The 111542-nt window shown below is 62.7% G+C and carries 114 protein-coding genes and 2 pseudogenes (2 of these 116 cut by a window edge); 58 read left to right on the forward strand and 58 right to left on the reverse strand.

Annotated elements, in window-relative coordinates; genetic code table 11:
• The 5 genes from ACQK2M_RS21035 to ACQK2M_RS21055 all read left to right on the forward strand — a co-directional run.
• Positions 1–456 carry the 3' portion of a cytochrome ubiquinol oxidase subunit I gene (locus tag ACQK2M_RS21035; protein ID WP_425419419.1) on the forward strand. 1155 nt of this gene lie to the left of the window's left edge, so only the last 456 of its 1611 coding nucleotides appear in the window; its start codon lies off the left edge, out of view; it ends in the stop codon at positions 454–456.
• Positions 457–461: 5 nt separating this feature from the next.
• Positions 462–1625: a cytochrome d ubiquinol oxidase subunit II gene (gene cydB / locus ACQK2M_RS21040; RefSeq protein WP_425419420.1), complete on the forward strand. Its 1164-nt coding sequence runs from the start codon at positions 462–464 to the stop codon at positions 1623–1625.
• Between the two features lie 17 nt (positions 1626–1642).
• Positions 1643–1765 carry a cytochrome bd-I oxidase subunit CydX gene (gene cydX, locus ACQK2M_RS21045; RefSeq protein WP_223476176.1) on the forward strand — a complete coding sequence of 41 codons (123 nt, stop codon included), beginning with the start codon at positions 1643–1645 and terminating at the stop codon, positions 1763–1765.
• Between the two features lie 184 nt (positions 1766–1949).
• On the forward strand, positions 1950–3248 hold the full coding sequence (locus tag ACQK2M_RS21050; protein WP_425419421.1) for an NAD(P)/FAD-dependent oxidoreductase: 1299 nt from the start codon (positions 1950–1952) through the stop codon (positions 3246–3248).
• Between the two features lie 12 nt (positions 3249–3260).
• Positions 3261–3614, forward strand: coding sequence for a DUF5368 domain-containing protein (locus ACQK2M_RS21055; protein WP_223476178.1), 354 nt, complete (start codon positions 3261–3263; stop codon positions 3612–3614).
• A gap of 83 nt (positions 3615–3697) precedes the next feature.
• Here the strand turns inward: ACQK2M_RS21055 and ACQK2M_RS21060 are convergent, their stop codons facing one another.
• The 3 genes from ACQK2M_RS21060 to ACQK2M_RS21070 form a co-directional block, all read right to left on the reverse strand.
• Complete coding sequence (locus ACQK2M_RS21060; protein WP_425419422.1) at positions 3698–4186, reverse strand: bacterioferritin; 489 nt, start codon at positions 4184–4186, stop codon at positions 3698–3700.
• 44 nt (positions 4187–4230) lie between these two features.
• Complete coding sequence (locus tag ACQK2M_RS21065) at positions 4231–5100, reverse strand: MBL fold metallo-hydrolase (protein ID WP_425419423.1); 870 nt, start codon at positions 5098–5100, stop codon at positions 4231–4233.
• Between the two features lie 75 nt (positions 5101–5175).
• The gene (locus tag ACQK2M_RS21070; RefSeq protein WP_223476181.1) at positions 5176–5820 is read right to left on the reverse strand and encodes a peroxiredoxin; all 645 of its coding nucleotides are present in this window, start codon (positions 5818–5820) and stop codon (positions 5176–5178) included.
• 112 nt (positions 5821–5932) lie between these two features.
• Between ACQK2M_RS21070 and ACQK2M_RS21075 the strand changes: the two genes are divergently transcribed.
• The gene (locus tag ACQK2M_RS21075; protein ID WP_425419424.1) at positions 5933–6835 is read left to right on the forward strand and encodes a hydrogen peroxide-inducible genes activator; all 903 of its coding nucleotides are present in this window, start codon (positions 5933–5935) and stop codon (positions 6833–6835) included.
• A 4-nt stretch (positions 6836–6839) separates the two neighbouring features.
• On the opposite strand, the gene ACQK2M_RS21080 is transcribed toward ACQK2M_RS21075, so the two are convergent.
• The 5 genes from ACQK2M_RS21080 to ACQK2M_RS21100 all read right to left on the reverse strand — a co-directional run bounded on the left by ACQK2M_RS21080 (position 6840) and on the right by ACQK2M_RS21100 (position 10344).
• A complete protein-coding gene (locus tag ACQK2M_RS21080) occupies positions 6840–7493 on the reverse strand; it encodes a LysE family translocator (RefSeq protein WP_425419425.1) in 654 nt (217 codons plus the stop codon).
• Positions 7494–7500: 7 nt separating this feature from the next.
• Complete coding sequence (locus ACQK2M_RS21085; protein WP_425419426.1) at positions 7501–7959, reverse strand: Lrp/AsnC family transcriptional regulator; 459 nt, start codon at positions 7957–7959, stop codon at positions 7501–7503.
• Between the two features lie 148 nt (positions 7960–8107).
• Positions 8108–8608, reverse strand: a complete 501-nt coding sequence (locus ACQK2M_RS21090) for a hypothetical protein (RefSeq protein ID WP_425419427.1) — start codon at positions 8606–8608, stop codon at positions 8108–8110.
• Between the two features lie 285 nt (positions 8609–8893).
• Positions 8894–9589 carry an RraA family protein gene (locus tag ACQK2M_RS21095; protein ID WP_425419428.1) on the reverse strand — a complete coding sequence of 232 codons (696 nt, stop codon included), beginning with the start codon at positions 9587–9589 and terminating at the stop codon, positions 8894–8896.
• Between the two features lie 119 nt (positions 9590–9708).
• Positions 9709–10344, reverse strand: a complete 636-nt coding sequence (locus ACQK2M_RS21100) for a nucleoside triphosphate hydrolase (RefSeq protein WP_425419429.1) — start codon at positions 10342–10344, stop codon at positions 9709–9711.
• Between the two features lie 221 nt (positions 10345–10565).
• On the opposite strand from ACQK2M_RS21100, the gene ACQK2M_RS21105 reads away from it, so the two are divergent.
• Complete coding sequence (locus ACQK2M_RS21105; RefSeq protein WP_425419430.1) at positions 10566–11711, forward strand: CaiB/BaiF CoA transferase family protein; 1146 nt, start codon at positions 10566–10568, stop codon at positions 11709–11711.
• A 179-nt stretch (positions 11712–11890) separates the two neighbouring features.
• Here the strand turns inward: ACQK2M_RS21105 and ACQK2M_RS21110 are convergent.
• From ACQK2M_RS21110 to ACQK2M_RS21140, 7 genes and pseudogenes are all read right to left on the reverse strand, one after another.
• Positions 11891–12286 (reverse strand): annotated as a pseudogene (locus ACQK2M_RS21110) (transposase); the annotation flags it as partial.
• A gap of 23 nt (positions 12287–12309) precedes the next feature.
• Entirely contained in the window at positions 12310–12387 is a 78-nt protein-coding gene (locus ACQK2M_RS21115; RefSeq protein WP_425420105.1) for an NAD(P)-binding domain-containing protein, read from the reverse strand.
• The gene (locus ACQK2M_RS21120) at positions 12387–13898 is read right to left on the reverse strand and encodes a sugar ABC transporter ATP-binding protein (RefSeq protein WP_425419431.1); all 1512 of its coding nucleotides are present in this window, start codon (positions 13896–13898) and stop codon (positions 12387–12389) included. Before ACQK2M_RS21120 ends, ACQK2M_RS21115 begins: the two co-directional genes overlap by 1 nt.
• Positions 13895–14917, reverse strand: a complete 1023-nt coding sequence (locus ACQK2M_RS21125; RefSeq protein ID WP_223476189.1) for an ABC transporter permease — start codon at positions 14915–14917, stop codon at positions 13895–13897. The genes ACQK2M_RS21120 and ACQK2M_RS21125 overlap by 4 nt, the downstream gene beginning before the upstream one ends.
• Positions 14918–14930: 13 nt before the next feature.
• On the reverse strand, positions 14931–15923 hold the full coding sequence (locus ACQK2M_RS21130; protein ID WP_425419432.1) for an ABC transporter permease: 993 nt from the start codon (positions 15921–15923) through the stop codon (positions 14931–14933).
• Between the two features lie 69 nt (positions 15924–15992).
• Positions 15993–16790: an SDR family oxidoreductase gene (locus ACQK2M_RS21135; protein WP_425419433.1), complete on the reverse strand. Its 798-nt coding sequence runs from the start codon at positions 16788–16790 to the stop codon at positions 15993–15995.
• Positions 16791–16864: 74 nt separating this feature from the next.
• Positions 16865–17830 (reverse strand): sugar ABC transporter substrate-binding protein, encoded by a 966-nt coding sequence (locus tag ACQK2M_RS21140; RefSeq protein ID WP_223476192.1) that lies wholly within the window; start codon positions 17828–17830, stop codon positions 16865–16867.
• A gap of 218 nt (positions 17831–18048) precedes the next feature.
• Here ACQK2M_RS21140 and ACQK2M_RS21145 point away from each other — a divergent pair, with 218 nt between their 5' ends.
• From ACQK2M_RS21145 to ACQK2M_RS21190, 10 genes and pseudogenes are all read left to right on the forward strand, one after another.
• Positions 18049–19866 carry an extracellular solute-binding protein gene (locus tag ACQK2M_RS21145; RefSeq protein WP_425419434.1) on the forward strand — a complete coding sequence of 606 codons (1818 nt, stop codon included), beginning with the start codon at positions 18049–18051 and terminating at the stop codon, positions 19864–19866.
• A 21-nt stretch (positions 19867–19887) separates the two neighbouring features.
• Positions 19888–20694 (forward strand): SDR family NAD(P)-dependent oxidoreductase, encoded by an 807-nt coding sequence (locus ACQK2M_RS21150; RefSeq protein ID WP_425419435.1) that lies wholly within the window; start codon positions 19888–19890, stop codon positions 20692–20694.
• A gap of 70 nt (positions 20695–20764) precedes the next feature.
• Positions 20765–22066, forward strand: coding sequence for a M24 family metallopeptidase (locus tag ACQK2M_RS21155; protein ID WP_425419436.1), 1302 nt, complete (start codon positions 20765–20767; stop codon positions 22064–22066).
• 10 nt (positions 22067–22076) lie between these two features.
• On the forward strand, positions 22077–23081 hold the full coding sequence (locus tag ACQK2M_RS21160) for a thiamine pyrophosphate-dependent dehydrogenase E1 component subunit alpha (RefSeq protein ID WP_425419437.1): 1005 nt from the start codon (positions 22077–22079) through the stop codon (positions 23079–23081).
• Between the two features lie 10 nt (positions 23082–23091).
• Positions 23092–24090, forward strand: coding sequence for an alpha-ketoacid dehydrogenase subunit beta (locus ACQK2M_RS21165; protein ID WP_223476197.1), 999 nt, complete (start codon positions 23092–23094; stop codon positions 24088–24090).
• Positions 24080–25399, forward strand: a complete 1320-nt coding sequence (locus ACQK2M_RS21170; RefSeq protein ID WP_425419438.1) for a biotin/lipoyl-containing protein — start codon at positions 24080–24082, stop codon at positions 25397–25399. The genes ACQK2M_RS21165 and ACQK2M_RS21170 overlap by 11 nt, the downstream gene beginning before the upstream one ends.
• A gap of 14 nt (positions 25400–25413) precedes the next feature.
• Entirely contained in the window at positions 25414–26844 is a 1431-nt protein-coding gene (locus ACQK2M_RS21175) for an NAD-dependent succinate-semialdehyde dehydrogenase (protein ID WP_425419439.1), read from the forward strand.
• A gap of 10 nt (positions 26845–26854) precedes the next feature.
• Positions 26855–27739 carry a 2-oxo acid dehydrogenase subunit E2 gene (locus tag ACQK2M_RS21180; RefSeq protein WP_425419440.1) on the forward strand — a complete coding sequence of 295 codons (885 nt, stop codon included), beginning with the start codon at positions 26855–26857 and terminating at the stop codon, positions 27737–27739.
• 10 nt (positions 27740–27749) lie between these two features.
• Positions 27750–28517 (forward strand): SDR family oxidoreductase, encoded by a 768-nt coding sequence (locus ACQK2M_RS21185; protein WP_425419441.1) that lies wholly within the window; start codon positions 27750–27752, stop codon positions 28515–28517.
• A gap of 174 nt (positions 28518–28691) precedes the next feature.
• Positions 28692–29453: pseudogene (locus tag ACQK2M_RS21190) on the forward strand (IS5 family transposase).
• Here ACQK2M_RS21190 and ACQK2M_RS21195 read toward each other — a convergent pair.
• Positions 29450–29872 (reverse strand): acyl-CoA thioesterase, encoded by a 423-nt coding sequence (locus tag ACQK2M_RS21195; protein WP_223476202.1) that lies wholly within the window; start codon positions 29870–29872, stop codon positions 29450–29452. The pseudogene ACQK2M_RS21190 and the gene ACQK2M_RS21195 sit on opposite strands and share 4 nt — an antisense overlap.
• A gap of 129 nt (positions 29873–30001) precedes the next feature.
• Here ACQK2M_RS21195 and ACQK2M_RS21200 point away from each other — a divergent pair, with 129 nt between their 5' ends.
• The 10 genes from ACQK2M_RS21200 to ACQK2M_RS21245 all read left to right on the forward strand — a co-directional run bounded on the left by ACQK2M_RS21200 (position 30002) and on the right by ACQK2M_RS21245 (position 38758).
• The gene (locus ACQK2M_RS21200) at positions 30002–30445 is read left to right on the forward strand and encodes a DMT family transporter (protein ID WP_425419442.1); all 444 of its coding nucleotides are present in this window, start codon (positions 30002–30004) and stop codon (positions 30443–30445) included.
• Between the two features lie 99 nt (positions 30446–30544).
• Positions 30545–31567 (forward strand): BMP family protein, encoded by a 1023-nt coding sequence (locus ACQK2M_RS21205; protein WP_425419443.1) that lies wholly within the window; start codon positions 30545–30547, stop codon positions 31565–31567.
• Positions 31567–33120 carry an ABC transporter ATP-binding protein gene (locus ACQK2M_RS21210; protein ID WP_425419444.1) on the forward strand — a complete coding sequence of 518 codons (1554 nt, stop codon included), beginning with the start codon at positions 31567–31569 and terminating at the stop codon, positions 33118–33120. Before ACQK2M_RS21205 ends, ACQK2M_RS21210 begins: the two co-directional genes overlap by 1 nt.
• The gene (locus ACQK2M_RS21215; RefSeq protein WP_223476206.1) at positions 33110–34159 is read left to right on the forward strand and encodes an ABC transporter permease; all 1050 of its coding nucleotides are present in this window, start codon (positions 33110–33112) and stop codon (positions 34157–34159) included. The genes ACQK2M_RS21210 and ACQK2M_RS21215 overlap by 11 nt, the downstream gene beginning before the upstream one ends.
• Before the next feature lie 2 nt (positions 34160–34161).
• The gene (locus tag ACQK2M_RS21220; RefSeq protein WP_425419445.1) at positions 34162–35103 is read left to right on the forward strand and encodes an ABC transporter permease; all 942 of its coding nucleotides are present in this window, start codon (positions 34162–34164) and stop codon (positions 35101–35103) included.
• Positions 35100–36386 carry an amidohydrolase family protein gene (locus ACQK2M_RS21225; protein WP_223476208.1) on the forward strand — a complete coding sequence of 429 codons (1287 nt, stop codon included), beginning with the start codon at positions 35100–35102 and terminating at the stop codon, positions 36384–36386. Before ACQK2M_RS21220 ends, ACQK2M_RS21225 begins: the two co-directional genes overlap by 4 nt.
• 7 nt (positions 36387–36393) lie before the next feature.
• Positions 36394–36678 (forward strand): hypothetical protein, encoded by a 285-nt coding sequence (locus tag ACQK2M_RS21230; RefSeq protein WP_425419446.1) that lies wholly within the window; start codon positions 36394–36396, stop codon positions 36676–36678.
• 16 nt (positions 36679–36694) lie between these two features.
• Positions 36695–37630 (forward strand): hypothetical protein, encoded by a 936-nt coding sequence (locus tag ACQK2M_RS21235; protein WP_425419447.1) that lies wholly within the window; start codon positions 36695–36697, stop codon positions 37628–37630.
• A gap of 19 nt (positions 37631–37649) precedes the next feature.
• Complete coding sequence (locus ACQK2M_RS21240; RefSeq protein WP_425419448.1) at positions 37650–38129, forward strand: hypothetical protein; 480 nt, start codon at positions 37650–37652, stop codon at positions 38127–38129.
• Positions 38126–38758, forward strand: a complete 633-nt coding sequence (locus tag ACQK2M_RS21245) for a hypothetical protein (RefSeq protein ID WP_425419449.1) — start codon at positions 38126–38128, stop codon at positions 38756–38758. Before ACQK2M_RS21240 ends, ACQK2M_RS21245 begins: the two co-directional genes overlap by 4 nt.
• On the opposite strand, the gene ACQK2M_RS21250 is transcribed toward ACQK2M_RS21245, so the two are convergent.
• Positions 38742–39680, reverse strand: a complete 939-nt coding sequence (locus ACQK2M_RS21250; protein ID WP_425419450.1) for a hypothetical protein — start codon at positions 39678–39680, stop codon at positions 38742–38744. The genes ACQK2M_RS21245 and ACQK2M_RS21250 overlap by 17 nt on opposite strands.
• Positions 39681–40207: 527 nt before the next feature.
• On the opposite strand from ACQK2M_RS21250, the gene ACQK2M_RS21255 reads away from it, so the two are divergent.
• From ACQK2M_RS21255 to ACQK2M_RS21265, 3 genes are all read left to right on the forward strand, one after another.
• Positions 40208–42301, forward strand: coding sequence for a caspase family protein (locus ACQK2M_RS21255; protein ID WP_425419451.1), 2094 nt, complete (start codon positions 40208–40210; stop codon positions 42299–42301).
• Positions 42302–42326: 25 nt separating this feature from the next.
• Positions 42327–45173 (forward strand): CHAT domain-containing protein, encoded by a 2847-nt coding sequence (locus ACQK2M_RS21260; protein ID WP_425419452.1) that lies wholly within the window; start codon positions 42327–42329, stop codon positions 45171–45173.
• 80 nt (positions 45174–45253) lie between these two features.
• Positions 45254–46303, forward strand: a complete 1050-nt coding sequence (locus tag ACQK2M_RS21265; RefSeq protein WP_223476216.1) for a S1 family serine peptidase — start codon at positions 45254–45256, stop codon at positions 46301–46303.
• 73 nt (positions 46304–46376) lie between these two features.
• Here ACQK2M_RS21265 and ACQK2M_RS21270 read toward each other — a convergent pair whose 3' ends face one another.
• Entirely contained in the window at positions 46377–47819 is a 1443-nt protein-coding gene (locus tag ACQK2M_RS21270) for a patatin-like phospholipase family protein (protein WP_425419453.1), read from the reverse strand.
• A gap of 138 nt (positions 47820–47957) precedes the next feature.
• Here ACQK2M_RS21270 and ACQK2M_RS21275 point away from each other — a divergent pair, with 138 nt between their 5' ends.
• Positions 47958–48626 (forward strand): hypothetical protein, encoded by a 669-nt coding sequence (locus ACQK2M_RS21275; RefSeq protein WP_425419454.1) that lies wholly within the window; start codon positions 47958–47960, stop codon positions 48624–48626.
• 4 nt (positions 48627–48630) lie between these two features.
• Here ACQK2M_RS21275 and ACQK2M_RS21280 read toward each other — a convergent pair whose 3' ends face one another.
• On the reverse strand, positions 48631–49119 hold the full coding sequence (locus ACQK2M_RS21280; RefSeq protein WP_425419455.1) for a hypothetical protein: 489 nt from the start codon (positions 49117–49119) through the stop codon (positions 48631–48633).
• An 82-nt stretch (positions 49120–49201) separates the two neighbouring features.
• Between ACQK2M_RS21280 and ACQK2M_RS21285 the strand changes: the two genes are divergently transcribed.
• Complete coding sequence (locus ACQK2M_RS21285) at positions 49202–49534, forward strand: hypothetical protein (protein WP_425419456.1); 333 nt, start codon at positions 49202–49204, stop codon at positions 49532–49534.
• A 6-nt stretch (positions 49535–49540) separates the two neighbouring features.
• Here the strand turns inward: ACQK2M_RS21285 and ACQK2M_RS21290 are convergent, their stop codons facing one another.
• Positions 49541–50116 carry a DUF1176 domain-containing protein gene (locus tag ACQK2M_RS21290; protein WP_425419457.1) on the reverse strand — a complete coding sequence of 192 codons (576 nt, stop codon included), beginning with the start codon at positions 50114–50116 and terminating at the stop codon, positions 49541–49543.
• A gap of 211 nt (positions 50117–50327) precedes the next feature.
• Here ACQK2M_RS21290 and ACQK2M_RS21295 point away from each other — a divergent pair, with 211 nt between their 5' ends.
• Entirely contained in the window at positions 50328–50729 is a 402-nt protein-coding gene (locus ACQK2M_RS21295) for a hypothetical protein (RefSeq protein WP_223476222.1), read from the forward strand.
• Positions 50730–50787: 58 nt separating this feature from the next.
• Here ACQK2M_RS21295 and ACQK2M_RS21300 read toward each other — a convergent pair whose 3' ends face one another.
• The 5 genes from ACQK2M_RS21300 to ACQK2M_RS21320 form a co-directional block, all read right to left on the reverse strand.
• A complete protein-coding gene (locus tag ACQK2M_RS21300) occupies positions 50788–51117 on the reverse strand; it encodes a hypothetical protein (RefSeq protein WP_425419458.1) in 330 nt (109 codons plus the stop codon).
• A gap of 49 nt (positions 51118–51166) precedes the next feature.
• Positions 51167–52003: a metal ABC transporter permease gene (locus tag ACQK2M_RS21305; RefSeq protein WP_425419459.1), complete on the reverse strand. Its 837-nt coding sequence runs from the start codon at positions 52001–52003 to the stop codon at positions 51167–51169.
• Positions 52000–52821, reverse strand: coding sequence for a metal ABC transporter permease (locus tag ACQK2M_RS21310; protein WP_425420106.1), 822 nt, complete (start codon positions 52819–52821; stop codon positions 52000–52002). Before ACQK2M_RS21310 ends, ACQK2M_RS21305 begins: the two co-directional genes overlap by 4 nt.
• Positions 52822–52860: 39 nt before the next feature.
• A complete protein-coding gene (locus tag ACQK2M_RS21315; RefSeq protein WP_425419460.1) occupies positions 52861–53757 on the reverse strand; it encodes a manganese/iron ABC transporter ATP-binding protein in 897 nt (298 codons plus the stop codon).
• A gap of 123 nt (positions 53758–53880) precedes the next feature.
• The gene (locus ACQK2M_RS21320) at positions 53881–54783 is read right to left on the reverse strand and encodes a metal ABC transporter substrate-binding protein (protein WP_425419461.1); all 903 of its coding nucleotides are present in this window, start codon (positions 54781–54783) and stop codon (positions 53881–53883) included.
• 244 nt (positions 54784–55027) lie between these two features.
• Between ACQK2M_RS21320 and ACQK2M_RS21325 the strand changes: the two genes are divergently transcribed.
• Positions 55028–55609: a VOC family protein gene (locus ACQK2M_RS21325; RefSeq protein ID WP_425419462.1), complete on the forward strand. Its 582-nt coding sequence runs from the start codon at positions 55028–55030 to the stop codon at positions 55607–55609.
• Between the two features lie 98 nt (positions 55610–55707).
• On the opposite strand, the gene ACQK2M_RS21330 is transcribed toward ACQK2M_RS21325, so the two are convergent.
• The 11 genes from ACQK2M_RS21330 to ACQK2M_RS21380 form a co-directional block, all read right to left on the reverse strand.
• Positions 55708–56811 (reverse strand): DUF1513 domain-containing protein, encoded by a 1104-nt coding sequence (locus ACQK2M_RS21330; protein WP_425419463.1) that lies wholly within the window; start codon positions 56809–56811, stop codon positions 55708–55710.
• Positions 56811–57896, reverse strand: a complete 1086-nt coding sequence (locus ACQK2M_RS21335) for an imelysin family protein (protein ID WP_425419464.1) — start codon at positions 57894–57896, stop codon at positions 56811–56813. The genes ACQK2M_RS21330 and ACQK2M_RS21335 overlap by 1 nt, the downstream gene beginning before the upstream one ends.
• Positions 57896–59446 (reverse strand): di-heme oxidoredictase family protein, encoded by a 1551-nt coding sequence (locus tag ACQK2M_RS21340; protein ID WP_425419465.1) that lies wholly within the window; start codon positions 59444–59446, stop codon positions 57896–57898. Before ACQK2M_RS21340 ends, ACQK2M_RS21335 begins: the two co-directional genes overlap by 1 nt.
• On the reverse strand, positions 59415–59903 hold the full coding sequence (gene bfr / locus ACQK2M_RS21345; RefSeq protein ID WP_425419466.1) for a bacterioferritin: 489 nt from the start codon (positions 59901–59903) through the stop codon (positions 59415–59417). Before bfr ends, ACQK2M_RS21340 begins: the two co-directional genes overlap by 32 nt.
• A 74-nt stretch (positions 59904–59977) precedes the next feature.
• Positions 59978–60268, reverse strand: a complete 291-nt coding sequence (locus ACQK2M_RS21350) for a (2Fe-2S)-binding protein (RefSeq protein ID WP_425419467.1) — start codon at positions 60266–60268, stop codon at positions 59978–59980.
• 39 nt (positions 60269–60307) lie between these two features.
• A complete protein-coding gene (locus ACQK2M_RS21355; RefSeq protein WP_425419468.1) occupies positions 60308–61585 on the reverse strand; it encodes an imelysin family protein in 1278 nt (425 codons plus the stop codon).
• A gap of 20 nt (positions 61586–61605) precedes the next feature.
• Positions 61606–62136: a hypothetical protein gene (locus ACQK2M_RS21360; RefSeq protein ID WP_425419469.1), complete on the reverse strand. Its 531-nt coding sequence runs from the start codon at positions 62134–62136 to the stop codon at positions 61606–61608.
• 120 nt (positions 62137–62256) lie between these two features.
• Positions 62257–62901 carry a maleylacetoacetate isomerase gene (gene maiA, locus ACQK2M_RS21365; protein WP_425420107.1) on the reverse strand — a complete coding sequence of 215 codons (645 nt, stop codon included), beginning with the start codon at positions 62899–62901 and terminating at the stop codon, positions 62257–62259.
• Between the two features lie 27 nt (positions 62902–62928).
• Entirely contained in the window at positions 62929–64386 is a 1458-nt protein-coding gene (locus ACQK2M_RS21370; RefSeq protein WP_425419470.1) for an NAD-dependent succinate-semialdehyde dehydrogenase, read from the reverse strand.
• A 173-nt stretch (positions 64387–64559) separates the two neighbouring features.
• Positions 64560–65612, reverse strand: a complete 1053-nt coding sequence (locus ACQK2M_RS21375; RefSeq protein WP_425419471.1) for an AbrB family transcriptional regulator — start codon at positions 65610–65612, stop codon at positions 64560–64562.
• Between the two features lie 114 nt (positions 65613–65726).
• Positions 65727–66083: a TIGR01244 family sulfur transferase gene (locus ACQK2M_RS21380; RefSeq protein WP_425419472.1), complete on the reverse strand. Its 357-nt coding sequence runs from the start codon at positions 66081–66083 to the stop codon at positions 65727–65729.
• Between the two features lie 146 nt (positions 66084–66229).
• Between ACQK2M_RS21380 and mutL the strand changes: the two genes are divergently transcribed.
• Together mutL and ACQK2M_RS21390 are read left to right on the forward strand one after the other, a co-directional pair.
• Positions 66230–68038, forward strand: a complete 1809-nt coding sequence (gene mutL, locus ACQK2M_RS21385) for a DNA mismatch repair endonuclease MutL (RefSeq protein WP_425419473.1) — start codon at positions 66230–66232, stop codon at positions 68036–68038.
• A gap of 46 nt (positions 68039–68084) precedes the next feature.
• The gene (locus ACQK2M_RS21390; protein ID WP_425419474.1) at positions 68085–68303 is read left to right on the forward strand and encodes a DUF2093 domain-containing protein; all 219 of its coding nucleotides are present in this window, start codon (positions 68085–68087) and stop codon (positions 68301–68303) included.
• Between the two features lie 4 nt (positions 68304–68307).
• On the opposite strand, the gene lpxK is transcribed toward ACQK2M_RS21390, so the two are convergent.
• The 6 genes from lpxK to ACQK2M_RS21420 all read right to left on the reverse strand — a co-directional run bounded on the left by lpxK (position 68308) and on the right by ACQK2M_RS21420 (position 74043).
• Positions 68308–69339, reverse strand: a complete 1032-nt coding sequence (gene lpxK, locus ACQK2M_RS21395; protein WP_425419475.1) for a tetraacyldisaccharide 4'-kinase — start codon at positions 69337–69339, stop codon at positions 68308–68310.
• Positions 69326–70705 carry a lipid IV(A) 3-deoxy-D-manno-octulosonic acid transferase gene (gene waaA, locus ACQK2M_RS21400; RefSeq protein ID WP_223476241.1) on the reverse strand — a complete coding sequence of 460 codons (1380 nt, stop codon included), beginning with the start codon at positions 70703–70705 and terminating at the stop codon, positions 69326–69328. The genes lpxK and waaA overlap by 14 nt, the downstream gene beginning before the upstream one ends.
• The gene (locus ACQK2M_RS21405) at positions 70702–71406 is read right to left on the reverse strand and encodes a lysophospholipid acyltransferase family protein (RefSeq protein WP_425419476.1); all 705 of its coding nucleotides are present in this window, start codon (positions 71404–71406) and stop codon (positions 70702–70704) included. The genes waaA and ACQK2M_RS21405 overlap by 4 nt, the downstream gene beginning before the upstream one ends.
• 174 nt (positions 71407–71580) lie before the next feature.
• Positions 71581–71820 carry a DUF4170 domain-containing protein gene (locus ACQK2M_RS21410; protein ID WP_223476243.1) on the reverse strand — a complete coding sequence of 80 codons (240 nt, stop codon included), beginning with the start codon at positions 71818–71820 and terminating at the stop codon, positions 71581–71583.
• A gap of 49 nt (positions 71821–71869) precedes the next feature.
• Positions 71870–72697 carry a 3'(2'),5'-bisphosphate nucleotidase CysQ gene (locus ACQK2M_RS21415; RefSeq protein WP_425419477.1) on the reverse strand — a complete coding sequence of 276 codons (828 nt, stop codon included), beginning with the start codon at positions 72695–72697 and terminating at the stop codon, positions 71870–71872.
• Positions 72698–72705: 8 nt separating this feature from the next.
• Positions 72706–74043, reverse strand: a complete 1338-nt coding sequence (locus ACQK2M_RS21420) for a TldD/PmbA family protein (RefSeq protein ID WP_425419478.1) — start codon at positions 74041–74043, stop codon at positions 72706–72708.
• A gap of 151 nt (positions 74044–74194) precedes the next feature.
• Here ACQK2M_RS21420 and ACQK2M_RS21425 point away from each other — a divergent pair, with 151 nt between their 5' ends.
• The 3 genes from ACQK2M_RS21425 to ACQK2M_RS21435 are packed head-to-tail and all read left to right on the forward strand — an operon-like array spanning position 74195 to position 77871.
• Positions 74195–76018, forward strand: a complete 1824-nt coding sequence (locus ACQK2M_RS21425) for a monovalent cation:proton antiporter-2 (CPA2) family protein (protein WP_425419479.1) — start codon at positions 74195–74197, stop codon at positions 76016–76018.
• 2 nt (positions 76019–76020) lie between these two features.
• Entirely contained in the window at positions 76021–76437 is a 417-nt protein-coding gene (locus ACQK2M_RS21430) for a VOC family protein (RefSeq protein ID WP_425420108.1), read from the forward strand.
• A gap of 9 nt (positions 76438–76446) precedes the next feature.
• A complete protein-coding gene (locus tag ACQK2M_RS21435; RefSeq protein ID WP_425419480.1) occupies positions 76447–77871 on the forward strand; it encodes an MATE family efflux transporter in 1425 nt (474 codons plus the stop codon).
• On the opposite strand, the gene ACQK2M_RS21440 is transcribed toward ACQK2M_RS21435, so the two are convergent.
• From ACQK2M_RS21440 to ACQK2M_RS21450, 3 genes are read right to left on the reverse strand one after another with little or no spacing between them, the layout of a single operon-like run.
• The gene (locus ACQK2M_RS21440) at positions 77872–78762 is read right to left on the reverse strand and encodes a patatin-like phospholipase family protein (protein ID WP_425419481.1); all 891 of its coding nucleotides are present in this window, start codon (positions 78760–78762) and stop codon (positions 77872–77874) included.
• A complete protein-coding gene (gene rsmD / locus ACQK2M_RS21445; RefSeq protein ID WP_425419482.1) occupies positions 78746–79324 on the reverse strand; it encodes a 16S rRNA (guanine(966)-N(2))-methyltransferase RsmD in 579 nt (192 codons plus the stop codon). Before rsmD ends, ACQK2M_RS21440 begins: the two co-directional genes overlap by 17 nt.
• Before the next feature lie 6 nt (positions 79325–79330).
• Positions 79331–80977, reverse strand: a complete 1647-nt coding sequence (locus ACQK2M_RS21450; RefSeq protein ID WP_425419483.1) for a pseudouridine synthase — start codon at positions 80975–80977, stop codon at positions 79331–79333.
• A gap of 101 nt (positions 80978–81078) precedes the next feature.
• On the opposite strand from ACQK2M_RS21450, the gene ACQK2M_RS21455 reads away from it, so the two are divergent.
• Complete coding sequence (locus ACQK2M_RS21455) at positions 81079–81510, forward strand: nucleoside deaminase (protein WP_425420109.1); 432 nt, start codon at positions 81079–81081, stop codon at positions 81508–81510.
• 4 nt (positions 81511–81514) lie between these two features.
• Here the strand turns inward: ACQK2M_RS21455 and ACQK2M_RS21460 are convergent, their stop codons facing one another.
• The 6 genes from ACQK2M_RS21460 to ACQK2M_RS21485 form a co-directional block, all read right to left on the reverse strand.
• On the reverse strand, positions 81515–82087 hold the full coding sequence (locus ACQK2M_RS21460) for a hypothetical protein (RefSeq protein WP_425419484.1): 573 nt from the start codon (positions 82085–82087) through the stop codon (positions 81515–81517).
• Between the two features lie 151 nt (positions 82088–82238).
• A complete protein-coding gene (gene ileS, locus ACQK2M_RS21465; RefSeq protein WP_425419485.1) occupies positions 82239–85190 on the reverse strand; it encodes an isoleucine--tRNA ligase in 2952 nt (983 codons plus the stop codon).
• 206 nt (positions 85191–85396) lie between these two features.
• Positions 85397–86155, reverse strand: coding sequence for an SDR family NAD(P)-dependent oxidoreductase (locus ACQK2M_RS21470; RefSeq protein ID WP_425419486.1), 759 nt, complete (start codon positions 86153–86155; stop codon positions 85397–85399).
• Positions 86152–86865, reverse strand: a complete 714-nt coding sequence (locus tag ACQK2M_RS21475; protein WP_425419487.1) for an SDR family NAD(P)-dependent oxidoreductase — start codon at positions 86863–86865, stop codon at positions 86152–86154. Before ACQK2M_RS21475 ends, ACQK2M_RS21470 begins: the two co-directional genes overlap by 4 nt.
• 2 nt (positions 86866–86867) lie before the next feature.
• Positions 86868–87857 carry a bifunctional riboflavin kinase/FAD synthetase gene (locus ACQK2M_RS21480; protein WP_425419488.1) on the reverse strand — a complete coding sequence of 330 codons (990 nt, stop codon included), beginning with the start codon at positions 87855–87857 and terminating at the stop codon, positions 86868–86870.
• 12 nt (positions 87858–87869) lie between these two features.
• Positions 87870–88724, reverse strand: coding sequence for a TIGR01459 family HAD-type hydrolase (locus ACQK2M_RS21485; protein ID WP_425419489.1), 855 nt, complete (start codon positions 88722–88724; stop codon positions 87870–87872).
• Between the two features lie 208 nt (positions 88725–88932).
• Here ACQK2M_RS21485 and ACQK2M_RS21490 point away from each other — a divergent pair, with 208 nt between their 5' ends.
• From ACQK2M_RS21490 to ACQK2M_RS21535, 10 genes are all read left to right on the forward strand, one after another.
• Positions 88933–89496 carry a TadE/TadG family type IV pilus assembly protein gene (locus tag ACQK2M_RS21490; protein ID WP_425419490.1) on the forward strand — a complete coding sequence of 188 codons (564 nt, stop codon included), beginning with the start codon at positions 88933–88935 and terminating at the stop codon, positions 89494–89496.
• Between the two features lie 7 nt (positions 89497–89503).
• Positions 89504–90103 (forward strand): TadE/TadG family type IV pilus assembly protein, encoded by a 600-nt coding sequence (locus ACQK2M_RS21495; protein ID WP_425419491.1) that lies wholly within the window; start codon positions 89504–89506, stop codon positions 90101–90103.
• A 10-nt stretch (positions 90104–90113) separates the two neighbouring features.
• A complete protein-coding gene (locus tag ACQK2M_RS21500) occupies positions 90114–91613 on the forward strand; it encodes a pilus assembly protein TadG-related protein (protein ID WP_425419492.1) in 1500 nt (499 codons plus the stop codon).
• Between the two features lie 126 nt (positions 91614–91739).
• The gene (locus ACQK2M_RS21505) at positions 91740–92138 is read left to right on the forward strand and encodes a hypothetical protein (protein ID WP_425419493.1); all 399 of its coding nucleotides are present in this window, start codon (positions 91740–91742) and stop codon (positions 92136–92138) included.
• Positions 92139–92268: 130 nt separating this feature from the next.
• Positions 92269–92565 (forward strand): co-chaperone GroES, encoded by a 297-nt coding sequence (groES, locus tag ACQK2M_RS21510; protein ID WP_223476260.1) that lies wholly within the window; start codon positions 92269–92271, stop codon positions 92563–92565.
• A gap of 63 nt (positions 92566–92628) precedes the next feature.
• The gene (groL, locus tag ACQK2M_RS21515; RefSeq protein WP_425419494.1) at positions 92629–94272 is read left to right on the forward strand and encodes a chaperonin GroEL; all 1644 of its coding nucleotides are present in this window, start codon (positions 92629–92631) and stop codon (positions 94270–94272) included.
• A 188-nt stretch (positions 94273–94460) separates the two neighbouring features.
• On the forward strand, positions 94461–95753 hold the full coding sequence (locus ACQK2M_RS21520) for an extracellular solute-binding protein (protein WP_425419495.1): 1293 nt from the start codon (positions 94461–94463) through the stop codon (positions 95751–95753).
• Between the two features lie 69 nt (positions 95754–95822).
• Positions 95823–96704 (forward strand): ABC transporter permease subunit, encoded by an 882-nt coding sequence (locus tag ACQK2M_RS21525; RefSeq protein WP_425419496.1) that lies wholly within the window; start codon positions 95823–95825, stop codon positions 96702–96704.
• 10 nt (positions 96705–96714) lie between these two features.
• Positions 96715–97557 carry a sn-glycerol-3-phosphate ABC transporter permease UgpE gene (gene ugpE / locus ACQK2M_RS21530; protein ID WP_425419497.1) on the forward strand — a complete coding sequence of 281 codons (843 nt, stop codon included), beginning with the start codon at positions 96715–96717 and terminating at the stop codon, positions 97555–97557.
• Positions 97558–97567: 10 nt separating this feature from the next.
• Positions 97568–98620, forward strand: coding sequence for a sn-glycerol-3-phosphate import ATP-binding protein UgpC (locus tag ACQK2M_RS21535; protein ID WP_425419498.1), 1053 nt, complete (start codon positions 97568–97570; stop codon positions 98618–98620).
• Positions 98621–98677: 57 nt separating this feature from the next.
• Here ACQK2M_RS21535 and ACQK2M_RS21540 read toward each other — a convergent pair whose 3' ends face one another.
• A complete protein-coding gene (locus ACQK2M_RS21540; RefSeq protein WP_425419499.1) occupies positions 98678–99142 on the reverse strand; it encodes a DsrE family protein in 465 nt (154 codons plus the stop codon).
• A 126-nt stretch (positions 99143–99268) separates the two neighbouring features.
• Complete coding sequence (locus ACQK2M_RS21545) at positions 99269–100507, reverse strand: PhnD/SsuA/transferrin family substrate-binding protein (protein WP_425419500.1); 1239 nt, start codon at positions 100505–100507, stop codon at positions 99269–99271.
• A gap of 164 nt (positions 100508–100671) precedes the next feature.
• Between ACQK2M_RS21545 and ACQK2M_RS21550 the strand changes: the two genes are divergently transcribed.
• Positions 100672–102282: a SulP family inorganic anion transporter gene (locus ACQK2M_RS21550; protein ID WP_425419501.1), complete on the forward strand. Its 1611-nt coding sequence runs from the start codon at positions 100672–100674 to the stop codon at positions 102280–102282.
• Positions 102283–102351: 69 nt separating this feature from the next.
• Here the strand turns inward: ACQK2M_RS21550 and ACQK2M_RS21555 are convergent, their stop codons facing one another.
• Positions 102352–103101 (reverse strand): L,D-transpeptidase, encoded by a 750-nt coding sequence (locus ACQK2M_RS21555; RefSeq protein WP_425419502.1) that lies wholly within the window; start codon positions 103099–103101, stop codon positions 102352–102354.
• A 200-nt stretch (positions 103102–103301) separates the two neighbouring features.
• Between ACQK2M_RS21555 and ACQK2M_RS21560 the strand changes: the two genes are divergently transcribed.
• Both ACQK2M_RS21560 and ACQK2M_RS21565 read left to right on the forward strand, forming a co-directional pair.
• Positions 103302–103934, forward strand: coding sequence for a DNA-3-methyladenine glycosylase I (locus ACQK2M_RS21560; RefSeq protein ID WP_425419503.1), 633 nt, complete (start codon positions 103302–103304; stop codon positions 103932–103934).
• Positions 103931–104299, forward strand: a complete 369-nt coding sequence (locus ACQK2M_RS21565; RefSeq protein ID WP_425419504.1) for a DUF1801 domain-containing protein — start codon at positions 103931–103933, stop codon at positions 104297–104299. The genes ACQK2M_RS21560 and ACQK2M_RS21565 overlap by 4 nt, the downstream gene beginning before the upstream one ends.
• Here ACQK2M_RS21565 and ACQK2M_RS21570 read toward each other — a convergent pair.
• Positions 104296–104844 (reverse strand): methylated-DNA--[protein]-cysteine S-methyltransferase, encoded by a 549-nt coding sequence (locus ACQK2M_RS21570; RefSeq protein ID WP_425419505.1) that lies wholly within the window; start codon positions 104842–104844, stop codon positions 104296–104298. The genes ACQK2M_RS21565 and ACQK2M_RS21570 overlap by 4 nt on opposite strands.
• A gap of 208 nt (positions 104845–105052) precedes the next feature.
• Between ACQK2M_RS21570 and ACQK2M_RS21575 the strand changes: the two genes are divergently transcribed.
• From ACQK2M_RS21575 to hisG, 5 genes are all read left to right on the forward strand, one after another.
• Complete coding sequence (locus ACQK2M_RS21575) at positions 105053–105508, forward strand: BA14K family protein (RefSeq protein WP_425419506.1); 456 nt, start codon at positions 105053–105055, stop codon at positions 105506–105508.
• Positions 105509–105611: 103 nt separating this feature from the next.
• Positions 105612–107150: a histidine--tRNA ligase gene (gene hisS, locus ACQK2M_RS21580; protein ID WP_425419507.1), complete on the forward strand. Its 1539-nt coding sequence runs from the start codon at positions 105612–105614 to the stop codon at positions 107148–107150.
• 162 nt (positions 107151–107312) lie between these two features.
• Positions 107313–107675: an endonuclease domain-containing protein gene (locus ACQK2M_RS21585; RefSeq protein WP_425419508.1), complete on the forward strand. Its 363-nt coding sequence runs from the start codon at positions 107313–107315 to the stop codon at positions 107673–107675.
• Positions 107672–108790, forward strand: a complete 1119-nt coding sequence (locus tag ACQK2M_RS21590) for an ATP phosphoribosyltransferase regulatory subunit (protein ID WP_425419509.1) — start codon at positions 107672–107674, stop codon at positions 108788–108790. The genes ACQK2M_RS21585 and ACQK2M_RS21590 overlap by 4 nt, the downstream gene beginning before the upstream one ends.
• The gene (gene hisG, locus ACQK2M_RS21595; protein WP_425419510.1) at positions 108787–109479 is read left to right on the forward strand and encodes an ATP phosphoribosyltransferase; all 693 of its coding nucleotides are present in this window, start codon (positions 108787–108789) and stop codon (positions 109477–109479) included. Before ACQK2M_RS21590 ends, hisG begins: the two co-directional genes overlap by 4 nt.
• A gap of 144 nt (positions 109480–109623) precedes the next feature.
• Here the strand turns inward: hisG and ACQK2M_RS21600 are convergent, their stop codons facing one another.
• From ACQK2M_RS21600 to fumC, 3 genes are all read right to left on the reverse strand, one after another.
• A complete protein-coding gene (locus ACQK2M_RS21600; protein WP_425419511.1) occupies positions 109624–110148 on the reverse strand; it encodes a DUF4405 domain-containing protein in 525 nt (174 codons plus the stop codon).
• 175 nt (positions 110149–110323) lie between these two features.
• Positions 110324–110728 carry a DoxX family protein gene (locus tag ACQK2M_RS21605; RefSeq protein ID WP_425419512.1) on the reverse strand — a complete coding sequence of 135 codons (405 nt, stop codon included), beginning with the start codon at positions 110726–110728 and terminating at the stop codon, positions 110324–110326.
• Positions 110729–110844: 116 nt separating this feature from the next.
• Positions 110845–111542 carry the 3' portion of a class II fumarate hydratase gene (gene fumC, locus ACQK2M_RS21610; protein ID WP_425419513.1) on the reverse strand. Its footprint extends 688 nt past the window's final position, so 698 of the gene's 1386 nt are visible here — the last part of the coding sequence; the start codon falls outside the window, past its right edge; the stop codon is at positions 110845–110847.

The following is a 111542-nucleotide window of genomic DNA, read 5'->3' on the forward strand; positions in this document are numbered from 1 at the left end:
GTCGGGCCGTTGTTCTGGGCCTTCCGCATCATGGTCGGCCTCGGCTTCGCCTTCATCGCGGTGATGGCCTATTTCTTCTACCTGGCCTCGTTCAAGCGAATGCAGTTTCCGCGCTGGTCGCTTTATTTCGGTGTGGCGATCATTCCAGCGCCCTGGATCGCGGCTGAACTGGGCTGGTTTGTCGCGGAGTTCGGTCGCCAGCCATGGACAGTGGACGGCGTCTTGCCGACGGCGCTCTCGGTCTCGCATCTGAGCGTCGGGGATCTGCTGATCACACTGGCGGGCTTCGTCACCTTCTACTCGATACTCTTCATCATCGAGATGGGGCTGATGCTCAAATATATCCGCAAGGGGCCTTTCCAGGACGTCGAGGAAACCGACCGCTGGATTGCGCGTCACGAACATCGATTGCGCACCCATGACGGCAATGTGCCGGGTGCGGTGCCAGCGGAGTAAGACCCATGATTTTGCACGATCTGTTAAGTTTCGAACTTCTGCGCGTCATATGGTGGCTGCTGCTCGGCGTCCTGCTGATCGGCTTCGCACTGACCGACGGCTTCGACATGGGCGTGGGCGCGTTGCTGCCCTTCGTCGCGAAGACCGACAATGAACGCCGTGTCGTCATCAATACGGTGGGTCCGGTCTGGGAAGGCAACCAGGTCTGGTTCATTCTCGGCGGAGGTGCCATCTTCGCCGCGTGGCCGCCGCTTTATGCGGTCTCGTTCTCCGGATTCTACCTCGCGATGTTCGCCGTGCTCGCGGCGCTCATCCTGCGGCCGGTCGGCTTCAAATACCGATCCAAGCGCGAAAGCGCCGCATGGCGTTCCAGTTGGGACTGGGCACTCTTCGTGGGCGGCGCGGTGCCGGCGCTGATCTTCGGCGTCGCGGTCGGCAATGTCCTTCAGGGTGTGCCGTTCTACCTCACCGAAGATCTGATGCCGATCTATGACGGGACGTTCTACTGGAAGTTCCTCGCCCTGTTGAACCCGTTTGCTATCCTCGTCGGCCTCGTTTCCTTCGGCATGCTCTTGATGCATGGCGCGGCATGGCTGACGGTGAAGACCGAAGGCGTGATCGCCGATCGCGCGCGCACCATCGGCGCGGTCATGGGGCTGATCGCCATGGCGGGCTTCGCGCTGGCCGGGGTGTGGTTGGCCTTCGGCGTTGACGGCTATGCGATCGTCGGCGCTGTCGTTGCCGACGGCCCATCCAATCCGCTGCATTCCGAAGTTTCGAGGGAAAGCAGCTGGCTGGCCGCCTACAGCGCCCGTCCGTGGATCGCGATCGCTCCGGCGCTGGGCTTCATCGGCATGGCTATGGCCATACGCGGGCTGCGCAGTGGCGGTGAGGTTTCGACACTGTTGTGGTCGAAACTCGGCATCTTCGGCGTCATCTCGACGGTCGGGCTGACAATGTTCCCGTTCATCCTGCCGTCGTCGGTCGATCCGAAATCGTCGCTGACGGTCTGGGACGCCTCGTCATCGCATCTGACGCTCTTCGTCATGCTGGTCGTGACGGTCATCTTCATGCCGCTCATCCTCCTCTACACCGCCTGGGTCTACAAGGTGCTGTGGGGCAAGGTGACCGAGGATGACGTGACCGCGAACAGCGACAGCGTCTACTGATCAAGGAGACACCAACCATGTGGTATTTCGCCTGGCTTCTCGGCCTGCCCGTCGCCGCCCTTTTCGCAGTGGTCAACGCGATGTGGCTGGAACTGCAGGAAGACCGCCTGCTGACGAGCGACGATCCGCCCGCCGAATAGGCGGGCGGGCCGACGCCCGAACATCCGGGGCGCCACGGGTCGGCGCTCCGGTTTTTAGATGCACCACAGATGCGTCTTTTTGACCCATTCCTCGGTCACCTCCTTACATTTACGTATACGAATATAAGCATACGTCTATAAAAGGCGACGCTTTCATTTCGCAACGATTAGGGAGGCATTTTCCATGCTGGCCAACCGAAGACAATTTCTCGGCCTGTCCGCCGCCGGAGCGGCAGCCGTGGTCACAAGCACGCCGGCGCGCGCCGCCAAGGTCAAGAGCAATGCGCGTATCGTCATCCTGGGTGCCGGCGCCGCCGGCACGGCCGCGGCCAACCGCCTCGCGGATCGCCTCGACGGCGCGAAGATCACCATCGTGGATGCCCGCAAGCAGCATCTCTACCAGCCCGGGTTCACTCTGATTGCCGCCGGCCTCAAGCCGGCAAATTATTCGGTTTCCGGTACCGGCGACTGGCTGCCCTCGGATATCAACTGGATCGAGGAAGCCGCCGCGGAAATCGACCCGGTGGCAAAGAAGATCGTCACGACAGGCGGCAAGACCGTCGATTACGACTATCTGGTCGTCGCGACCGGCATCAAGCTCGACTTCGAGGCCATCGAGGGCATGTCGCTCGACCTGATCGGCAAGAACGGCATCGGTTCCGTCTATGCGGGACCGGACTATGCGGCGAAGACCTGGGCCGAGATGGACCGTTTCACCGAGACCGGGGGCGTTGGCCTGTTCACGCGCCCGGGAACCGAGATGAAATGCGCCGGCGCCCCGCTGAAATACACCTTCCTCACCGACGACTACGCCCGCAAGAAAGGCACGCGCGGCAAGACCGAGATCATCTACGCCGCCCACAACAAGACACTGTTCGGCGTGCCGATCGTCAACGAGAAGGTGCGGATGCTCTACGAGGATCGCGGCTTCAACACGGTCTACGACCACGTGATGAAGGCCATCGACCCCGGCCGCAAGATCGCCACCTTCGCGACGCCGGACGGCGACAAGGAGATCGGATTCGACTTCACCAATGTCATTCCGCCGATGCGCTCGCCCGACGTGATCCGCAACAGCCCCCTGCCCTGGACCGACAAATGGACCGACCAGGGCTGGGTCGAGGTCGATCAATACACGATGCGCCACCGCCGCTTTCCCGAGGTCTTCGCTGTCGGCGACGCGGCGGGCGTGCCGAAGGGCAAGACGGCGGCCAGCGTCAAATGGCAGGTGCCTGTCGCCGTCGACCAGCTCGTCGCCCAGATCGAAGGCAGGGAATCGAGCGAGACCTATAACGGCTACACGTCCTGCCCGCTGATCACCCAGGTCGGCAAGGCGATGCTGATCGAGTTCGATTACAAGAACAATCTCACCCCGTCCTTCCCGGGCATCATCGCGCCCCTGGAGGAATTGTGGATCTCCTGGCTGATGAAGGAGATCGCTCTCAAGCCAACCTACAACGCCATGCTGCGTGGCCGGGCATAAGGGAGAACCATCATGAAAGACGTTTCCATCGGCATGTTCATCGCGGTGTTCGAGGAGATCTTCGGCGCCGGGCTGTTCTGGGGAATGGTCGCCGCCGCGGCCGCGATCCTTCTGGCCTTCCTCTACCTGATCGTGCGTGACCACAAGCTAGAAAGCCGGCGCTTCCTGCGCGCGGAATTGTGGGCGCCGGTCGGCGCGCTCGCCGCCATTCTGTTCGTGCAGTTCTGGACGAATTCCGGCTTCACGGACATTGGAGGACCGATCGACGTGATCGTCCTGATCCTGATCGGCTCCGCCGGCGCGATCGGACTGACCATTCTCGCCTATGTCGTTCCGAGCCTGCTGTCCGGCCGGCGCAGCGCCTGACCTGAAGCCTTCCCACAGAAACCGAAAAGCCCGGGGCGATCACCCCGGGCTTTTTGCGTTTCGAAGATGGCATTTCGGGAGCGTCAGCCCTCGTCATGTTCCCCCGGCGCCGACATGTGCTTGGCGACATAGGCGGGTTCGCCCATCCGGGCGATAAGATCGAGCTGGAGTTCCAGCCAGGACATGTGGCCCTCCTCGTCGAGAACGATCTTCTCGAACAGGACCCGCGATCCGACATCGCCGTCTTCAGAAGCCTGCCTGGCCGCGGCGGTGTAGAATTCGATGGCTTCCTTCTCGTCGGCGAGGTCGGCCTCGAACATGTCGACCAGCGACTGGGCCCGGGCCGGGGGCTTTGCGAACCGCAGTTCCGGATCGCCCTTCAGGAACATGATGCGCTCGATATAGGCGTCTGAATGGCCGAGTTCCTCTGCCATTTCCTCGCGCATCTTGTTCGCCAGGCGATCGATTCCCCAGTCGTCGAGCACATGGGCGTGCAACTGGTACTGGTGTGCGGCGCTCAACTCCATGCCGAGCGCGATCTGCAGATTTTTCAAGGTTTCCTTGTGTGCCATGACGGCTTCTCCTTTCAGGTATTGATGGGGGCCGCAGGACGGTTCTACGCGAACCGATTGAGCGGAATTTTTAAATAGGACTGACCGTTGTTCTCCGCTTCCGGAAGACGGCCGCCCCTGATGTTCACCTGCAGTGCTGCCAGCATCAGCTTGGGCAGCGGCAGCGAGGCGTCACGCTTGTCGCGGGTCTCTACATAGTCGGCTTCGCTGGCGCCGCCTTTCAGATGAATATTGGCGGCCTTGTGCTCGGCGACGGTTGCCTCACATTGCGCATCCCGGCCATTCGGCCGGTAGTCGTGACCGACGAACAGCCGCGTATCGTCCGGCAGGGCCAGGATGGCCTGCAGGCTCCTGTAAAGCTCGTGCGAGTCGCCGCCCGGGAAATCCGCCCGGCTGGTGCCGCTATCCGGCATCATCAACGTGTCGTGCACGAAGGCGGAATCGCCCGCGACATAGGTGATCGAGGCCATTGTGTGTCCCGGCGAAAACATGACGCGCACCGACACCTCGCCCACCGCAAATTCCTCGCCATCGGCGAACAGGCGGTCCCATTGGCTGCCGTCGGTCGGGAAGTCATCGGGCAGGTTGTAGATGTCCTTCCACAGTCTCTGCACATTGACGACCTTCTCGCCGATCGCCGTCGGAGCACCGAGCTTTTCCTTCAGGTAGGGCCCGGCGGAGAAATGGTCCGCGTGGGGGTGGGTGTCCAGGATCCAGACAATCTCGATTCCGGCGTTCCGCACATAGCGCAGGATTTCGTCGGCATTCGTCGTGCCGGTCGAGGCCGCCATCGGGTCGAAATCCAGCACGGGATCGACAATGGCGCCCTGCATGGTGTCCGGATCGTGGAAAACATACTGCCAGCTTCCGGTCTGTTCGTCCCAGAACCCCTTCACGATTGGTGATGCGCTCATCTGGTTTCTCCTCTGTCTGTATGACGGCAAACGCCCGAACCGCCGAAGCGGTTCGGACTTTGGATGCAGCAATGCTCAAAGCGTCCTGGTCGAGAAGTACCAGTCCTTCGTGTCATAGCCTTCGGAGGCGCGCGCCTCGGCGGCTGCGACGGTTCCCGGTGTGGGAACGATCACCGGATCGCCGGGCTTCCAGTTCTCAGGCATCGCGCACTTGTTCGCGTCGGCGGTCTGCAGAGCTTCCACGAGACGATAGATCTCGTCGACGGAGCGCCCGGCGTTCATCGGGTAGTAGACCATGGCGCGCAGGACGCCGTTCGGGTCGATGATGAAAGTCGCGCGCACAGCCGCCGTGTCGGATGCGCCCGGCTGGATCATGCCATAGGCATTGGCGACCTTCATGTTCAGGTCCGCGATGATCGGAAATCCGATCTCGACGCCGAACTTCTCCTTGATCGAGAGCACCCATGCAATGTGCGAATAGTGGCTGTCGATGGACAGTCCGAGAAGCTCGACACCTTTCGCCTTGAAGTCGTCCTGACGCTTGGCGAAAGCGATGAACTCCGTCGTGCAGACCGGCGTGAAATCAGCCGGATGCGAAAACAGGATCAGCCATTTTCCCTTGTAGTCCGCGAGCGTCTTCTCGCCGTCGGTGGTCAGCGCCTTGAAGTCCGGAGCGGGCTCGTTGAGGCGTGGGCCTTTCAGTTCGATTGTGTCGGTCATTGTCGTTTTTCCTTCAACTTGCGTTGTCTGCAAGGCGAATATGGCGAGCCTTGTAATATTTTTGAAACGAATTATTTTCCTTACAATAATCGATTTTCTGAATGTCCAGATCATGCTGCCAAGCCTGCAACAACTGCGCTTCCTCGTCGCGCTTGCCGACGAACTGCATTTCGGCCACGCGGCGGATCGCTGCCACGTGACGCAGTCGACGCTCTCCAACGGAATCAAGGAGTTGGAAGCGATTCTCGGCGTATCGCTCGCGGAGCGCTCCAAGCGTTCGGTGCTGCTGACGCCAGTCGGTATCGAGATCGCCGCGCGCGCAAGGCAGCTCCTCGCCGACGCCACCGACCTGGTCGATTCGGCGAAGCGCCATGCCGGGCCGTTTCGTGGCGACTTGCGGCTTGGCGCCATTCCGACAGTCGGACCGTTCCTCATGCCCAAGGTGATGCCGCGCCTGCGCGAGACCTACCCCGATCTGCGCTTCTATTTTCGCGAGGAATTGACCGAGTCGCTCGATGCCGGGCTGAAGGCCGGGCGGCTGGACGCGATCCTGATCGCCCTGCCCTTTCCCGTGGAAGGACTGGAGACGGTCGATCTCTTCGACGACAACTACCAACTCGCCACGCCGCTCGGCCATCGGCTGGCGGACAGAAAATCCGTCGCCGGCCGCGATCTCGCCGGCGAAAAGCTTCTTCTGCTCGAAAAGGGTCATTGCCTGCAGCGGCATGCCTTGTCCGCCTTTCCGGATTCGCATGCGACACAGGACGACACATTCGCGGCGACCAGCCTCGTGACGCTGGTCTCCATGGTTGCGGAAGGCCTCGGTATCACGCTCCTGCCGCAACTGGCGATCGATGCGGGCGTGACGCACGGCAATCGGCTGGCACTTGCGCCACTGGTCGGCGCCTGCCCGCGCAGCATCGTGCTTGCGTGGCGGAAAACATCCGCAAGGGCGGAGGAATTCTCCGAACTCGCCAAAATATTCCGTCAGGCGCGCGAGGATCTCCGGGCCTGAGCGGTCACAGCACGCCCGTGCCGCTGAGGATGGCGACCAGCCCGAAACCCAGCACGACGAGGCCGGATGCAAGGTCGATCCAGCGAAGCAGGTCGGGCGGTAGTGCCTTGTGGATGATCGACACGGTGCCGACCAGGAACAGCCACCACGCGACGGATCCGGAGAAGACACCGGCCACGACCGTCAGGCCATGTCCGATACCGGCGGCGCGCTCCGTGTCCGAAAGGCTCGCGACGATCGCCGTAAAGGCGATGATGGTCATGGGGTTCGCCAAAGTCAGGAGGAATGTCGTACCGAAACCCGCAACGGCCGATCCGCCCGAAACTGTCAGCCTCCTGGCCGCGCCGGGCTCCTGCCGCCTCGACCGCACGAACGGGCGCAGCGCCGACAAGCCGAGATAGACGAGCGTCGCGCCGCCCGCGATCTTGAGGATGTCGGCGGATTCGACCAAGGCCGCCGTGATCAGGCCGACCCCGAAAACCGCGACGAACCCGTAGACCATGTCCGCGGTTGCAGCCCCGAGGCCTGTCGCGATCCCGACCAGCGGGCCGCGCGCCAGGGTCTGGCGAATGCACAGCAGACCGATCGGACCGACAGGAGCCGCGACCGCGAAGCCGATCGCGAGGCCGCCGGCAAAGACGCTCAGAACCTCCAGCATCGCCGCTTCAGTCCTCCCAGTCCGCGCCGAGGACCGTCGTTTCCTTGTGGGTCTCCAGCACGATGACCGACTCCGTGCGGCTGACGCCCGGCAGGCGTTTGAGCTTTGTCGAGAGAAAGCGCTGCAGGTCCGACGTGTCGCGCAACCGCAATTTCAGGAGATAGGAATGGCTGCCCGCCACATGATGCGATTCCAGGACCTCCGGGCAGGCCTGCACACCGTCGATAAACCCCTGCTCGTCGGACCGCATATCGATATCGACGAAGAGGAAGGCGCACAGCTTCAGATCCAGTGCATCGGGATCGACGATGGCGCGGTTCGCCGTCACTGTGCCGGATGCGTTCAACCGCCGAACACGCTCGTTGACCGCCGAAACGGACAGACCGACCCGCCGCCCGATCTCGTTGCTCGAAAGGCGGTTATCGCGCTGCACCAGCTGTAATATTGCCTTGTCAATCTCATCCATGCAGGATGTTTACCGGCAATTGGAGCTATTTTCAATAATCTTGGTCGCACATCCACAAATCTGCGCGCAAAAAACGCCTGCAAATCACCATTTGCAAGCGACTTTTCGCCGAATTCAGATTTTCGGATTGAAAGGGCGGCTTCGCCGATCAGGAATCCCTGCGTCCGAAGCGCACCATTGCTGGCGGGCGCGGCGCCGATGCGACGGACAGAACATCGCCAAACGGGCTGTCCGGAAGCCGTGAAACGTCGTCATCCGACAGGAGGTCGCCGAAAACCGGCGGTACCGAGGATCGATCGTCGAACACGGCGCAATCCAGCTCTTCGCCAATCGCCTCGCATGCTTTCGACAGTTCAAGTATCGGCGCGAGTTTCTCGGCAGCCCCTGCGATAAGCGCCTTGCGTCCGTCCTCGAGCAGCAACACGACAAGCGCATCGCCGGGATCTCCGCTGCCGAATGTCGAGGCGATGCTTTCGAGCGGGCCGAGTATGACGGCCGCGTCCAATCCCCAGTCCAGCGTCGATCCGACTTCTTCCTGGTTTTCGTCGTTCAGGTGAAAGACCCGCAGGATCTTTCGTACGTGAATGTCTTCGTAGGCGAATGTCGAGACCGGTAAGACCAGCGCCGTCACGGCCCCGGTTACAGACACGCGCAACGATACCTCGGCGTCAATGCGCCAATCTCCAGAAATGATTCTCATAATCGACCTGGCTCACTATTTTCCGGCTTCATGCCGTCAAGCATCTTAGGGGGCCAACCGATTAAGAAAGAGTTAAAACAAACTACAAGAAACTCTAGTCATAGTATTCGCTACAATATATTCAGATGAATTCCAGACATTTTCAAATCCTCAATAACGAAATCATAACCATTACATTTCGCTGCTTTTTGCGCAGATGCCAAGCGATACAGGCAACGCAGCCTCACGCCTGTGTCAGCTTTGGGCGTGCTCGAAGCGGGACCACGCGTCCTCGATCATCTTCGCGTCGAAATCCGGTCTGCGTGTCATATCAAGGAGATCCTTCTCGATCCCGCGCAGGCTGCTTATCGCGTCCGCCAGCCGATCGACGACATCCTCCGGGATCACGACCGCGCCGTGGCGATCCGCGTGGATCAGGTCGCCCTGCCGGATCGACAGTCCGAATACGGTGACGGGCATGCCGAACCCGGTGACATGGGCAAAGCCGTGGCTCGGTCCGATCGAGCCCGCGATAATCGGAAATTCTTCCGGCAACGCATCGAGGTCGCGAACCATGCCGTTGGTCAGCACGCCCATGATGCCGAGGCCCTTGTGGATGGCGGCATTTGTCTTGCCCCAGAAGGCCCCGGCGCATTCTGGGTAGTCGATGTCCTCGACGACCGCGACCGACAATGCCCGCGCGGCCCCTACATGGCGGAAATAGCCCAGCCGTCTTTCGCGCTCGGATTCGGGCGACTCGACTGTTGGAAACTTGCTCGCGATCTTCCCGGTACAGGCGTAGCCGACGATGGGCGGAGCGTCCGGCACTGCCGCCACCGGCGTCACACGCGAATAGCCGGAAAAGCCGCGTTTTCCCTGGGCGGTCTCGATTGCGTTGCAGACCGTCGGGGTGTTGACCGTTCTGAGCAATTGCAGAAGTTTGTCGTCCATCGTCCTTCCTCCTGGCCGCGCGTCATCGGCGTTCGGGTTCGTTTCATTCCCGACGCTAGAGCGTTTCGCACCCGATTGGAATCGTGCCGCCACGTCACTACCGGCGACCTTTTTCGCACTCAGCTTTTGACGACAAAATCGGCCGGACGGCTGCGAGCCAGCACGAGCCGCCCGTTCGGCAGATCGTTTTCTTCCAGCTTGCCGCGAATGTCCGCCGGGCTCATCCCGTATCCGCGCCATCTGGCTTTCAGCCGCTCGCGCAAGGTCTCCTCGCTGACATCGATGCGAATGGTGACATCGAACAAAGGCGAGAGGTCCGACCAGGGCGCGTCGCCAAGAAGCAGGTAGTTTCCCTCGGCGACGATGATCCGGGCCTGCCGGGGTATGAGCCGCGCGCCTGCGCGCGCAATCTCGATATCCCGATCGAATACCGGAACGGCGACCGCGTCCTCCTCGTCGGAGCGCAAACGCTGCAGCATGTGGCGAAATCCGGCCACGTCGAACGTGTCGGGTGCGCCCTTGCGTGCTTGCCTGCCAAGTTTTTCGAGCAGCATGTTGTCGAAATGATAGCCGTCCATGGGAAGGATCGCTGCCAGGCCCGGCGCGTCCTCCGCAATCAGATCGACAAGCTTTTCCGCGAGTGTCGACTTGCCGGCACCCGGCGCGCCCGCAAGCGCGACGACAAGTCGCCCCTTGTCGCCGCGCGCAACCAGCGTCTTCGCAAGGTCCGACAATTCGATTTCACGTTCAGGCACTGTATCCCCGTCGTCGTGGTCCGCCCCGAAGTTGGGCCGGGTCTGTAAGGCATGCCAGATCGTGACGCTGGCGCGCAACAATTACGGCAAGACGCTGGACATCGCGCGCCCGGCGCGCGACATGGTTTGCGGCAAACGACCGAGGAGCAACAGCAAATCATGCGGCTTGCGCGAAATCCCCAAACAATCGGCCCCCACAACGGGTTTCAGGCATTTTCACGATGAGCGACAGGCCACTTGAAGGACTGCGTGTTCTCGAACTCGCCCGCATTCTCGCCGGTCCGTGGGTCGGCCAGACGCTTGCCGATCTCGGCGCCGACATCATCAAGGTGGAGAGCCCGGAGGGCGACGATACGCGCCAGTGGGGTCCGCCCTTCATCGAGCGCGACGGCGACCGCTCCGCGGCCTATTTCCACGCCTGCAATCGCGGCAAACGCTCGGTGACAGCCGATTTCCGCGATCCGGAGGATCTCGATTTCGTGCGCCGGCTGGCAAAGGACGCCGATGTCGTGGTCGAGAATTTCAAGGTCGGCGGTCTCGTGAAATTCGGCCTCGACTACGAAACGCTGTCGGCCATCAATCCGCGCCTCGTCTATTGCTCGGTCACCGGCTTCGGACAGGACGGGCCATATGCGGCGCGCGCAGGATATGACTTCCTGATCCAGGGCATGAGCGGCATCATGGACCTGACAGGCGATCCGGCGGGGGAACCGCAAAAGATCGGGGTCGCCTTCGCCGATATCTTCACCGGGCTCTACAGCGTCATTGCCATTCAGGCGGCGCTCGCGGAGCGCGTACGAACCGGCCGGGGCAAGCATGTCGACATGGCACTGCTCGACTGCATGACCGGCGTTCTCGCCAACCAGGCGATGAACTATCTTGCCTCCGGTGTCGTGCCACATCGTCTGGGCAACGCCCATCCGAACATCACGCCTTACCAGACTTTCGCGACCGCGGATGGCTGGCTGATCATCGCCGTCGGCAACAATGCCCAGTTCGGCCGGCTTTGCGAGGTGCTCGGTCTCGACGGGATCGCCGATAATCCGCGTTACGCCACCAATGCCGCGCGCATCGAAAACCGGGACGCATTGACGGCCTTGCTGGCGGACAGGACCAGCGCCTGGTCGCGCGACGACCTGCTCGCCGCGCTGGAACAGGCCGTCGTTCCGGCCGGACCGATCAACACGGTCGCAGATGTCCTCGCCGACCCGCAGATCGTCCATCGCGGCATGCAGATCGCGCCGGGCGGCGTTCCGGGGCTACGCACTCCGGTGTCTTTCGCCGGCGCGCCTGGACCCGTTTCCGACCGCCCCTCGCCGAAGCTCGGGGAGCACACGGATGCGGTGCGCCGCAACGGCTGGGACTAGGCTGTGTACTCATAAATCGAATAGCACCGGCCTCGCGGTCACGACCGCTTCCAGGGGTCCGGCATCGAATTATCGCACCAGCACGGCAGCTTTGTGCCGATTTCAGTCATTTCTCATTTGTGCGTGTTGCAGGCTGCCCATAACCGAAATTGGATCCTTGATCCTTGACCGCGCGGCTAGCCGTAACGACCATAGTCGCGAGCCAACTCGATCACGTCCGCGACGAGGCGCTCCTCATCGGCACCTCCGCGCGGCTGTCGTCGCTGCGTGGAACGATGCTGGCCCAGAATGCGGCAGATGCGACGCTACGACACCTTCATCTGCTCGCTCACATGATTGATGCAGGCACGGCGACGAGAAGGGCTTAGAAGTTTTCCCTTGCAGCATCGGCCAAGACCAGCTTGTCCAACGTTACATCCGAAACAGCTTTCCGCAGACGATTTGTTCTCCTTCTGCAGGCGCTTCAGCTCTTTCAGTTGGTCGGTTCCCATGCCGCCATACTGTCTGCGCCACCGGTAATAAGTCTGCTCGGTTATGCGAACCTCCCGGATCGCATCCGCGAAGGCACGGGCCTTTTCTGGCGAACGCTTCCACACGGTTACGCGATGACCGCGCGCACGAGATTTCCAGCCATCGGCGCCCCCATGCGCCCAAGCCCCGCAAATCCGACCTGCATCACGCCGCCTTGCCGTTTCCGATGCCGGATATCGCCTGGACGAGATTGTCCTCGTTGACTTCATCCGCCGTGAACTCCCGCATGATCCGGCCCTGATACATGGCGATCACACGGTCGGAGACGCGCAGAATTTCAGGCATCTCCGAGGAGATTACGATGACCGCATATCCGGAATGGGCCAGTTCGCGAATGAGGTTGTGGATCTCGGCCTTCGAGCCGACATCGATACCGCGCGTCGGCTCGTCGACGATCAGCACGCGCGGCTTCATTGCGAGCCACTTTCCGATGACGATCTTCTGCTGGTTGCCGCCGGAGAGATTGCCGACTTCGCTGCGCCAGCTTGGCGCCTTGATGTCGAGCCGGTCACGATACATGTCGTAGATAGCGATCTCCGCTCCGTTTGAGACGAACGGTCCGGCTGTCATGTCATCGACCTGCGGCAGCGTAATGTTGTCGCGGCAGTTCATGCCCAGCACGAGGCCCTGCTCTTTGCGTCTTTCGGGCACCAGCGAAATGCCTTGCGCGATCGCCTCGGCCGGTGAGCCGATTGTGACATCCTCGCCGCCGAGCCGGATCGTACCGCCCGACGGTTCACGCAGACCAAAAAGGGTTTCGGCAATCTCCGTCCGCCCTGCCCCGACAAGGCCATAGAAGCCGACGACCTCTCCGGCGCGCAGTGAAAAGCTTACATCTTGATAGAGTTTTCCGCAGGACAGGCCGCTGACCTCGAGGGTGATATCGCCAATTTCGCCTTTCTCGACATTGCGCGAATAATCGAGACTGCGACCGATCATCAACTGGGTCACCTCGTCCTCGGTGGTGTCGGTCGCGACAAGCGTACCGCGGTAGGATCCGTCGCGAAGCACCGTGATGCGATCGGAAATCGTGAAGATCTCCTCCATGCGGTGAGAGATATAGACGATGCTGACGCCATCGGATTTCAGGTCGTTGATGATATCGAAAAGAACCACTTTCTCGGCGTCAGTCAGAGAAGCGGTTGGTTCGTCAAAAACGACGACCTTCGCCTGGTGGGTCAGGGCGCGGGCGATTTCGACCATCTGCTTCTTGGCGATCGACAACGTGCCGACATTCGTGCGCGGCCCGAAATCGCAATTTAGTTTGGTGAGGATGGCGCCGACGCGCTCTTCGAGCACTTTCCAGTCGACGAAACCCCAGCTCGTGCGAGGCAATTCGCCAAGAAAGACGTTCTCGGCGACTGTCATCTGTTCCGCCAGCGACAGTTCTTGGTGGATCAGAATGACGCCGTTTTGCTTTGCCTCGATCGGATTGCGCATGACGACCGGCTTGCCGTCGATCATGATCCGCCCTTCATTGGGCTGATACATGCCGGCGAGCACCTTCATCAGGGTCGACTTGCCGGCGCCGTTCTCTCCCATCAGCGCGTGCACCTCGCCGGGGAACACGCTGAAATCGACGCCGTCGAGCGCACGCACACCGGGGAACGTCTTGACGATGCCTTCCAGGCGCAGAACCGGTTGAGCTTCACTCATATCCGCAACTCCTCACCGCCCTTGCGATTCAATTGCTTGTCGAGGAACAGTACGGCGATCAGGATCACGCCGAGGGTCACGAGCACGTAGAATGCCGGGACCTGCATCAGGTTCATGCCGTTGCGCAGGATGCCGATAGCAAGCACGCCGCCAAACGTCCCGATGATGTTTCCGGCGCCGCCCGTCAGCTTGGTCCCGCCCAGCACCGTCGCCGTGATCACCCACAATTCGTAGTCGCGTCCGAGATTGGGCGTGGACGCGCCCATCTGCGTCGACAAGGTTAGCCCCGCCAGCGCCGCGAAGAACCCGACGATCATGAAGTTGATCATCATGTGCGGCCCGACTCGGATGCCGGCATTGACCGCCGCTTCGCGATTGTCGCCGACGGCGTAGGTGTTTGAGCCGTGCACCGTTCGCGACAGCAGGACATGCATCAGAACGGTGAAGATCAGAAACACCCAAGCCAGAGTCGGCAGGCCGAGGAAGCGGCTGGCCCCGAAATCGGAATAGGCGAAATTCAGCGCGAAGAAGGACTGCTCGCCAGTATAGACGAAGACGAGCCCGCGCACGCCGAGCATCGCCCCGAGCGTGACGATGAAGGCGTCGACGCCTGTCTTCCAGACGATCAACCCGTTCAGCGCGCCAAGCAAGACTCCCGATGCGAGCCCGGCCAGCACCGCCGGCAGGATCTGCCAGTTGCCCCAGCTCTCGAACATCGGCCAGCCCATGATGTCGACAGTGAGACTTGCCGCCAATGCGACGACAGCGCCGACGGACAGGTCGATATTGCCGTTGATCATCACGATCGTCATGCCGAGCGCGATGAGCCCGAGCGTCGAGGTCTGGACGAGGATGTTCTCGAAATTGCCGAGCGAGAAGAAATTGTCGGTCATCAGCGAGAAGAAGATGAAGATCATCACCACGAAGGCCCAGATCGGATGCCGGACGAGCCAGCCCAAATTGGCCTTCATGCCGCCCGACGCCTGTACCGGCGTACTTTCCACGGATGTTTGCGACATATCTTCCTCCACTTCAGGCGATCGGCGACAGCAGCCGACCGCGCTTCGCCGCGACATCGAGCCAGACCGCAAGAATGATGACGACCCAAGTGACGATCCACTGGGCGAAATAGGGATAACCGAGAAGCAGCAGGCCGTTCTGGATGAATCCCAGAATCAGCACGCCGATTACTGTTTTAAGGATGCTGCCGGACCCGCCGAGGAGCGACGTTCCTCCAAGGATGACAGAGGCGAGCACCAGCAGTTCGTAGCCCTGGCCGACATTGTTCTGCGATCCCATCACGCGGCTGCCGAGAATGATGGCCGCGATGCCGACGCAGAAGGCAGAGATGAGATAAGTCGAAAAGACGACGCGGTTTCGTCGAATCCCGGAAAACACCGCTGCGGTCGGGTTGCCGCCGACCGCGTAAACGCGTCGGCCATACGGCGTGAACGCGATGACGAAACCGATAATGATCGCCAGCACGAAGAATATGATGATTGGCATGTCGATACCGGCCACCTCGCCACGACCGAAGACGCGAAACCAAGTCGTGTCCTGAGTGCTCGGGTTGACATCGACATTCTTGCCGCCGGAATAGATCAGGGTCAGCCCCTGGATCGCCGAGAGCATGCCAAGCGTAACGATCAGCGAGTTCAGACGAACGAAGCCGATCAGGAAGCCGTTCACCGCGCCGAGCAGCAACACGCAGACCATCATGACCAGAATTGCCGGCCCCGGACCGATCTTGTCATGCAGGTCAACGACCATGACTGTACCAAATGAGAGCATAGACCCAACCGACAGGTCGAGATTGCCGGAAATGACGACGATGGTGACACCGAGGGCCATCACGCCGATCATTGCCGATGAACGGACTACGCTCTCCAGGTTGTTGAAGGACAGGAACTTGTCCGACCCAATTCCGAAGGCAATCATGAACGCGATGAAAGCGATGAAGATGCCGTTCCTGGCGATCAGCCCTTTTGCTTCGCCTTGCCGGACTCTTTCAACGAACCCCGTCATTCCAGTTCCTCCCTGGCCCATTCGCGAAGCGACTCGCGTTTCAGCGTTTCGGCGGGCCCGCCGATTTCGTCAAACCAGAACCATGCCACCATCTATCATGACGACCTGTCCGGTCATGTAGTCGCTTTCCTTCGACGCCAGGAACGTGGTCGTTCCCGTGATGTCGTCGGGTGTGGCAACCCTGCCGCGCAGGATATCCGCAGAGAACTCTGCGATCGCCTGCCCTTCGCGCTCTGATGCGCCAATTTCCATAAGGTCCCGATCGAGCTGGCTCCACATTTCAGTAGCCACCACGCCCGGCGCGAATCCCGTGACGGTAATCTTGTGCTTCGCCAGGTCGCGAGCGCCCGACTGCGTCAGCGACACGACCGCCCATTTCGACGCGCAGTAGGGTGCGACATTGTCGAAGCCTTGCCGGCTGGCGATCGAGGCGGTGTTGACGATCTTTCCGCCGGTCCCCTGCCGGATCATCTGCTTTGCCGCTTCCTGCATGCCGATCAGCACACCAAGCCCGTTGACCTTCATGATCGTGTTCCAGTTGTCTTCTGTTACATCGAGCAGGTTCATCGGCTTGTTGATGCCGGCATTGTTGAATTTCACGTCGAGCTTTCCGAAGGCGGAAACAGCGATCTCGATCATCTCTTGGACCTGTTCCCGCTCCGTCACGTCGACCTTGGCCCAAGCGACCTTACCGCCATTGCGGTCGGCGCGTTCCTCGTTTTCGCGGGCGGCCATTTCTGCGGTATCACCGTCTATGTCGGCGAAACACACATCGGCACCCTCGTCGAGCAGCGCTTCCCCGATGGCGCGGCCGATGCCCCGGGCGGCACCCGTGACAATGCATGAACGGCCAGACACGCGACCCATGGCTATCCTCCCACGAATTCAGAGACGCAAATGGACGCGGGGCCTCCGTGGCCCCGCGTCCCTCCGGGAGAAGATCAGAACACCGGCTTGGTGAACTGGTCCATGTTGTCCTGGGTGATTTTCGGCGTATCGAAGTAGTTGAGGAACGGGACGTCCTCGCCGTTGACGACCGCCTTGGCGGTTGCCAGCGCGTTCTTCGCGTCATCGACCGGCGACTGGTAGATCGAGCCCCAATATTCGCCCCGCGCCATCGCCTCGTAGCCGACGGCGAAGTTTGTCGCGCCGACGAAGATGATGCCGTCGCGTCCGGCAGCCTTGGCGGCATTCAGCGCGCCGACCCCCATATTGTCGTCGCCCGCATAGACACCGTCGATATCGTCATATTTGACCAGGAAGGCCTCCATGACGCGCTGCGACTTCTCGCGGTTCCAGTCGCCAGGCTGGGTTTCCAGAAGCGTCACATTCGGGCACACTTCGGGAAGCCGGTCTTCGAAACCCTTGGCGCGTTCGATGGCGGTCGTGTAGCCGGGCTGGCCGGAAATCTGGACGATCTGGGCCTCGTTCTCGATGCCCATGTCCTTGAACTTGTCGCACATGATTTCAGCCGAACGGGAACCCTGCGTGATGTTGTCGGGTCCGGAGAAGGACTTGATGAAGTCGAAGCCTTCCTCGGCAATATTGGAGTTCGTGATGACGACCGGAATACCGGCCTTGTCCGCAGCGCGCACTGCCGGGACCACCGCCTTGCCGTTGGTCGGCCAGATGATGATGGCGTCGACCTGCTGCTGCACGAGGTCCTGAATCTGCGCGATTTGGCGCGCTACGTCGCCGCCGGCGTCGAGGACAACGGTCTCGACCGAGGGATCTGCGTCGGCGGCCTCGATGAAGGCCTTTTCATAGGTGGTCTGATAGCTGTCGACGCCGACATTGTTCTGCGTGATGCCGATTGTCATCGGCTCCTGAGCCATCGCGGTGCCGGCAAACGCCATGCCCGCAAGAGCCGTCGTGCCTGCGATAAGTGACTTGTAGGCGATCTTCATTTCGTCATTTCCTCCCAATTCGATCCCCTTGCTGCGGTCGCCGCCGTTCGAGCGGCTTTTCGAATTCCCGACAGCAATGCGGGTAGCAGGAACTTGCGGCTTCCGTCGTTTCTGATCGCCATCAATTATGTCCATTCTGGATACAATGAAATCCAGAATGGATAGAATGCGCATATCGCAACATTCTCATTTTGAACAGTTTGGACGAAGGAGCTGCCATGACCCCCACGACGAAATCCATCTTGGACAATTCGGAAGCGGTGGCTCCCGCGCCCGTAACGCGGCAGCGCAACCCGAACACGAATAATGGAGGCAGGGAAAGGAAAGACCCACCGATTTCGATGCGCGCCCGCGACGAAATCCTCGAGATCATGAACTTTCTCGAAGACTTCGAACTAGAGGTGGAAACAGCGCTCGATCTCGCGACGCCTGATCCCTATTACAAGATGGCGACCTGTCTGATCCGCAACCATCTCGAGGCCAAGCCGGTGACGCCGTCATCGTTGACGGCCGCGGCCGGCGTGCCCTACGCCACGGCCGTGAGGCGGCTGAACGAGATGCAGCAGGCCGGCATTATCGAGCAGCGCCCCCGCACTCGGACCGGCAAGAGCTTCACGTTGCATCCGAGCGCCGAACTCATCGAGCAGTGGCTGCAGATGTGCGGACGCATCAAGCGCCTTGCCGCCAAATCTTTCGGCGGCGACGTCCGCGAGACCAAGACGCGCGACTACTATTTCGGCGGCTCCTATATCTATGGCCAGTCGATCCAGCCGCCGCAGGTGCTGCCAGAGCCCCTGTCGCTTCCTGGCGGATTGCGCATCCTCGTTCACGGCGACCCGACCTTCATGGTCATGGATGCCCTCAAGCGCCAATTCGAACAGGTCATTGGCGTTTCCATCCACCAGCGCGCCTTCTCCATCGACCGATTGCACGAGGAAGCGCTGCGCAACGCCCAGCGCAAGACGAGCCGGTATGATATTATCGCCGTCGATTTACCCTGGATCGGCGAATTCGCCACCCAGGGCGTACTGCTGCCGCTCGACGACGTCATGGACGTCGACAGGCTCGATCCTGGCGATTTCCACACCGCGGGTTGGCGCGCCGCGCATTGGGCGGGCCGTCCCTACGGCGTTCCGGCCCAGACCACGCCGGAGCTCCTGTTCTACCGCCGCGACCTCTTCGCCGAGGCCGGCTTCGAGCCGCCTACGACCACCGAAGCGGTGCTGCGCGCGGCCGAAAAGTTCCATGACCCGGCTCAGGGGCGCTACGGTATCGCCTGGAACGCCGCGCGCGGCACGGCGCTAGGCCACCAGTTCATGATGACATGCGCCGATTTCGGCCAACCCCTTCTCAATCTCGAGGAGATTGCCGGTGGATATGATGCCGACCACCTCGACCGCGCTGATCTGCATCCGACGATCGACAGCGACGGTGCGCTGGAGGCCGCCGAATATCTGCTGGCGCTGGCGCGGTTCTCCCCGCCCGACATATTGTCGATGTCCTGGTACGAGCGCGTTCGCCCCTATGCGGCCGGCAAGATCGCCATGGCCTACGGCTACACACTTCTGGCGCCCTACTTCGAGCTTGATCCGTCATCGCCGGCTTACGGTCAGACTGGCTATCTTCCGCATCCAGCGGGTCCGAGAGGTACTCCGGTTGCACCCGTCGGCGGCTATGTGCTCGGCATACCGTCCAATCTACCCGAGGAACGCTGCGCCGACGCCGCGGAGGCGCTGATCGCCTTCACCTCACCCGAAGCGCAGAAACTCTATGTCCAGAACGGCAGCCGTACCGCGCCGCGATATTCCGTCGGCGCCGATCCCGAGGTCAGCCGGCTGTCGCCGATATTCGAGGCGGTCGACGGCATGTCCTGGCGGGACGAACTGCAGTTCTGGCCGCGGCCGCCGATCCCGCAGATCTCCGACATCATCAAGATTTGCGGCGAGGAGATGCACGACATGCTGCGCGGCATCATCGGACCACGCGAAGCGCTCAAGAAGGCCCAGGCAAGGGCCGAAGAAGCCATGAAAATCTAGAATTCTAAACGGGAGGAACAGATGGATCCGCAAAGGCTCAAGGGAAAGAATATCCTGATCACGGGCGCTGCCCGCGGAATGGGCGCCACCAATGCCGAACATTTCGCTGAACAGGGCGCAAATGTCTGCCTTGGCGACATCGATCTCGATGGCGCCAATGAGACGGCCGAGCGGATCAACAATCGCGGCAATGGCAAGGCGATCGCCGTCAAGTTGGACGTGACCAAGCGCGAGGATAACGCAGCGGCCGTAAGCGCGACCGTCGACGCATTTGGCATGATCAATGTGGGCGTCTTCAATGCGGGCCTGAACAAGCCCCGCTTCTTCATGGACATCGACGAGGACAACTGGGACCTCATCATGAACGTCAACACCAAGGCGATGTGGCTGGGTATGCAGGAGACCGCGAAACAGATGATCGCCCAAGGCTCCCAAGATTATCCCTACAAGCTGATCAATGTCGGTTCCATCGCCTCGCGCAAGCCGCTGATCGACGTGACCGTCTATTGCACCTCGAAATATGGCTGCCTGGCGCTGACCCATTGTGGCGCCGTGGCGCTCGCCGAGCACAACATCACGGTCAACGGCTATGCGCCGGGCGTCGTCGTGACACCGCTCTGGGAACAACTCGACAAGGACCTCATCGACATTGGCTTCAAGGAGCGCCAGGGCCAGGCCTACGAGGACATCGTCGCCAACGAATTGAAGATCAAGCGCGTCTCCTATCCCGACGACATCAAGGGCACTGCCGCTTTCCTGGCCAGCCCAGAGAGCGACTACATGACCGGCCAGATGATCCATATCGACGGCGGCTGGTGCATCCAGTAGCCGACGCGCCCTTCAAACGATTTCCATCACATGACAGCGCGCCCGCCGGGCGTGCAACCGGAGGCATATAATGAACACGACAGCCCTCAATCCGCGCATCCTGCAGCCGGGCGACATCGATCCAAACTGGCGCTGGGACCGGCATATTCCCGCTCTTGGCCATACCGCGGTCGACTTCGAGCGCCGTGTCGATCAAGATCGGCTGCGCCGCTATCGTCTCAGTCGCGCCAAGGACGCACTGAAGAAGTCGGACTGCGGCGCGCTTCTGCTCTTCGACGTCAACAACATCCGCTATGTCTCCGGCACCAAAATCGGTGAGTGGGAGCGCGACAAGATGTGCCGCTTCGCATTGCTGGCCGGCGACGAGGAGCCCTATGTCTGGGACTTTGGTTCGGCCGCCGTCCATCACCGCGAATATTGCGACTGGCTCGATCCCGAACGCATGCGTGCCGGTGTCGTTGGTATGCGCGGCACCATCCCGCCCTCCTTCGGGCTGATGAAGCGGTATGCCGAGGAAATTTATTCTCTTCTCAAGAAGGCCGGCGTCGCCGACATGCCGGTCGGCATCGACTATGCAGAGACGGCGATGTTCTTCGCACTGCAGGAGGCTGGCGTGAAGGTTGTCGACGGCCAGCAGATCATGCTCGGTGCCCGCGAGATCAAGAACATCGACGAGATACAGCTGCTCAACCAGGCCGCCTCGATGGTCGACGGCGTCTACCACATGATCTGGCAGGAACTCAGGCCGGGCATCCGCGAGAGCGACATCGTCGCGATGTCCAACAAGATGCTCTACGAAATGGGTTCCGACGACGTGGAGGCGATCAACGCCATCGCCGGCGAGCGCTGCAACCCGCACCCGCACAACTTCACTGACCGCTATTTCCGGCCCGGCGACCAGGCCTTCTTCGATATCCTGCAATCCTATCAGGGATATCGCACCTGCTACTACCGGACCTTCAATGTCGGCCGCGCCACGCCGTCGCAAACCGATGCCTATGTCCGCTGCCGCGAATGGCTGGATGCTGCGATCCAGCTCATCAAGCCTGGCGTCACGACCGATACCGTCGCCAAGGTCTGGCCGAAGGCGGAGGAATTCGGCTTCCCGGACGAATTGTCGGCTTTCGGCCTCCAGTTTGGTCATGGCCTCGGTCTGGCGTTGCACGAACGGCCGATCATCAGCCGCGCTGTCAGCCTCGACAATCCGATGGAGATCGAGACCGGCATGGTCTTCGCGCTCGAAACCTACTGTCCGGCCTCCGACGGCTATTCGGCAGCGCGCATCGAGGAAGAGGTCGTCGTCACCGACACCGGCTGTCAGGTGATTAGCCTTTTCCCCGCCGAAGAGCTACCGATTTCGCACCGTTATTGAGGACGCCGTCATGGCACCGAAGAAGAAAACCAACACTGAAGACTATCTGCAGATGTACCGGCAGATGGTCCGCATCCGCGCCTTCGAGGACAATGCCAACCAGCTCTATTTGTCCGCGAAGATGCCTGGCCTGACGCATATGTATTCGGGCCAGGAGGCGGTTGCCGTCGGCATCTGCGAGGCGCTGGAGGACACTGACAAGATCACTTCCACCCACCGTGGACACGGCCACTGCGTCGCCAAGGGTGCGGAGTTCAAGGAGATGTTCTGCGAACTGCTTGGCAAGGCGGAAGGCTACTGCCGCGGCAAGGGTGGTTCGATGCATATCGCTGACCAGAGCCATGGCAATCTCGGCGCCAATGCCATCGTCGGCGGTTCCATGGGGATTGCTACCGGAGCTGCTTTCTCGGCGAAACGGCTCGGCACCAAAGACGTCGCCGTCTGCTTCTTCGGCGACGGCGCGACGGCGCAGGGCCTCTGGTATGAGGTCATGAACATGGCCGCGCTCTGGAGCCTGCCGGTCATCTATGCCTGCGAGAACAATGGCTACTCGGAATACACGAAAACCGAAGAGATTGCCGCCGGCTCTCTGACGGCGCGCGCCCAGGCTTTCGGCATTGAGGCGCATTCGGTCGACGGGCAGGACGTTCTCGCCGTCAACGAACTGGCGCAGAAGCTCGTGGCCCGCGCGCGCAAGGGCGAAGGGCCTTTCTTCATCGAACTGAAGACCTACCGCTATCACGGCCACCATGTCGGCGACATCAACCGCGACTATTACCGTTCGAAGGACGAGGAAGCCGAGTGGAAGATTACACGCGATCCTATCGTCAATTTTGGCAAGTGGCTGGAGGCCGAGGGCGTCTTGTCAGCCGACGAACTGGTGGCGATTAATGACGAGATCAAGGCCGACGCGAAAGCCGCGGTCGATTATGCGCTGGACGCCGCCTATACGCCGACAGGTGAGGTCGACATGCACGTCTTTGCCGGCGTCGACCACGCGCTTTCCTATGTCTGAGGAGACTTCCATGTCCCGCGAAATCACGCTGTCGAAAGCCGTCAACGAGGCGATAGCCGAGGAGATGCGGCGCGACCCGGCAATCTTCTTGATCGGCGAGGACGTCGCCGAAGCCGGCACTCCCTTCAAGGTCTTGTCCGGCCTCGTCGAGGAATTCGGGCCGGACCGCATCATCGACACGCCGATATCCGAGCCCGGATTCATGGGCATCGCCGTCGGCGCGGCGATGACCGGCTCGCGGCCGATCGTCGACCTGATGTTTGGCGACTTCCTGTTCCTCGTCATGGACCAGCTCTGTAATCAGGCCGCCAAAACGCATTACATGTCAGGCGGAAAACTCCAGGTGCCGCTGGTGCTCCGCACCAATCTCGGCGCGACGCGCCGTTCCGCCGCACAGCACTCCCAGTCCTTGCACGCCCTCGTCGCGCACATTCCGGGGCTGAAGGTTGCCCTGCCATCCTCCGCCTACGAAGCAAAGGGACTCCTTAAAACGGCGATCCGTGATGACAATCCGGTCGTCATCTTCGAAGACAAGTTGATGTACAACGACAAGGCGCCGGTCCCGGAGGAGGAATACCTAATCCCCTTCGGCGAGGCCGCTGTCTTGCGCGAAGGCCACGAAATCACATTGGTCGCGACATCGTCCATGGTGCAGGTTGCACTTAAGGCGGCCGATTTGCTCGACCGTGACGGCATCTCGGCGGAAGTGATCGATCCGCGAACCATCGTGCCGCTGGACGAGGAAACGATCCTTTCCTCGGTGCGCAAGACCAGCCGCGCCATCGTCATCGACGAGGGACATCAGAATTTCGGCATCACCGGCGAGATCGCCAGCCGGATCAGCGAGAAGGCGTTCTATCATCTCGACGCTCCCGTCGTGCGCATGGGCGCGATGGACGTTCCGGTGCCCTTCTCGCCGGCCCTTGAGGACCTGACCGTACCGACGCCGGAAACGGTCGCGGAAAACGCGCGGCTGAGCGTCCGCGGGGAGCTCTTCCATGCCGCATGAAGTCATCATGCCGGCGCTCGGCATGGCGCAGGAAACCGGGTTGATCCTCGCTTGGCGCAAGGCGCCGGGGGACGCAGTGAAGATCGGCGACGTGTTGATGGAAGTCGAAACCGATAAGGCGGCGATGGAGGTTGAGGCCCAGGCCGAAGGCTACCTGGCCGATATCCGGGCGCGCGAGGGCGAAAACGTGCCGGTTGGCAATGTCATCGCCGTGATCGCCGACGAACCCGGTGCGGTCGCGGCCGGTGAAGAAGCCACGCCTGCGGACGCACCGTCCGACGAGCAGCCCCCCGCGCAGCAGGACGGCAATGAGGTCATCATGCCAGCACTCGGCATGGCGCAGGACACGGGTCTGCTTGTCGCCTGGCACAAGCAGCCGGGCGACGCCGTCGCTGCCGACGACGTCCTGCTGGAGGTAGAAACAGACAAGTCGGTCATGGAGGTCCAGGCCGGTCATGACGGCTATGTCGCAGAATTGCGCGCCGAGGCCGGAGAGAATGTCCCTGTCGGCGACGTGATCGCTGTCATATCAGCTGAAAAACCCGAGGTGCCTGTAAAGCGCAATACCTCTAAAAAGAAGGACGCGAAACCAGAACAACAGGTAACGTCGGCTTCTCCGAAAAATCCTGAAACTTCTCGCCCTGCGCCGAAGCGCGCTGCTTCGCAGCCACCGACAGGGGACCGCATTCTTGCGTCGCCCAAGGCAAAGCGGCTTGCCGCAGAGCGCGGGCTCGACCTCGCCCGATTGGCCACCGACGGCCATCGCCAACCCTATCACGTTGCCGATCTCGATCGTCTCTCCGCCGTGCCCGCGCAGCCCTCCACCGCAACCGCCAACGCCTTCGACCACGTCGAGGCACGCGTCGACAGGAGCGGTTATGACGCGTTCCGTCTGTGGCTGGCGGGCGAAAGTCAAATCGATGATCTTGCTGTGTGGTCAGCCTTTGCGATCGCCACCCTGCGCGCCGCCATTCAATCGGAAAGCCGGCGAATGGTCGCGCAAGCACACCGGCCGCTCCGCCGTCAAAGCGTTCGCTTTTGCGATCCCGACCTTTCCGGCCTGTCCGCCATCGAGGCATCGCAGGACGATCCTGCGCCCGACCTTATCCTGCGGGACTTGACCGGCAGTGCCGTGACCAAGGCGCATTTCGGCGCGCCCGCCGTACCGGCGATCAGCATTTCCGACAGTAACGGCACGTTCGAAATAACACTGGAGTCCCCGGCCGGAATGCTGGAACCGGAAACGGCGCTCGCGATTGTTCATGAAATGGCCGTGCGGCTGGAAGAGCCGCTGCGCCACCTGCTTTGACTGGGAGACACCGAATGGAACATACCGATCTCTACATCGACGGCGAGTGGCGCAAGGGCGCCGCTGGCGAACGTTTCGATGTACTGAACCCGGCGACCGAAGAAGTTCTGGCCTCCGTCGCCTCCGCCGAAATCGCCGACGCCGATGCGGCGCTCGATGCCGCCGAGGCCGCCTTTGCCGACTGGGCTGGCCGCAAGCCGCGCGAACGCGCCGAGGTGTTGCGCAAGGCCTTCGAATTGATGACGGCGCGTCTGGAGGAGTTCGCGCGGTTGATTACGCTGGAAAACGGCAAGGCACGGGCCGACGCCATGGGCGAAGCGACCTACTCCGCCGAGTTCTTCCGTTGGTTCTCCGAAGAGGCCGTGCGCGCCGACGGGTTGATCACCCACGCGCCGGCATCGGGCGCGCGCATCGTCGTCCAGCACAAGCCCGCCGGCATCGCTGTTCTGGTAACGCCGTGGAATTACCCGGCGGCCATGGGCACCCGCAAGATCGCGCCGGCGCTCGCCGCCGGTTGCCCGGTGATCATCAAGCCCGCCTCCGAAACGCCGCTGACGATGCTCGAACTGATGCCGCTTCTGGAGGAAGCAGGCGTGCCCAAGGGGCTTGTTAACGTCCTGCCGTCGAAAAGGAGCGGCGCGCTCGTCGACCACATGCTGCATGATCCGCGTGTGCGCGTGATCTCGTTCACGGGTTCGACAGGCGTCGGTCGCAAGCTACTACATGCCGCCGCCGACCAGGTGCTCAAGCCGGCGATGGAACTCGGCGGCAACGCGCCACTGCTCGTCTTCGAGGATGCCGACATTGACACCGCCGTCGAGGGCGCGACGCTCGCCAAAATGCGCAATCTCGGCGAAGCCTGCACGGCGGCCAATCGCTTCTACGTGCATGAAGAGGTGGCCGAGGCCTTCACGCAGAAATTCACGCAGAAAATGGCCGCCCTGAAAGTCGGCAATGGCCTCGACGCAGGCGTAGATGTCGGCCCTCTGGTCAATGCCGATACGCGCGACAAGGTCGCACATTTCGTCGAGGATGCGGTTGCAAAGGGCGCGGAACTGCGCCTCGGCGGCACCATTCCAAACGGCAAGGGTTTCTTCTACCCACCGACGGTCCTCTTCGGCGTCTCCGAGGACGCCGAATGTATCCATGACGAGATCTTCGGCCCGGTCGCCGCGATCCAGACCTTCGCCGACGAGTCCGACGTCATTCGCCGGGCCAACGACACCGAATACGGTCTCGTCGCCTATGTCTTCACCGAGGACATGAAGCGAGGCATGAAGGTCTGCGAACAGCTTGAATACGGCATGGTCGGCCTCAACCGTGGCCTGGTTTCCGATCCCGCCGCCCCGTTCGGAGGCGTTAAGCAGTCGGGCCTCGGCCGCGAAGGCGGCCACGAGGGCATGCTGGAGTTCATGGAAACCCAATACATTTCCGCAAACTGGTGAGGAGACGCCAATGACAGCCGCCATCGCCAGCCCGTCGACCCGCGCTCTCGCCGGGCGCAAGGGTATAGACATAGACGCTTTGGCCGACGAACTGGGGCGCGAGACGATTGCCAAAGAGGATCTTGACCGCAAGGCAGGCGACAAGCCTTCCGCCGCTGCCGACGGGACGTCATATTGGGACGTTGACCATTCCGCATTCGGTCCGGTCACCGAGGAACCGATGTCGCGCTTCGCGCAGGTCGCCTCGGCTAATCTTGCCGCGGCGCAGGCTTTAATCCCGGCGGTCACCCATCACGACCGCGCCGACATGAGCGCTATCGAAACCTTCCGCGCCACGTTGAAGGAAGAAGGGCGCGCGCGGGGGGGCAAACTGACCGCCCTCGCCTTCCAAGTCAGGGCGCTCGCCCGGACTCTGCGCGACTTTCCTCGCTTCAATGCCTCTCTGTCGCCCGATGGCAAGACGCTGATCATGAAGCACTTCGTTCATATCGGCATCGCAGTCGATACGCCGCGCGGGCTGCTGGTGCCGGTGATCCGGGACGCCGATCGCAAGGGGCTTTGGGCCATTGCCGCTGAGATCGCCGATCTCGCCGGTCGCGCCAAGGACCGAAAAGTGCGGCCGGAAGAGATGGGGGGCGCGTCGATGTCTATCACCAATCTCGGCAGCATCGGCGGCACCGCCTTCACCCCGATCGTCAATCCTCCGGAACTGGCGATCCTCGGCATCACGCGCGCCGAAATCGCACCGGTCTGGGATGGGGATACATTTCAGCCGGTTCCGATGGCGCCGCTGGACCTCTCATACGATCACCGGGTCATCAACGGTGCCGACGCGGCACGGTTTCTCGCCCAGTTCGCGCGGCTTCTCGCCGATCCCCGGCGCATGCTGATCTGAGGAGAATCGCATGTCGAACGGCCCATTCGATCTTTCCGGCAAGACCGCGCTGGTCACCGGTTGCCGTCGCGGCATCGGCCGCGCCATTGCGAACGCTCTCGCAGAGGCCGGCGCGGACATCGTCGGCGTCAGCGCCGGTCTGGAAACACTGGGAAGCGACGTCGAAAGAGATGTGCTGGCGGCCGGCCGGCGTTTCGATGCCTATCGCTGCGACTTTTCCGACCGCGCAGCGTTGCACAGCTTTCTAGAACAACTCGACGAGGACGGTCATTCGATCGATATCCTTGTCAACAATGCCGGCACCATCCGCCGCGCGCCGGCCGCAGAACATTCCGACGAGGATTGGGACCACGTGATCGAGGTCGACCTCTCGGCGCCTTTCGTCCTGACGCGCGAGATCGGCAGGCGCATGATCCAACGCGGCAGCGGCAAGATCGTTTTCGTCGCCTCTGTGCTTTCCTTCCAGGGCGGGATCAACGTGCCGAGCTACGCATCCGCAAAAGCTGGAGTCGCACAACTGACGCGCTCCTTAGCCAATGAGTGGGCGTCGATGGGCATCAACGTCAATGCGGTCGCGCCGGGCTACATCGCTACCGACAACACAGCGGCTCTGCAGGCCGACGACAAACGCAGCGCCGAATTGATGGCGCGTGTTCCTGCCAAACGCTGGGGAGAGCCGGCCGATATCGCCGGCCCGGTCGTGTTCCTCGCGTCCGAGGCCGCAAGTTTCGTGCATGGGTCTATTCTGCCCGTCGACGGCGGCTGGCTCGCGCGATAGCCAAGTATGTTCACGGACGTAAAAAGTGAGATTTCAGTTGGGCCGCTTTGGGTCATGAACTGCCCTCGTAGCTTGGCGGAACGGCGACCGCTTCCGGGTGGAATTCAGACATGCGATCCCGCTTGAGAACAGGTGCCTTGGCCTGATTCAAGCTCCGAAAAAGGAGCCTCCATCATGCGATACGCCCTCAGCGAAACCGAATGGAACATCATCCAGCCGATCCTGCCGAGCAAACCGCGTGGCGTCCCACGCGTTGATGACCGGCGGCTCCTAAATGGCATCTTCCGGGTTCTGCGATCAGGAGCGCCATGATGTGACCTGCCGGAGCGGTATGGTCCCTACACAACTTGCTACAACCGATTTGTCCGGTGGCGCAGGGCGGGCGTGTGGGAAAGGATCATGGAATGCCTCGCCGTCGATCACGACGCAGCGATCCAGATGATCGACACATCCATAATCCGCGTGCACCAGCACGGTGCCTGCGTTACCGGTGGTCCCGCCGAGAGCATCGGCCGCTCGCGTGGCGGGCTCACAACCAAGCTCCACGCTGTCGTGGATGCCATCGGCTTGCCGGTACGGCTCGGTCTCACCTGCGGTCAGGCGCACGACAACCGGCTCTGCTCGACGCTCCTGAGCTCGCTTCAGCCGAACGCGCAGCTCTTGGCCGACCGAGGATACGACGCAGACTGGATCAGGACTTTTATCGCAGTGCGCGGCGCGTGGGCCAACATACCGCCGAAACGAAACAGGACATCGCCGATCTGCTTAAGCAGGCACCTATAGCGGGACCGCAATCGGGTCGAGCGGTTCTTCAACCGGATCAAGCATTGCCGGCGCGTGGCCACCCGTTATGACAAGCTGGCTGCGAACTACCTTGCCTTCATCAAGCTCGTCTGCATCCGCCTGTGGCTACGGGTTAATGAGTCCACGTCCTAGTCGGGCTCGGACAGCATCTTCTCGGCCGTAGCGCGGACCTCGGGCAGGATCGGCATCCCTCGCCGCGCCTTCATGTCGAATTGCGCGGTGACCGATTCCAGTTCGGCGGCGATCTCGCCGGTGTGCAGGTTGCGCATGCGGTAATGCGCGGTCATCGACTTGTTGCCGACGCGGACGACCCGGCCATGGACGATGATCAGCGACCCGGCGCTCAGTTCGGCGAGGAACGTCGTCGTCAGCTTCACGTCGGCGATCCCGATGCCGGATGCGAGATGGTCGGGTGTATAACCGAGCGTGGCGAAGAGGTGATAGGACGCATCGTCGAACATCGCCGTGTAGTGACGCGTCGTCATGTGTCCCATGCTGTCGCACAGCCACGGATGCACGACGCCGCGATAGCATTCGATTTCGGTAGCCAAGGCAGTTCTCCCGTCAGATCGTCACGCGCCCTTATGCGGATTCGGTGCAGGCGAGGCAATGCGCAGCGACGGGTGACGCGTCGGCTTCGTTTCGTATAGCGTGTCGCGGTTGACTACGGGGACAATACCATGACCGGATTCTGGATAGCGCTGCTCTGCGTCTTTGCGGGCGGCGTAGCGATCGGCCTGCAGCCGCCGGTGAACGCCGCCCTGGCGCGCACGCTCGACGACAGCATCGTCGCCACAGCCATATCCTTCGCCGTCGGCTTCATCGCGCTTTTTGCCCTGATCGCCGTGCGCAACGCCTTTCCGAGCCTGACGCTGGTCCGCGAAATCAAGCCATGGATGCTCTTGGGCGGCCTGCTCGGCGCCTTCTATGTCTGGACATCGCTCTGGGGCGTGTCCCGGCTCGGCGTGGTGACGTTGATCGCCGCCATCATTATCGGACAGATGTTCGCGGCCATCCTGATCGACCGCGCCGGCGCCTTCGGACTTCCTGTCCATGAGATCAGCTGGCAGCGCGTCGTCGCGGTCATTCTGGTCGGAGCCGGGCTCGTCATGTCACGCCTGTGAGGAACCGTCTCCGCCTCTTGCCGTTTTTTTGATCCCGATTTACCATCTGATCAAAATTTTGGCGGGTTACCGGATTTCCAACAAGCAGGAGTGCGCGCAATGTCCAACAAATCCTTCACCACAACCCGCCGGAGGCTGCTCAAGGCAGGCGCCGCGGGCGCATCGGTTCTCGCCATGCCGGGCCTGATTGGCCGGGCCGCCGCGCAGGAAAAGCTCAAGGTCGCGGCGATCTACACCGTTCCCGTCGAGCAGCAATGGGTGAGCCGCATCCATATCGCGGCCAACGCCGCCGCCGAGCGCGGCGAGATCGAGTACGTCTTTTCCGAGAACACGTCGAACAGCGACTATGAGCGCGTGATGCGCGAATATTCCGAAGCCGGTCACGACCTGATCGTCGGCGAGATCTTCGCTGTCGAGGAAGCCGCCCGCCAGGTCGCGCGCGACTATCCGGACACGGCCTATCTGATGGGTTCGTCCTTCCTGCCACAGGACGACACGCCGAACCTCGCCGTCTTCGACAACTACATCCAGGACGCCTCTTATCTTTCCGGCATCATCGCCGGTGCGATGACCGAGTCGAAGAATATCGGCATGGTCGGCGGCTTCCCGATCCCGGAAGTGAACCGCCTGATGCACGCCTTCATGGCAGGCGTGCGCGAAACGGCGCCCGACACCACCTTCCAGGTCGCATTCATCGGCTCGTGGTTCGACCCGCCGAAGGCCAAGGAAACCGCCTTCGCGCAGATCGATGCCGGCGCGGACATCATGTATGCCGAGCGCTTCGGCGTCTCGGACGCGGCCAAGGAGAAGGGCATCCTGGCGATCGGCAACGTGATCGACACCCAGCCCGACTACCCGGACACGGTTGTCGCCTCGGCGCTGTGGCATTTCGAGCCGACGCTCGACGCCGCGATCGCCAAGGTGAAGGCCAGCGAGTTCAAAGCCGAAAATTACGGCCTCTACTCCTTCATGAAGGAGGGCGGATGCTCGCTCGCACCGCTCGGCACCTTCGAAGGCAAGGTGCCGCAAGAGGCGCTCGATCTCGTCGCCGAGAAGGAAGCAGCCATCAAGTCCGGTGACTTCACGGTCGAGATCAACGACGAAGAGCCGAAATCGAGCTGATGAACGCCGAGGGGGGCGGAGAGGCGGAGACCGTACTCCGCCTCTCGAACATCACGAAACGCTTTGGTCCACTGACAGCCAACGACTCCGTTTCCTTTGACCTGAAGCGGGGCGAGGTCATCGCGTTGCTCGGCGAAAACGGGGCCGGCAAGACCACGCTGATGAACATCCTGTTCGGCCATTACGTGGCCGACGAGGGCACTGTCGAGGCGTTCGGCAAGACATTGCCGCCCGGCGAGCCGCACGCCGCGCTCGCCGCCGGTATCGGAATGGTCCACCAGCATTTCACGCTGGCCGACCAGATGACCGTCCAAGAGAATATCGCGCTCGGCACGCAAAGCCTGTTCGCACCGCGCTTCGATCGCGGCAAGGCGCAGGCCCGGATCGAAGAGCTGTCGCGCGATTTCGGTCTGGAGATACGGGCGCATGCGCTGATCTCGGACCTGTCGGTCGGCGAGCGGCAGCGCGTCGAGATTCTCAAGGCACTCTATCGCGACGCGCGGGTTCTCATTCTCGACGAGCCGACGGCCGTCCTGACCCCGCTCGAGACGGAAGCGCTCTTCGCGACACTCAGGAAGCTGGTCGCCACAGGGCTTTCGATCATCTTCATCTCGCACAAGCTCAACGAGGTCATGGCCGTCAGCGACCGGGTTCTGGTGCTGCGCTCGGGCAGGATTTCCGGCGAGCGCCGCACGGCGGACACGGACCGCGGCGAACTGGCGGCCCTGATGGTCGGCGAGACGATCAAGGAGCCGGAAGTCGTCGAACACTCGCCGGGCGACACCGTGATCGAACTCGTGGCTGTCTCGACGGCGGGTCGCGCCGGCGGCGCGCCGCTCGACGCGATCGACCTCGCCCTGCGCGAAGGCGAGATCACCGGCCTTGCCGGCGTTTCCGGTAACGGACAGGCGGCGCTTGCCTCCCTCATCGCCGGCACCACGAAGCCGGAATCCGGCACGATCCGGATCCGCGACGAGATCGTCTCGGACTGGTCGGCGCGCGCGGCTCTGGCGCACAGGATCGGGCGCATTCCCGAGGATCGGCACGCAACAGGCATGATCGGCGACATGAGCGTCACCGAAAACGTGATCTCCGAAGCCTATCGCTCGCCGCGCTTCAGCCGCGCCGGCCTGCTCGACTGGAAGGCGGCCGAGCAATTCGCCGAGACCATCATCCGCGATTACGACGTGAAATGTCCCTCCCCGAATGCCCGGGTGCGTCTGCTCTCCGGCGGCAACATGCAGAAGCTGATCCTCGGGCGCGCCTTTGATGGCGAACCGCAGGTGATCCTCGCAAACCAGCCGACGCGCGGCCTGGATGTCGGAGCCGTCGCCTATGTGCACACCAAGCTGCTCGAGGCGCGCAATCGCGGCGCGGCGGTGCTGCTGATCTCCGAGGATCTGGACGAGGTTCTGGCGCTGGCCGACCGTGTGATCGTGATTTCCAAGGGCCGTCTCTCGCCGCCTTCGAAACGCGGCGAATTGTCGGTGCGCGAGATCGGCGAACGCATGGCCGGGCACGGATTCGCAGACGGGGTGTCCGATGCGGCTTGAACCGAAACCGACGCCCGGGCTCGCGACCACCCTGCTCTATCCCGCAGGCGCGATCCTCGCCACGATCGTCATCGCTTCTCTTCTTGTGCTGATCGCGGGCGCATCGCCCTTCAACGTCTTCTGGTTGGTCGCGAAAGGCGCGGCAGGATCGCAATTCGCCCTGCTGGAAACGCTGACGCGGGCAACACCGCTGATCTTCACCGGACTTGCCGTCGCCGTCGCCTTCCGCGCGAAACTCTGGAATATCGGCGCCGAAGCGCAGCTCTATATCGGCGCGGTGGTGACAGTCGTGCTCGGGACGGGCGCGGTCGCGATGCCCACGCCGGCGCTGATCCCGCTCATCATGATCTGCGCGATGCTGGCCGGGGCGTTGCTGCTGCTCGGCCCCGCCGTCCTCAAGGTCCGGTTCGGCGTCGATGAAGTCGTCACGACCCTGCTGTTGAACTTCATCGTCATCCTGTTCGTCTCGATGCTGCTCGAAGGCGTGTTGAAGGATCCGATGGGGCTCGGCTGGCCGCAGTCGAAACGGGTGATCGCCGATGCCCAGCTGCCAAGGCTGATCCAGGGCAAGCGGCTGCATTTCGGCTTCGTCATCGCCGTGGCCAGCGCCGTCGTGATGTGGGTGGTCATGAAGAAGACCACGCTCGGCTACGAGATGCGCGCCGTCGGCAACAATGCCGAGGCCGCGCGTTTCGCCGGCATTCCGGTGAACCGGGTGCTGATGAAAACGGCGCTGCTCTCCGGTGGACTCGCGGCGCTCGCCGGCTTCTCCGAAGTCGCCGGCCTCAAGGGCAACCTGACGCTCGATCTGTCCCCGGGCTTCGGCTACACGGGCATCGTCGTCGCCATGCTGGCCATGCTCAATCCGCTCGGCGTGGTCGCATCCGCGATCTTCGTCGCCGGCATCTTCGTCGGCGCGGACGCGATGAGCCGGTCGGCGGGCGTACCGAGCTACATCGCCCAGGTGATGGTCGCGACCGCGCTCCTGACCATGGTCACCGCGATCATGCTGACGCGCTACAGGATCAGGTGGAAGTAGTGATGGAAGCCTTCGATATCCTGCTGACGACAAGCTTCTGGGTGGCGGCGATCCGGATCGCTTCGCCGCTGATCTTCGCGACGATGGGCGAACTGATCTGCGAACGCGCGGGCGTGCTCAATCTCGGTATCGAGGGGATCATGACCGCCGGGGCCTTCGCGGGCTGGATCACCGTCTATGCCGGTGGCGATCTCTGGCTCGGCGTGGCGGTGGCGGCGCTGACCGGCGTCGTCTTCGGCTTGCTGCACGGTTTCCTGACCGTCCCGCTCGGCCTGTCGCAGCATGTCACCGGCATCGGCATCACGATGCTCGCGACCAGCCTGACCTATTTCACCTATCGCGTCTCGCTGCCCGAGGTGACGTCGCCGCCCAAGATCGAGCCGTTCCAGCCCTTCGCCATTCCTGGCCTGTCGGACATACCGCTGATCGGGCCGGCGCTGTTCAACCAGACGCCGCTCACCTATCTCGCCTATGTCACCGTCGCGCTCGTCGCGTGGGTTCTCTACCGCACGCCGGTGGGGATCGCCGTGCGCGCGGTCGGGGAAAACCCGTCCGCCGTCGAGGCGCAGGGCATCAGTGTCACGGCAATGCGCATGGGCGCGGTCGCGCTCGGGTCCGCGCTGATGGCGGTCGGCGGCGCGTTCCTGACCATGAGCGCCTTCAATTCCTTTTTCTTCGAGATGATCAACGGACGCGGGTGGATCTGCATCGCACTCGTCGTCTTCGGCTCCTGGCGGCCGGGCAAGGCGCTGATCGGCGCAATCCTGTTCGCCGCCTTTGACGCGTACCAGGTCCGCCTCCAGCAGGTGACCGGGGGCGTCATCCCCTACCAGATATTCCTGATGATGCCCTATGTGCTATCCATCCTCGCGCTTATCGTCGTGGCGCGGCGTGCGACCTATCCGAAGGCGCTGATGGTCCCCTATCAAAAAGGTGAGAGATGAGTTTCGACCTGCTGTTGAAGGGCGGCGTCCTGCCCGACGGAACATCGGCGGATATCGCGATTGCGGGCGACACGATCGCCGCGATCGAGCCGGACATCACCGCCGAGGCCGGCGAGACCATCGACATATCCGGCAATCTCGTCTCGCCGCCCTTTATCGATCCGCATTTCCACATGGACGCGACGCTTTCCTATGGCCTGCCGCGCATCAACGCCTCGGGCACGTTGCTCGAAGGCATCTCGCTGTGGGGCGAATTGAAGCCGCTCCTGACCGAGGAAGCCGTTGTGGAGCGCGCGCTGGCCTATTGCGACTGGGCCGTCTCGATGGGCCTGCTCGCCATCCGGTCCCATGTCGACACCTCCGATGACAACGCCATGACCGGCGTGCGCGGATTGTTGGCCGTGCGCGAGATGGTGAAACCCTATCTCGACCTGCAGCTCGTCGCTTTCCCGCAGGACGGGTTCTATCGCGCGCCCAAGGCCCGCGAAATCACCATCCAGGCGCTGGATATGGGCGTCGATGTCGTCGGCGGCATCCCGCATTTCGAGCGGACGATGGAGGACGGCCGGCGCTCGGTGACCGAGCTTTGCGAGATCGCGGCGGAGCGCGGACTGCGGGTCGATCTGCATTGCGACGAAACCGACGACCCGATGTCGCGCCATGTCGAACAGCTCGCCTACGAGACGCAGCGGCTCGGCCTGCAGGGCCGGGTGAACGGATCGCATCTGACCTCGATGCATTCGATGGACAATTACTATGTCTCGAAACTGCTGCCGCTGATGGCCGAAGCGCAGGTTTCGGCAGTTCCCAATCCCCTGATCAACATCACGATCCAGGGCCGCCACGACACCTATCCAAAACGGCGCGGCCTGACCCGCGTGCCCGAGATGCTCGCCCACGGCATCCGCGTCGCATGGGGGCAGGACTGTGTTCTCGATCCATGGTATCCGCTCGGCACCGCCGACATGCTCGACGTCGCCTTCATGGGCCTCCACGTCGCCCAAATGACGAGCCCGGCGGAGATGCGCCGTTGTTTCGACATGGTCACGACGGAAACTGCCGCGATCATGGGGTTGGAGGATTACGGGTTGGAAAAGGGCAAGAGGGCCAGTCTGGTCGTACTCGACGCTGGCGATCCTATCGAGGCGATCCGCTTGCGGCCGGGGCGACTGCTGGTCGTGTCGAAGGGAAATGTCGTCGCGCGGCGCGCAAAGGGCGAGAGCGCGATGTCGCTGCCCGGACGCCCCGCCAGTGTGACCCGGCGTTTCCAGCCGCCGGCGTAAACACCCCATGGTTCAGTTCCTCGCCTATGCCGGTATTGCCGGCCTTGTCGTCAGCGTTGCCATCGGGATCATCGGCGCCGTGATGGCGATCAGGCCGTGGCCCGCCTACGTCGCGCGCTGCCATGCGCAGGGCGAACAGCCGGGCTTCGTGTGGTCCAACCGCTATATCGACTCCATCGCGGACGAAAAGAAGCGCAAGTCCGTCAAACGCGGCATCGTTCTGCACGGCATCGGTCTTGCCGGCCTCATCCTCTTCTTCCCGTTCGTTCTCCTGTCGGGGATCGCGTCTTGACGGAGAAACCGGTGAGATGAACCTGCTTGGCAAGATATTTTTTGGCACGATCCTCGTCATCGTGCTGTTGGCGATCTGGCTTTTCGGGTCGCCTCCGGCAATCTCGATGTTCTGGGAACGCGCCGACGTCACCGTCATGCGTCACGACACGCGCGAGGTGTATGACGGCTGGGGCAATGTGGTTCGGACCGATCCGATCGTCGAGATCGATAACGGCAGGGTCATCAGGACGCCAATTCGCCTTCTGGTCAGGAACGCGGTGGATGGCCGCGACGCGGTTGTCGATGCCTGGCCGGTCGGGGCCACGGTTAGCGCACGGCTCGCGCCGGGCGGCAATGTCGCCTACCCGGCAAGCTGGCGACCTTTCCTTCTTATTCCCGCGATTGCCTTCACGATCGTTGCGGCATTCATCGGCTTTCTCTTTTTCCGACCCTTTTTCGAACGCCGATGGCGCAGCCAGGGGGGTGACGCGGTTCGCAGCAATGCCGGCTATTCCTTCCGGCCGATCGCGTTCGGTTTCGGCGTGGCCTTCACGGCCGTGCCCCTCATCCTGCTCTATGCGATGTGGACCTTCGGCGACCCTCCTCCCTACTCGATCACCTGGCCGCGCCACGACATGCGGGTCGTCGACTCGCGCGTTCGGCCACATCAGGTCGGCAATGGTAACATCGCGGCCTATCTCGATGTCGAAGTCGAATTTCCCGACGCGATCAACAACGAGAAAATTCTCCTTCAGGGTATCACCTATGGCTGGGTGCCCATTCCCGAGGCGCGCGAGTTGCGCGAAGCGCGTTACCTGCCCGGCGAAACCGTGCGTGCCATGCAATCGCCCGATGGCACGTTCTACGTTGTGCGCTGGCGGTTTTCCGATTTCCTCGCCTTCTTCATCATTCCGCTGGCGTTGATCACCGTGCCCATCGGTTTGTTTGCCATGCGACTGGCGCTTGTCTAGACACTCCGGGGGATCGGACATGGCATTCGCGGCACGTTACGAGGATACGGTTCGCACGGGGACGCTCTTCGCGGCGATCGCCGGTTTCGTGGCGAGCGCGCTCGCGGTCTTCATCATCACCGATGACTTTATCGGCGCCGGCCAGGTCCAGATCATAAGCCTGTCCGCCATTATCGGCGGCACGGCCTCCATGGCTGCTGCGTGGCGATGGCTCGTACCGGGTCATGACGGTTTCGGCATGTGGCGCGCCGTCGGAGCGGGCGCGGTGTCGGCAATCGCCTCGTCGGTCTTCATGTGGCTGATTGCGTTCGTCGCTTTTCTCTCCGACATGGCAAGCGACCCGCTCAGCATTATCGAGCTGATCCGGCGGGCGCTCATGCTCTCGTTCTACTTCGCCATCATCGGCAACATCCTCGTCGGGTGGGTCACGATCCCGCTCGGCATCGCCGCCGCCTGCGTGGTCACCGCCTGGGCGCAAAGACGGATCGAAGCGCCATGACCGAACTCCCCGTTCGCGTGACATACAAGCCGGCGCTTCTGGCCGGCAGTCAGACCGTAGAGATAGGCGAGACGCATCTGACCTGTTCGGACAAAGATGGCCGCGAAAAATGGCGGCTCGCCTGGGCGGACATCTCCCGCGCCGCTTTCGTGGAGCACTCGATCCGCGGATCGCGGCTCAGCCGGATCGACCTGATCACGGCGAACGACGCGCAAAAGGTTTCTCTCAGCCGTACCACCGACGCGGCCCGTTCGATGAGCGATCCGGATTATGTGAGCTTTCTTTCCGCAGTCGGCGCCATCGCGACCCGGCTCGGCGAAGTCGCTCCGGACCTTCCGGTCACGATCGGAGAATATGGCCGCTCCCGGCTCGCGATGTTCATTGTCGGCGCCCTGTGCCTCATCGGCGGCGTCGGCATCGGCATCGCCGCTCTCGCGGACGGCCGCGGCGACCGGCTGATGGGCGAAGCCATGACGCCGCTCGCCCTGATGATCCTGGTCGGCATATTCTACTCATGGAAGCACGCGCCTTGGCGCGCCAGTGAAAGCCTGTCCGCGAAGATCTTTGCGGTGGTGTTCGCCAAAACCGGAGCCCCGGAAACGGAACCGGGGCCTAATCCTCCAGCGTAACGAGTTCGCCGCGCACATCCCGATAGCGAACCTGGATGTGCGCCACACCCGCAGCACGCAATTCCGCGCGCATCGCAGCCGCCAGTTCGGCCGCGCGTTCGACATGGCGCGCCTCTTGGCCCTCCGCCCATATGGCAACGGGCTCCTCATCCACCTCTTCAAAGGCCGCATCGAACTCGTCCTGCCACGCGGTGAGTTCGTCCGCGAGCTTGCCGGACAGGCCAAGACGGATCGGTGAATTGTATTCCGCATCGTCCTCGACGAACTCGATATGGACCGGCCAGGCCCAGTGCTCCGGCGAAAGACTGAGCGCACGGATCCGCGCCATGTCCATCAGCGCCTCATCTGGTTCGACCGGTTCCAGTCCTGCCCCGAGCCCGCCATTTCCGGCCGGCATGCGGGACCTGATCGCGATCCAGACGACATAGACGGCGAGCATGAATCCTGCGGCGACGAGCGAAGGCATTCCGTCGCCCGTCAGCGGAAGAAGCTTGCCCGACAGCCCTGCCGCCGCGACACCGAGTGCGCATGCACCGAAAATGAAGGCGGCGTTTATGGTTTGCCTGCGCCCGGCCGGGTCCGGCTCCTCATCGCGATCGAAATAGCGCGGCGCCAGCCAGGTCAGGTAGATGACCTGCTGCAGCAAAGCGGCCGCGAACAGCCAGACGGCGATGCCGGACAGGACGAGCAGCGCCGCGCCGGACGCGAAGACGAGGATCGCGCCAGATGTCATCCACGCGGTCTCGAAACGCTCGAGCCGGCTGGGCTTTTCAAAGGAGATCATTTCGATTGCGCGTGTCAGCACCCGGTCAAGCATCACCTGGCGCGCGAGCACGAGCCCGGCGAAAATATAGAAGAGACCGATGACCGCAAGGAGGACGCCGGGGAAGCCTGCCAGCCTTTCGAGATAGGGTTCGAACACGTCGTCAGCCCTTCATTTGCCTACGTCTCCCCGCTGCCGTCATCGCAACCACAACCCGTTAGCGGAAATATCGCCGCGCAAGCGCCCCCCTGAACAGAGGGTTGACCGGGCAACCGCATGCCCGCTTTCTGCCACAAAGCAGCGCGCCGGCCCGCGAAACGCAGCGATTACGGCGTTTTTTCGAGAAAATACGCGATGCATTTTTTGCATTTCCCGGTTGCATGCGGCGACTTCGCGGCTACCGTGCAAAATACCAAGATTTCAGGGGTTGGGAGGCTGAAATTAAAGAATTGTGCATGTCGTGCATCGGCGGCTGACCGCTCCCGGAATCATCACTCGGCGTTACCGTTTGAAAGATTCTGCGAGAACCGCCCAATTTTCTCCATGCTTGAACCGAAACTTCTGGCCGCGACCAGAACATGTACGCCCCGCAAGCCGGGCGCTGAAATGACAGGACCCGGAGCGCCAATGCCTTCGCGCAGGCGAACCGGAGCACGATTTGAGGGAACGGGATGATGAAGTGGTCTTTGAAGACACGAGCTGCGCTTGCGGCCGCGCTTGCGGCCGGAACGCTTCTGGCCGGACCGGCATGGGCGCGCACGAACCATGCACTGATCGTGGCCGTTTCGAAATACCCCAACCTGTCGGAAGACAAGTGGCTCAACGGGCCGGTGAATGACGCGAAACTGGTGCGCCAGTATCTGCTCGAAGGTGCGCCCCTCGATTTCGAGGAAAGCGAGATCACTGTTCTTGCCGACGGTATCGAAGGCGCGGCAGAGCCGACCGGCGACCATATTCGCGAGGCCTTCGCCAGCCTCGCCGAAGAGGTCGAGCCCGGCGATTTCGTCTTCCTGCATTTTTCCGGTCACGGATCGCAGGCGCCCGCCCTCGTGCCGGGCTCCGAGCAGGACGGCATGGACGAACTGTTCCTGCCCGCCGACATCTCCGGCTGGGACCAGGCAACCGGCACGGTTCCCAATGCGCTTGTCGACGATGAACTCGGCGCGATGATCACCGCGCTGACGGACAAGGGTGCGAATATCTGGGCCATCTTCGACAGCTGCCACTCGGGCACCGTGACGCGCGCGGCGCCGTCGGGCGATCCTCTGGACGCCGAAAAGTCCCGTGACATCAGCCCGGCCGCTCTCGGCATCCCGCAGGACGTGCTGGACGCCGTCGAGCCGATCCGGACCCGTAGCGGCACGCCCGAACCCGAAATCGCGACGATTGAGACCACCGGCTCCACCGAAGGCCAGCAGGTTTTCTTCTACGCCGCGCAAACCAACGAAACCACGCCGGAGATGCGGCTTCCCGCGGACGATCCGGACCGCGTGTCGCACGGGCTGTTCACCTTCACCCTGTTCGAGACGCTGGCGCAGAACCCGGCGCTGACCTATCGCCAGTTGGGCGAGGAAGTGCTGCGCCGCTATTCGATCGGTTACCGGGTCCAACCGACGCCGCTCTTCGAAGGCGCACTCGATGCCCCCGTGTTCGGCGCTGCGGACGGACAGGCGGGCCGCATCCAGCAATGGCCGGTCAAGCAGGACGGCGGAAAGCGGATCTTCTCGGCCGGACGCCTGCACGGCATTTCGGTTGGCGACGAACTCGCGCTGCTCGACAGCCCGGCTGCGAGTGACGACGAGAAGATCGCGACGATCCGCGTCACCGCGACAAGCGATTTCCGTTCCGAATTCGAAATCGTGGATGGCGGTTTCGTCATGCTCGACACCGGTTTCTACGCCCGCAAGGCGCAAGAGGAGATGCGGTTTTCGATCGCGGTCGCAAAGCCGGATCTGTCCGAAGCGTCCGAGGCGACGCGCGCGGAGATCGATGCCGTCATCGAGGCGCTCGTCAACACCGAGAAGGAAGGTCTTCGGCTGGACATGGTGGAGCCAGGCGACAATGCGGACATCTATCTGCAAGTCGCCAACGGCGCATTGTGGCTCGTGCCGCGCGGTGGCGAACTGGTCAGAGACGGGGCCAACAAGACCACTTCGATCGGCTTTGCCGACCGGGAAACGAAGGAAACGACGTTCTATCTCGCCGACAGCCTGTCGCGCATCGCCCGCGTCGCGAACCTTCTGAAGCTTGGCGGCGGTTCCGGTTCCGGCGGCGCCGGCCTGGAGATCAGCTATTCGATCCAGTACCCGGACAGCGAAGAACGCATCCCGATCGCGCCGCCATCCATACCGCGTATCGAGCCCGGCGCCATCGTATGGGTCGAGGTCGGCAACAAGACCAACCGGCCGCTGGACCTCAACATCCTGTATACCGGCGTCAATTACTCGATCGACCACATGTTCAACGATCGCTTTCTTCCCGGTGAGTCACGCGCCATCGATCTTCTCGACGTCATCGAAGGCGACTATGGCCGCGAGCGGCTGATCGCCATCGTCACCCCGGTGGAGCCGCAATCGGTCGTCGCCGATTTCGGCTGGCTGTCGCAGCCCGAGCTTGGAAAAACACGCGCAGTCGCGCGCGGCGGGTTCAGCTCCATGCTCGAGGAAGCGGGCTTCGGCGAAAAGACACGCGCCGTCCGCAAGAGATCGCGCGATGACGCAGGAGGCGGCATTTCCCAGGTCGCCGTCGAAACCGTCCCGCCCGGCTCGGTTTCGGACTAGGTCGCGGAACGGTGGAGTCGATGACATGAGAACAACCGGCGCGAAGATTGCTCTCCTTTTCTGGCTGCTGCTTTCCGGCATCGCCGGGGCATTGGCCGACGGGCTCGATCCGAACGCGCCGATCGATCCGAAGCTGCTCGAGGGCGCGGAAGCCGGCGATGCAGCCTCGCTCTACAATCTCGGCTGGATTCATCTCAACCGGGAGAACAACACGGAGAACTCGGTCGCCGCGCAGGACTATTTCGAGCGGACACTGGATGCCTATCAAGGCGCGACCGGCGACGACCTCAAATGGAAAGCCGAGACCTTTGCCAATCTGGCCTATATCCACCTGAACCGCGGCAGCGACGAAGACCTCGATACCTCCATCGACTACTTTAACAAGGCGCTCGACACCTATGCCCTGACCGAAGGCGAGGATTTCGGCAGCTATCGCAGCTCGCTCTACAATCTCGGCTGGATTTATCTGAAGAAGGGCGGTGCTGAAAATCTCACGCTGTCGCGGACTTATCTTCAGCGCGCGATCGACGCCTATGCGGATGCGACCGGCGATGACCTGAAATGGAAAGCCGCGCTCTACCGCATGCTATCCGACGCCGACCAGGCCGCGTCGCGCTACAGCGAATCCCTCGACGCGCTCGACAACGCCATTTCGATCTACGGGGAGATCGGCGAAGACGGGGCCGAGTTGTCGCATGCGCTCGAAAGCTGGGGCATGGCGCTGCAGGGCCTGTCGAAATACGAGGAGGCCATCACCTATTTCGAGAAATCCCGCGCCATCCGCACGGAAATCTTTGGCGACATCAGCACCGAAGTCGCCGACACCTATCTCGACGAGGGCATCTCGCTGGAGGGGGCGGGCAAGTACCGTGAGTCGCTCGACACCTACACCGAAGCCCTGCTGCGCTATTCCAAGGTGCTCGGCAACGACGCGATGCAGGTCGGCTGGGTGACGAACAATATCGGCTGGGTGCATCGCCGCCTCGAGGAATACGAAGTCTCCAAGCGCTGGTTCCTGAAGGCGCATCCGATCATCGCCCGGCACGAGGGCCGCTATTCGCGCAATATCGGCAAGGTCAACATCAATATCGGGATCATCGAACACTATCTCGGCAACGAGGATTCGGCGATCCGCTGGACCATGAAGGCGATGCCCTTCATCAAGGCCAACAACGAGATCACGCTGGACGAGCAGCGCTGGGCATACGACACGCTGGCGCGCGCCTTCCGCGCCAAGGGCGACACGGAGCGCGCCATCGCCTTTGCCAAGCTTGCCGTTAACGCGCAGCAGTCGATCCGCTCCGCGAACAAATCGCTGAGCGAAGACGAGAGCAAGGAACTCAAGGACGAGTGGCGCTGGCTGTACCAGCATCTCGCGGACATGCTGATCGAACAGGGCCGGTTCGTCGAAGCCCAGGCCGTTCTCAACATGGAAAAGGAGCAGGAGGTCTTCGAATTCCTGCGCCGCGACAGCGCGGCCGATCTTCGGGAGACCAAGGCGCTGCTCAACGACACCGAGCTCGGCGAAGAAGAAAAGATCGTGGCGCTTGCCGCCTTCCCGCTCGCGGCCGCGCAGGAACTCGACCGGCTCGTCGCCAAGCTCGACAGCGGCGAAGCCACGGCAGAAGACGAGGATCGCATTTTCCTGCTGCAGGAAAGCGTCCAGGTCGCCGCCGACGATTTCGAGGCGCAGGTGGATGCGTTTCTGGAAAGCGCCACCGGTCCGAAACAGGAAGTCTACAAGGCGCAGCTGAGCGCGGTCGGCTCCTACCAGGACCTCCTCACCTCCTTCGAGGAAAAGACCGCCATTCTCCAGATCGCCGCCATCGACCAGGCGACGCATATCTTCCTGACGCTTCCCGAACTGACGCTGCATGAAGAGTCGAACATCTCGAAAGCCGAGCTCTCGCGGATGACTTTCGACGCGCTGGTCGCGATCGAGGCGCGCGGCAGTGATGCCAACACGAAGCTCGGCGCGCTCTACGACGTTCTCGTCCGGCCGGTCGCCAAGTCCCTCGCCGATGCCGGCGTCAAGGTCGTCATGCTCAATCTCGACGGCTTCCTGCGCTACGTACCCTTCGCGGCTTTGTATGACGGACAGCGCTATTTCATCGAGGATTACGCGGTCGCGCTCTACACGTCCTCCGTGCCGACCCGTTTCGAGCGCGGCGGTCGCGAGGCGCAGAAGAGCGCCGGCTTCGGCGTGACGGCGGCGCATCCGGGCTTTTCGCCGCTGCCCGGCGTGCGGCGCGAGATCGAGACGATCTTTGCGGGCGACGACGCCTCCGGCGTGCTGCAGGGCCCCGCCGGACTGGACGAGGATTTCTCGGAACGCAGCCTGCGGCGCACTCTTCTTTCGCGGCCGTCGATCCTCCACATCGCCAGCCACTTCAACCTGATTCCGGGACGCGAGGACGATTCCTTCCTGCTTCTCGGCGACGGTTCACACCTTCCCCTGTCGGATATCCGCTCAAAGCGGGCGCTGTCCTTCAAGGGTATCGATCTTGTCACGCTGTCGGCCTGCCAGACAGCACGCGGCGGTGGCGACGGTTCGGAAATCGAGGGTTTCGGCGCGACGGCGCAGTTGAACGGCGCGTCCTCGGTCATGGCATCGCTCTGGCCAGTGGCCGACGAGGCGACCGCGCGCCTGATGGGCGATTTCTACGAAGGCATGGTGCGTGACGGCCTGTCAAAGGCGGACGCCCTGCGCGCGGCCCAGATCCGCATGATGTCCGGCGAGATGAGCGTCGCGTCGGCGGAAAGCGGCGAACGCGCCGCACAATCGAGACAGAAGAAGACGCAGGCGGCCCAAGCGGGATTTTCCCATCCCTATTTCTGGTCGCCATTCGTCCTGATGGGAAACTGGCTATGATGCATGTTGCAATCACCCGCCGGAAAGCCCCCGAACCAATCAAGGCACAACCAACTATTGCAAACCCGAAAGGATCGAAAATGACATCACGTCTTACAAAGATTGCGAGCATCGCCGCCATGGCAGTGATGCTGCCGGCCATGGCAACGGCCGAACCGACCTGGCAGAAAGAGGAAGGCTCGCCCGAGATGCCGTTCAATTTTGCCGGAAGCGCGGAAAAGGCCGCATTGCTTGAAGGCAGCACGGACGGCGAGAAATCGCGCGTTCTCAACGGCAAGATCGCCGAGGATGGCGCCTGGCCATGGCAGGTCGCGCTGATGCGTGTGGATGTCGAGAACGACCTCCTTTCGCAGTTCTGCGGCGGCTCGATGATCCAGAACAACTGGGTTCTGACGGCGGCACACTGCGTGGTCGAGGAGAAGTCCGACGGCTACTACCTGATCAATCCGGCGAACACCCGGATCATGGTTGGCACCAACCGCATCTCCAACGAAGGCGATTTCGTCGAGGTCGAGCAGATCATCGTTCACGAAGGCTACAATCCCAACAGCTTCGACAACGACATCGCGCTGATCAAGCTGGCCCGCCAGCCCAACGCCAAGTTCGCCACGATCACCATTCCGACCGAGGAATATGCCGACATTCTCGAAAAGCCCGATACCACGACGATCGTCACGGGTTGGGGCCGCACCGAGGCCGGCACCCCGTCGCGTGAACTGCGCGAGGGCAAGATCGAGATCATCGACCGCGGCATCTGCAACCAGGTGCTGCTGAGCGGCCCGATCAAGGCGGCTGCCGGTTACTTCCAGCAGACGGTCACGGCGCTCGATATCCCCGGCAACACGGCCAACGAGTTGTGGAGCCAGGTTCTCGACAACGTGCCGGTGCCGATGACCGAGAACATGATCTGCTCGGGCACGCCCGAGGGACCGCGCGGTGCGTGCGACGGCGATAGCGGCGGTCCGCTCGTCGTTCCGGTCGGCGATGGCAAGTACATCCAGGCCGGCATTGTCTCCTGGGGTCTTGCGTCAGCCGACGGTGTGGGCTGCAACCGCGACGCCAAGTTCTCCGCCTATACCCGCACCGGCAACTACGCCGACTGGGTGCTGGGCAAGCTCGGCTACAAGTAATGGGACGGGCGATTGCCTGAAGAGGCGGGCGGCGGATTTATCCGCCGCCCGTTTTGCATGGGCAGGCACAGGGTCAGAGACGCCGCTTGCCCTTGGCCGATATGCCCTGGATGGACGTCAGATAGGTCAGGAAGGTCGGGCTTATCGACAGCGCCTTGCGGCCCGCCTCGATCGTCAGATCGACCTGCTCGCGCGGCAGTTTGAGCCGTGTCGGAACCTCGTTCAGCTTTGCTTCCATGTCCGCGCCAAGCTGGTCGAACCGCAGTTCGGTGACGTAAAGCTTGAGGCTGCGGCAGTTCCAGGTTTTCGGATCGCCGCCGAATTTCTTCACTTCCGCCTTGGACAGGGAGCAGCGATAGGCGATCAGGTCGTCGTGCCAACGCGCCATCGCGGCGCGAAACGCGTCGAAGCCCTCGCGCGTCGCCGACGCCATGGCGGTATCGGCGATGGCCGACACCAGATCGAGCCCTCCGGGCCCGGCCACCTCGTTCGCCCAGTCACCGTCGAGTTCACGACCGGCATTCGCGACGACGAACAACATGCGTTCGAGAGCGACCGCCTCGCGTTCCGTGAACGGCGCGTGACGGCTCTGCGCGCGCCCTCGTGCGATGGAGATGCCGGTCAGGCCGAAATTGTCCGTCACCGCGCCGTCGAGCAGCTTCACGTAACGCATCTTTTCCGGGTCGCGATAGTTGCGCAGCGCGCGCGCATAGGCGCGGAGCGACGCCGAAGCCTCTGTGTTGTGCGCGGCGGTGGTCAACCAGCCCGGCTGTTCGTAGCTGCAGCGCGGTCCATAGGCTTCCAGCACGATCGGGCTGAACACGATCGGCACAGCCGCCGACGCGGCGACCGCTTCGGCGACCGGCAGCTTGTTGAGATCGCTGCACAGCGCCCGGAACGTCTCGGGCTCGAAGGTGAAAGGCGTGCGGTTGTAGATGTCGGACGCGTTGATCCAGGTCGTCGTCTTCTTGTTGCGGTAGAGATCGGCGAAGGTCGCGCCCTTGAACAGGTTCTCGTCCAGCCAGCGTCCGAAGCCCTGCCGGCTGTTCACGCCGCCGCTTGCCGCACGCAGGAGGTTGATCGGATCCACCTTCGATGTGCGCAGATACTCCTCGCCGTTTCGCACGAGGAAATTGCTCTTGAAATCGCCGAAGGCGCGTTCGCCCTTCAGGCCGAAATAGGCCGCCGTCACCGACCCGCCGGACACGCCGGACAGGAAATCGATCTCGTCATAGACGGTCGTCCCTTCCTTGCCGGGAAAGGGCGTCGCGCGCATCTGTTCGAGGATACCGTAGGCAAAGGCGGCGGCGCGGGTGCCACCGCCGGAGAAGGACAGCGCGACAAAATCGGTTTCGGGCTTTGCGCCCTCCTCCTGAGACGTCAGGCCTGGATCGAATTCGGGCTGTATCTCGGTGAAGGAATTGAGCGTGTCGTTGACCGACACGCAACCGGCGAGCGCGGTCGCCATCATCAGGCCCGCGGCCCTGCGCAGAATTGTCGATCGAATTCGCGGCATCGCCGTTCCCAGTCTCCTGCAACCCTCCTTATCTTACCTGAAGACAATCGGCTGCCAACCACTTGTACCCTCTGCCCTTTTAACGCCGAATTCTGACGGATTATTGGTGCCGTGAAACCCGGGCTGGAGATTTCGCTCATGAACACCGCAAAACGCCTTTTGGCCGCGATTTCGGCGACCGCGCTTGTCGCCACCGCGACCGTCCCGTCGGTTGGACAATCTGCACCCGACGACCCGCAGGCCGACGCGCTCGCGCTGATCGTTATGTCGCGGCAACTGCATGACCGCGCAATCGAAACCTCCGATCCCGTGCTCATGCTCTCCGCCGCGCGGCTGCGCAAGGATTCCGGCATGAAGCGTGGCGAAATCGGAACGCCGGATGCTGCCGACGAAGAGATTCCGCAAGAGGATGTTTTCGGCTGGGAAGGCTGGCTGGATGAAGCCGTTCGCATCTCGGGCGGAAGCACGATCATCGCCGGTCTCGCCGACGACATCAGGACATCGAAGTCCAAGGGCCTGAAGGATGGCGGCATCTACACGGAGCGCCGCATCCCCGCGCGCGGCAAGAAGAGCCATCGCGCGCTGAACTTCATCGGCGGGGAGTTCGCCCTGGTCTATTCCGAGGGGATGGGCGACGCCGACATCGACATGTTCGTCTATGACGCGCGCGGCGCTCTTGTCTGCTCGCAGACCGACACGAGCAATCTCAACCAGTGCGGCTGGACGCCTGGCGTGACCGGGCCATTCGACGTGACGCTCGAAAACAAGAGCGATTTCGGCGACACCTACGCCCTGTCCACGAACTGAGCGTCTACCGGCAACCGGCCCGGTACCAGATTTCTGTCGGGATCGCGACGGGGTCTGCCGACCCGTTCGTCCCATACCACAATGCACTGCCGAGGCCGGGCATGAAGACCGCGTCCGGCGCCGGCTCGCCGGAAGCCGGCATATCGTGCTCGGAGGGCACGAGACGGTCTCCCCGACGCTGGAAGAAGAAGACTATCAGGCCATCCTCCGAGACGGATTCGTCGTCGGGAATGGCGTAGAAATTCCCGTATCCGTTGGATGCGGTGAGACGGAACCCGAAACGCTGCGGCACATCGCCGGCCGTGACCGCGATATCGAGGTCGGAATAGGCCGTGGAATGCTCACGCCTTTCAAAGACGAGCTGGCCGCCCGCCTCGTCGGCCATTTCATAGACCGCGTCCTCGACCGCGCATTCCTGCGCGTATGCGGGCGCGGCGAAAAACAGCGCAAGCGACAGAAGCGAGAAGAAGCTTTTTCCGGTGGTCATGGGCATACGAATGCAGTTCCGTTTTAGCTCAGGTCGGTGACGATACGCCAATTGCGGACAATGGCGAAGCGGGAGATAGTGCCGGGCCATGACACGGCGCGTGAAACTGATGGCCGATTACGATTGCTGGCCCCTGTGGGGGATGGACGGCGATGATATCGGCAATCTCGACCCGGCCGGTCTCGGACTTTCGTCCGGCCTTGTCGCCCGCCTCGCACATTGGTCCGAAGCCTATGACGCGCGGCTGGACCGAACGGACCCGGCCGGCTCGCCGCAGACTTCGCCGGAGGACACCAGCCGTTTCGAACGCGAGGGACTGGAACTCTGGCGGCTCGTTCGCGAGGAGCTCGGGTCCGGTTACGAGGTCCACTATTTCAGCGACCTCGAACAGCGCCTCATGAGCCCTGACAGGTCGGGCTGAGGCACCTCAGTAATCTAGCGACAATTGCGGATCGATCTCGCCGTCGTAATCGGCGTCCGCCTCGAAATGTTCGAGGACGAAACCGCCGTCCCGAAATACCCAGCGCCCCTCGTCATAGGCGTCGCCAATTCCCCGCCAGTAGGCTCTTGCGGTCACGGTCTGCGATTCCTCATCGAATTTTGCATTGGTCACCGTCAGCGCGGACTCGTATCCGGTCACGGTGATGGCCTTGACCGGGGAGTCGTAGTCTTCGGTTTCGTTCTCGATCGAAATCGTCGGACGCGCGAAGGCCAATGGCTCGAAATGTCCGTCCATGAACCTGATGAAAGCGGACTGGACATTGTAGGCCCCGGCGTCGCAGAAGAACTGGTAGATCGTGGCGGTTTCGGGCTCGTCGCCCGGCAATTCAAAGCTCGGCATCCACGAAACCTCGAAGCGCGCCGGCATTTCATCCGCGCCGCCGTCGAAAAGGAATAGGGTCTCGGAATAGGGCCGGCAGCGATCCTTGAAGGCGCTGTCGAAATAGGCAACCGCTTCTTCGGTCGTCCCCTCCTGAGCGACGGCCACCTGCGTGGCGACCATTGAGCCGGCAATTCCGACCAAGACCCCGAGGGTCAATCGAACCGCGTTCACCTGATCTCTTTTCGCTTTCGCCATAACCAGCCTCCAAATTGCCCTGAAATGACCTAACATCACGAAAAAACAGCCAAAATTAAGACTGTTTCCTTGTGCAATATTTCGTGAGGCCGGAGTTGTCTCCTGCCCGTCGAAACCAATTTCGAGAGGAGCCAGAATGAAAATCCTTCGCAACACAGCAATCGCGGCCGTCATGGCCGGCGCCATGATCCAGCCGGCATTTTCCGCCGACAATAACCTGGAACTGTCGGAGGGCGCGCAGCAGCAATTGCAATTGTCCGACAATCTGATCGCGCTCGGGCGCGAACGCAAGGACCCGATCCTGATCATCGCCGGCGCGCATCTGCGCAACACTCTGACCAACGATTCCATCGACGGTTCCGGCGATATTCCTTCCAAGAGCGATCTGCTGGCGGAAGCCAAGAGCTACGCCAATGGTCGTGCCGACCTGATCGGCATCGCCGAGGACGTCGACGCGGCAAGCTCACGCGGCTGCTACAACTGGAATGGCGGAACGGGCGCGTTTTCCTGCCCGCCGGATTCGCAATTCGCGAACTGACCATTCGGGCTTTCGATCGCCGCATGCGCCCATCACGGCGTATGTGGCGTTTGCATTTTCACACCCGTTTCTTCGCCCCGCCCGAGAGAATGCCGCTAACATCCTCGTCGCCCAGCGGTTTGAAGGCGCGCAGTTTGTGTTCCGCGTTTTCCAGATAGAGCATGCCGCATTGCGTGCACTGCCAGGCGCTGCGCGCCATGTCGCCGATCAGCATGCGCATATGCATCGCGGATGCCTCGCGCTTTTTCGCGTTTCCATCCCTCTCGATCGCCTCGTCCAGTGCATCCCACATCTCGTTCCAGCGGCGGTCGGGGATGAAATGCGCCTTGTGACCGAGGCCGTCGGTCCCGTCATGGATGAGATTGCCGCACTCGCACTGGATCTTCATCGTCCGCTCCCCTTGAAACGTCGGCGGGACAATGCCCGGTTTCGACGACTCAGGACAAGCGTGCCGTCGCGGAGCGCGTGCGCATCATCTTGGCGATAAAGGCGACGATGAAGAAGGCGGTCAGGATCAGGATGATCGTCGGCGCCGGCGCGCTGTCCAGCCAGAAGCTGGCATAGATGCCGCCGGTCATCGCCACGATCGTCACCGCCACCGCGACGACGAGCATGCGGCCGAAGCTGCGCGTCACGAGAAAGGCGATGGAGCCCGGCGCGATCAGGAGGCCGATCGCGAGGATGAGGCCGACGGCCTTGAGGGTCGCGACGATCGTCAGCGAGAGGATTGCCAGGAGCCCGTAGTGAAAGACCGCGACGGGCATTCCCGAAACCCGCGCCTGGGCGGGATCGAAGGAATGCAGCAGGAGGTCCTTCCACTTGGCCAGGATCGCGACCGTCACGAACAGCGAGATCAGGCCGGCCGTCAGCAGGTCGCCGGCCCCGACGCCCAGCATGTTGCCGAAAAGGATGTGATCGAGATGCACGGTGGTGGAGATCTTCGTGTAGAGCACCATGCCGAAGCCGAACATGCCGGAGAACACGATGCCGAGCACCGTATCCTGCTTGATGCGGCTGTTCTGCTGCAGGAAACCAGCCCCCAAGGCGCACACCATGCCGGCGACGAAAGCACCGATGATCAACGGGATGTTGACGATATAGGCGATGACGATGCCCGGCAGCACCGCATGGCTGATCGCGTCGCCCATGAGCGCCCATCCCTTGAGCACCAAATAGCAGGACAACAGCGCCGTCGGCACCGCGACGATGAGCGCGATCCAGAAGGCGTTCTGCATGAAGGCGAACTGGAAGGGGGCGAGCAGCGTCTCGATCATGCGTCGCCCTCCAGCGCCTCGGCGGCGCGACGACGCGCCGCCAGCATGCCGTGCTTGGGCGCCAGGAAGAAGACCACGAGAAAGATGAGCGTCTGCAGGGTGATGATGACCCCGCCCGTCGCACCATCCAGGAAGTAGCTCAGATAGGCCCCAGTAAAGCTCGTCAGCGATCCGATCGCGACCGCAAGCACCAGCAGGCGCGGAAACCGGTCTGTCAGCAGATAGGCCGTCGCGCCCGGCGTCACGACCATGGCGATCACGAGGAACGCGCCGACGGTCTGGAGCGCCGCGACGCAGGACGCCGAGAGCAGCGTGAAGAAGACCACCTTGAGCATGCCGGTGCGCAGTCCGATGGACCGCGCGTGGGTCTCGTCGAAGAAGGTGACCATCAGGTCCTTCCACTTGGCGAGCAATATGACCAGCGACACGATGCCGATGATCGCCAGTTGCAGCGTGTCCTCAGGCGTGATCGCGAGAATGTTGCCGAGCGTGATGGTCTTGATGTCCACCGAAGTCGGTGAGACCGAAGCCAGGAACAGCCCTAGCCCGAAGAAGGAGGTGAAGATCAGCCCGATGACGGCATCGACCTTCAAGCCGGAGCGTTCGTTGAGGAACAGCATGGAGCCGGCGGCAAGTCCGCCCGCGATGAAAGCGCCGAGCGCGAAGGGCAAGCCCAGCATGTATGCGCCCGCGACACCGGGAACGATCGAATGGCTGAGCGCATCGCCGATCAGCGACCAGCCCTTCAGCATCAGATAGGCAGACAGGAAGGCGCAGACGCCGCCGACCAGCGCGCTGACCCACATGGCATTTGTCATGTAGCCGTAGGAGAAGGGTTCGAGCAGCAGGTCCACGGCTCAGCCCTCCTCGCCGGACTGCGAATTCTCGTCCGGCCGGTCGGGATTGGCGCGCTGGGTTTTCTCGTCATACATGACCAGCGGGCGTTCGTCGTCGGTGAGGATCTTGACCTCGCGGCGGTCGTCGTCGTCATGCAGGTCGCGTCCGCCGAGAACGAAATGGCGCAGAACGCCGCCGAATGCCTCCTCCAGGTTCTCGGCGGTGAAGGTCGTCGCGGTCGGACCATGGGCGAGAACCGTTCCCTTGATGAGGACCGTGCGATCGCAGAACTCGGGCACCGATCCCAGATTGTGGGTGGAAACCAGCATGACCCGGCCCTCTTCGCGCAAGTCGCGCAGAAGCGCGACGATCGCCTCCTCCGTGGTGACATCGACGCCGGTAAAAGGCTCGTCGAGCAGAATGACGCGGCCATCCTGCGCGAGCGCGCGGGCGAGAAAGACCCGTTTCTTCTGGCCGCCCGACAATTCGCCGATCTGGCGGTGCCGGTATTCCGACATGCCCACCCGCTCGAGCGCCTTGTCGACGGCCTCGCTGTCTTTGGCCTTGGGAATGCGCAGGAAGCCCATGTGGCCGTAACGGCCCATCATCACGACATCCTCGACGAGGACCGGAAAGCTCCAGTCGACTTCCTCTGCCTGCGGCACATAGGCGACGATGTTCTGTCGGAGCGCCTCGGCTACGGTCATGCCCAGAATGCGGATCTCGCCTTTCGCCGTCGGCACGAAGCCCATGATGGCCTTGAACAGCGTTGACTTGCCCGAACCATTCACCCCGACAAGCGCCGAGATCGTGCCGGTCGGGATTTCGAAACTCGCATCGCGCAACGCGGTATGACCGTTGCGATAGGTGACCGTGATATCGTGAACGGACAGTCCGGAAGGGGATTGTTGCAACATGGGGCTCAGCGTTTCGGCGTGTGTGTTCGTATCATTGAGTGCAGGCACTTCCACAAACATTCAGCGCACCGCAGGTCTCATGGTTTCCCGCGGGACGCCCGAGGCGAATTGATCCGTTCGTTGTCAATTGACCGTGGCCGCGAGACTGCGTGCGACGGTTTCCGACGTCACCCGAAGCAAATCGAGATAGGTCGGCACGGGGCCGTCGGCATCGGTCAGGGAGTCGACATATAGCTTGCCGCCGTATTTCGCGCCGGTCTCGCGCGCAACCTGTTTGGCCGGATCGTTGTTGACCGTGCTTTCGCAGAAGACGACCGGAATGTCGTTTTCCCTTACGCCGTCGATGACCTTGCGAACCTGTTGCGGCGTGCCTGTCTGGTCGGCGTTCATCGGCCAGAGATAGAGTTCGCGCAGTCCGAAATCGCGGGCGAGATAGCTGAACGCCCCTTCGCAGGTGACAAGCCAGCGCTTTTCCTCGGGGACGGTGTCGATCATCGCCCTCAGCGGCTCGATCGCCGCCCGGATCTTCTGCTTGTAGGCTTCAGCATTTGCCTTGTAGGTCTCCGCGTTTTCCGGATCATGCTCGACAAAGGCGTCGCGGATATTGTCGACATAGATCAGCGCGCTTTCGAGCGCCATCCAGGCATGCGGGTTGGGTTTGCCCTCATAAGACCCTTCCGCAATGCTGATCGGTTCGATGCCCTCGGTCAGCGTCACCGCAGGAATGTCGCGCAGATTGTTGAAGAACTGTTCGAACCAGAGTTCCAGGTTCATCCCGTTCCACATCACCAGATCGGCGCCCTGCGCGCGAACGAGATCGCGCGGCGTCGGATCGTAGCCGTGGATTTCGGCGCCCGGCTTGGTGATCGATTCCACAACAGCGGCATCGCCGGCCACATTGCGCGCCATGTCGGCAATGACGGTGAATGTCGTGACAGCCTTGAACTTGTCCGCCGAGAATGCGGCCCCGCCAGTCGCTGCCAAAATGGCCACACCGGCGATCAGAACTCGCATCGTCTTGAACATCGCGCACATCTCTCCTGCCTAACTTTGAATGATTATGCGAAGCATTCGCAGAAAGTCAAGCCAGTTGCGAATGATTTGCAAAAAGATGGATGGAGGCCGACTAATTCGAGCGGCGAGACTCATCAGCTGCGGCCACCATTCCTGGAAGCCCCTGCCCCGGAGCACCCGCCCATGGTCTCGCCGCCGGGATCGGACTAAACTCCCGGAAAAGCGGGCGTCCGCAACCATGCCGGAGGAGAAAACGATGCGAAAGCTGCAAACGCAAGGCGTTCACCACATCACCATCGTGGGGGCGGACCGTCAGACCTCGATCGATTTCTGGGAAGGCGTTCTCGGCATGCCGTTCGTGTTCGAACAACCCAATCTCGACAGCGAGCAGGAAAGCCACCTCTATTTCGATCCCGGCGACGGACGGCTGATCACGATCTTCACCGACGAGAGCCGCAAGCCGGACGCGACGCGCACGCCCACCGAGATTGGCTGCGTACATCACCTCGCGCTTTCGGTTTCACAGGCGACCTTCTGGCAGGCTGTCGAACGGCTGGACGAACGCGGCATCAGGCACAGCGGTCCGAAGGATCGCGGCTTCATGGATTCGATCTATTTCAACGATCCGCTCGGGCTTTTGATCGAACTTGCTTCCTACCGGTTCGAACCCCCTTGGGGCGTCTCGCACGGCCAGGTCATGCTGGAAGCCCACAAGATCCGAGTGGCGCGGGGCGATCATCACATCGACAAGATCCACCTCGCCGACGCGATCGAAAAACTGACCGCCCAAACCTTCGACAGCCTGTCTACCGACAGCGATCCGAAGAACCCTTACTAGTGCAATTCAGGTTTTGGTTGAAACATCAGCATCGGAATGCGCGTTTGAGCCGAAGGCGAGAGGCAGCGCATTCTGATTCTATTGCAACCTGAAATGCACTACGCGGAGTTCTCCGGACGGCGCACGATGTGATTGTCCCAGGCCAGTTGGGTCTGATGACCGTCCATGACGCCCATGCCGCTCGACAGCAGGAATCCGTCACCGCGATCGGCCGCGCCGCAAATATCGGGAAGCGTCACGCGCTCGCGCACCGCGCCGCTCGCGCAGTCGATTTCGAGCGCGGTGTTGCCCTGCGGCGATGTGAGAACGACCGCGCCCGTGCGGTCATTGGCCGCCACCGAGCCGACATAACCGCGCATCAGCCGCAAATCCTCCGGCGCAAGATCGAGCAGGCGCACATTACCGTCCGGCGAAATCGACCCGGCAAGCGGCAGCGGTTGGTGGATATCGCCCTGGTTCTGGGACGCGAACCAGGTCGTGCCATCCTCCATCATGGCGAGATGGCGGATCGACAGCTTGTGAAGATGCGGCGCCAGTTCATGCACCGACAGGATGCGTGAATCGGCGAGATCGACAAAGGCCAGGTTCGGTTTCATCGTTGCGACATTGAGCACGGTCCGGCCGTAATCCGGATGCGTTTCGAGCCCGCCATTGGCGATCAGCATCGTGCGGCCGTCGGGCAGCACCGTCATGTCGTGCGGCCCGATTCCGCCGGAAAAGAACTCGCCAATACGCCGGAAGCCATCGGTTGCGTCATGCACGCCGATAACGCCGCGTGCATTGTCGTAATCATTGTCGGTCGAATAGAGCAGCTTGCCGTCGGCGGAGAAGCAGCCATGACCGTAGAAGTGACGCCCTTGCGGCGCATGGAAGACGAGCGGTTCGGTGTCCTTGCGGAGATCGATCGCCGCGGCGAAGGTCCCCGGTCGCCGCGCGAAGACGACGACCCTTTCGCCGCGCGGGTCGAACACCGCGTCATGTCCCCGTTCGGGAAGAACGTAGCGATGGATGACCGTGCCGTCTTCCGCAAGGAGTGCGATGCCGTAGCTCCCGTCGCCATCATAATAGGCGGACGCGAAAACCGCATCGGTATCCTGAAGCGCCATGGCGGCACGCGGAGCGAGACCGGCAAGAAACGTCCCGCCCGCGGCGCGCAGCAGGGTCCGCCGGTCGATCAGCCCGGTCGATGAAAACAGTCGCATCAGTCTCCGTCCAGCGATGAGAACCCGACCGACAGCCCCAACGCCGCCGTCACCTGTTGGCCGAAGAGGCTCTGCAGGCTCTGGGTCAGGATGACGAGATAATCCAGGTCCTTCACTCGCTCTTCATTGGCGAGAACCTCTTCGACCGGCATATTCAGCCGGGCGAGCGTCGCCTCGGCATTATTGAATTCGAACTCGATAGAGCGCGCCAGCCAGCTTTCGTCTTCCGGCAGGATGTCGGAAATGCCAGCGGTTTCGTAATAGGAGCGAAGCGCCTCGAACGCCGCGTCGACAAATTCCAGCGAAATCCCGGACCGCCAGAACAGCGCCCTTTTCGGATTGGCTTTCCCGTCCTCGGGAAGCATCGGCTTCAACCGCTGATCGCGGATGATTTCGAAAGCTTCGGCGGGAATGGACAGGAGTTCGCTGACGACCTCATCGGCATTGCGAAAGATCGGGTTCTCCTCGCCCGGGTTCGACCAGAGCGTCGCGTACCCGTCCTTGTCCTGCCAGGCGGCATTCAGCTCCACCGCGATGGCGTGGATGTTGCGGGCAACGGCCCTTGCGAAGAGGCAACGATGCCCCGCTTCGGACGCAAGATCATCGGATCCGGTGCCGAAGAGAAGGAATTCGAGCGTTGTGAAGCCCTGCAGGGCGACGCTTTTTGCGGGCAGGTTGGCGGCATCTGTTACGCTCTCGTCGCCGGACCCGATTACGCCCTGGACCTGCCTCAGTGCGATACCGCGACGATCCGGCCAGAACAGCAGGCGCTCGAGCCGGTTCTCCTGGATCAGTGGGCCGGTGCGCAGGAATTCGACCCGGGAAAGGGCAAGGGCGCTCTCGCGAAATGCCGCGCGGGCAGCATCGAGCGTCCGTTCGCCGGGGTCTTCGCAAAGCTCGTCCGTGGCGATTGCCGCCAGTTCCGCGTCGTCCGCGAAGCGCTCGAAACCGGGCTGGATGAAACCAGCGACAAGCAGGCGGACTGACCGGACGGCCTGCTCGCCATCGACCGTGAGTTCCTGCGAGGACGCAGGGCCGGCGAACAGCATGGCGAGACTGAAAAACGTGGCGGCGAGACGGCGCATCAAAGAGACTCCAGGAAACGGATTAGCGCATCGCGATCGGCCTTTTCCAAAGCCGCGAAACGGTCACGAGCACCCTGCGCCTCGCCACCATGCCAGAGAATCGCCTCCGTCAGATTGCGCGCGCGGCCGTCGTGCAGAAAGAAAGTGTGGCCATTGACCGTTTCGGTCAAGCCGATACCCCAAAGCGGCGCCGTGCGCCATTCACGCCCGTTCGCAACCCCGACCGGCTGGCCGTCGGCAAGCCCTTCGCCCATGTCGTGCAGAAGGAAATCGGAATAGGGCCAGATCAGTTGAAAGGCATGGACCTCGTCCGCTGCATTGCGGCTGGTGACGAATTTCGGTCGGTGACAGGCGGTGCAGCCGAGGCTGTAGAACATCTCCTTGCCACGCAGGACGTCAGGGGCCTCGTAGTCGCGCCGCGCCGGAACCGCGAGGTTCTCGGAATAGAAGGTGACGAGATCCATGATGGGGTCCGGTGCCTCTGTATCGCCGAGACGCTTTTGCACCCCGGTCGGCCGGGCAAGACATTCCTCCTGCGCCGCCATGCAATCGCCATGGCTCTTCGGAAGGTCGGGCGACGAGATGCCGATATCGCCGGCGAAGGCGGCGGCGGTCTGCTTGCGGATCGACGGGTTCTGCGCCTTCCAGCCGAAGCGGCCGATTTCGATCGCGGAGTCCGGTGTCGCGCGCGTCAGCTGGACACGGCCGGATATCCCGTCGCCATCGGCATCGTCCGGGTCCGCATTCGCCACGATATCGGACGGCTCGATGGCCTGGATGAGTCCCATGCCGATCATCGGCGGCGCGATGCGCGCGGACAGTGTCGTCTCGGGATGCAACGGCCCGTATCCGAGATCGTCGATCGCATAGGTCGGCTTTCGCAGCGATACCATCTCGCCGCCCGCGAGCGCGACCGGGACCTCCTCGTACTCGATGCGCATATGCCCCTCGGCCTGCAGGCCGGGCACGGCATTGTCCTGCAACTGCCCGCCGTAAACGGGATCGGGGAAATTCGCCGCGACGTAGCTTTCCAGCGCCGCACGCTCGGCATCGTTTTGCGCCGGGCGGGCGAGGCGCAGGAACATCGAGGTCGCGTCCGCGGCCCCTTCCGGCGGATGGCCGCGCACATCCTTGAGATGGCAACTCTGGCAGGCGCGCGCATTGAACAGCGGCCCGAGGCCGTCCGAGGCCTGTGTCGAGGACGGGGACGAAACCCAGAGCTTGCGAAACAGCGCGTTGCCGAGCTTGAAATCGCGCTCCTGTTCGAAGCTCAAATTGGCTGAAAACTGGGAGAAAGCATCGCGGTTGACCTTCTTTCGGGAGGTCGTCGCGCCACCCGGCATAGCCTCGAAGGCTTCCGCCTTCGAAAAATCGCCTGTCGGTGTCGTGACCTTCTCGACGCGGGCGAGGTCTTCCGGCGTCAGGTCACCGCGCTGCGATGGAATGTCGCCGGCGAATGCCGTGCCGGCGAGACCGGCCGCCAGAAGGGCGGCCAGCCGCAATGTCCGGGAAATCGCGCTATTCTTCCTGCTCGTCGGCACTTGCCGCATTGAGAAGACCGTATTTTTCCTCACCGAGTTTCCCGAGGAGTTCGAGTTGAGTTTCGAGGAAGTCGATATGACCTTCCTCGTCCGCGATCAGCTCCTCGAACAGGTTCTTGGTGACATAGTCGCCTTCCTGTTCGCAGATGTTTCGCGATTGCGTGTAGGACTTCCAAGCCTCGTACTCACCGGCGAGATCGGCCTCGAGGACCTCCTTCACATTCTGCCCGATATGCAGCGGCGCCACGTTTTGCAGGTTGGGATGGCCCTCCAGGAAGATGATGCGTTCCACCAGCTTGTCGGCGTGATGCATCTCTTCGATCGATTCCGCTCGTTCCTTGGCAGCGAGCTTGCCGTAGCCCCAGTCCTCGAGAAGGCGATAGTGCAGCCAATACTGGTTCACCGCGCCGAGTTCGAGAAAAAGAGCCTCGTTCAGACGCTCGATAACCTGTTGTTTGCCCTTCATAATTCACACTCCTGTCCAGACTGGCCGTCTCCGGCCTACAATCTCAGGAGGACTACTCCGAACACTTCAGTGCATCAAGCTGCGGATCGACGCATCCTGTTATGCCGGGCGATCATGCGCGCCGTTTCGCAACGCTCGTGCTCCGCCCGAATCTTCTGGATGAAGGGGATGATCTTCTCGTCCGGCGTTTCCAGCTCGCGGTGAAAGCGTTCGGTCGTGTCCACGATGATCGAGATCACGTTCGGAAAACAACCGCAGCACCGGCCTCGCTTCTTCATGGAATGATAAACGACGCCCGGCGTTATCAATTGCCAGGCATCCTTTTTGAGGAGGTCAATGATGACCCCCTCGATCTCATTCTTCATGATGACGTTGCAACTGCAAACGATCATGGTCGCAAAGCCTTACTGGAAAACAGCTCCGGGCGCGTCGAGGCTGTCAGAGCCCTCGAATTCTATCGCATCGAGTTCGAGAAGCGCAACAATTCTTTCGATGGAGCGGGTCTGGTCAACCAGACCGTCGATTGCGGCCTGCACGACAGCGTTGCCCTCTTCATTGCCTTCGCCGATCATCTGGTCATAGGCCTCGACGGTATCGGCGCGTTCCGACATGACCGTCATGGCGTCGAGCGTCGTCTGAAGCTTCGCCTTCAGTTCGGCGTCGAGATCGGCATCCTTCACGGAAACCAGATCGGACACGGACGGGCCGGAAACGACCGAGCCGTCGATCCGCTCATAGGACCCGAGATAGACATTGCGGATGCCGACGGCGTCGTAGAGATGCGACTTGTCGGTGTTATCGGAGAAGCAGTCATGCTCTTCTTCCGGATCGTGCAGCAGCAGGCCCAGCTTCATGCGCTCACCGGCGAGTTCGCCATAGGAAAGCGAGCCCATGCCGGTCAGGATCGTCGACAGGCCGGCGGTCGGATCCGCCGTAACTTCCTTGCGGGCGTCTCCACCCTCTTCCCAGTTCGCGACCATTTCCTCCAGATCGGAGACCAGCAGGTCGGCAGCCGCGGAGAGATACTCGGCGCGGCGATCGCAATGGCCATTGGTGCATTCCGAGGTGGAAAAATCGGTCCACGGACGGCTGCCCGCGCCTTCGCCGGTCCCGTTCAGGTCCTGGCCCCAGAGCAGGAATTCGATGGCGTGGTAACCGGTCGCCACATTGGCTTCGACCTCGTCGGCCTCATGCAGCGTGCCCGAGAGGAATTCCGGCGTGATTTCGGTGGCATCGACTTCCTCGCCGTTGATCGTCACCTTTTCATTGGCGATCACATTGGCCGCGTAGAGATTGTTCTCGTCGCTTTCGGTCCCGTAAGACCCGTCGACATAGTCGATCAGGCCTTCGTCCAGCGGCCAGGCATTCACGCGGCCTTCCCAATCATCCACGATCGCGTTGCCGAAGCGATAGGCCTCGGTCTGCTGGTAAGGTACCCGCGACGCGAGCCAGGCGTCCTTGGCCGCCTGCAGGGTTTCGGCCGACGGATCGGCGATCAGGGCATCGACCGAGTCTTCAAGGGCCTTCGCAGTGGTCAGCGAATCCTGGTATTTCGCAAGCGCGATGTCGGCATAGTTCTTCACGACCAGTTCGGCGGTGACCGCGGCGGCGGACGCCGGTGTCGCCAGCGCGCCGGCAATGGCCAGCCCCGTCATGATTTTCGCCGTTCGCATTCCAGTCATCTTGGTCTCCAGGTGTTGTTTCAGTGCAGTGTTGGGTTTTGATCCGCGTCGCGCCTTGCGAGGCGCGCACGGCCGAGGATGTCCCGCACAACGGATGCGGGAATGGGCAGAAGCATCTTGTCGAGACCGCGCAGCACCAGCGCGAACGAACCGGCGGCCAGCGCCACCTCGTCGCAGCGGGTCTCGCAGGACAGTTGCGTCAGGCACAGTTCGGTGGCTTCGTCGTCCCGGTTCTGGATACCGGCGATCAGCCCCATCACGAGAACCTCGTCGCGGCAGATATGGCGCGATCCGGACTCGAAGGTCTTCAGAGGGCAGGTCGCGCAGCGACCGAGCGTCGAGACGAACTCGGACAGCGCCTGGACGGCGGTCGTCGCACCTCGGTCGCCGAGAATCCCGTGATACAGTTCGCAGGCGCGTTCCCATGCCCCGCGGTCGGCCATCGCCGCGCCGCAGGACCAGTGCCGGTAGCCTTCGAGCACCAGCCGTTCGGCCGGACGCTGGAAATACGCGGCCGCATTTCCTCTCTGATGATCAAACGGGTTGGTCACACGGAACTCGCTGCTTCAAACCTGACAGTTGCGATCAGGTTTATGCAGCAAGCTAAAACTGGTGTCAAACACTCTAGTTTTTAATGATTCTAATCTCTTACCGGTGCCAGGGCACCATCATCAGGCCGCGTCGGGCTGCTTCGAGGGATGCGCCTCGGCAAAGGCGGGCAGCGCCTCGCAGGCTTCATGAACAGCGCGGATGCGCGGCATGGCGGAGAGGTCCACATTGAAGCGGTGCGCCGAAAAGACCTGTGGAACGAGGCAGACATCCGCGAGGCCGGGTGTTTCGCCGAAACAGAAGGTGGACTGTGTGTTCCGCTTGGCCAGGATCGCTTCGCAGGCGGCCAGCCCGTCGCCGATCCACCGCTGGCACCAGCGTTCGACGCCGTCCTGGTCCTCGCCATAGTTTTCGCGCAGGTAGGCCAGCACGCGCAGGTTCTGCAGCGGGTGAATGTCGCAGGCGATGATGTCGGCGAAGGCGCGGACGCGGGCGCGGTCATCGGCGGAAGCGGGCAGCAGCGGCGGATCGGGATATGTCTCGTCGAGCCATTCGAGCATGGCCATGGACTGCCCGATGGTCAGGTCGCCCGACTCCAGCGTCGGCACCAGCATCTGCGGATTGAGATCGCGGTAGCCGGATGATTTCTGCTCGCCGCCATCCTTGAGCAGATGCACGGACACGAACTCGTAGTCCACGCGCTTCAGATTGAAGGCGATGCGGCATCGATAGGAGGAAGACGACCGAAAGTAACCGTGAAATCGGATCATGCGATCGCCCTCCCCTTTGCGATTTTAAAGTCCGAGACCGCCGATACAGACATATTTCGTATCGAGGTACTCGTTGATGCCTTCCTTGCCGCCCTCGGAACCGAGACCGGATTCCTTGTGGCCGCCGAACGGCGCTTCCGGGGTCGTAATAACACCCTCGTTGACGCCGACAAGACCGTAGTCGAGCCCTTCCATGATACGGAATGCCTGGCCGAGATCCTGCGTGTAGAAATAGCAGGCGAGGCCGTATTCGGTATCGTTTGCGAGCGCCACCGCTTCGTCTTCCGTTTCGAACTTGAAGACCGGCGACACGGGGCCGAAAATCTCCTCGCGCGAGAAGCGCATCTCGGAGGTCGCTCCGGAGATGACGGTCGGCTGGAAGAATGACTGTCCGAGTTCGTGGCGCTTGCCGCCGGCAAGCACCTTTCCGCCCTTGTCGACGGCGTCGGCGATCAGTTCCTCGACCTTCTCGACGGCGGCCATGTCGATCAGCGGCCCCTGCTGCGTGCCGTCCTCGGTGCCGGGACCGACCTTGAGGCTTTCCGCCTTGCGCGCGAGTTTCTCGGCGAATTCGTCATAGACACCGGACTGAACGTAGAACCGGTTCGTGCAGACGCAGGTCTGGCCGGAATTGCGATACTTCGCCGCAACAGCGCCTTCGACGGCCTTGTCGACGTCAGCGGAATCGAACACCAGGAACGGCGCATTGCCACCCAGTTCCATCGAAACCTTCTTGACCGTGTCGGCGCACTGCTTGAGCAACACCTTGCCCACCTCGGTCGAGCCGGTGAAGGTGATCTTCTTGACCGCCGGATTGGAGGTCAGTTCGCCGCCGATTTCGGACGCCGAACCGGTGACGATATTCATCACGCCGTCGGGCAGCCCGGCCATTTCGGCGATGACACCCCAAGCGAGCCCCGAATAGGGCGTCTGCGAGGCGGGCTTGATGACGGAGGTACATCCGGCGGCGATCGCCGGGCCGATCTTGCGCGCCAGCATCGAGGACGGGAAATTCCAGGGGGTGATCGCGCCGACGACGCCGACAGGCTCCTTGCGCACGAGGATGCGCCGGTCCGCCCAGGGCGACGGAACGATGTCGCCATAGACCCGGCGGCCTTCCTCGGCGAACCACAGGATGTAGTTGGCGCCGATAACGATCTCGCCTTTCGCCTCGGCCAGCGGCTTGCCCTGCTCCAGCGTCAGCAGTTCGGCGAGCGCATCGGCGTTCTCGATCATGACGTCATGCATCTTGCGCAGCATCGCGGCACGCTCGGCGGCCGTCGTCTTGCGAAAACTCTCGAAGGCCGCCGCCGCCGCCTCGATGGCGCGCGCGGTCTCCGCCTGTCCCGACTTCGGCACGGTGCCGAGCACTTGCCCGTTCGCCGGATTGATGACCGATAGGGACGCGCCGCCGTCCGCGGCAATCCATTTGCCGCCGATCAGATTGGCTTCCTTGAGAAAGGCGTTGGACTTCGTCAGCATGTTTTCTCCCTTCGAACGGCTTCGACGCCGCATTCGTTCTTGCGCCTGATCTGCACCAGCAGCGGCGTCTGGTCAAACTCCGCATCGGCCCTCTGAAATTTCCGGACCGTATGCTCCACATAAGAGCCCCGCGGACGATCGCAAAGGCGCGGCCCGCGCATTCCCGATATTCTTCAGGTCTTTCCCGACTTCCTTCCAACGGCGGCAAAGAGGCCGACCATGACCGGCAGGATTCCGATCAGGAACAGAATTCGAAACACGTGGTGCGTCGCCACGTAGACCGGATCATATCCCAGCGCCAGAGCCATGGTCGTCATGCCCTCGACGCCGCCCGGCGCATAGGACACCCAAACCTGTCCGAACGGCAGGTCCAGCAAACCGGAAGCGGCGAAAGCGCCTGCCACGGATATGGCGACGGCGACGGCAGTGGAAACGAACCCGGCCAACGCCAGCCTCTTTATTTCAGCCAGGGTAAACCCCGTAAACCGTGCGCCGATGACCGCCCCGGTGACACTGAATCCGAAGAAAAGCACCATGTCGGCAGGGCGACCGGCGACGATTCCCGTGGCATGCGCAATGCCGCTGACGGCGAGCCCGGCGAGAATGTAAGGTGCCGGGAAACGCAATCGCGTCAGGATCATTCCGAGACCATAGGTCACGGCCAGCAGGACGGCGACCTCCCCAATGTGCAGATGCGGCACATCGGCAGCCGGTCCGGCGCCGACGCCCCCATTCGCAAAGCCGATCATCGGCGGCAACAGAACCGTAATCAGGAAGAGACGCAGACTCTGCAACAACATCACGAAACGCAAATCCGCGTTCCTGTCGGCGGCCAGCGCAAGCGTGTAGGACAACGCGCCGGGCGACGTCGCCAGGGCGGCGGTCGTCGCATCCGCCCCGAACATCAAGCGCAGGATCAATCCGCACACGATCATGACGGCGATGACCGTCACCGCCAGCAAGAGGATGCTCAACGGCCAGTGGCTTATTTCCGCAAGGATGTCGGGCGTTACGCCCGATCCCAGCGAGACGCTGATCACGCAAAATGCGACGTTGCGCAGCGGGTTGGGAATGTCCGGTTTGAGTCCCAGCAGCGCCACGATCGTGACCGCGAGCGCGGAGCCGATCAGGGCGGCGGCGGCGAGCCCCAGAAGCTGGGCCACGGCGGCACCGCCGAGTCCGGCGGCAAGCGCGATCACCATTCGCCGCCAATCCATGCCGTTCATTTGTCCCTGCCGTTCGAAACCGCGTCCGTAAATCGGTCTCTAACAAGGCAGCACCGCTTTGCGCTAGCTGGCGGCGGTATATTTACCCGCGCATCGGGAGCCTGACCGGCCCTGTCAGGGTCGGGAGAAAGCGTAGAGCTGCGTCGAACGCGCGCCGGACCTGCAATAGGCCAAGACAATTCCGTCCGCTTCCGCAATCGCCTTGCGCATCGCCTCGACGGTCTCGGCGGTGACGCCACCGTGACCGACCGGAATGTAATGGAATTTCACGCCATGCTTATCGGCTTCCGCCCTGATCGTCTCGGCGGCGGGCTGACCCCAGCCTTCATTATCGGGGCGATTGCAGATGATGGTCGTACAACCTTCCTTGGCGAGCGCCTCGACATTTTGCGGTGCGATCTGCCCGGAGACGTAGAAACCGTTGCCGACCTGACGCATGCCGGCCGGTAGGGAAGCCTGGATTGTGTTCATCAGCGGGGTACTCCTTTGAGATCCATTATATACCAATTCCCGCATATATTCTTCAAGATGCGGACGATTCGAAAGCGCGAAAAGCTTCGGTTGAAACAGACGCAGCCGCGTTTCGTCCCTCAAGCGCCATGTTTATGATCGGGACCATGGCACAATCCCGAATCCATCGCCTCGACGATACGGTCGTCAACCAGATCGCGGCCGGCGAAGTCATCGAACGCCCGGCGAATGTCGTCAAGGAACTTGTCGAAAACGCGCTGGACGCAGGCGCGGATCGTATCGAGGTGCTGACCGGCGCCGGCGGCAAGTCATTGATACGCGTTACCGACAACGGTTCCGGCATGGATGCGGAGGATCTGGGCCTTGCCATCTCGCGCCATTGCACCTCCAAGATCGAGCGCGAACTCGATGCGATTTCGACGCTCGGTTTCCGCGGCGAGGCCCTGCCTTCCATCGGCTCGGTGTCGCGTCTCGTCATCCGTTCACGGCCGCGCGCCGGCGGCGAGGCTTTCGAGATCGCGGTCGATGGCGGGGCGGTCTCCGGACCTCGGCCTGCGGCCGGCAATCCGGGCACCATGGTCGAGGTCACGTCACTGTTCCGGACCGTACCGGCGCGGCTGAAATTTCTGAAATCCGATCGCGCGGAAGCCAATGCCATCACCGAAACCGTCAAGCGCATCGCCATGTCGCGGCCGGGCGTTTCCTTCACGCTTGCCGGCTCCGACCGGTCCACGCTCGACCTGCCGGCGACGGGAACGGATTCACAGGCCCTGATCGCCCGCATCGCCCAGATCCTCGGCCGCGATTTCCGCGACAACGCCGTGGCTTTGGCCGCTGAGAAGGAGGACGTGAGGATCGCCGGCTTTGCGGGGCTGCCGTCCTTCAACCGTGCGTCTGCCTCGCACCAGTTCGTCTATGTCAATGGCCGCCCGGTGCGCGACAGGCAACTGTCCGGCGCGCTACGCGGTGCCTATTCGGACATGCTGGCGCGCGATCGTCATGCCGTGTGTGCGATCTTTATCGATACGGATCCAAGGCTGGTCGATGTCAATGTCCATCCCGCCAAGGCGGAAGTCCGCTTCCGGGATCCGGGTTTGATCCGCGCGCTGATGATCTCGGCGATCCGGCGGGCGCTTGCGGAGGAAGGCATCCGCGCCTCCACCTCGGCGGCCGTCGCGATGACGACCGCCTTTCGGCCGGGGTCTGTCCCGGGCGGACCACCTCAGCGCGCCTCATCCGCCTCGACACCGTCGGTGAACGCGCCGCTCGACTTCACGAACGGCCTTGCGGAAAGCGGACAATCGGGCTTTGCCGGCTTCACGCCCTCGGCCGCCGTCGCGGAAGCGCCTCCGGCGCAGGAGGCCGACCTTGGCGGCCACCCGCTCGGCGCCGCGCGTGCGCAGATTCACGAAAACTACATCGTCGCGCAGACGGGAGACTCGCTGGTTATCGTCGACCAGCATGCGGCGCATGAAAGGCTTGTCTTCGAAGCGCTGAAGAACGCGCTTGCCGCGCGTACCCTCCCCTCCCAGATGCTCCTCGTACCCGACATCGTCGACCTGCCCGTCGAGGATGTCGAGCGGATCGTCGCGGAGAGCGAGACGCTCGCGCGGTTCGGACTCGAGATCGAACGCTTCGGCCCCGGCGCGGTCGCCGTGCGGGCCACGCCGGCAATGCTCGGCGAGGTCGATGCGCAGGGTCTTCTGCGCGATCTTGCCGACGATCTCGCCGACGGAAACGATGCGCTTCGCATCCGTGACAATATCGAGAAAGTCGCCTCGACCATGGCTTGCCACGGCTCGGTCCGGTCCGGGCGGCGGCTGCGCGCCGAGGAGATGAATGCGCTGCTGCGACAGATGGAGGCGACGCCGGGGTCCGGCACCTGCAACCACGGTCGTCCGACCTTCATCGAGTTGAAACTGTCGGACATAGAGCGACTGTTCGGGCGCCGCTGAGGCCGCAGACGTTGACGCGGACGCCATTTTATGGCGCTAAGGGGGTATGAATATTTTCGATATGGCCAATGCGTCGGAAGCAAAGATTCGCTACCTCGACGCGGATTATCAGGTCCTCGCACCGGGGGCATTCGTGCGCTGCACGGTCACCGGCAAGCCGATTCCGCTCGACGAGCTGAAATACTGGAGCGTGGCGCGCCAGGAGCCTTATGTCGATGTCGAGACGTCGCTGAAGCGTGAACTGGAATTCATGAACCGCGGCTGACCGGCTAACGGCCGATCCTGCGCCTGTGGTAGCGGGCGGCGACGTCCTTTATCAGCGTGTCGAGCGTCAGCCTGTTGTCGAAAACGAGATCGACCGGCAGAACGCGGGTTGCCTCGCGCAGTTCGGCGATCGGTCCACCGAAACGGCTGAGCCGGACAGCGTCCTTCTCGGTGGTGACAAGCGTCAGGTTTTCGGTCCGCGCCCGGTCCAGCAATTCGGTCGCATCCCCATCCGTGAAGACATGGTGATCCCCGAAAGCGCGCCGCGAGGCGACATCGCAGCCGGCGGCCACCAGCGTGTCGAAGAATTTCGCCGGTTCACCGATTCCCGAGAACGCAAGCAGCGGCCCATCCCTGAGCCCCTCAACCTCACGGGGCCGGATGTCGGCGCGCAGGATCGGCTTGCCGGCCCGTGCGGCGGCGCGAACGACCCTGGTGCCGCGTTCGCCGTCGCCGATCCGCAAGACTCCGTCGGCATGGCGCATCTGGTCAATAATGGGAGCGCGCAAGGGACCTGCGGGGATGACGGAGCCGTTTCCGATACCGCGGCGGGCGTCGATCACGATCAGCGCGTAGTCGAAATGCACGGTGCGGCTTTGAAAACCGTCATCCATGATCACGAAATCTGCTCCGTCATCGATCAGGACCTGAGCACCCTCGGCGCGTCTGCGCGCAACCACGGTCGGCGCGACCCTGGCAAGAAGCAAGGCTTCGTCGCCGACGGAAAGCGCGGTATCGGCATCGGGGTCGACGAGATGCGGGCCGACATGCGATCCGCCATATCCGCGCGTGAGAAAGCCCGGCGTGTAGCCCGCCTCGCGGACGGCCTTCGCGACGGCGATCGCCGTCGGTGTCTTGCCCGATCCGCCAACCGTGAGATTGCCGATGCACAAAACCGGCGCCATGACCTGACGCGGGCGGGCATTATCCATGCGCCAGCGGGCCACCGCGCCATAGGCCCAGCTCACCGGGGCAAGGCAATACGCAGCCCACCCTTTCTCGCGAAACCAGAAAGGCGGCGCTTCACTTCCAGCCAAGTGCACGCCTCCCGGCATGACCGGCGCCCCGACCACCCGACGCCGGGTGGGCTTCAGGCCCGTTTCCGTGCAGCGCCGCCTGGACGCGCAGCGGATGGATATAGGGATCGAGCGCACTCCAGGTCCGCTCCAGCGCGCCCCCCATATCGGTGACAACGCGCATGCCGGCCCGCGCCATCGCATCGCACACCTTGGGTTGCGACATCAGGTGGTGAACGGTTTTCGCCAGCGTCGCCTCGTCTTCGACCATCCGCGCAGCGCGCGCTTCCGTCAGGCGGTCATAGGCCTCGACGAAGGCGGACACGTTGGGCCCGCTCAGGATCGCAGTGCCGAGCATCGCCGGTTCCAGCGGGTTCTGGCCGCCATGACCGACGAGCGACTTGCCGACGAAGGCTATATCGGTGAGCCGAAGATAGAGGCCCATTTCGCCAATCGTGTCTCCAAGGAAGATATCGGTCTGCGGCGTCGGTGCTTCGCCGTTGCTTCTGCTCGCCACCGACAGGCCTCGTTCCTCGAACATCTTCCTGAGGGCACCGGCCCTGTCGGGGTGGCGCGGCACCACGATGGTCAGCAATCCGGGCCGGTATTTCTTCAACGCCTTGTGGACACGGGCGGCGACAAGCTCTTCGCCGTCATGGGTCGAAATCGCCGCCCAACGCGAGCGTTCGCCGATCGCCGCGGACAATCGTCGCAATTCGGCCTGATCGACCGGAGGTATCGCGACATCGGCCTTCAGATTACCGGTGACGGTCACGGGTCTGGCGCCAAGCGCCCGGAACCGTTCACCGTCGACTTCGCTCTGCGCGGCGACGTGGGAAAGGTTCTCGAAGAGGGATTCGGCGAGCGCGAGACGATGCGACCAGCGCTTGAAGGAACGGTCCGACATGCGGCCATTGATCAGGATCTGCGGAATGCGCCGTGCGCCAAGTTCGAGGATCGTCATCGGCCAGATCTCGGATTCGGCAAAAATCGCAAGGTCCGGCTTCCAGTGGTTGAGAAACCGGCTCACCGCGGGCTTGATATCGAGCGGCACATATTGGTGCAGAAGGTCTTCACCAAGGCGTTCACGCGCGAAATTGGCAGAGGTGACAGTTCCGGTGGTCAGGATCACGCGAATATCGAGGTCGCGGATGCGCTGGATAAGGGCGGAAACAGCGCCTGTCTCGCCGACGCTTGCGGCATGGATCCAGATCAGCGGCCCATCGGGACGGTCGATCGTGCTGCGGCCGTAGCGCTCCCGCCGACGGCCGCGCTCTTCCTTGCCCCGCGTGATACGGACGGCGACATAGGTCCCCATCAGCGGATAAAGCGCAGCACCCAGCCAGCGATAGGTCTGTAGCGCGGTTCTGGCCCACAACTCGCTCATGCCGCGCCATCCACGAAGGCATATGCCTTGTCCTGGACGCTGTTCAGCGACTCCTCCAGGGACAAGCGTGCGGCTTCCATCGCAGCGTCATCCGCATCGGACGGCACATGGATCGGATCGCCGAAGCAGAATGCCGCTTGTCCGAAGGGCAGATTGATCACCGTTTTGTCCCATGTTTTTTCCAGGACATGACGACGCGACGTTGCATAGGCGACCGGCACGATCGGCACACCCGAAATACGGGCGATCGAGACGATTCCCATCCCCGCCTGACGCGGCACGCCATGCGGTATGTCCGCCATCATGAAAACAGACTTTCCCGCCTTCAGATAATTGCGCAGTGCGAGGATACCGCTCACGGCGCCTTTCTTGACGGCAAGCTTGGGTTTCCTTCCACCGGAGGCCCGCACTGTCTGAAGACCCATGCGTTCAACGACCCGCGCGTTCAGCTCCGCGTCGCGGCTGCGCGAGACCATGGCCACGGAAGGGTGCCCGTTGCGCCTGAAAAGCGGCATCATGAGATGCTGGCCGTGCCAGCACGTCACGATCAGCGGCCCTTCCTCAGCGAGAATTCGGTCCGCCTTGTCCGTATCGAACTCGATCAGCGGATTGGTGCGATAAACAAACCGTATGTAATGCTCGATCAGGTAAGCGGCCGACGGCACGAGAAAAGGCGTTTTCGCGAATATCTTGCGTAACATGACCCGGAGACGCTTGAACGGTCTGCGCTTTGACCGCCCTTTTCTCCCCACGGTTATTTCACTGTTCGTCATGTTCCGCCGATTACGGGTCCGATAGGCAAATGCCGAATGAGGTTCGCATGGGGCTGCGCTTGCGGACAGTTCCCCAGACGCGCCACCTTCGACAAACCAGCCTTATGTGTCTTTTTCGGGATCGAGCAGGCGATGGAGATGGACGACAAAGTAGCGCATGTGGGCGTTGTCCACCGTCTGCTGCGCCTTTGCTTTCCACGCGGCCTGCGCGGTCTTGTAGTTGGGATAGATACCGACGATGTCGAGGTCGTTCAAATCGCGGAAACGCGTGGTTTCCAGGGATTCCAGTTCGCCGCCGAACACGAGGTGCAGCAACTGAGTGTCCTCAGTGTTATCAGCCATTGCCGCATAACCTTCCAGATATGAGATTCCTGCCAAGTCACCCGGACGCTTAACCGAATGCTTGCGCCGTAACAACTCCGAACATTGCCCCCAGCATCCCGGCCGGGCCAGCCATCATCTCCGGCTTGACGACGTCATCCTCGTTGAGCCTGACATCCACACCATCGAAATCGGTCAACCGTGCGCCGGCCTCGGCGAGAATCAGCATCGCCGCCGCGATATCCCAGTCATGGGCTCTCGGCTTCACCAGTGTGGCATCGAGCGATCCGTCGGCGACCATGGCAAGCCGATAGGCGAGCGACGGAATGTGCCCGTGCCGCTCATAGCCGCCGGGAAAGGCCCGCTCGAGTTGCGGTCCGGCCTTGGCGGGCGCGGCAACAACCGGCCGCGGGCGGGGCGTCGAGACGGCCAGCCGGTCGCCATCCTTCCACGCTCCGCCGCCGGCGGACGCCCAGTAGCGTGTCTTCAGAGCCGGACATTCCAGCACGCCGGCAATCGGGACATGCCCCTCGACGACGCCGATCGAGACGCACCATATGTCGCGGCCGTCGATAAAGGCACGCGTGCCGTCGATCGGATCGACGATGAAGCTGCGCGGCGCCGTAAGTCGCTTCGTGCGCGAAACATCGACGCTTTCCTCCGACAGCCAGCCATAATCCGGCCGCGCCGCCAACAGGGTTTCGCGCAGATAGCTGTCTGCGGCGAGATCGCCAGCACTGACCGGCGAACGTCCATCCTTCATTCGCACATCCATGTCGTGATGCCCGCGAAAATAGGACAGGGCGATTTGCCCCGCCTTCTCGGCGGCATCGCGGATCAGGGCGAGATCCTGCTCGATCGTCGGCCGGGCCTCGCCGGATGTGCTCTTCTCGGTCATTGCGTCGTCTATTGACCGGCTAGCGTCATGCCCTCGATGACCAGCGTCGGCGCGGCCGTCGAGAAGTTGCGGTCGATATCGCTTGCCGGGACCATGCGCATGAAGATGTCTTTCAGGTTCGAGGCGATGGTTACCTCGGAAACGGGATAGGCGATCTCTCCGTTCTCGATCCAGAAGCCCGATGCGCCGCGGCTGTACTCGCCGGTCACCATATTGACGCCCTGGCCGAAGACCTCCGTAACGTAGAACCCGTCACCGACGGCGCGGATCATCTCTTCGGGCGACTGGTCGCCTGGCTCCAGAGACAGGTTGGTCGACGACGCGGCGACGGAGGTGCCTGCCCGCGCGCCGCGCCCATTGGTCACCAGCCCCAGTTCGTTGGCAATCGAGGTCGAGAGGAACCAGTGATTGAGTACGCCCTCACCGATCATGGTCAGCGTCTCTCCCTGCACGCCTTCGCCATCGAAGGGTCGCGACCCCTGTCCGCGCCGGCGCATCGGTTCGTCGATCACCGTGATTGCCGGATTTGCCACCTGCTGTCCCATACGGTCCTTCAGGAAGGAGGTCTTGCGCGCCACGGACGCGCCATCGATGGCGCCCGCGAGGTGGCCGAGCATGCCGCGCGCCACACGCGGATCGTAAACGCAGGTCACCGTGCGCGTTTCCACCTTTCGCGGATTGACGCGCCGCGCGGTCCGCTCACCTGCTTCGCGGCCGATTTCCTCGGGTGCCCGCAAGTCGGAGAAGAAGATCCGCGAGGAAAAATCGTAATCGCGCTCCATGCCGGTTCCCTCACCCGCGATCACGCTGACGGAGCGCGAAAAACGGGAGCGGCGATAGGCGCCGGAAAATCCGTGCGAGGTCACCAGAACGAGCCCGCCGGAACCGGCCGACACGCCCGCACCCGACGAATTCGTCACGCCCGGCACCGCCCGCGCGGCCTCTTCCATCGCGAGTGCGTCTTCGGTCATTCGTTCGGCCGGGATTTCGGTCTCGTCATAAAGGTCGAGATCGGGGATATCGCGCGCCAGCAGTTCCTCGGGCGCAAGCGTGTTGAATTTGTCTTCCGGAGAGACTTTCGCCATGGCGACCGCGCGTTCGGCGAGCATGTCGGCGTCGCCCGCGATATTGGCGGAGACACTCGCCACTTTCGAACCGACAAAGACGCGCAGGGAAAAATCGTCGCTTTCGGATGCGTCCGTGCCTTCCACCTTGCCGAGGCGTACGGATACGCTCTTCGAGCGCGAGCGCACCACAACGGCGTCGGCGGCGTCCGCGCCCGCGCGTTTGGCGGCCTCCACAAGCGAGGCGGCGCGGTCGATAAGGTTCTGGGTATCGTCTGTCATGGAATCTCCGAGTGACGGGCCGGTTTGCTGGACGGCAAAAAGCGCTTAGATAGGGCGCGATACCGAAAGGGCTGGGCTGTCATGTATTGCCCGGCGCGCCCGGCATCAAGTCGCGACAACGGTTCGGCCGATCCAAAGGGGAGCAGTATTCATGGCGGGAGGCGCAGCGCCGGAGCTCTACATGGAAGCCGTCATGCTTCTCGGCGGCGCCGTGGTGGCCGCTCCGCTGTTCAAGCGCATCGGCCTCGGCACGGTGCTCGGCTATCTCGCCGCCGGCCTTGTCATCGGCCCGATCGGGCGAATGATCACCGAGGGCGAGGAAATTCTGCATGTCGCCGAACTGGGCGTCGTATTCCTGCTGTTCATCATCGGCCTGGAGCTCAAGCCCGCACGGCTCTGGTCGCTGCGCCGCGACATTTTCGGGCTGGGGCTGACGCAGGTGCTCCTGACCGGCGTGGCCCTGACCGCGCTCGCCATGGCGTTGCCCAGCATCGGCATTGGGGCCGCAGCCGTGATCGGCTTCGGCCTGGCCCTGTCATCGACCGCCTTCGCGCTGCAGATCCTGGAGGAGCGCGGCGAGATCAATCGCCGGCATGGCCGAAAATCCTTCGGCATCCTGCTGTTCCAGGATCTCGCCATCGTCCCGTTGCTGGCGCTGCTGCCGTTTCTCGCGCCGGCCGCCGCGGAAAACGGCGGCAACAATCTCGTCGATTTCCTCGTTGCGATCATCGCGGTTGCCGCGCTCGTTTTCGCGGGCCGCTATATACTCAACCCGCTGTTCCAGATCATCGCCAAATCCGGCGCGCGCGAAGCGATGATCGCCGCTGCATTGCTGGTGGTGATCGGGTCCGCCCTGCTGATGCAGGTCGCGGGGCTGTCGATGGCGATGGGCGCCTTCATCGCCGGCGTCATGCTGGCCGAATCAACCTACCGTCATGAGCTCGAAGCCGATATCGAACCGTTTCGCGGACTGCTGCTCGGTCTCTTCTTCATGGCCATCGGCATGTCGCTGGACCTGAGCGTTATCGTCGAGAACTGGCTGACAATCCTTCTGGCCGTCCCCGTGCTGATGGTCGTGAAGGCAACGATCATCTATGCGCTGTGCCGCGTGTTCGGATCCGATCACGACGTTTCCGTTCGAACGGCGCTGACATTGCCGCAGGGCGGCGAGTTCGGTTTCGTGCTGTTTTCCGCGGCGGTCGGCATGCAGGTGCTCGATGCGGCGACATCCTCGCAACTCGTCTCTATCGTGACACTCTCCATGGCGCTCACGCCCGTCAGTGTCATGCTCGGCAGGTTTCTCGTGCGCGAGGACGACAACGAGGAGATGGACGAGGATTTCGAGGGCGCCGGCGCCGATGTTCTGATGGTCGGCTTTTCGCGCTTCGGCCAGATCGCATCGCAGATCCTGCTCGCGGGCGGCTCGGACGTCACCATCATCGATCACTCCGCCGACCGGGTCCGCTCTGCGCAGAAATTCGGTTTCCGGATCTATTTCGGGGACGGCACCCGCAAGGACGTTCTCGAGGCGGCCGGTATCAAGCGCGCCAAGATCGTGGCCGTCTGCACGCAGAAGAAGGAAATCACCGACCGGATCGTCGATCTGGTCCAATCCGAATATCCGGACGTCAAGCTCTATGTGCGATCCTACGACCGCACCCACACACTCGAGCTTCGCGCGCGCGGCGTGGAATACGAGATGCGCGAGACCTTCAAATCGGGGCTGGAATTCGGGCAGCGCACGCTGGAAGCGCTCGGCACGACACAGCAGCTTTCGAGCGAAATCGCCGAGGATGTGGAAAAACGCGACGCAGAGCGTCTCCTCATCCAGCAATCACAGGGCTTCTATGCCGGTCGCCACATGATACACACGCGACCGGTGACGCCCGAACCGCTCACGAAACCGCGCCGCGAATCGAAAGTCATCGACGCGACCGACAACGAGCGGACGGGCGTCGAGGAGGAGAATTCATGACATTGACGCCTTTCCACCTCGCCTTCCCGGTCGACGACCTCGAGGCCACGCGCCATTTCTATTGCGACGTCCTCGGTTGCGAGCCCGGACGCGCCTCGGACAGCTGGGTGGATTTCAGCCTGTTCGGCCATCAGATGTCTGCGCATCTGCGCACGGCCCCGCAAGGAAACGGCTCGAGCGGCGCCGTCGATGGCAAGGCGGTCCCGATCCCGCATTTCGGCGTCGTGCTTCCCATGCATGACTGGAAAATGCTTGCGGAACGCCTGGAAGCCGCCGAAGGGATAGACTGGCTGCACAAACCCATGGTTCGCTTTGCGGGCGAGCCGGGTGAGCAGGCAACATTGTTCATTCGCGATCCTTCGGGCAACGCGCTCGAGTTCAAGGGTTTTGCCTCTCTCGAAACCGTTTTCGCGCATTAGGATTTTCCCATGGCAGCTTCCGGCGAAGACAGGGCCAAATTTACGACCGGCCCGACGATGGGCCATGTCGTTACGATGACCCTGACGGGTTCCGTCGGCCTGATCGCGGTCTTTGCCGTCGATGCGCTCAACCTGTTCTACATCTCACTGCTCGGCCAGGCCGAGTTGGCGGCGGCCATCGGCTATGCGGGGACGTTGATGTTCTTCACCGTCTCGGTGGCCATCGGCTTCACGATCGCGACGGGCGCTTTGGTCTCGCGGGCTCTGGGAGCGGGCGATCGCGAGCAGGCCGCGAAATCCGGCGGCGCCGCGATCGTCTACATGGCCATAGCAATGACGGCGATCGCCGCGCTTGCCTGGATATTCATTCCGGAACTGCTGGGCATGCTAGGGGCGCGCGGCGAGACGAAACAGCTCGCCGACGGTTTCCTGCGCATCGTGTTTCCCTCCACGCCGCTCGTGGCGGTCGGCATGTGCACGACCGGCATCTTGCGCGGCGTCGGCGATGCCCGGCGCGCGATGTATGTCACGCTGGCCGGCGGGGTCGCGGCGGCTATCCTCGATCCGATCCTGATTTTCGGTTTCGATCTCGGTATCACCGGCGCTGCCGTATCGACGCTCCTGTCGCGCCTCGCCCTTCTCCTGGTCGGGCTGCACGGCGCGGCGATCGTCCACCGGCTGGTCAGGATGCCGGACATCGCCGCGCTCGGCGCGGCATTCCGGCCCTTCTTCGCGATCGGCGGGCCGGCGGTGATGACGCAAATCGCCACACCGGTCGGCAATGCCTATGTGACGGCGCAGATCGCCGCCTTCGGCGACGGCGCCGTCGCCGGCTGGGCAATCATCGGGCGGCTTATCCCGGTGGCCTTTGGCGTGATCTTTTCGCTGTCGGGCGCGGTCGGGCCGATTCTCGGTCAGAATTACGGTGCGAAGCTCTATCATCGCCTATTCGAGACCATGCGCGACGCGCTGATCTTCACGACGCTCTATGTCCTCGTCGTCTGGGGCCTGCTGGCGTTGTTCGCCGGCGACATCGCCGGGATTTTCCGCGCGGAGGGCGAGGCATACGATCTGGTTGTCTTTTTCTGCCTCTTCGCCAGCGCGAGCTTCCTGTTCAACGGCGCACTCTTCGTCGCCAATGCGGCGTTCAACAATCTCGGTTTCCCCTTCTATTCGACGATCCTCAACTGGGGGCGCTCGACATTGGGCGTCATACCCTTTGTCTGGCTCGGCGCGCACTGGTACGGCGCGACCGGCGTCATCGCCGGGTGGGCGCTTGGCGCGGTCGTTTTCGGCATCGCGTCGGTCTTCCTGTGTTTCAGGGTCGTCGCGTCCATCGAGGATCGAGACGGGCCCGGCCACGACCGGCTGCCCGGACCGCCGCCAACCGCGAATTCGCCGTTCTCCACCGGCAAGGCGGCGACGCTCGGCTGATCAGGCCGTTTCTTTGGCGATGGCCTCCATGGCGCTTTCGAGCTTGCGCTTGACCTCGTCCTGAACAGGCGCGGTCGCGCCGATGATCTGCTTCGCCTTGAGGAAATCCATGACACGGTAATCGGAAACGGGCGGCTGTATGAAGACGTCCGGCGGTTGCAGCTTCAATTTGAGCTTCAGGATCGACCGCATCATGAGCTGCGACGTGCCGTAGAGACTGTCGATCGGCTTGGGCACACGGCGGGGGTCGCCGCGGGGCGTGCCGACGACATCGATCCCGACCACGATGTCGGCCTTGCCAAGGATATGATCGTAGGGAAGCGGGTTGAAGATGCCGCCATCGATGAAAATGCGGCCGTCCCGGCGCACCGGGCGAAACAGCGCGGGTATCGCCGCCGAAGCGGCCAGCGCCGACCACAATTCGCCCTCTGCGAAGACCGTCTCGTGATGGCCGTAATAATCGGTCGCGATCACCGAAAGAGGAATGCCGAGCGCTGCGAAATCATGTGGGATGGTTTCGGGCATGAAGTTCTGGACGATACGCTGGACGTCGAACTGGCCGATCCGGAAACCGCGATCGACCATGTCGGAAAGACTGGCGGGGCGCAGCCGCCAGATGCGCGCCAGAACATCGGCGCGGCTGGTCAACATGCCGAGCGCATATTCCTTGATGTCGTCGCCGGACATCCCGCTCGACATGGCCGCGCCCATGATCGCGCCGATCGACGCGCCGCTGATCGCGACCGGCCGAATGCCCATCTCGTCAAGCGCGCGAATGACATGGATATGAGCCAAGCCCCGCGCGCCGCCCCCGCCAAATGCAATCGCGACCGTCGGATCGCCGGAGGCGCGCCTCTCGGGCATCTGGTCGTTGCTAGCCGGTTTCTTCATCGCTTTCGCCAACCATGAAATACATACGGGTGTCGCCGAAATCGCGCGTATCGGCAAGGGAAAAGCCTTGTGGCGCGGTGAAAACGGCGTTCGCCGCTTCCTCCACCACCACCAGCGCGCCCGGCTTCAGCCAACCGCCATCATGCAGGGAAGCGAGCGCGCGTTCGGCCAGCCCCTTGCCGTAGGGCGGGTCGGCGAAAACGAAATCGAAAGGCTCCATCGTGCCGATCTCGCCCATTCGCGTCGCGTCCCTTCGAAACAGCTTCGTGCGTCCCTGCAAACCCAACGCCTCGATATTGGCACGGATAAGGCCGCGCCCTTCCGCCGATTGCTCGATGAAAAGAGCCGTGGCGGCGCCGCGCGACAGGGCCTCGAAACCGACCGCGCCGGTGCCGGCGAAGAGGTCGAGAATGCGGGTCTCGTCCAGTTTCTCCGGCCAGCCATGCGTGATGATGTTGAAAAGGCTTTCGCGGGTGCGGTCCGTCGTCGGCCGGATCGAGGCCGACCCCGCCTTCGGAGAGGCGAGCGCCCGGCCGCGAAAGTTCCCACCGACGATCCGCATCGCGGTCTATTTCCCCGGACCGCGCGGCTTTCCCGGCCGGCGCGGACCGGCACCGGATGAAGGCCGACCGCCCGCGCCCGGTTTTCCGGACGCAGGCGATTTGTCGCCCCGCCGCTCCGGACCACCGGTTCGCTTTGTTTCAGGTGCTCCGCCTTGTTCCGGCTTTGCCTTGCGTCCCTGCGGACGCGCGCCCGGCGCCATCCAGACATTGGATGCCCGCCCGTGGCGTTGCTTGTCGGTTTCACCGCGCGGCGAGGATGGTCCCTTGCCACGCTGCGGCCGGCTGGTCTCCAGGCGCGACAGGGCCTCGTCGCGTCCCATGCCCTTGCCGCGACGCGGTTTGCCGCTCTCCGGATCCGCGCTGACCCAATCGCCGCGCTTCTTCACTTTCACAAGCCGTGTCTCGCCCTCATCGTCGCGAACGGGCTTGTTGGAGAACGGCTTGCGCACCGGTGCGTCGAAATTGGCCCCGGCATCGGCGATCAGCCGGTCGCCCAACTGGTCGCGCAGCGTGCGTCCCCGAATTTCCATCACCGCACCTTCCGGCAGATCGCCGAGCTGGAACGGTCCGAAAGAAATGCGGATCAGGCGGTTCACGTCGAGACCGAGCGCGCCGAGGATGTTCTTGACCTCGCGGTTCTTTCCCTCGCGCAGACCGACGGTCAGCCAGACATTGGAGCCTTGCTCGCGCTCGAGTTCGGCCTCGACCGCGCCGTAGAAAACGCCATCGACTGCGATGCCGTTCTTGAGTTCATCGAGCCGCTTCTGATCGACCTTGCCATGCGCGCGTACACGGTAGCGGCGCAGCCAGCCGGTCTGCGGCAATTCGAGCATGCGCGACAGGCCGCCATCGTTTGTGAGCAGCAGCAGCCCCTCGGTGTTGATGTCGAGACGGCCGACCGAAAGAACGCGCGGCATGTCTTTCGGCAGGTTCTCGAAAACGGTCGGGCGGCCTTCCGGATCGCGGTTGGTCGTCACGAGACCGGCCGGTTTGTGATAGAGCCAGAGCCGCGTGCGCTCGATCTCCGGGATAGGCTCGCCATCGAGGAGAATAACGTCGTTGGGGTTGACGTTTACCGCCGGTGAGACCAGCTTTGTCCCGTTCAGCGTGACGCGGCCGGATTCGATGATGCGCTCGGCATCCCGGCGCGAGGCGACGCCGGCGCGTGCGAGATATTTCGCAATCCGTTCGGGTTCGGCCTCCGCCGGCACGTCTGCCTCCGGCGCGCGGTCGTCGTGACGCTCCGTGCCCTCTCCCGCGGCATGCTCCCGGCGCGGGGGCCGATCACGGTCGTCTCTCTTTGAAAATCCACGCGGCTTGCCGTCGCCGTCGGGGCGAGGCCGCTCCCGGAAGGGGCGCGGGCGATCGCCGCCAGCGCGCGAAGGCGCGGTGCCGTCCGGGCGATCTTTGAAGCCGCGCGACTTGCCGGCCGGTTTGCCGCCGCCGGGCCCATCCTTGAACCCGCGAGACCGCAAGCCGTCCCTTTTGCCCTCGCCGGCTCCGCCGTCCTGGCCGGTCCGATCCTTGAAGCCGCGCGAGCGCGGCGCGCCGGTTTTGCCGGCATCGCCTTTCGCTCCGGGCTTTCCGCTTCGGGGGCCACCACCCGGGCCGGGTTTTCCGGAACGGCCGCGGGGCTTGTCTTCATTCGTCATTTGCTGTTTGCCTTCGTTCGACGGCTCCCTATCAGGCAGGGGCCGGAGTTGCGAGAGAAATTGTGTCCGAGACACCGGCGGGAGCGAAATCCCCGAGCTTCATGGAACTGGCGATTCGCGAGGCCGTCGCGGCCGGCGAGCGCGGTGAAGTGCCGGTGGGCGCTGTCGTGGTTCGCGACGCAGCGGTCGTCGGTTCGGCGGGAAACCGGACCCGCGAATTCAACGATCCGACGGCTCACGCGGAACTGCTGGCCCTACGCGAGGCCTGCGGAAATCTCGAACAGGAGCGGCTCGAGGGCTGCGATCTCTACGTGACGCTCGAGCCCTGCACGATGTGTGCCGCCGCCATTTCGTTTGCGCGCATCCGTCGACTTTATTTCGCTGCCGAGGACGCGAAGGGCGGTGCCGTGATTTCCGGAGTGCGCTTCTTTTCAAGCCCGACCTGCCACCATGCGCCTGATATCTATCCGCACATCGGAGACGGCGAGGCGTCGCGGCTGCTCAAATCCTTTTTTGCCGCAAGGCGCGGCTAGGCCCCTAGAGCCAGGGAACGAACCGGCGCCATCCGCCACCGTTTTCGCCGGCCTTCGCAGCCTTCTTGCGGCGACGCTCCTTGGTCGCCTCGGTTTCGCCGAGTTCACCGTAAGGCGCGGTTTCCGCCGGCTGGCGGTATTCCGACGGCGGATCGGTCAGATAGACGCGCTGCGCGCCGGCGGCGCGCTGGTGAACATTGGTCTGCAGCGGCTTGTCCGGGTCGTTCGTATTGGAAAGGTTCGGCAGATACCGTCCCTCGTCCACTTCCTTGCGGATCCGTGCAAGACGTTCTTCCGGCGATTCCGGCCATTCTGGCGATGCTTCGGCGATATTCGTCTGAGGCGGCGGAAGGGTCGAGGCGTCGGTCGGCTCGACGAGGCCGGGACGCGGCTTGTAGTCGATCACGGTGCGCTGGCCACGGCTCAGCTTCACCGAACTGGAAAGGTCGTCGAGAAACTGCGCAGTCGCCGGTTTGTCGGTCCCGTAGGTCGGTCCCATGCAGCCCGTAAGCGCAATAACTCCCGCTCCAAGCGTTCCAAAGGCGGCTATCCGCACAGGGTATTTCCTGTCTGTCATCACTGCTCTGCCATTCCCCTGGTCGAAAGCGTCTCGTCGAATTCAGCTTCCGCGCTGACCGGTAAATCCGGCGAATTGATGGTGGTCTACCGAAAAACAACGAAATCGGCAATGAGTGCGGCCCTTCGGCCACACCCATCGCCAATGCACGTCACAGCTTTCCGAGCGCCTTGAGCTCCTGCAGCGCCGCCGCATCGCGCGCCGACACATCCGGGAATTCCGGGTCGGAGCCGACATCCTGCGTCACGCGCCATGAACGGGCGCATTTCGTGCCCTTGGCAAGCGCGGGAACCACCGCGACCCCCGGAACCTCGGGAATCGTGAAAGCCTCGTCCGGACCCGGCTTCGGCGAAACCGAGATGCCGGACGTGATGCTGATTTCGGCCATGTCGACATCCTCGATCGCCGCGCGCAGCGCATCGTCGGTCACATGGACGAAAGGTGCGGCTTCGAGAGAGGAGCCGATGCGCTTTTCCTTTCGCTCGATCTCCAGCGCGCCGGTTACCGTCCGGCGCACCTGGCGAACCTTCTTCCACTTGGATGCAAGATCGTCATTACGCCATTCCGGCGGGCATTTGCGGAACTGCTCCAAATGCACCGACACGGCGTCGGGATAGCGCGACAGCCACGCTTCCTCCATCGTGAAAGGCAACATCGGCGCAAGCCAGGTCACCACCCGGTCGAAGATATGATGGACGACCTGCAACGCGGCCTTGCGGCGCTTGCTCGACGGCGCATCGCAGTAGAGCGCGTCCTTGCGGATGTCGAAATAGAAGGCCGACAGTTCGAGCACCATGAAGTCGTGGACCTGGCGCGAGATCTTCTTGAAGTCGAAGGCCTCGTAGCCATTGTTGACGACGTTATCGAGCTCCCAGAGCCGATGCAGAATATATTTCTCCAGTTCCGGCATGTCGGCATATTCGACGCTCTCGCCCTCGTCGTGGGCGAGCGTGCCGAGCATCCAGCGGATCGTGTTGCGCATCTTGCGATAGGCGTCGATATTCGTCTGCAGGATCGCCTTGCCGAGGCGCTGGTCTTCCCAGTAGTCGGTGTTCATCACCCAGAGGCGCAGGATATCGGCGCCGGAATCCTTCATCACGTCTTGCGGCGTGACGTTGTTGCCGAGCGATTTCGACATCTTCTTGCCGTCCTCGGCCATGGTGAAACCATGGGTGATGACGGTGTCGTAAGGTGCGCGACCGCGGGTGCCGCAGCTTTCCAGCAGCGAGGAATGGAACCAGCCGCGATGCTGATCGGAGCCTTCCAGATAGACGTCGGCCGGCCATTTCAGGTCGGGACGGTCTTCAAGCGTGAAGGCGTGGGTTGAGCCGGAATCGAACCAGACATCGAGAATGTCGGTGACCTGTGTCCATTTCGCCGGATCGTGTTCGTTGCCGAGGAAGCGCTCCTTGGCGCCCTCCGCGAACCATGCGTCGGCGCCCTCTTCCTCGAAGGCTTCGAGGATGCGGGCGTTGACCGCCTCGTCCTTCAACACGTTGCCGTCCTCGTCGGCGAAGACGCAGATCGGCACGCCCCAGGCGCGCTGGCGCGACAGAACCCAGTCGGGCCGGTCCTCGATCATGGCGCGCAGACGCGTCTGGCCGGCCGCCGGCACGAAGCGGGTGTCGTCGATCGCCTTCAGCGCGCGCGAGCGCAGCGTCGTGTCGTCGCCGAGATCCATGTCCATGTGGACGAACCATTGCGGCGTATTGCGGAAGATCACCGGCTTCTTGGAGCGCCAGCTATGCGGATAGGTGTGCTTCAGCCGGCCGCGCGCAAACAGCCGCTCGGCGGCGATCAACGCCTCGATGACGGCCTTGTTGGCGTCGCCCTTCTTGCCCTTGTCGTCGATGACGCGCGCCGGCCCGCCCTCGCGATCCGGCCCGAAGCCCGGCGCGTCCTTGGTGAAATAGCCGGCGTCGTCGACCGTGAAGGGGATGGCTGACGAGATGCCGCGCGCTTCCAGATCGCGGGCATTGTCCATCCACGCGTCAAAGTCCTCGCGGCCGTGGCCGGGCGCGGTGTGGACAAAGCCCGTACCGGCATCGTCGGTGACATGATCGCCAGCGATGAGGGGGACATCGAAGTCGTAGCCGCCGCCGTAGCCCTTCAGCGGATGTGCGCATGTAAACGACGCAAGTTCTATCGGATTTACCGGCGCAATTTCCTGCAGCTTCACCTTGGCTTTGTCCGCACAAGATTGCGCCAACGCCCTTGCGACAATTATCCGCTCGCCTGGCTGCGGTCCAAAATCGTTTTCGGCCTCGGTGATCTCAAACAGGGCGTAGTCGATACGGGACGAGTAGGCGATGGCGCGGTTACCGGGGATCGTCCATGGCGTCGTCGTCCAGATGAGGATCGAAGTCGGCACCTCCAGGATCATATCGTCCTGGTTCGGCTTCGACTTGTTGTGTACGCCGATCACCGGGAACTTCACCCAGATCGTGTCGGACTCATACTCCTGATACTCGACCTCGGCCTCGGCCAGCGCGGTGCGCTCGACGACCGACCACATAACCGGCTTCGAGCCGCGATAGAGCTGGCCGGACATGGCGAATTTCAGCAGTTCGCCGGCGATGCGGCTCTCCGCGTGGAAATTCATCGTCGTATAGGGATTATCGAAGTCGCCCTCGATACCGAGGCGCTTGAACTCCTCCGACTGGACCTTGATCCAGTGGTCGGCGAAGTCTCGGCATTCCTTGCGGAACTCATTGACCGGCACCTCGTCCTTGTTCTTGCCCTTGGCGCGATACTGCTCCTCGATCTTCCACTCGATCGGCAGGCCGTGGCAGTCCCAGCCCGGCACGTAGTTGGAATCATAGCCGCGCATCTGGAACGAGCGCGTGATGACGTCCTTCAGGATCTTGTTTAGCGCATGCCCGATATGGATGTTGCCGTTGGCATAGGGCGGGCCGTCGTGAAGCACGTAGCGCGGGCGGTCTTTGGCGTCCTCGCGCAGCTTCCTGTAGAGGTCCATTTCCTGCCAACGCGCGACGAGTTCCGGCTCCTTCTTGGGGAGGCCGGCGCGCATCGGGAAATCGGTCTGCGGCAGGTTGAGTGTCTTGGAATAGTCCAGCGTCTGGTTATCGGCGGAATCGGTCATTCGTTTGCATTCGTTTCATGCTGCGCGGAGAGATTGCAGCGGTCATTAGCGGAAAAAGGCTAGGGGTGCGCGAAAAAATTGCGCGGCTTCCCGGTCCTGCGGCGCGTGTCAGCGGCAGGCCGGGCCAATAATTCGGATGATGGCGAAACGGGCCGTGGTCATGGCGCGGCTTTTAGCAACAGCACCGGCGCGAATAAAGAGCCAAATCACCACACCTCGCGATCCAGCTTGCGAAAGACCGTCCGCCCCATGAACCGCGTGACGGCGCGCGGCAACAGCCACCCGGCCAGCGCAGCCATCTTTGCCCGGTTGCCGGGCAGGATCGTCGCGAAACCGCGCTTTGCGCTTTTCAGGATCAGTCCCGCCGCCAAATCCGGTTCCATGCGATGTGCGGCGCTGGCGCCCTTCGGTGCGTGCCGGGCGGCATGCCGGGTGCGCAGCGGGCCTGGAAAAGCGCATGAAACGCGCACGCCGAACGCCTTGCGGAACGGTTTGCGGATCGATTTGGCATAGGCCGCGATCGCATCCTTGGATGCCGCATAGCTGGCGGCCCCCGGATAGCCGGTCCAGTGCGAAAGCGATGAAACGAAGATCACCCGGCCACCCGGCGCCAGCGCGCCCCGCGCGGCAAGACCGGCGCACAGCACCAGCGGCGCCTCGGTGTTGACTGACAGCAGTTTCAGATGCGCGTCGAGCGGAATCGCCTGGAAGCGCCCGGTCGCGGAAATCCCGGCATTCAGCACAACGATGTCGAATGGGCCCACGGCGGCAAGATTGACGATCGCTGCGTCGAGTTTCGCATGGTCCGACAGGTCGCACATGCGATGGGTCCAGGGCACAAAGCCGTCGGGGGCGGTCTGGTCGAGAGTCGTTACCGCGTAGCCCTCGTCGCAAAGGGCAGCGCAGAACGCCCGTCCGAGCCCGGCATTGCCGCCGGTCACCAGCGCTTTTCCGGTCGCGGTCAACGGATCGTCCTTCCCAGCACCGCTGCGCCCGACAGATATTGCACAAAAGAAAGGGTGCGCGGCGTCTTTCCGGCACGGATCGCAGCCTCGATCATCGCCGCCATGTCGTCCGGGCGGATGAACCATTTGTGCGCCCAGCCAAGCTTGAGGCCGACCTTTTCCTGCATGCCGGTCATGGTCGGGCCGGGATGCAGAATCACGACGCGGACCGTTCCGCGCCATTCTTCTTCCAGTGCCCGGGCCAGCCCGTGCAGTCCGGCCTTGGAGGCCGCGTAGCAGGCGAATTGCGGCGCGCCCTTGCGCGCGGTGGACCCGATCAGCGTCAGCTGGCCATTGCCGCGCCTGAGCCACGAATAGAGGATATGCGCCATGGCCAGCGTGCCGGCGAGATTGACGTCCAGCGTGTCGCGCAGCGTGTCCGGTGTCTCGTCTTGTGGAACGGATGCATGGCCCGTGGCCGCGTTCAGCACCACGTGATCGAGCTTCGTCACGTTATGCTCCAGCAGCCCCCTGCCAAGCGCCTGCGCGGCAGCCTTCGGGTCGCTCTGGTCGGCGCGCACATAATGCACGCTTTCGGGAAACAGGTCGCGCACCTTGCCCGGTTCGCGGCGGCCGGTCGCGATCACGTCATGACGGCCGGCAAGCCGCCGCACGAGCGCCAAGCCGATACCGTCCGTCGCGCCGGTCACGAGTATGGTGCGTCGCGCCATGATCAGTTTTCCGGGGCGTCGAAGGTAAGGGCGGCGTCGAGGGGGCCGATCGGCTCGAGAGCAGAGAGGATCGAGCGCGCGGCTTCCTCGTCTTTTCTCATCTGGACCGTCAACGCATCGATCGTATCGAACTTCTCCTCTCCGCGCAGGAAAGCGCAGAAAGCCACCGTGCAGGTCTCGCCATAGATCTGTTCGTTGAAGTCGAACACGAATGTTTCGAGAAGCGCTTCGCCGTCGGATTCAACCGTCGGGCGGCGGCCGAAACTGGCGACCCCGTCATGAATGCGTCCGTCCCCGCGCATGAAGCGCACGGCGTATATGCCGTGTCGCAGCGCCGCGTCGCCGGCCAGAACCATATTGGCTGTCGGATAGCCCAGCGTGCGCCCCAATTGCTTGCCGCGCACGACCTCCGCCTCGATGCGGTAATGGTAGCCGAGAAGTCCGTTCGCACCGGAAATATCGCCTTGCTGGAGCTTCTCGCGCACCCGGCTCGACGAGACGACTTCCGCGTTTGCGTCCCGGTAGGCATCGACCAGGGTCACGTGGAAACCGCGTGTCTCGCCCGCCTCCATCAGGAAGGCCGGTCCGCCCTGGCGGTTGCGCCCGAAATGGAAGTCGAAACCAGTAACGACCTGGCGGACGGCGAGATCCGCCAGCAAGACGCCATCGACGAACTCGTCGGCGGTCAGCCGCGCGAACTCCTTGGTGAACGGCATTTCGATCACGCCGTCGAAACCCAGTTCGCGCAAAATGTCCGCCTTCATCGGCGCGGGCGTGATGCGAAACAGCGGCCGGTCCGGCTGGAAAAGCTGCCGTGGATGGGGCTCGAAGGTCAGCACGAGAGCGGGACAGCCATGATCGCGGGCAAAGCCCAGCGCGGTTTCGAGCACGGACTGATGACCGCGATGGACGCCGTCAAAATTGCCGATCGCAACGACACTGCCATGCAGCGCCGCCGGAAGCTCCTTCGAAGAGGTGAACCGAAACGTCACATGCCGCTCCGTTCAGGCCAGTTTGGTCATCGTGGCGACCGGGTGTGCGCCGAAACCGTTGAGATGGTAGGCGAGGCGCTGCGGGTCCGGATTGCCAGGCGTGCCATATTCGCGCGCATGGATGCCGTCGGAGATAAACAGCAGGTCCAACCCGAAATCCATCGCGCCCTTGACGTCCGTGGTCATGCCGTCGCCGATTGCGAGCACCCGCGACGGCTCGACCTCACGGCCCAGCGCAGCGGCGGCGCGGGCCATCGCCTCGCGATAAATCGGCGCGTGCGGCTTGCCCGCGATCAGTGTGCGGCCGCCCATCAGGCCGAAATCCTTGGCCAGCGCGCCGGCGCAATAGACCAGCCGGTCACCGCGCTCCACGACGATGTCGGGATTGGCGCAGATGAAAGGCAGGTTGCGGGCCCGGAGGCGCTGCAACATCTCGTGATAGTCCTTCGGCGTTTCCGTTTCGTCGTCGAAGAAACCGGTGCACACAACGGCCGCGGCCTCGCGCTCCTCGACCGGCTCGACGTCGAGCCCGTCATAGAGCGACATGTCGCGGTCGGGGCCGATGTGAAAGATCATCCGCGCGTTCTCGCCGATCAGCGCCCGCGTGACATCGCCCGATGTGACGATGTCGTCATAGGCTTCCCCCGGCACGCCGAGGGTCGCGAGTTGTTCCGAGACCGGCCCTTTCGGGCGCGGGGCGTTGGTGATCAGCACGACCGCCTTGCCCTTTTCGCGTTCCGCCGCAAGCGCCTTCCATGCGGGCGTCCACGACCGCACGCCATTGTGCAGCACGCCCCAGACGTCGCAAAAAATCGCATCATACTCGCCGGTGATATCCGCCAGCTTGTCCAGTACCCGAATGGCCAAAAGTTCTATCCCGTTTGCGTCACGCGCGCTGGCCGAATTAGAACCTTTCCAGCCCAAAGGGAAGCCGTCGCGCGTGGCGTTCGACTTCTCGCGCGCAAACCCATGGCTAACGAGCGGTAAATCCGCCGTTGAAAATGACCCCGGGCGCGTGAACCGGGCGCCAATCAAGCGCTGATAGAAACGGCTCCGTAAATGGACGCCGTGACCGATGAACATCAAGCGCGTGAAACGCCGTTCAGGCTTTGCGCAAACTTTACGCCGTGCCCGCCAGGCAATCCGCGGGTACCGGACGAACACGCACGCCGCGACTGCACTGGAATTCGGCCTGATCACGCCCGTTTTCCTGTTGCTCATCTTCGCGATCATCGAAACCTCGATCTACTACTACAAGCAGAGCCACCTGAAATTCGTCCTGCATCAGGCCGGCCGCAACATTCAAACCGGCGAACTGCAGAAAAGCGCGCATCCCAAACAGGATTTCGACGCCGGCGTCTGCTCCGACGCCTCACTCTTCTTCAATTGCGCCGAGGTCTATCTGGACGTGCGGTACTTCAACACGGTCGCCGACGTCGTTTTTCCGAACGCGAAGTTCGACGCGAACGGCAAGCCGACCAATTTCATTTTTCAGCCGGGCGGCTCGGCGAAGATCACGGCCATGCGGGCGTCGGCCATCCACAATTTCTACACGCCGTTCCTCGCGGACATCCTGCAACCCGATGGCGACCCGGTGATCGTGGTCGGCTTTTCCATCTTCAAGAACGAGCCGTTCTGAGGGCGTCATGAGCAGGCTTGGGGGACATCGCATCGCAGCTCTTCTCCGCCGCTTCGGCAGCGACCGGCGCGGCGTTGCGGCGATGGAGTTCATCCTGTTGTCGCCAATCATGCTGGTGCTCGCCTTCGGCCTGGCCGAAGTCTATGTCGAGCACGCCACGGAGGACCAGTTCCTGCGTTACGTCCACCAATCGGGCGACCTGCTTGCCCGCGAACCGACGCTTACCAGTTCGTCGATCACGACCATACTCAACGCGTCGGACCAGATGATCGTCGGGTTCGATCCGAACAAGAGCCTCGAAATCAATGTCTCCAGCATCGGGTTCAAGGCCGACAACACGCCGACCCTGTTGTGGACGCGGTCGGCCGGCGGCGCGACGCTGACGGCGGACGCCTCAGGCGCGGCGGGCATGGGACTGCCGGCCGACACCGTCATCAGGTTCGAGGCGAAGATGAGCTATTCCAGCCCGTTCAACTACGTCTGGTCGTCGACCAGCCGCACCCTCACCTCGACCGCATGGTTCCGTCCCCGCGAAACGCGGGCCATCGCCATGGACGGTGCGATCTCCGAATACGACCAGAACTGGGATTTCATCCCGCCCGAGTGACGGGCACACAGTGAAAGCAACCGCCATGGCGATCGACAGGAAAAGAGAAAGAGCAAGCGATCCCGCGAACCGCGCGACGGGCCTGTTCGCCCGCCTTCGGGCCATGCGCGAAAACCGGCGCGGCGCGATGGCGGTCAATTTCGCGCTTCTGCTGATCCCGCTGCTCGCCTCGGTCGGCCTGTCCATCGACGGATCGCGTTTCCTGTTGACGCGCTATCACCTGCAATCGGCCGTGGACGCCGCGGCGCTTGCCGTCGCCACCGTCTACCAGGACAAGCCGACGCTCGACGCGCTCGCCGGCAAATTCGTCACCAACAACTTCTCGCTCGCCGATGCGTCGCTCGACACCGTTTCCACCGCGGTTACCGGCGACGTCATCACGGTCGATGGTTCGGCGACGATGCAGACGCTCTTCATGTCCATCCTGCAGGTCAGCGAGGTGCAGGTTTCGGTGCGCACGAAGGTCAAGCGCGCAGGCGGCGGCCTGCTCGTCAGTCTCGTGCTCGACAATACCGGCTCGATGTGGAGCGGCAGCAAGATCGCGTCGCTGCGCAGCGCATCCGATATCCTGGTCGATGCGATCTTCGACGGCGAAGCCGAGCCGGCCGATCTGCGCGTGTCCATCGTTCCCTACGCGTCGACGGTCAATGTGGGCTCTATCGCGGACAGCATCGTCGGGACGCACAGCTATGGCCTGCGTTCCGACGACAAGGACAAGTGGAAAGGCTGCGTCAAGGAGCGCAGCGGCGCCAACTCCATCGCCGACACCGGTCCCGACGTCGAGAAGTGGTATCCGTTCTTCTGGGAGCCGTCGGTCGACAACGATTACGACCTTGACGACGACTCGACGATCTATCCGGGCGGCTCCTACAATTCCAATGGTATCACCGGTCCCAATATCGGCTGTCCGACGCCGATCCTGCCGCTGACCAATTCCTATGCGGATGTCGATGCGGCCGTCGATGCGCTTTCCGCCTGGAACCGCGGCGGCACGCTCGGCGACATCGGCATGGCATGGGGCATTCGCACGCTTTCTCCGGGAGAACCCTTTACCGAAAGCACGGAACTCGATCCGAAAACCGGCGCGACATTGTGGGACAGCCCGCGCTGGCGCAAGGCGATCATGATCATGACCGACGGCGACAACCTGTTCTACGATCTGCCGAGCGATGCCGGGCCGAACGAGGCCCATCCGGGCAAGTCGGACTACACCGGCTATGGCCGTCTCGGCGAAAGCCAGGCGAATGCGATCTTCGAAACGAACAATGCGAACAACGCCAAGGGCATCATCGACACGCGGCTGAAGTCCCTGTGCACGACCGCGAAGGGCCAGGACGTCATCATCTATACGGTGACCTTCGGATCGAGCCCGAGTTCGAGCACCAAGCAGATCTTCCAGGACTGCGCTTCCGACCCCGGCAAGTATTACCACGCACCGAGCCAGACCGAACTGGAGAACGCCTTCGGCACGATTGGCGCGGAGCTTTCGAAACTGCGCATCATCGAGTGAGGCGGATTTTCGGTTGGAAAATCCCGGTTGGGAACAATTTTAACCACCGGATTTCACCGGCCATAAACATTCAGGCGTTATCGAGACCCCGCCAGCAATTGCGCTGGAATGTTAGGGGCATACACCATGATGGTGAAACGCGAGAAATTCGCGAAGCATGCCGGCGGCAATTTCAACGTGGCCATGAGCCTCGTCGCCGTTCCGGTGATAATGGGGCTGGCACTGGCAGTCGACGTTCCTCGCATCGAGGGAACAACGAAACAGGCGTCCGTCGCATTGTCGGCAGCAGTCGAGGCATCGCTGTCGGCTGATGGCCGGTTTGACGCGGATCGCGCGAACCAGCTTTACGCATCCACCCTTGAACTTCCCGAAGGCCAATATACATCGGCACCACGGTTCCGGCGCACGCATGACGGCCGAATGTCGGCCAGTGTCACGGCAATGACGCGATTGACGCTTGGCGGCGCCGTTCTGCCGGAAACCTTTCACCGCCCGGTGACCGTGACCGTCGGGAGCGGCGGCTAGCTCCGGAAACGCCAACAGCGGCGCCGCGCACCTTGACACCCGCGCAGCACATCACTATCTCCGGCTCGCTAGCACTCATGAGGAGTGAGTGCCAGAACAATCAAAGCCAACGTATCAAAGGTTCAAGTCAATGGCAGATGTGAATTTCCGTCCGCTGCACGACCGTGTTGTCGTGCGTCGCGTCGAATCCGAGGAGAAGACCGCAGGCGGCATCATCATCCCGGATAGCGCCAAGGAAAAGCCGTCGGAAGGCGAAGTTGTTTCCGTCGGTGCGGGTGCCCGTGACGAAAACGGCAAGGTCCAGCCGCTCGACGTTAAGGCTGGCGACCGCGTCCTGTTTGGAAAGTGGTCCGGCACCGAAGTCAAGCTGAACGGCCAGGATCTCCTGATCATGAAGGAATCCGACATCATGGGTATCGTCGGCTAAACCGCTTTCCCGATCGTTTTCTCAAGACAGACAGAATGGGCAGATTGCCCGGGAGTATAGAATATGTCCGCTAAAGAAGTGAAATTCGGCCGCACGGCGCGCGAGCGCATGCTGGACGGCGTGAACATCCTCGCCGATGCCGTGAAAGTCACGCTCGGCCCGAAAGGCCGCAACGTCGTTATCGACAAGTCCTTCGGCGCACCGCGCATTACCAAGGACGGCGTATCGGTCGCCAAGGAAATCGAACTCGAAGACAAGTTCGAGAACATGGGCGCGCAGATGCTGCGCGAAGTGGCGTCCAAGACCAACGACATCGCCGGTGACGGCACCACGACCGCGACCGTTCTGGCGCAGTCGATCGTTCAGGAAGGCCACAAGGCCGTTGCCGCCGGCATGAACCCGATGGACCTGAAGCGCGGCATCGACCTCGCCGTCGCCGAAGTCGTCGCCGACCTTCAGAAGAAGGCCACCAAGATCAACACCTCCGAGGAAGTCGCCCAAGTTGGCACCATCTCCGCCAACGGCGAGTCCGAAATCGGCTCGATGATCGCGGAAGCGATGCAGAAAGTCGGCAATGAAGGTGTGATCACGGTCGAAGAAGCCAAGACCGCCGAGACCGAACTCGAAGTCGTCGAAGGCATGCAGTTCGACCGCGGCTACCTGTCGCCTTACTTCGTGACCAATCCGGAAAAGATGATCGCCGATCTCGAAGATCCGTACATCCTGCTGCACGAGAAGAAGCTCTCCAACCTGCAGGCCATGCTGCCGATCCTCGAATCCGTCGTTCAGTCCTCGCGTCCGCTGCTCATCATCGCGGAAGACGTCGAAGGCGAGGCACTGGCCACGCTCGTCGTCAACAAGCTGCGTGGCGGCCTGAAGATCGCCGCCGTCAAGGCTCCGGGCTTCGGCGATCGCCGCAAGGCCATGCTCGAAGACATCGCCATCCTGACGGGCGGCCAGGTCATCTCCGAAGACCTCGGCATCAAGCTCGAGAATGTCTCGCTCGACATGCTCGGCACGGCCAAGAAGGTTTCGATCACCAAGGAAGAAACCACCATCGTCGACGGCGCCGGTGAAGCTTCCGAGATCGAAGGCCGCGTCAACCAGATCAAGGCCCAGATCGAAGAGACCTCTTCCGATTACGACCGCGAGAAGCTCCAGGAGCGCCTTGCCAAGCTCGCAGGCGGCGTTGCCGTCATCCGCGTCGGCGGTGCGACCGAAGTCGAGGTGAAGGAGAAGAAGGACCGCGTCGACGACGCCCTCAACGCGACCCGCGCGGCCGTCGAAGAAGGCATCGTTCCCGGCGGCGGCACCGCTCTGCTGCTCTCCTCCAAGGGTCTGTCGGCCTCCGGCGTCAATGCCGACCAGGAAGCCGGCATCAGCATCGTTCGCCGCGCTCTGCAGGCTCCGGCCCGCCAGATCGCGACCAACGCTGGCGCCGAAGCCTCGATCGTTGTCGGCAAGATCCTCGAGCAGGATTCGCTGACCTTCGGCTTCAACGCCCAGACCGGCGAATATGGCGACCTGATCAAGATGGGCATCGTCGACCCGGTCAAGGTCGTGCGCACCGCCCTTCAGGACGCGGCCTCGATCGCCGGCCTGCTGATCACCACCGAAGCCATGATCGCCGAACTTCCGAAGAAGGAATCTGCCGGCGGCGGCATGCCCGACATGGGCGGCATGGGCGGAATGGGCGGCATGATGTAAGCCAAGCGCTTACAGCATCCATTTTACGGAAAGGCCGGGCGCAAGCCCGGCCTTTTTGCTTTGGACTATCCCCGGCCATTTCACGCGCTGTCATCGATTTTTCACCGAACGGTCAAGAAGGCTTCACCGGATTCTCCTACGCGGCTCGCATCGTTTCGACTCCCGAAACGGAACCCAGGAGATTTCAGATGATCCGCAATATCCTTGCAGCCTCCCTGCTGCTTTCCACGTCCGCGCATGCTTTCGCCACAGACATCACCTGGTGGCACGGCATGGGCGGCAAGAACCAGGAAGTGATCAACCAGATCGCCGAGAAGTTCAACGCGGCGCAGGACGCCTGTTCGCTGACTCCAGTTTCCAAGGGCACCTACGAGGAAGCGCTCGCCGCCGGCATCGCCGCCTTCCGCTCCGGTGAACAGCCGAACATCCTTCAGGTCTTCGACGCCGGCGCCGCCACGATCATCAACGCCAACGGCGCGGCGATCCCCGCGGAAGACCTGATCACCCAGGCCGGCTACGAGTTCGATCGGGAATCCTTCATCGAGGGCGTTCGCTACTTCTACGCCGACGCCGACGGCAAGTTCGTCGGCATGCCGTTCAACTCGTCGGCGCCGATCATGTACATCAACACCGCCGCCCTCGAAAAAGCCGGCGTCGACGCCCCGAAGACCTGGGAAGAGTTCGAGGGAATCGCCCCCGCGCTGAAGGAAGCCGGCTACATTCCGCTCGTCCAGTCGCAGCTGACATGGGAATTCACGGAGAACTTCTTCTCGCGCAACAACCTGCAGTTCGCCAGCAACAACAACGGCTACGACTCCGTTCAGGGCACGACGCTCAACGTCACCGCGCCCGAGCATGTCATGATGTACGAAAAGCTGAAGGACTGGTACGACAACGGATATTTCGGATATTTCGGCGCCGGCTGGTCCGACAACCAGAAGCCGTTCGAGGAAGACAAGGTCGCGTTGTGGATCGGTTCGTCGGGCTCGTTCGGGGGTCTGCAGAGCTCCGCGCAGATGCCGTTCTCGGCGACCTTCCTGCCCTATTGGGACTCCATCGAAGGCGCCGGCACCAACTCCTTCATCGGCGGCGCGGCTCTCTTCGCGATGTCCGGCAAGTCGGATGAGGAAAACAAGTGCTCGGCCGACTTCTTCCAGTTCCTGACATCGGCCGAAATCCAGTATTTCTACCACCAGTCCACCGGCTATGTCGCGATCACCAAGGCCGCCTACGAGCTGGCCAAGGAAGACGGCTACTACGATGAAAAGCCGATCGCCGAAGTCGGCATCCAGCAGCTTTCGCTGCCGGGCGGCGAATGGTCCAAGGGCTATCGCATGGGCTTCTACCCGCAGATCCGTGAAGTCATGGAACGCGAATACAACCGCATCTTCGCCGGCGAGACCACCGTCGAGGACGCGATGAAGACCATCGAGGAAGAAGGCAACGCCCTTCTCGCGCGCTTCGCCAAGACCGCCGGCTAAGTCCGGTTTCCCGATACCTGTCGATCCGGGGGCCTCGCGCTCCCGGATCATCCCCTCCGGAAAGCCCGCATGAAGCGCGTCCAGTTCTCCTCGCCATACCTGCCCTACCTGTTCCTGCTGCCGCAGATGACGGTGGTCTTCATCTTCTTCTACTGGCCGTCCGCACAGGCGATCCAGTCGTCCTTCTATCTTGAGGACCCGTTCGGTTTCGGCGCGACCTTCGTCGGTTTCGACAACTATCTCGAGGCGTTCAAATCCAGCCACTATCAACAGATCGCTCGTTTCACCGTGGTCTTCACGATCCTTGTGACGGTTTTCTCGCTGTCGATCGGATTGCTTCTGGCCACGACCGCCGACACGGTCATTCGCGGATCGGGGCCCTACAAGACGCTCCTGATCTGCGTCTACGCGATCGCGCCACCGGTGGCCGGCCTGATCGGCATGATGTTTTTCGACCAGCATATCGGCCCCTTCGTCACCATGGCCGCCTGGTTCGGATGGGACATGAAAGTCGGCATCGACTATGTCGACACGGCATTCGCGATGATCGTCGTCGCCGTCTGGAAACAGATCCCCTACAATTTCATTTTCTTCCTGTCCGGATTGCAGGGCATCCCTGTCTCCGTGCGCGAGGCGGCCGCGATCGACAACCGCTCGCGTCTCGGCCGATTTCGGACAGTGACCCTGCCGCTGCTGGCGCCGACAGCATTCTTCCTTCTGATCATCAACATGACCTATTCGCTGTTCGACACGTTCGGCATCATCGATGTGATCGTGAAGGACAAGGCGGCCAACAACCCGATCACGCTCGTCTACAAGGTCTATATGGACGGCTTCCGCGGCAACGACATCGGCGGCTCGGCCGCCCAGTCCGTCATCCTGATGCTGATCGTCCTGCTGCTCACCGTTTTCCAGTTCCGCTTCATCGAGCGGCGCGTCCACTACAATTGAGGGCCTGATCATGCACAAGACAAAGGTCGTGGACCACCTGATCCTGCTCTTCGGCGTCTTCGTCATGATGGCGCCCGTGGTGGTGGCCTTCATGACATCGACGCACGACGCACTCGATGTCCATCTGCACGGGCTGCAGGTGACCTGGGGCGGCCACTTCACCGACACCTATCGCGAGATGCTGACGAAAAAGGGCGGCTTCACAGGCGAGGTCACCGGCGCGCGCATGGTCATGAATTCCTTCATCCTCGGCGTCGGCTTCGCCGTCGGCAAGATCGTGCTGTCGATGCTGGCCGCCTACGCGATCGTGTATTTTCGCTTCCGCATGGGAGTGATCTTCTTCTGGATGATCTTCACCACGCTGCTGCTGCCGCTGGAAGTGCGTATCCTGCCCTCCTACGACGTGATGACCAAGCTTGGCCTCGTCAACACCTATACCGGGCTGATCGTGCCGCTTCTGGCGTCGGCCACGGGAACGTTCTTCTTTCGCCAGTTCTTCAAGTCCGTGCCCGACGAATTGCTGGAGGCGGCGCGCATCGACGGCGCCGGGCCGTTCAAGTTCTTCATCGACATCCTGGTCCCGCTCTCCAAGACGATGATCGCGGCGATCTTCATCATCATGTTCGTCTATGGCTGGAACCAGTATCTCTGGCCGATGCTGATGACCAACGAGGAGAGCTTCTACACGCTCGTGCGCGGCATCAAGCAGATCCTGCTCGTCTGGGTCGGCAGCCAGATCCCCGAATACAACCAGGCATTCGCGCTCGCGATCCTCGCGATGCTGCCACCGGTTCTGATCGTCGTGATCTTCCAGAGCTGGTTCATCAAGGGCCTGACCGAAAGCGACAAGTGAGACCGAAGACATGGCGCAAGTCACCATCGAGAATGTGAGCAAATCCTATACCGGCGACGTGCGGGCGGTGAATTCCGTCTCCATCGCCATCGAGGACGGCGAGTTCATCGTCCTTGTCGGCCCGTCGGGCTGTGGCAAATCCACACTGCTGCGCATGGTGGCCGGGCTGGAAAGCGTCACCGAGGGCACAATCCGGATCGGCGAGCGGACCGTCAACGACGTGGAACCGGCCGAGCGCGACATCGCCATGGTTTTCCAGAACTATGCCCTCTACCCGCACATGACGGTGCGCCAGAACCTCGCCTACGGGCTGAAGAACCGCGGCACCCCCAAGGCCGAAATCGACAAGCGCGTCGCGGAAGCCTCCAGGATCCTCGAACTCGACCAGTATCTCGACCGCAAGCCGCGGCAACTGTCGGGCGGGCAGCGCCAGCGCGTCGCCATGGGCCGCGCCATCGTGCGGGAGCCGGCTGCCTTCCTGTTCGACGAGCCGCTGTCCAATCTCGACGCCAAGTTGCGTGTCCAGATGCGCGGCGAGATCAAGCAGTTGCAACGGCGTCTCGCCACGACGTCGATCTACGTCACGCATGATCAGCTCGAAGCCATGACGATGGCCGACCGCATCGTTGTTCTCAATGGCGGCCATGTCGAACAGATCGGCACGCCGCTCGAGGTCTATCGCGCGCCGCAGTCGGCCTTCGTCGCAAGCTTCATCGGCTCTCCCGCAATGAACCTGATCGCGGCGCGCGGCGAAGGCGGCCGTCTCGTCATCGGGGACCAGACTGTCACGATGAACGGAGCCGAGGTGCCGAACGGACCTCTGACGCTGGGCGTCCGTGCCGAGGACATGGCCCTTGCTTCCGGCAATGGGGACGGTCACGTCGAAATGGCGATCGACTATGTCGAGGAGCTCGGCGCAAGCCGGCTCGTGCATGGCCGGCTGACCGATGAGCGGCTTGCGCTTTCGCTGCCGTCGGGCGCGCCCCTGTCGGACAGGCTGTCCATCACCCTCGATCCCCACCGTCTGCACCTGTTCGATCCGGGTTCCGGCCGGCGGATCTGAGGCCGAGCAAATACGGCCGGTGCATGCACCGGCCGTGTTTCACTCCATCCATGCCGATCAGGGCTTGATGTAGGTGTAGCCCATCATCTGGAGGCGGCTCAATTCGGCCACGCCTGACGGCACGATATCGTCCTCGAACACCTCGAACAGGTCGTTGTGATAGTCGATATTGCGGCCGACCAGCGTGTTGTTGCAGACATTGAACGCGACGTTCTGGGTCTTGAGGCTGGTGACGTCCATCTGCAGCTTGTCATTGGACTGGGCGCTCTTGAGGAGCCCGACACCATTGCCGTGCAGCACGACCCTGATTTCCATATTGTCCTTGCCGACCGCGTTGATGTGGTTCTGGATATTGCGCAGCGCGCCGCGATAGGCCTTGTCGCCATCGCCGCCATTGTAATTGATATGGTAGACGACCTTCTGCTTGCCGTAGCGCTCATTGGCGGCGGATGCGCCGGTCAGCGCGGTCGCGACAAAGGCGATGGACGCGAAAATCGCGATGAATTTCGTGAGCAGTTTCATGGGTAATCCTCCCGGTTGCAGACACCGCATCCTCCATGCGGCAATGCCGGAATGCTCCCAGCGGAAGCTCACGAAAAACAGCTGGGCGGACCCTCTGAATAGCCTGGGGTATACCCTGGGAAAGGCTCACGCAGCCAGAGCGCCGCCTGCCTTTCTGACGAGTTCGGCCATGTTGGCGGCCTCGTATTTTCGCATCAGATGCCCGCGATGGAACTCGACCGTTTTCGGGCTGATCCCGAGGTCGCGGGCGATCTCCTTGGTCGTTTTACCCGCTCCGACCAACTGCAGGATTTCATGTTCGCGCGGCGTCAGACGCACCTTCGCTCCCGCTGTCTGTGCCGGGTCCGTCTGCACGGGTGACGCGTGGCGGCCTCGCCAGTAAATCAGCATCGCGATCACGATCGGCACGCCGCCGGCGGCGGCCGCCAGGAAGCCGGAGAGCGCTACCATCGGCGTATCCTCGCCGGGTTTCGCCGCGTCCACCGTCTGAAGGAGCGTGCGCACGGTCACGTCGGACGGCACGGTCGTCCAACCGCCATAACCGCCGGCTTCCACAGCCGGATGATCGCCGTCCAGCCGAAGCAAAGCGATCGCGATGGCGCGGCGCTCCGTCTCGGGAACGGACGCCGTGGAGGCCAGAATCCATTCCGGCATCAGTTCGGTGGAGAGAGCCGGTTCGAACCCCGGCACCCGCAACGGGTTGAGGATGCGCAGCTGGTATGCCTCGACCTTGCCCGCATTGACGGCCGCTTCCAGCAAACCCGTGCGCACCGTGCCGGCATCGACGGCGCCGTCGACCACCGCCTCGATGACACCGTCATGCGGGAAGCCGAGAAACACGATGGAGTCGAGATCGCGCCACGGATTGATTTCATTGCGCACCAGCGTCGCAGCCGCCACCTCGAAACCGCCAAAGGCGTCGGGCGCGATGGCGGCGAGCCGCCTGCCCTTGAGATCGGCAAGCGTCCTGATCTCCTCATTGTCGGAGCGCACGAAAATCACCGCGCCGAAACGGTTGCCCGTCTGCGGGACATCCTCCCGGTCGGAACGCAGGCTCACCATCGGAAACAGGCGCGCCTGTTCGACCATCCTGTAGAGATGGCCGGGATTGGTGAAGAGGTAGTCGATCTCGCCGCGTGCAAGCGCCGACCGCACGCCATCGAGCGACAAAGGCACCACCGTGAAATCGGCGCCCGGCACGGCGGTTTCCACCGCGTCGAATGTCGGCTGCCAGCGCGCGATCGCCGCTTCGTCGCCGCGATAGGCGAGAATGCCGACTTTTCTGGTCACGCGATCGCCATCGCCTTCGGCCGCGACCGCACAGCCGGCAAGGGCGAGCAGGATCGCCAACGCCAGTCTCATCATGGAATTGCATGTCCTCCCGACCGGGATTTTGCGCGGGGCCGGCGATCTTGTCCAGCAAAAGGACACGGAGGCCCCGCGGCATGGCTCATATGTGCCTCCGATATTGCTATGCAGCATCAAATCGGTTCAAAAGGGCCAGATCCAGAAACGGGAACCGATTTTACATGACACGAGCGACGCTTGCCGCGCTCGCTGGCCGCCTCCCCTTTGGCGGTCGCGATCCGGGCGCCTTTGCCCCTTTCAATCCGATGACGATCAAGACGGAATTGCTGTCCGGCCTCACCGTGGCGCTTGCGCTGGTGCCCGAGGCGGTAGCCTTTGCCTTCGTCGCCGGCGTGCATCCGCTGGTCGGCCTCTACGCCGCCTTCATCGTCGGCCTGATCACCTCCATCTTCGGCGGTCGGCCCGGCATGATCTCGGGCGCGACCGGTGCGCTTGCCGTAGTGATGGTCTCGCTCGTCGCCTCGCATGGCGTCGAATATCTGTTCGCCACCGTCGTGCTGATGGGAATCCTGCAGGTGCTGGCTGGCGTCTTCCACCTCGGCAAGTTCATTCGCCTCGTGCCGCATCCGGTGATGCTCGGTTTCGTCAACGGCCTCGCCATCGTCATCTTCCTGGCGCAGCTCACCCAGTTCAAGGTCCACGCGCCTGACGGCTCGCTGCAATGGATGACCGGCTGGCCGCTCGTCACCATGCTTGGCCTCGTCGCCGCCACCATGGCGATCATCTGGGCCATGCCGAAACTCACCAATGCCATTCCGGCGCCGCTCGCCGGCATCGGCGTCATCGCGGCGGTCGTCATCATATTCGGCATCGACGTTCCGCGCGTCGGCGACCTTGCGTCGATCGAGGGCGGGCTGCCCACCTTCCATCTGCCGACCGTGCCTCTGACATTCGAAACGCTCGAAATCATCGTCCCCTATGCGGTGATCCTCGCCGCCATCGGCCTGATCGAGAGCCTGCTGACGTTGAACCTCGTCGGCGAGATCACCGGCCAGCGCGGCGGTGCGTCGAAGGAATGCATCGCGCAGGGCACGGCCAATGTCGTGACCGGCTTTTTCGGCGGCATGGGCGGCTGTGCGATGATCGGCCAGTCGATGATCAACGTGAAATCGGGCGGCCGCTTCCGCCTCTCCGGCTTGTCGGCGGCGCTGTTCCTGCTCGCCTTCATCCTCGTCGCCTCGCCGCTGATCGAACAGATCCCGCTCGCCGCGCTCGTCGGCGTCATGTTCATGGTCGTCATCGGCACCTTCGCCTGGCAGACGCTGAAGATCATGCGCCGCATCCCGCTCACCGACGCGATGGTCATCGTGCTGGTGACGGTCGTCACCGTCGTCAGCGACCTTGCGGTCGCGGTCGTCGTCGGCGTGATCGTCTCGGCGCTGGCTTATGCCTGGAACAACGCCAAGCGCATCCATGCCAGGTCCCATGTCACGCCGGAAGGCGCGAAGGTCTACCAGATCGAGGGGCCGCTCTTCTTCGGATCGACCGATGGCTTCGCGGAGATATTCGACCCGGTCGCCGACCCGCAGACCGTTATGATCGATTTCATGAACAGCCGCGTCGTCGACCAGTCGGCACTGCAGGCGATCGAGGATCTCGCGGCAAAATACGAGGCGCAGGGCAAGAAGCTCGTCTTGCGCCACCTGTCGCATGACTGCCACCGGCTCTTGAACCGCGCCGGCCAGCTGATCGTCGATTCCGACGACGATCCGGAATACGGGATCGCGGTCAATTATTCGGTGAAGACCGGCGCTTTCGGCGGCGGTCACTGACCCGCAAATGAGAAAGCGGCCGCCGTCATGAGACGGCGACCGCTGCCCGCTCCCCCGCAGAAAACGGATCTATTTCACGATGACCTTGGTGCCGACACCGACGCGTGTGTAGAGGTCCATCACGTCCTCGTTGCGCATGCGGATGCAGCCCGACGAGACGGCCTGACCGATGGTCCAGGGCTGGTTGGTGCCGTGGATGCGGTAGAGCGTCGAACCGAGATAGAGCGCGCGCGCGCCGAGCGGATTGTTCGGACCGCCTTCCATGAAGACCGGCAGGATACGGCCCTTGGCCTTCTCGCGGGCAATCATCTCGGAGGGCGGGCGCCATGACGGCCACTCCGCCTTGCGCGTGATCTTGTGCGTGCCGGCCCATTCGAAGCCAGGCTTGCCGACGCCGACGCCGTAGCGGCGCGCGGTGCCGCCATCCTGGACGAGATAGAGGAACCGGGCATTGGTATCGATGATGATCGTGCCGGGCTTCTGGCCGCCATCATAGGAAACTTCCTGCGGCAGGTAGACCGGGTCCATGCCGCGCGGCTTGGCCGGATTGGCAGGACGCTGGACGGCGGCGCGCTGCACGGGCCGCGTTGTCAGCTGACGGCGCGGCGCGGTCGGCTGGCGGAAGATCACCTTCTTCGCATTCGAGCGCACCGACGTTCCGGTGATCGACCGGCCGCCGAGCTGCATCACCCAGGGGGCGGCCAGATCGGGGCTCAGGACGACCGGCGGCTTGGTGCCGTATCGATCCTGCGCGGAGGCGGAAAACGCCATGGCAATGAAGGCGGCGACAAGCGCCGCGAAAAGACTTGCAGGTTTCATCCGACGTACTCTCTACTCGTTCGTCATCGATCTGCTGACACCACATTGTCAGCAGAGCTCCGGCGCAAGCATGACGCGGCGTCCCCACTCAATTATGAATCGCGGACCGATAAAAAGCGATTTGGCGGCGCAATCTGTTGTCAAGGTTACCCGGCGGTTGCGACACATGGTGAATCGGAAATGAAGACGGAAAGAACCGCATGACCAGTGACGGATTGATCAAGGGACCGGACGGGCGCATCCGCTGCGCCTGGCACGGCAACCTGCCCGACTACCTCGCTTATCACGACAATGAGTGGGGCCAACCGGTCTCCGACGATACGCGGCTGTTCGAGAAGATCTGCCTCGAGGGCTTCCAGTCGGGGCTCTCCTGGCTGACCATCCTGCGCAAGCGCGAGAATTTCCGCGCCGGTTTCGCCGGTTTCGATATCGAGAAGGTCGCCCGCTTCGGCGATGACGATGTCGAGCGCCTCGTTCAGGATGCCGGCATCATCCGGCATCGCGGCAAGATCGTCTCGACGATCAACAACGCGAAACGGGCTCTGGAGATGCGCGACGAATTCGGCTCGCTCGCCGCCTATTTCTGGTCGCACGAGCCGCCCGCCTCCGAGCGCCCCGCCGTCGCAGACTGGGCGACGCTCAGGACGATGGGCAAGACCGCGACATCGACGGCGATCTCGAAAGACCTGAAAAAGCGCGGCTGGAGCTTCGTCGGCCCGACGACGGTCTACGCCTTCATGCAGGCGATGGGGCTCGTCAACGACCATGTCGAGGGATGCTGCTGCCGCGACGCGGTCGAGACCGCCCGTGCAGCCTTCACGAGGCCCAAGTGAGCAAGGCCGCCGGCCGGCTGCATGACGAGTTGCGCGCGCTGATCCTGGATACAGCGCGCGAAACGGCTTGTGTCGGGGAGATCGCTGAAAGCCTGAAATGGGGCGAACCAAGCTTTTCGCCCGTCAGACCGCGCATCGGCAGTTCCGTTCGCCTCGTGGCGCGCGACGACGAGACGGTGGCGATGCTGTTCATCTGCCACACCAATCTGGTCGACCGGTTCCGCGAGCTTTATCCCGACACCTTCACGTTCGAGGGCGATCGCGCGCTGGTCTTTTCCGCCGATCAGGCGGTACCGGTGGCGGAGACGAAGCATTGCATCGCCCTCGCGCTGACCTACCATCTGCGCCGGCGCAAGACCGCCTAGAGCTTGATCATGTCGAAGAGATCGGGGCCGAGCGCGCCCTCGATCTTCAACAGCGTGCGCTTCGTTTCCGTGCCGCCGGGCGCGGAAAAGCCGATCATCGCGCCATCCGCGCCAATGACGCGATGGCATGGTATGACGATCGGAAACGGGTTGCCGCCGAGCGCCTGACCGACACGGCGCGACAGCGAGATGTCGCCGAGATCGAGCGCCAACTGGCCATAGGTTCGCGTGTCGCCGGGTTTGATCGCTGCCGTCAGCCGGTAGACATCGCGCTCGAACGCGCCGACGCCGGTCATGTCGAGCGGCGCGCCGTCGAAATCCGGGCTGCCGCCATCGGCGAGCGCGCGGATGCCCTCAACGATCCCGGCGACGGGTTCCGGCGCGGTATCCGTCTCCGGCGCGCCGGGCACGCGGCGTCGCAGGCGCGCCAGCGTGGCGACGTCATTCACCTCCGGAAAACTGACCGCGCGTATGCCGGTCTCCCCCCAGGCGATCCCGCACCGCCCGATGGCCGTCTCGAACAGCATGACACTGGTGTGGCTCATTCCCTTCTCTCCGCAGGCAGAGCAAGCCGACATGAACACGCCCTGGTTGTCGGAATCAGCGTCTCGGTTGCATCGACCGTCACGTAACCCGGGTGGGAAAATACTTCATCAGGAAAAAAGTTTAACAAGGGACATGAAACCGCACCCGTATTCTTACATTATATAGTGGAGGGACGAATCCGGGCCACGCGCCCAAAGGAGAAAGACAATGATGGGAAGAAAAGTTCTGTCCGCGCTTTTGTCGGCCGCCATCGGTGTCGGCGCAGCCGCGCCGGTTGCCGCCGCGCCCTACACATTCCAGCCGTCGGTGACTGTCGATAACGGACTGGTGACGAATGTGGACCACCGCAAATACCGCAAGCATTTCAAGCACCGCAAACACCGTTTTCACAAGCGCAACGGCCATTTCTACCTGAACGGGCACCGGGGTTACCGGGACCGCAGGCACGGCTACCGCGAATATAACGGCTACTGGTTCCCGGCCGCGGCTTTCGCGCTGGGCATCCTGATGCTTCCGGAAGTCCAGCAGGGCCGCACGATCCGGCTCACGCGCAGCCACTATGCGTGGTGCGAGAGCCGCTATCGCAGCTACCGCCGCTGGGACAATTCCTGGCAGCCCTATAACGGTCCGCGCAAGCCGTGCGCTTCGCCGTACATGTACTAAGGGCTGACGCCGACGGCGGACCCCGGTCCGTCGTCTTGCGGCAATTGAGCCTGTCTTGTAGGAGAAGCGCGACCCCGCCCCTCCCTGCCAGACAGGCTCATTCATGTCCGAGAAGAAGAAGAAAAAACCGCAGAAACTGAAGGCGCGCCTGCCGCGCGGCTTCGTCGATCGTTCGCCGGCCGATATCCGCGCGACCGACGAGATGGTTTCCAAGATCAAGGCGGTCTACGAACGCTACGGTTTCGACCCGGTCGAGACGCCGATCTTCGAATATACCGATTGCCTTGGAAAGTTCCTGCCCGATCAGGACCGCCCGAACGAGGGCGTGTTCTCGGTACAGGACGATGACGAGCAGTGGATGTCGCTGCGCTACGACCTTACCGCGCCGCTGGCGCGTCACGTCGCCGAGAACATCAACGAGATCCAGCTCCCCTACCGCACCTATCGCGCCGGCTGGGTGTTCCGCAACGAAAAGCCCGGCCCCGGCCGCTTCCGCCAGTTCATGCAGTTCGACGCCGACACGGTCGGCGCGCCCGGCGTCCAGGCCGACGCCGAAATGTGCATGATGATGGCCGACACGATGGAAGCGCTCGGCATCGCGCGCGGGGATTACGTCATCCGGGTCAACAACCGGAAGGTGCTGGATGGTCTGATGGAAGCTATCGGGCTAGGCGAAGAAGAAAACGGGTCGACGCGACTAACGGTGTTGCGCGCGCTCGACAAGCTCGACAAGTTCGGCGTCGAGGGCGTCAAGCTACTGCTCGGTGACGGGCGCAAGGACGAGAGCGGCGACTTCACGCCAGGTGCGAAACTCGGTGTTGGACAGATAGAGTTCATTTGCGAGTACATCGATGTAGCGCTTCGCGGGTTGTCGGAAACGGTGGCGTTCCTCGACCGGATCGGGGAACAGGACACCGAATGGCACGTAAGTCCCATTATCGAGGCATTCTCTGAAATCGATCAGCTTGCAACCCTAATAGAGGCATGCGGTTATGGCGCAGACCGCATCAAGATCGACCCCTCCGTCGTCCGCGGCCTCGAATACTACACCGGCCCGGTCTACGAGGCCGAACTGCTCTTCGACGTCACCAACGAGAAGGGCGAGACGGTGCAGTTCGGTTCGGTCGGCGGCGGCGGGCGTTATGACGGGCTGGTCAAGCGCTTCACCGGGCAGGACGTGCCGGCGACCGGCTTTTCCATCGGCGTCTCGCGCCTGATGACGGCCTTGAAGAACCTCGGCAAGCTCGGCCAGGACGAGGTGATCCAGCCGGTCCTCGTCACCGTCATGGATGGCGACACGGAGGCGCTCGGCCGCTACCAGAAAATGGTCCAGACGTTGCGCGAGGCGGGCATCCGCGCCGAGATGTACCAGGGCAACTGGAAGAAGTTCGGCAACCAGCTCAAATATGCCGACCGTCGCGGCTGCCCGCTGGCCATCATTCAGGGCTCGGACGAGCGCGAGGCCGGCAAGGTGCAGATCAAGGACCTTATCGAGGGCAAGCGCCTGTCGGGTGAGATCACCGACAACGTCACCTGGCGCGAAAGCCGCCCGGCGCAGATCGAGGTCGCGGAAGACCGGATCGTCGCGGAAGTCATCCGCATGCTCGCCGACCAGGCCGAGGACCGCGCCAAGAGCGGCTGATACCGTGTCAGGCTGGACTCCCCCCACCCTTCATCCCTCCCCTCAAGGGGGAGGGAAGACATCCGCACCGGCGCATCCGCTTGCCACATCGATCCCGGCATGGGCTCCTTCGCCAGCGACCTCCCTCCCCCTTGAGGGGAGGGATGAAGGGTGGGGGTAGCGATGCCGAGCAAAGTAACGCCGGCAGCCATCAGGCGGTCCCGTCAGATGCGAAGAAACCTGACCGGGGGTGAAGCGAAGCTGTGGTCCGAGCTGAAGCAATTCAGACGCCTATACGGACTTCACGTCCGGCGGCAGGTTCCAATCGGACCGTATTTCGCCGACTTCGCGATCCAATCGCGAAAACTCATCATCGAACTCGACGGCGAACATCACTACCAGCCGGGAGGACTGGAAAGAGACATGAAGCGCGATGCCTGGCTTTCGGAATTGGGCTATCGGACCCTCCGGATCACCACCGGCGAGCTTTCGGAGAACCTCGACGGTTGCATTGAAACGATTCTTCGTGAATTGGGACTGGCATGAATGCCCTGAGATCATTTTCGGCGCGCGCCGACATCGAGACGATCCTCGCCGGACTGGGCGCGGAGCGGCTTGATGTGCCGGTGCTGCATCCCGCCGACCCGTTCCTCGATACGGCCGGCGAGGAATTGCGCCGCCGTATCTTCATGTCCGAAAGCGAAACCGGCGAGGCGCTGTGCCTGCGGCCGGAATTCACCATACCCGTCTGCCTGCACCATCTCGGCGCGGGCACTGACGGGCATCGCCGCTACGGCTATGTCGGCACGGTGTTCCGGCAGCGCCGGGCCGGCGGCAACGAATTCCTGCAGGCAGGCATCGAGGATATCGGCGACGCTAACGGACCGGCGGCGGATGCGCGCTCGCTGGCCGATGCGCTTTCATTCCTCGACGCGCTGGACGCTGCGGAGGGTACCGTCACGACGCTCGGCGACCAGGCGGTCTTCAACGCAGTGGTCACCGGTCTCGGCCTGCCCCAGGGCTGGGCGCTGCGCCTCAGCCACGCCTTCGGCGACCGGGCGACGCTGGACGCGGCGCTGGACGCGCTCGCGGTGCCGCCGCCCCTGCCCGATCTTCCCGCCGACATTCTGGAACCCGCCGAAGCGCGCGACCGCGCGGCACTCGTCAACGCATTGTCCATGCGATTGCGCATCGCCGGACTGGAAAACGCCGGCGGGCGCGATGCTGACGACATCGCCGACCGCCTGCTCGCCCGTTTCGACGCCGCCGAGATCGCGCCTGACGCGGGCGCACTGGCGACATTGCGCAAGTTCCTCGACATTCATGCATCGCTCGACAAGGCGGCCAATGCGCTGCGGGCGTTCGCTTCAGGCAATTCGCTCGACATGGACGACGCCATCGCCGGCTTTGCCGCGCGCGAGGCGGCTATTTCGGCGGCGGGAGTCGATACCGCCAAGGTCACCTATGACGCCGCCTTCGGCCGCGCGCTCGATTACTACACGGCGCTCGTCTACGAGATCGCGACACCGGCCGGCCTCGTGCTGGTCGGCGGCGGACGCTACGACCGGCTGCTGACGATGCTCGGCGCGAAAGAGACGGTGCCCGGCGTCGGTTTTTCCGTCTGGCTCGACCGTATCGGTTCTTCGGGAGGCAAGTCGTGAGCGCAACCGTCACCATCGCCATTCCCTCGAAAGGCCGTCTCAAGGAAGAGGCGCTGAAGCGCATGGATGCGGCCGGCTACGCCGTCGAACCGCCCAGGGACGCGCGCACCTACCGCGCCGCCGTCGCGAGCCATCCGCATGTCGAAGTGGCCTTCCTGTCCGCCTCGGAAATCGCACGCGAACTCGGCAAGGGATCGATCGATCTCGGCGTCACCGGAGAGGATCTCGTGCGCGAGGGCCTGCCGGACAGCGAGAACCGCGTAACCCGCCTCGCGCAGCTGGGCTTCGGCCATGCAGACGTGGTCGTCGCGGTGCCGGAGGCGTGGTTCGATGTCGATACCATGGCCGATCTCGGCCTCGTCGCCGCCGATTTCCGCCATCGTCACGAACGCAGGCTGCGCATCGCGACGAAATACTGGCGGCTGACGCAGCAGCATTTCTCCCAGACCCACGGCATCCAGCTCTACAGGATCATCGAAAGCCTCGGCGCGACAGAAGGTGCGCCGGCGGCCGGGCAGGCCGATGTCATCGTCGATATCACCTCGACCGGATCGACGCTACGCGCCAACCATCTGAAGGTGCTGAAGGACGGCGTGATCCTGCGGTCGCAGGCCTGCCTCTTCGCGCCGGTATCGGCCGATGGGCCCAATCCCGCCGCGGCGGAACTGGCGGCCGCGCTCGGCGCCTGAAACGCGAAAAAGCCGCGCTGCGGAGGAGCGTGCAGCGCGGCTTTTGAAGGCGGCGGTTCGGGAATGCCGTCCTTAACCGAACCGTTTAGGGGGGGGAATTAACGGTTCCGATCGTTCTTTATACGACTCGTTTCTCCAACCGGATCACTGACTATCACCGGATCTGCCCGATGCGGCGAGAACGCCGGCGATATCGCTGGCGGACTTGCCCGACGCCTCGGCGATGCCATTGAGCGTGTCATCGGTCGAAGCGACGGTATAGCCCCGGGCGCGCAGGTTTTCCGCGAGACCGTTTCCGTCCTGGCCAAACAAGGGCGCGACTGCGCTGATCGGCGCGGTCTGCACCGCCCTGAGCAGGGCGAATTCCGGCCGTCCGCCGCGTCCTTCGGACGTGCCGGTCAGGGATGGCCATGCGAAGGCGATACCGGCGACCAGAGACGCGACGAGCGCGATCGTCATGGCCGGGCGCTTGAAGTAGGTTTTGAACGCGCGCCAGTTCTTCCAGATATGCAAGACGAATGGCGCGATCAGGACCAGCGACAGCCATTCATGCATCGAGTGGAAATAGGCCGAGCCGATATGGAAGAACAACGCGACGCCGGATACGAGCGAGACGACGAACAGACCGGTGGTAAACGGCGTGGCATAACGGGCGAGCAGGGAAGGCATGGCAGTAACCTCTTTGATTCAACGTCCCGAGGTTAGTCCCGGCCCCGACCCGAATCCCGTTACAAATCCGTAATCGTGCGCAGGGCGCATGGCAGCTATTCGGAAACGGAATGCCTGAACGAAAACGCGGGGCCGAAGCCCCGCGTCATGATTGCCTGTGATCGCCGTGCCGGCGTCAGGCGAGTGCCGGACGGGCAGTGCCGAGGCGCGCATCGAGCGACAGCGAACCGGCGCCGGTCTGGCCGAGGGCGAGGAAGCCGCCTGCGATGGCCAGGTTCTTCATGAACGAGATCATCTGCATCTGGTCGGACGGCTGGAAGTGGAAGACGAAACCGGCGAACAGCGTAAAGGCCGCAAGCGCCCAGGCCGTTTCACGGGTGCGGAAGCCGACGAGCAGCGCAAGGCCGGCCACCAGTTCGAAGATCGCCGCCGCCCAGGCGAGCAGCGTCGCGGCCGGAAGGCCGACGGACGAGATGTAACCGGCGGTGCCTTCGATGGCGAAGAACTTGCCCCAGCCGGACAGGATGAAAATGAAAGCGAGCAGAATGCGCGCCGCTAAGAGAAGTACGGAATTGGTCATTGTCTTGTTCCCGATTGATGATGGCCGGGAACATATTCATCCTGTGCGCTGCAACAATCCGGCAGATACGCGACAGATCGTTCATGAATTGAGAACGATTTCCGAATCACCGTTCATCACACCATCTTTTCCGGCCGGACGATGTCGTCGAACTCCGCCTCCGTCACGTGACCGCTGGCCACGGCTTCCTCGCGCAGTGTCGTACCCTTCTTGTGCGCGGCCTTGGCGATCGCGGCGGCATTGTCGTAGCCGATGCTCGGCGCGAGGGCGGTGACCAGCATCAGCGACCGGCTCACGAGATCGCCGATGCGCTCCCGGTCGGCCTCGATCCCGGCGAGGCAGCGGTCGGTAAAGGACATCATCGCATCGGCGAGAATGCGGATCGACTGCAGCACCGCATCCGCGATCACCGGCTTGAAGACATTCAGCTCGAAATGACCCTGGCTGGCGGCGACGTTCACGGTGGTCTGGTTGCCCATGACGCGGGTCGCCACCATGGTCAGCGCCTCCGCCTGGGTCGGATTCACCTTGCCGGGCATGATCGACGAACCAGGTTCGTTCTCGGGCAGGATCAGTTCGCCGAGGCCGGAGCGCGGGCCGGAGCCAAGGAAGCGGATATCGTTCGCGATCTTGAACAGGTCGCCCGCGAGCGCCGACAGGCTGCCATGCAATTGCGCCAATGCGCCGTGGCTCGCCAGCGCCTCGAACTTGTTGCCGGCGGTGCGGAACGGCAGCCCGGTTATGCGCGCGACATTGTCGGCGAAGAGTTCCGCGAAGCCATCGGGCGCATTCAGTCCGGTGCCGACGGCCGTAC

Source organism: Oricola indica, from assembly GCF_965227485.1.
Lineage (GTDB): Bacteria > Pseudomonadota > Alphaproteobacteria > Rhizobiales > Rhizobiaceae > Oricola > Oricola indica.

What these genes read in the sequence shown, in the direction of transcription:
- ACQK2M_RS21180 (WP_425419440.1), top strand. Translation starts at nt 26,855, where the DNA reads ATGACAGCCGCCATCGCCAGCCCGTCGACCCGCGCTCTCGCCGGGCGC.
- ACQK2M_RS21370 (WP_425419470.1), bottom strand. Translation starts at nt 64,386, where the DNA reads ATGCTGACGAAGTCCAACGCCTTTCTCAAGGAAGCCAATCTGATCGGC.
- ACQK2M_RS21495 (WP_425419491.1), top strand. Translation starts at nt 89,504, where the DNA reads ATGAGCAGGCTTGGGGGACATCGCATCGCAGCTCTTCTCCGCCGCTTC.
- ACQK2M_RS21455 (WP_425420109.1), top strand. Translation starts at nt 81,079, where the DNA reads ATGGAACTGGCGATTCGCGAGGCCGTCGCGGCCGGCGAGCGCGGTGAA.
- ACQK2M_RS21145 (WP_425419434.1), top strand. Translation starts at nt 18,049, where the DNA reads ATGACCCCCACGACGAAATCCATCTTGGACAATTCGGAAGCGGTGGCT.
- ACQK2M_RS21490 (WP_425419490.1), top strand. Translation starts at nt 88,933, where the DNA reads ATGAACATCAAGCGCGTGAAACGCCGTTCAGGCTTTGCGCAAACTTTA.
- ACQK2M_RS21505 (WP_425419493.1), top strand. Translation starts at nt 91,740, where the DNA reads ATGATGGTGAAACGCGAGAAATTCGCGAAGCATGCCGGCGGCAATTTC.
- ACQK2M_RS21135 (WP_425419433.1), bottom strand. Translation starts at nt 16,790, where the DNA reads ATGGGTCGCGTGTCTGGCCGTTCATGCATTGTCACGGGTGCCGCCCGG.
- ACQK2M_RS21555 (WP_425419502.1), bottom strand. Translation starts at nt 103,101, where the DNA reads ATGAAACCTGCAAGTCTTTTCGCGGCGCTTGTCGCCGCCTTCATTGCC.
- ACQK2M_RS21450 (WP_425419483.1), bottom strand. Translation starts at nt 80,977, where the DNA reads ATGACGAATGAAGACAAGCCCCGCGGCCGTTCCGGAAAACCCGGCCCG.
- cydX (WP_223476176.1), top strand. Translation starts at nt 1,643, where the DNA reads ATGTGGTATTTCGCCTGGCTTCTCGGCCTGCCCGTCGCCGCCCTTTTC.
- ACQK2M_RS21600 (WP_425419511.1), bottom strand. Translation starts at nt 110,148, where the DNA reads ATGCCTTCCCTGCTCGCCCGTTATGCCACGCCGTTTACCACCGGTCTG.
- ACQK2M_RS21380 (WP_425419472.1), bottom strand. Translation starts at nt 66,083, where the DNA reads ATGAACACAATCCAGGCTTCCCTACCGGCCGGCATGCGTCAGGTCGGC.
- ACQK2M_RS21265 (WP_223476216.1), top strand. Translation starts at nt 45,254, where the DNA reads ATGACATCACGTCTTACAAAGATTGCGAGCATCGCCGCCATGGCAGTG.
- ACQK2M_RS21585 (WP_425419508.1), top strand. Translation starts at nt 107,313, where the DNA reads ATGCCGAGCAAAGTAACGCCGGCAGCCATCAGGCGGTCCCGTCAGATG.
- ACQK2M_RS21550 (WP_425419501.1), top strand. Translation starts at nt 100,672, where the DNA reads ATGACACGAGCGACGCTTGCCGCGCTCGCTGGCCGCCTCCCCTTTGGC.
- ACQK2M_RS21245 (WP_425419449.1), top strand. Translation starts at nt 38,126, where the DNA reads ATGACCGAACTCCCCGTTCGCGTGACATACAAGCCGGCGCTTCTGGCC.
- ACQK2M_RS21295 (WP_223476222.1), top strand. Translation starts at nt 50,328, where the DNA reads ATGAAAATCCTTCGCAACACAGCAATCGCGGCCGTCATGGCCGGCGCC.
- ACQK2M_RS21240 (WP_425419448.1), top strand. Translation starts at nt 37,650, where the DNA reads ATGGCATTCGCGGCACGTTACGAGGATACGGTTCGCACGGGGACGCTC.
- ACQK2M_RS21575 (WP_425419506.1), top strand. Translation starts at nt 105,053, where the DNA reads ATGATGGGAAGAAAAGTTCTGTCCGCGCTTTTGTCGGCCGCCATCGGT.
- ACQK2M_RS21440 (WP_425419481.1), bottom strand. Translation starts at nt 78,762, where the DNA reads ATGAAGAAACCGGCTAGCAACGACCAGATGCCCGAGAGGCGCGCCTCC.
- ACQK2M_RS21230 (WP_425419446.1), top strand. Translation starts at nt 36,394, where the DNA reads ATGGTTCAGTTCCTCGCCTATGCCGGTATTGCCGGCCTTGTCGTCAGC.
- ugpE (WP_425419497.1), top strand. Translation starts at nt 96,715, where the DNA reads ATGCACAAGACAAAGGTCGTGGACCACCTGATCCTGCTCTTCGGCGTC.
- hisS (WP_425419507.1), top strand. Translation starts at nt 105,612, where the DNA reads ATGTCCGAGAAGAAGAAGAAAAAACCGCAGAAACTGAAGGCGCGCCTG.
- ACQK2M_RS21540 (WP_425419499.1), bottom strand. Translation starts at nt 99,142, where the DNA reads ATGAAACTGCTCACGAAATTCATCGCGATTTTCGCGTCCATCGCCTTT.
- ACQK2M_RS21155 (WP_425419436.1), top strand. Translation starts at nt 20,765, where the DNA reads ATGAACACGACAGCCCTCAATCCGCGCATCCTGCAGCCGGGCGACATC.
- ACQK2M_RS21590 (WP_425419509.1), top strand. Translation starts at nt 107,672, where the DNA reads ATGAATGCCCTGAGATCATTTTCGGCGCGCGCCGACATCGAGACGATC.
- ACQK2M_RS21310 (WP_425420106.1), bottom strand. Translation starts at nt 52,821, where the DNA reads ATGACAAATGCCATGTGGGTCAGCGCGCTGGTCGGCGGCGTCTGCGCC.
- ACQK2M_RS21270 (WP_425419453.1), bottom strand. Translation starts at nt 47,819, where the DNA reads ATGCCGCGAATTCGATCGACAATTCTGCGCAGGGCCGCGGGCCTGATG.
- ACQK2M_RS21050 (WP_425419421.1), top strand. Translation starts at nt 1,950, where the DNA reads ATGCTGGCCAACCGAAGACAATTTCTCGGCCTGTCCGCCGCCGGAGCG.
- ACQK2M_RS21175 (WP_425419439.1), top strand. Translation starts at nt 25,414, where the DNA reads ATGGAACATACCGATCTCTACATCGACGGCGAGTGGCGCAAGGGCGCC.
- ACQK2M_RS21375 (WP_425419471.1), bottom strand. Translation starts at nt 65,612, where the DNA reads ATGAACGGCATGGATTGGCGGCGAATGGTGATCGCGCTTGCCGCCGGA.
- ACQK2M_RS21535 (WP_425419498.1), top strand. Translation starts at nt 97,568, where the DNA reads ATGGCGCAAGTCACCATCGAGAATGTGAGCAAATCCTATACCGGCGAC.
- ACQK2M_RS21235 (WP_425419447.1), top strand. Translation starts at nt 36,695, where the DNA reads ATGAACCTGCTTGGCAAGATATTTTTTGGCACGATCCTCGTCATCGTG.
- ACQK2M_RS21420 (WP_425419478.1), bottom strand. Translation starts at nt 74,043, where the DNA reads ATGACAGACGATACCCAGAACCTTATCGACCGCGCCGCCTCGCTTGTG.
- ACQK2M_RS21305 (WP_425419459.1), bottom strand. Translation starts at nt 52,003, where the DNA reads ATGATCGAGACGCTGCTCGCCCCCTTCCAGTTCGCCTTCATGCAGAAC.
- ACQK2M_RS21170 (WP_425419438.1), top strand. Translation starts at nt 24,080, where the DNA reads ATGCCGCATGAAGTCATCATGCCGGCGCTCGGCATGGCGCAGGAAACC.
- ACQK2M_RS21350 (WP_425419467.1), bottom strand. Translation starts at nt 60,268, where the DNA reads ATGAAGAATGAGATCGAGGGGGTCATCATTGACCTCCTCAAAAAGGAT.
- ACQK2M_RS21390 (WP_425419474.1), top strand. Translation starts at nt 68,085, where the DNA reads ATGAATATTTTCGATATGGCCAATGCGTCGGAAGCAAAGATTCGCTAC.
- ACQK2M_RS21475 (WP_425419487.1), bottom strand. Translation starts at nt 86,865, where the DNA reads ATGGCGCGACGCACCATACTCGTGACCGGCGCGACGGACGGTATCGGC.
- ACQK2M_RS21355 (WP_425419468.1), bottom strand. Translation starts at nt 61,585, where the DNA reads ATGACTGGAATGCGAACGGCGAAAATCATGACGGGGCTGGCCATTGCC.
- ACQK2M_RS21335 (WP_425419464.1), bottom strand. Translation starts at nt 57,896, where the DNA reads ATGCGCCGTCTCGCCGCCACGTTTTTCAGTCTCGCCATGCTGTTCGCC.
- ileS (WP_425419485.1), bottom strand. Translation starts at nt 85,190, where the DNA reads ATGACCGATTCCGCCGATAACCAGACGCTGGACTATTCCAAGACACTC.
- ACQK2M_RS21570 (WP_425419505.1), bottom strand. Translation starts at nt 104,844, where the DNA reads ATGAGCCACACCAGTGTCATGCTGTTCGAGACGGCCATCGGGCGGTGC.
- ACQK2M_RS21435 (WP_425419480.1), top strand. Translation starts at nt 76,447, where the DNA reads ATGGCAGCTTCCGGCGAAGACAGGGCCAAATTTACGACCGGCCCGACG.
- ACQK2M_RS21300 (WP_425419458.1), bottom strand. Translation starts at nt 51,117, where the DNA reads ATGAAGATCCAGTGCGAGTGCGGCAATCTCATCCATGACGGGACCGAC.
- groL (WP_425419494.1), top strand. Translation starts at nt 92,629, where the DNA reads ATGTCCGCTAAAGAAGTGAAATTCGGCCGCACGGCGCGCGAGCGCATG.
- ACQK2M_RS21410 (WP_223476243.1), bottom strand. Translation starts at nt 71,820, where the DNA reads ATGGCTGATAACACTGAGGACACTCAGTTGCTGCACCTCGTGTTCGGC.
- ACQK2M_RS21425 (WP_425419479.1), top strand. Translation starts at nt 74,195, where the DNA reads ATGGCGGGAGGCGCAGCGCCGGAGCTCTACATGGAAGCCGTCATGCTT.
- ACQK2M_RS21160 (WP_425419437.1), top strand. Translation starts at nt 22,077, where the DNA reads ATGGCACCGAAGAAGAAAACCAACACTGAAGACTATCTGCAGATGTAC.
- ACQK2M_RS21060 (WP_425419422.1), bottom strand. Translation starts at nt 4,186, where the DNA reads ATGGCACACAAGGAAACCTTGAAAAATCTGCAGATCGCGCTCGGCATG.
- ACQK2M_RS21320 (WP_425419461.1), bottom strand. Translation starts at nt 54,783, where the DNA reads ATGTTCAAGACGATGCGAGTTCTGATCGCCGGTGTGGCCATTTTGGCA.
- ACQK2M_RS21290 (WP_425419457.1), bottom strand. Translation starts at nt 50,116, where the DNA reads ATGGTCGCCACGCAGGTGGCCGTCGCTCAGGAGGGGACGACCGAAGAA.
- ACQK2M_RS21525 (WP_425419496.1), top strand. Translation starts at nt 95,823, where the DNA reads ATGAAGCGCGTCCAGTTCTCCTCGCCATACCTGCCCTACCTGTTCCTG.
- ACQK2M_RS21210 (WP_425419444.1), top strand. Translation starts at nt 31,567, where the DNA reads ATGAACGCCGAGGGGGGCGGAGAGGCGGAGACCGTACTCCGCCTCTCG.
- groES (WP_223476260.1), top strand. Translation starts at nt 92,269, where the DNA reads ATGGCAGATGTGAATTTCCGTCCGCTGCACGACCGTGTTGTCGTGCGT.
- ACQK2M_RS21560 (WP_425419503.1), top strand. Translation starts at nt 103,302, where the DNA reads ATGACCAGTGACGGATTGATCAAGGGACCGGACGGGCGCATCCGCTGC.
- ACQK2M_RS21080 (WP_425419425.1), bottom strand. Translation starts at nt 7,493, where the DNA reads ATGCTGGAGGTTCTGAGCGTCTTTGCCGGCGGCCTCGCGATCGGCTTC.
- ACQK2M_RS21220 (WP_425419445.1), top strand. Translation starts at nt 34,162, where the DNA reads ATGGAAGCCTTCGATATCCTGCTGACGACAAGCTTCTGGGTGGCGGCG.
- ACQK2M_RS21340 (WP_425419465.1), bottom strand. Translation starts at nt 59,446, where the DNA reads ATGCGGCAAGTGCCGACGAGCAGGAAGAATAGCGCGATTTCCCGGACA.
- ACQK2M_RS21605 (WP_425419512.1), bottom strand. Translation starts at nt 110,728, where the DNA reads ATGACCAATTCCGTACTTCTCTTAGCGGCGCGCATTCTGCTCGCTTTC.
- ACQK2M_RS21115 (WP_425420105.1), bottom strand. Translation starts at nt 12,387, where the DNA reads ATGCAGGTCGGATTTGCGGGGCTTGGGCGCATGGGGGCGCCGATGGCT.
- ACQK2M_RS21215 (WP_223476206.1), top strand. Translation starts at nt 33,110, where the DNA reads ATGCGGCTTGAACCGAAACCGACGCCCGGGCTCGCGACCACCCTGCTC.
- ACQK2M_RS21545 (WP_425419500.1), bottom strand. Translation starts at nt 100,507, where the DNA reads ATGATGAGACTGGCGTTGGCGATCCTGCTCGCCCTTGCCGGCTGTGCG.
- ACQK2M_RS21140 (WP_223476192.1), bottom strand. Translation starts at nt 17,830, where the DNA reads ATGAAGATCGCCTACAAGTCACTTATCGCAGGCACGACGGCTCTTGCG.
- rsmD (WP_425419482.1), bottom strand. Translation starts at nt 79,324, where the DNA reads ATGCGGATCGTCGGTGGGAACTTTCGCGGCCGGGCGCTCGCCTCTCCG.
- ACQK2M_RS21165 (WP_223476197.1), top strand. Translation starts at nt 23,092, where the DNA reads ATGTCCCGCGAAATCACGCTGTCGAAAGCCGTCAACGAGGCGATAGCC.
- ACQK2M_RS21070 (WP_223476181.1), bottom strand. Translation starts at nt 5,820, where the DNA reads ATGACCGACACAATCGAACTGAAAGGCCCACGCCTCAACGAGCCCGCT.
- ACQK2M_RS21185 (WP_425419441.1), top strand. Translation starts at nt 27,750, where the DNA reads ATGTCGAACGGCCCATTCGATCTTTCCGGCAAGACCGCGCTGGTCACC.
- ACQK2M_RS21205 (WP_425419443.1), top strand. Translation starts at nt 30,545, where the DNA reads ATGTCCAACAAATCCTTCACCACAACCCGCCGGAGGCTGCTCAAGGCA.
- ACQK2M_RS21150 (WP_425419435.1), top strand. Translation starts at nt 19,888, where the DNA reads ATGGATCCGCAAAGGCTCAAGGGAAAGAATATCCTGATCACGGGCGCT.
- ACQK2M_RS21055 (WP_223476178.1), top strand. Translation starts at nt 3,261, where the DNA reads ATGAAAGACGTTTCCATCGGCATGTTCATCGCGGTGTTCGAGGAGATC.
- ACQK2M_RS21225 (WP_223476208.1), top strand. Translation starts at nt 35,100, where the DNA reads ATGAGTTTCGACCTGCTGTTGAAGGGCGGCGTCCTGCCCGACGGAACA.
- cydB (WP_425419420.1), top strand. Translation starts at nt 462, where the DNA reads ATGATTTTGCACGATCTGTTAAGTTTCGAACTTCTGCGCGTCATATGG.
- ACQK2M_RS21330 (WP_425419463.1), bottom strand. Translation starts at nt 56,811, where the DNA reads ATGCGACTGTTTTCATCGACCGGGCTGATCGACCGGCGGACCCTGCTG.
- bfr (WP_425419466.1), bottom strand. Translation starts at nt 59,903, where the DNA reads ATGAAGGGCAAACAACAGGTTATCGAGCGTCTGAACGAGGCTCTTTTT.
- ACQK2M_RS21315 (WP_425419460.1), bottom strand. Translation starts at nt 53,757, where the DNA reads ATGTTGCAACAATCCCCTTCCGGACTGTCCGTTCACGATATCACGGTC.
- ACQK2M_RS21275 (WP_425419454.1), top strand. Translation starts at nt 47,958, where the DNA reads ATGAACACCGCAAAACGCCTTTTGGCCGCGATTTCGGCGACCGCGCTT.
- ACQK2M_RS21120 (WP_425419431.1), bottom strand. Translation starts at nt 13,898, where the DNA reads ATGAGTGAAGCTCAACCGGTTCTGCGCCTGGAAGGCATCGTCAAGACG.
- ACQK2M_RS21125 (WP_223476189.1), bottom strand. Translation starts at nt 14,917, where the DNA reads ATGTCGCAAACATCCGTGGAAAGTACGCCGGTACAGGCGTCGGGCGGC.
- ACQK2M_RS21325 (WP_425419462.1), top strand. Translation starts at nt 55,028, where the DNA reads ATGCGAAAGCTGCAAACGCAAGGCGTTCACCACATCACCATCGTGGGG.
- ACQK2M_RS21415 (WP_425419477.1), bottom strand. Translation starts at nt 72,697, where the DNA reads ATGACCGAGAAGAGCACATCCGGCGAGGCCCGGCCGACGATCGAGCAG.
- ACQK2M_RS21260 (WP_425419452.1), top strand. Translation starts at nt 42,327, where the DNA reads ATGAGAACAACCGGCGCGAAGATTGCTCTCCTTTTCTGGCTGCTGCTT.
- ACQK2M_RS21105 (WP_425419430.1), top strand. Translation starts at nt 10,566, where the DNA reads ATGAGCGACAGGCCACTTGAAGGACTGCGTGTTCTCGAACTCGCCCGC.
- ACQK2M_RS21130 (WP_425419432.1), bottom strand. Translation starts at nt 15,923, where the DNA reads ATGACGGGGTTCGTTGAAAGAGTCCGGCAAGGCGAAGCAAAAGGGCTG.
- mutL (WP_425419473.1), top strand. Translation starts at nt 66,230, where the DNA reads ATGGCACAATCCCGAATCCATCGCCTCGACGATACGGTCGTCAACCAG.
- ACQK2M_RS21065 (WP_425419423.1), bottom strand. Translation starts at nt 5,100, where the DNA reads ATGAGCGCATCACCAATCGTGAAGGGGTTCTGGGACGAACAGACCGGA.
- ACQK2M_RS21405 (WP_425419476.1), bottom strand. Translation starts at nt 71,406, where the DNA reads ATGTTACGCAAGATATTCGCGAAAACGCCTTTTCTCGTGCCGTCGGCC.
- ACQK2M_RS21280 (WP_425419455.1), bottom strand. Translation starts at nt 49,119, where the DNA reads ATGCCCATGACCACCGGAAAAAGCTTCTTCTCGCTTCTGTCGCTTGCG.
- waaA (WP_223476241.1), bottom strand. Translation starts at nt 70,705, where the DNA reads ATGAGCGAGTTGTGGGCCAGAACCGCGCTACAGACCTATCGCTGGCTG.
- ACQK2M_RS21200 (WP_425419442.1), top strand. Translation starts at nt 30,002, where the DNA reads ATGACCGGATTCTGGATAGCGCTGCTCTGCGTCTTTGCGGGCGGCGTA.
- ACQK2M_RS21075 (WP_425419424.1), top strand. Translation starts at nt 5,933, where the DNA reads ATGCTGCCAAGCCTGCAACAACTGCGCTTCCTCGTCGCGCTTGCCGAC.
- ACQK2M_RS21460 (WP_425419484.1), bottom strand. Translation starts at nt 82,087, where the DNA reads ATGACAGACAGGAAATACCCTGTGCGGATAGCCGCCTTTGGAACGCTT.
- ACQK2M_RS21095 (WP_425419428.1), bottom strand. Translation starts at nt 9,589, where the DNA reads ATGGACGACAAACTTCTGCAATTGCTCAGAACGGTCAACACCCCGACG.
- ACQK2M_RS21085 (WP_425419426.1), bottom strand. Translation starts at nt 7,959, where the DNA reads ATGGATGAGATTGACAAGGCAATATTACAGCTGGTGCAGCGCGATAAC.
- ACQK2M_RS21285 (WP_425419456.1), top strand. Translation starts at nt 49,202, where the DNA reads ATGACACGGCGCGTGAAACTGATGGCCGATTACGATTGCTGGCCCCTG.
- ACQK2M_RS21520 (WP_425419495.1), top strand. Translation starts at nt 94,461, where the DNA reads ATGATCCGCAATATCCTTGCAGCCTCCCTGCTGCTTTCCACGTCCGCG.